The organism is Streptomyces sp. NPDC102360, from assembly GCF_044766085.1.
GTDB lineage: Bacteria > Actinomycetota > Actinomycetes > Streptomycetales > Streptomycetaceae > Streptomyces.
The window spans coordinates 169387-282675 of sequence record NZ_JBIWLG010000010.1; the positions used below are offsets into that span (position 1 = coordinate 169387).

Genomic DNA, 113289 nt, shown 5'->3' on the forward strand with positions numbered 1-113289 from the left:
CTTCCTGAACAACATCAAGGCGCCGGCCACGATCAACATCGCCATGTTCCAGTGGACCTCTCACGGGCAGCCGGGCGACGCGAACTATCTTGAACTGCCGAAGAAGCTGGTGAGCCTGGCAAAAACCGGCGTCAAGATACACATACTCTTCACCGCCGGCCAGGTTGACGGCAGCGTACAGAACTACCTGAAGGACCGGCCGAACATCGACGTGCACGACACCACCCGCGGCACCGACGCCAACGGCAACGCCCTGCACTACACACACGACAAGTACATGATGGTCAGCGGCGGTTACGCGGGTGCGGCCAACTCCAGACTTGTGTTCGTCGGCTCTTCGAACTGGACGAGCAACGGCGTCTGGCACAACGACGAGTCGGACCTGAAGCTGGTCGGCCAGTCCAGCTACGACACGTTCATGACGGACTGGCAGAACCAGTTCAACCGCTGCTGCGGGACCGTGGCGCGGCAGTTGATCGCCGAGGAGCGCGCCGAGAATACGGCACGCGAGATCCCGATCGATCCGAACCAGGTCGAGGAATAGGCCTTCTCGGTCACCGCCAGCCGGTTACTTGGCGGCACTCACCATGGCCTACGCGGTCCCGGAGCGGTTCCAGGAGATGGTGACGCGCGCATTCTGGCTGTCGCACACCCGCGTCGTGGCGGGCATGCCACAGCCGTCACCGCCGCCACCCTCGCCGACCCGCACAACGCCGAACTGAAGGCGGCGACACGGACCCGTACGCGGACCGGACCCGCAACTCCCGCACGGTGGGGCCTCATCTGCCCTACACCATGCCGAAGGAGCAGGTCACCGACCAGTCCATGACCGTCCCGAGGGCAGCCGAAGTACTCCTGGAGACCCGGCTGCCGTACCTCACCGCCGACCAGCGGCGCGAGGTCCTGCGCACGACCGCGCTCCCCGCGGGTTACGCCCTGCTCGACGAGGGCTTCGAGCAGTGGGGACGGCTCAACCTCTTCGCCGCTGCGGACGGTTACGGGATGTTCGACACGGACGTCGAGGTCACCGTGGACGCCGCCGCGGGCGGCTTCGCGGCGGCCGACGCCTGGCGGGGCGACATCGGCGGGCCCGGCGCGCTGACCAAGCGCGGCACCGGCACGCTCACACTCACCGGAGCCAACCACCACACCGGCGGTACGACGCTGGAGGCCGGCGTCCTCACCACCGGCTCGCGGAACACGCTCGGGCGCGGGGATGTGTCGGTACGCGGCGGCACCCTGCGGGTGGCGGCGCCGCTGCGGGTGCACGGCGTCCACGGCCAGGGGGCAGGCACGACCCTCGCCGTGACCGTGTCCGACGACGGCGAACCGGCCGTGTCCGTCGCCCACCGCGCGCTCGTCTCCGCCGACGGCAACACCCTCGCCGTCACCCTCGACACCGAGCACCCACCGACGCCCGGATCCACGGCCCCGGCCAGGCCGAGGCCATCCTGGCCTACGACTTCATCGAGACACGCACCCTGACCGGAGCGCGCCCGTACGTCATCGCCGCGATAGAACATGCGCCCCGGCGCGTCCGAGCCCTGGGGGCCACCGCGCATCCGACGGCGCCCTGGGTAGTGCAGTTGGGGCGCACCCCCGTCATAGACATGCCGCTCGAACGGCGCGGATGGACTTTTCGGCAGGCGCAGGGCCCCTGCATGGGCTACCCGAAGGCGGACCCTGCCGGAGAGGTCCAGAAGGTCACGGTCGGCCCGTAGGAACCGTCCTCCTCATCGCTGACGTCGACGGTGACCTGGCGGTCCGAGTAGCGCGTGGACAGGATTCCCTGCCAGCATTCCCCGAGGGCCGACGCCAGTTGAGGCAATTCCTCCCCTAGCTGATCGTCATCCGTCAGCGGGGTGTTGTTGAACGTGCCCCACAACTCAACGTGGTTGACGACGGATTCGATTCTCTTCCGTTCATCGCCGAGCTTCGAGAACCAGTCGTCGACGGTGTTCTGATAGAAATGGTCCTTGAGGAATACACAGCCGCGGTACTCGATCGTTTCGGGGCAGAACATCCAGGCGGCGGCCAGAACAAACCGCAGGCCGCCCTCAAAGTCGAGGTAGTTGTCCGGACCGAGTTCTTCGTTCTTCCAATCGGTGCGCCATTGCTTGAAGAAGGCAGGCAACTCGCGCTCGGACCATGTGGGTTTGATGCTGTTCACGGGATCTCCCAGGGGAACGCGGCGCGCACGTTCTTCGACTCGCCCACGAAGACTTGACCGGTCTTCGGATTGGTATTGTGGCCGCTGTTGCTCAACCCTGCAGCAGATGCGGACAATGGACCCGTGAGCAGGTCGTGCACCAGGCTCGCCAGGGCAACGAGCAGCGCCACGATCCCGATGATTGCTCGACGGCACCCTGTTGCCGATCGACCGGATCGCCGCCGACCCGTCGTACCACTCGGGGAAACACAAGAAGCACGGGATGAACGTGCAGGTCATCGCCGACCCGGCCGGGCGCCTGATCTGGATCTCAGCGGCCCTGCCCGGCTCCACCCACGACCTGACCGCAACCCGGACCCACGGCCTCCTCGACGCCCTGGCCGGAACCGAGTTGACGACCTACGCGGACCGCGTCGGCCGACCCGTGCTGGTACCGATCCGAGGCCGCCGCCTGAAGCGGTGGCAGCGACGCCACAACACCACCCACGCACTCGGGCCCACAGCCTGCCCAACTACGGTCGTCGGCAATGAAATGGCCTACCGACTCCGCCGACAGCCCACCATGAAAGATCGAGGTTAAGAGGGTCGCCCGTTCACGCTCGTGCGGACGTGAGAGTGGGGCGCAGGTGGAAGTTGAGGATGCCCCAGGCACTCCAGGTGTTGCTGCTGGGGGCGAGCTGCTTGGTGCGGTAGAGCATCCCCGTGTCGTCGACGGCGTAGAGTTCCATTCTTTCGCGCGATCCGTTCCTCTCGGCGCCGACGTGTCGTATCCGCAGGGTTTTCCCCTCGAATTGCGTCGGGAGCAACATCCATGGTCCCCAGCCGGCGCTGTGGGGGGTCGTCTCGATGCGCTGGAAGAGCTGACCTTCGGAGTCGACGCCGAAGAGGACAAGGCGTCCGTCGTTGTTCAGGGCCATCTCGACGGCCTCGAACAGCCCGTCCAGCGGGATCATCGCGCCCCACTCGCTCTCGGTCTGAGCGTTCGGGACGTTCATCTTGCGTTGGAAGAGCGTTCCCCCCTCAGTGATCCCGATGAGAACGGCGCGCCCGTCGCTGCCGGTCCTTACGGTCATGCGAGTCGCCGCACCACTGAGTTGGGTCCATGGGGTGAACCATCCGGTCGTCGCGCTGTCGTCGTTGAGGGAGTCCTGCCAGCGGTGTTGGAGGTGCCCGGTGCTGAGGTTGGCGTAGAGGTGCAGGCCACCCCACTGGTCGGTGGCGGCGGCCGCTGTGGCGAAGGATCCGTCGAACCGTTGGGGCTGGGTGTAGGTGCTGGCGTTGGGGGTGGCCTGCGCGCGGCGAGTGACGGTGCCCGACCCGTGGATGGCGAAGAGCTCGATGCGCCCGTCCTGGTTGCCGGCCGCGGTGACGGACCGCCATCCGGGCCCCTGATCGAGGATCGTCCAGCGCACGAGGTCTCCGCTGGCGGTTCGTTCATGGGTGTTCCAGAGGTTGCCGGCGTCGTCGATGCCGAAGAACTCCAGTCGCCCGTCCTGGTTGCGGGCCACCGAGATCGAAGAGCCGAGCGGGAAGACGCCGAGCAGCGGACTGGTAACCCTCCAGGCCGGCTGGGGGTCCAGGCCGCCGGCAAGGGGATTGGCGCGCAGCACCACCGGACCGGGCTGGGTCGGGTCGACCGGTTGAAGGAGCGCGCCGGGGACCGCGAGACTCTGGATCACGAACAGGTCGTTGGCGGAGTCGGGGAGGGCCACCGGACGAAGCAGCCACTTCTGGCGCGCGTCTCCGGACGAGTTGATGATCGGACCCGTGCTCGCCGACGGCGGACCGGGGATGTACTTGACGTCCTCGATGACACCCGGCGGAGCCTGGTTCGGCGTCGGCGTTGGCATCGAGGCGCCGGCCGGGCTGTCCACCGTCAGGTAGAGGTTGCTGGCCCGGCTGCGGATGTACACCGAGTCGCCGGCCTGTTCGAAGGAGAACTCCTGCCCCGCAGTCCCGTCGCTCGCGAGCTGCCACACCGAGGCCTTGGCGGCGGAGATGCCGTCTTTCGGGCCGAGCGTGGTCTGGGTGGCTCCGAACTGGAAGTGGTGGGGGATGAACGGCCGGAATTGGTGCTTTTGCCGCTGAGTGCCGAGCACCGCGGACAGGTCATTGGCTGCGGCGTAGCGGGCACCCAGGTAGGGCGGATTCGCGCTCAGGAAGCGGCGCGCGATCGTCTTGGGGACCGAGGTGTGGTCGAAGTGCAAGTCGCCCCGGTGGGTTGGGGTCGAGACATCGGTGCCGTCGTGTCCGAAGACGGCACCGGGAGCCATCCACGGCGAGACAACGAACGCCGGGACACGGACGCCGTGCGTGTCGACGGGCAAGTCCGGCGAGACCCGGAGCGCGGCCGCCGGCGGCACGTGGTCGTAGAACCCGCCGTGCTCGTCGTACATCACCAGCAGCAGGGTGCTGTCCCACGCGGGGCTCGCGACCACAGCGTCCACGATCTTCTGGACGAAGGCCTGGCCGTCCTTGACGTCGGCGACCGGGCCGTCGGCGTTGGCGTCCGGAGGCAGCTCGATGAAGTGCGGCTCGACGAACGACACGCTCGGCAGGTTGCCGGACTTGGCCAGGGCGAGGAAGCCGCGGTCGGCGTCGTCGAGGGTGACGATGTGCTCGGCGTCGAAGGTGTACTTCTCGAAGAACCGTAGGAAGCAGTACCCCTGCTCGAAATAGGTCCAGGTGACAGGCCGCCCGGTCGCCGGGTCGATCGTGTCGGACAGGTGGTCGAGGATCGTCTCGGTGAAGGCCGGCTTGATCGGGCTGGAGTCGTGGAACTCCCAGAATCCGCGGCTGCTGACGTTCGGCCTGCCGGTCAGCTCGTAGAAGCGGTTGACGAAGGTGGGGCCGGGATGGCTGGCGAACCAGCGGTGGCCGACGGCGAAGTCGCGCGCGAGGGCGTCGTAGATCGGCACCGTGTCGGCGGTGTGGTGGCCCATGATCTGCGCGGCCTGCTCGGGGCCGTACTCTTCGGCCCAGCTCCGTACGAACCCGTCCATCAGGCCGCCGTTGATCGCACGGTGCGTCGGCTCGTGGCCGTGGGGCGGGTCCGGTGAGAAGAAGGTGCTGGTGAGCGGGAAGGATGGGTAGGTCTTGCCGTTGAAGGGGTTGGACTCGCCGCCCTTGAGCCCGTCGATGTCGGTGCGTCCCGCGCCGCCCTGGGAGACCGGCAGACTCAGGTAGCCGAGCATGTGGTCGAAGGACCGGTTCTCCATCATCAGCACCACGATGTGGTCGATGTTCGTCAGTGCCCCGGGCGAGAAGTCCCAGTCGGCCGGGAAGTTCTCCGGCGTCTGCGGCACGAACCCGTTGGGGGCCCCGGTGTAGCGGATGACGAGGTTGTCACCCTCGAAGCCGATCGAGTCGAGCACGGTGTTGTTGCCGTCGATGTTGCGCTCGTCGTCCGCGGTGCCGCCGAGCAGCAGGCTCGTCACCAGCGCATTGATGCCGTCACGTGGGCTGTCCCCGGTGATGGGATCGGACTTGCCCAGCCTGCTGAGGATCTGGTCGCGGATGCGCTGGCGTACCGTTCCCCCCGGGTCGAAAGTGCTGTCGGTCGTCAGGTGCACTTGCACGACCTGCTCGCCGAAGACCTTGTTGATGTTGCCGTTGGGGGTGACCAGGTCGACGGGTTGCCCGAGGAAGGTCCCGACGTAGTGGAAGTTGGGGAACTCTCCGCCGGAAGGTTCCTCGGTGACCGTCATGTTCTTCATGTCGGGGATCCACGTCATCAGGTCGACCATGCTCTGGGCGACGCCGAACCGGTTCACCCGGTGCGTGACGCCGAGGGTCAGCCGCAGCCTGATCTCGAAGTCGAGGAAGTCCACGCCCCCCAACAGTGCGGTGACCAGCTCATTGTCGCTGCTTGTGGTGTCGAACTTCAGGGCGATGGTGAGGGGTGCCGGGTCCGTCGGGTCGATGTGGGCCGTCAGGGAGGCGCTGTTGATCGTGTTGAAGTAGACGTTGTCGATGTTCAGCGTGGTCACCAGCTGGCCGAGGCTTGTCGGGCTGCTGACGTAGGCGACGCCCCCTTGCACGGCGGTGATCGACCGTACGTCCAGATAACTCTCCGGCAGTGTGACGCCGTTGAAGCTGCCCGAGTTGTCCAGTCGGACCTTCCGCAACGGTGGAAAGTGGCTGGTGTCGGTGTCATTGCGGTTGTTGATGAACTCGTCGAGCTTCGCTTGCAGCAGGGAGACCGGGATGAGTTTGGGCTTCCCGGTGTCGGTGTGGTCGATCGGGCGGCTGGACAGCACAGGCGCCGTCGGTGGCGTGACGGTGGGAAACGACGGGCCTTGGTAGACGCTGAAGGACACGGTGTTGTCCTGATCCAGGATGACCCCGTCCGTCGTGGTGGAGAAGACCAGGCCCTTCTGGTCGGCGTTGGCGGGGTCGGTGAACGTGAAGGTCAGCCGGTAGTTGAAGATCCACCGGTCGTGCCCGTTCGGGAAGACGCGGATGGCGATCACCGGCAGCACGATGTCGGCCATGGCGATCGGTGCGATCTCCGGCGTGGCGGGGCCGACCGTCCAGGTGATGGACTTCGTGCTCGGGTCGTCGAAGTGCTGGCCCGAGAAGATGTCCTGGGCGTCGACGATGCGCTGGAGGTTCGAGCTGTTCACCCGGTTGCCGATGAACACATTGAGTCGGGTGTCGTCGTCCTTGTCGTCGTCGTGCGTCGCGATGTCCAGCGTGACGCTGTGCAACATCGCTGTGGAGGCCGGCTTGTTCAGCACCGGTGACGGAACCAGCGGGTTCTCCGAGCAGATGTTGGAGTAGTTGAGGTTGTCCTGGTCCAGGATGATCCCCGGACTCAGGAAGTCCGAGGAGAACGCGAAGCTGCTGCCGTCGTCGAAGGTGAACTTGACGCTGTAGCTGAAGATCCACCGGTCGTTGCCGTTCGGCTGGATGTGGATGTTGACGACCGGCAGCACGATCTCGTCCAGGCCGATCGGACCAGGCCGCAGCGCGAGGCTGAAGGTGTGCGACGAGTGGTCGGAAAAGGTCTGCGAGGGCGCCAGGCCGATGCCGGAGGCCAGGTAGGGGTTGTTGCCGTTGTCGTGGAGGTCGCCGGTTGGGAGGTACCGCTGGTAGGCGAGCCGGTTCGAGATGAAGGTGGAGTCCTGCTCGGGGGTGGCGGTGGTGCTCTGCCGGTTCTTGACGAACACGTGGACGACAGTGTCGGTGTCCTTGTCGTCGTCGCGGGTGTCGAAGGTGATGCTGACGTCAGTCAGTACTGGCATGGTGGCTCCTTGTCGCGCATCCACGAGCAGTGCATCCGTACAGGGCCGTATGGGAGCTAGCTGATCAATTTCAGAGCGTGTGGCGCGGAGCCGAGCGAAGGTGTCCAAGATCAGTGCGTGGCGACGGATCCGACGTGTTCGGCGCACGTGGAGGAGTCCGGCCTGGAGCAATCCGCTTGAGAGTTGGCATCCCGCATGGGGACCTCGGCCTCAATCGGCGCCCCCTGCTCCACGCCACGCGCAACCGCCCGATGGGGGAGGTTCGTCATGCGCGCCGGCGGCCGGCCATCACCTCGGCCCGGCCACCGTCAGGTCCCCGATTTCCGCAGGCGCGGTCAGCACACCCCGCTCGTTCGACAGCGCCGGCTCATCGACCTGCCGAGCCGGTGCATTTCCCACATCGGCCGGGGTCTCGGGCAGCCCCGCCAGCGTAGGACGCAGGCGCATATCCCGATAGACCCCACGGGACCGGGGTGTGCGAAGGCGCCCGGGGTGCCTGGCGAACTGCGGTGACCAAGCTGCCATCTGTCCGGTCGCCGTGGCCAATCCTGCTTCAGCGGCATAGGTCATACCGTCCGCAGAAGCTTCGTGCCGACTCTGTCACCCAGACCTGCATCAGCCCCCACCGGTAGTCGAACAGACCTACATACGGCCTGAATTGCGCGGATGGAGTTTTCGGCAGGCGCACTGACGCCGCGCGAGCTCGAGGTGCTGCGCCTGATCGCCAACGGCCTGTCGAACGATGAGGTCGCCGCGACGCTGGTGATCAGCCCGGAGACCGTCAAGACGTACGTGTCGTGCATCGTGACCAAGCTCGGCCTGCGGGACCGTGCGCAGGCGGTGGTCCACGCCTACGCAGCGGTCTGGTGACCTGAGGGGCGGCCGGCCCTCTCCTGGACTGCTGCCGGGCCGGTCTCAGCGCAGTTGGCGGAAGAACTCGGTGATGTCGTCGGCGAGCAATCCTGGCTCTTCGTGGGCGGCGAAGTGTCCGCCGCGCGGCATCGACGTGTACCGGGTGATGTTGTAGGTGCGTTCGGCCCAGGAGCGCGGGGGCCGGGTGAGGTCTGCGGGGAAGACGGCGACGGCGGTGGGTACTTCGACCTTCTCGACGCGCCGGGTCAGGCCGCGGGCGTACTCGTAGTAGGGCCGGAACGACGTCGAGATCGTGCCGGTGAACCAGTACAGGGACGCCTGGGTGAGGACGAAGTCGTCGGTGAACCGGGACGACAGGTCGCCGCCCGAGTCGCTCCAGGCGCGGTACTTCTCCACGATCCAGGCCAGCAGTCCGGTCGGAGAGTCGGACAGCGCGTGGGCCAGGGTGAGGGGCCGGGTGTTCTGCTGGTGCTGGTAACCGCCCTCCTCCGCGCTCCAGTTGGCGACCTGGTCGAGGTAGGCCTGTTCGTCCAGGGTGAGGCCGGCGGCGTCGTACTCCTGGGGGGCGGCGACGGCGAGCAGGTGGATGCCGGCCAGCGACTCCGGGTAGGCCTCACCCAGACGCGAGGTGATCCCCGCGCCCAGGTCCCCGCCGTGGGCGGCGTACCGGTCGAAGCCCAACTCGTCCCGCATGAGCCGGTGCCAGATCTGGTGGGTCTGGAGCGTCGGCGGGAGGTCCGGGCGTTGCGGCGAGAACGCGTAGCCGGGCAGCGAGGGGACGACGACCGTGAACGCGTCGGTCGCGTCGCCGCCGTGCTTCGACGGCTCCGCGAGACGCCGGGCGAGGTCGGTGAGCTCCAGGAAGGTGCTGGGCCAGCCGTGGGTCAGCACGATCGGGAGGGCGCCCGGTCGCTCGCCGTCGAACCGGAGGTAATGGACGGGCGTGCCGCCGATGACGGCCGTGTGGTGCGGCAGGGCGTTGATCCGCGCCTCGTGGGTGCGCCAGTCATAGCCTGTGGCCCAGTACTCCGCCAGGCGGCGCACCTCAGTGGTGTCGGCGCCCGCTTCCCAACCATCGACGGGCCACCCGGTGGCCCACCGGGTGGCGCGCAGCCGCGCGCGCAGGTCTTCAAGTTCCGCATCGGTCACGGCGATCAGCGGCGGGTGGTCGGTCATGTGCCTCTCCTGGTCGTGCTCACGTGTTCATGTGCTGGTCGTGCTCACGTGTTCACGTGCTGATCGTGCTCACGTGCTGATCGTGCGACAGCGCCTGGACCTGGTCGACGCCGTCGCCGGCGCCCGCGCCGACTTGCGGTCACCGCGTGGCGGTGGCCAGTGCCGCGCGGATGACGTCGTCGCCGGCGGGCCGCCCCTTCTCGTTCGAGTACGGCCCATAAGGGCTGCCCCACACCGGTGTGCCCGTCGCCTGCCGCCAGCTGTCGGCCAGCGGTCCCGCGTCCACCACGCCGTACCCGATGGAGTCGATGAAGTCGGTGACCGCCGCCTTCGCCGGCGCCGAGTCCGCGGCGATCGGCAGATACGACCGGTCGGCCGCCCCCGCCAGGCGGGCGAGTGACAGCAGATGCTTGAAGTAGATGGTGTTGAACGCCTTCACGAGTCCGGCGTCCGGGACGTGGCGCAGCAGCAGTTCGCTCGAGGTGAGCGACCCGCTGTCGAGCTCGGGGATGTGCCCGTCACGCTCGGGGCCGTAGTTGCACGTGTCGATGACCGTCTTTCCCACCAGTGGCGCGGCGGGAAGGTCGGGGAAGGCCGTGACCGGCACCGTGACCACGACGATGTCACCGGCCGCCGCGGCTTCCTCGCTCGTCGCCGCGGAGGCTCCCGGACCCAGTCTCGCGACCGTGTCCGCGAGCGTCCCGGGACCGCGCGAGTTGCTGAGCACGACCTGATGTCCGGCCTCGACGGCGAGCCGCGCGATGGTGCTGCCGATGGATCCGCTTCCGATGAATCCCACAGTCGTCATGTTCTCGGCGTCCTTCCGGAAGAGCCTTGTCCTTGTATGTCAGCCCCGTCGTCAGAGCCTCGTTCTTGCCATGCGCCGGACTCGTCGTGACCCGGGTCCCCTGCTGTCAGCCAGCGGGGAAGTAGTGGCCGTTGTCCAGATCGGCGAGGAGGCGGGGCTGAGCCGGTTCCCAGCCGAGGGTCCGGCGGGTGATGAGGTTGGACGTCGGGTAGCTCTGCGTGACGACGTTCGTAAGGAACCCGAAATGTGCCGGCAGGATCAGCTCGTCCAGGGGAACGCTCACGGCGGGCAGGCCCAGGCGGCTGCCGATGGCCTCGGCGATCTCGCGGAACGGGATGCCCCCGTCCTCGACCGCGTGCCAGTAGCTGCCGGCCAGGCCCTTCTCCAGCGCCAGACGGAACAGGGAGGCGACATCGCGGGCGGGCACGGCGTTCCACCGGTTCGCGCCGTCTCCGGGGTAGCCGGCGAAGCCCTTCTCCTTCGCGAGCGCGATCAACATGGGGAGAAAGCCACGATCGGTCGTGCTGTGCATGATGTTGGCGATCCGCACGACCGAGGAGCGAACCTTCTGCTCGGCGAGTCCGATGACGGCGGACTCCACGACATTACGGGCCCGCAGGGTGCCTTTGTGCTCGTCGCCGACGGGCAGGGCCGGGTCTTCCTCGGTACCCGGTCGGCCCAGGTACGTCCCGGTCCCGGGCGAGCCGATGCTCCCCGCCGCGACCAGCGGCTTACCGGTCCCCGCGAGGGCCTCGCCGTACGCGAGCATGACCGGGAGCTCCGCGGCGGCCACGGCGGCCATCCCGCCGGACGGAAGCAGGTCCTGCCGGTGCGCGACGTGGATGACGCCGTCGGAGTCCGCGGCAGCCTCCTTGAGCCCGTCGAGGTCCTGGAGGTCGCCGCGGCGTATCTTCGCGCCGAGCGCGGACAGTGCCGCGGCGGCCGCGTCCGACCGGACGAGGCCGGTGACCTCGTGTCCTGCGGCGACGAGTTCGGGGATGATGTACGAACCGGAATGGCCGGTCCCGCCAGTGACGAAGACACGCAAGGTACTGCTCCTTGTCAGTGATGTGGTGCGCGAAGTGGTGGTGCGGGGCGGTGGTGCGGGTGTGCTCAGCCGCGGAGGTCGACGCCGAGGGCGACGTCGAAGGTCCCCGCGCCGTTCCGGGCCAGGCCCATCAGCAGCGGCCCGATCCCTTCCAGCCAGCGGGCCATCTCCAGGCCGCCGACGTCGAGGGGACGCAGTCCGAGGCTCGCGATGAACGCCGCCACGTCGGCCTTGGTCCGTGCGTCATCTCCGGCGAAGAGCACGTCCAACGGACGCTCCTGGACCAGGACATGGCCGAACACTGTGTTGAACGCCTTCACGACGTGCGCGCTCGCCGGGGCCGCCTTGGCGATCTCCTGCGCACCGGACGTGCCCTCGGGAGTGACCACTCCGGTGGCGTCGGCGTCGAACGTGTTGGAGATGTCGATGATGACCTTCCCGGCCAAGGCATCCCCGTACTGGGCGACGACCGGCACGGCGCTGGTGTAGGGCACGGCGAGGACAACGATGTCGCCCACAGGGACGGCGCCGAAGGTCCCCACCGTGGCCCCGGCGCCGAGCTCGGCGGCCAGGCCCTTGGCCTTGGCGGCGTCGCGGCCGATCAGTTCGACGGAGCTACCGCCCGCTACCGCACGTGAGGCGATGGCGTGGGTCATGCCCCCCAGACCGATGAAACTGATGCTGCTCATGGTGAGACTCTCTTCCTCTGGTCCGAATCGAACGGCTTGCCCGCCCGTCGCTTCTTCGCCCGTCGTTGCTTCGGCGGTCGTCTCTTCGGGGGTCACAACCGGCCGGTACGCTCGATCACCTGGCCGGCGAAGTCGAGCAGCTGGTCAAGGCCGGCGAACACGGTGAAGGCATCGAAGTACGCCTCATCGACACCGGATTCGGCGTACCGCTTCAGTTGGTCCGCGACCGAGTCGACGGACGTGCCCGGCTCGAGGTTGATCCGCATGGCCGTCTTGAGTGCGTCGGGATCGCGGCCGGCCTCCTCCGCCGATCGACGCGCGATCGACCACAGGCGGCCTGCGCCCTCGTCCTGACTACTGACCGACGCGGCGGGCGCCGGCCCTTCGACCCCGAGCCAGCCGACCCCGCTGCGGCCGACCCGGCGCATCGCGGCCTCACTGGCACCACCGATCCAGATGGGCGGCCCGCCCGCCTGGACCGGACGGAGGTCGGCGTGGACCGGTGGCATGGTGAAGAACTCGCTGTCCCAGGACACGGGACTGGCCGTCCACCACGCCCGCAGGAACGCCAGCATGTCATCGAGTATCTTGCCGCGCCGGCTCCAGTCCGCGCTGCGGGCGACGTCGTACTCCTGCTTCATCCACCCCACCCCCACACCCACGCCGAGGCGGCCGCCGCTGAGCACGTCGAGCGTGGTCAACTGCCGGGCCAGGTGCGGCGGTTCGTAGTAGAACGTGCTGAGCGTGCTGGTGTTCAGGCGCACCCGGTCGGTCGCCGCCGCAGCGACGGTCAACAGCAGCATCGGATCGAAGGAGCGGGCCATCTGTGGCCCCCGGTCCAGATAGCCGTTGCCCAGATCAACAGGCGTGACCAGGCGATCGCCGACCCACAGGGTGTCGTAGCCGAGGTCCTCGAGTCCGCGGACGAAAGCGCTCAGGGCGGGGGCGTCGCTGACCGCGGGCCCGACAAGGGGAATCACGAAACCGAGCTGCATTGCGTTACGCCTCCTCGGGCGAACTCTTTCGCCACTATTGACATCTGGCTTCTGGCTTCTGGCTTCTGAAATCGACGAGTCGGTGGTTCCACCAATGAGCCAGAGCGCGCAGCGCCCTATTTGCCATTATTTGGTCAGCCAGTCCCGGGGGTCAGTCCGTAAATTCGTTGACGCCCAGGGCGAAATTCCCGTGGCCGATCCCGTTACCGGCCAGGCCTACCGTGAGCACGCCCGCTCCTTCGAGCCAGTGCGCCATCTTCAGGCCGCCGACGTCCAGCGGGCGCAGTCCGAGGCTCTCGATGAATGCCGCGACGTCCGCCTTGGCCTGCGGGTCGTCACCGGCGAAGAAGACGTCGGGCCGGCCGTTCTCCAGAACGCCACGGAAGACGGTGTTGAAGGCCTTGAACACGTGGGCGTCGGCCGGGGCCACCTTGGCGACTTCCTGCGCGATCGAGGTCTCCTCGCTGTGGGCCAGGCCATCGCCCGTGGCGTTGAAGGGGTTGCTGATATCGACGATGGTCTTGCCCGCGAGGGCGTCCCCGTACTGGGCGACGGTCGGAACGACCCCGTCGTACAACATGGCCGTGATGACGATGTCCCCGGCCGGGACGGCGCCCCACTCACCCGTCGTCGTGCCGCCGCCCAGAGTCTTGGCCAGGCCCTCGGCCTTGGACTGATCGCGCGCCATGATCTCGACGGTGTTGCCGCCCGCTACCGCGAGCGCGCCGATCGTGCGGGCCATGTTCCCCGCACCGATGAAGGTGATGCTGCTCATGAGCTGTGCTCTCTTCCTGTGCTCGGGGGCGCCTGTTCTCAGGGCGCCGCTCTGTCGCGTTCGTGCGTGGTCCGGTCTCTTCGTTCGTGGTCCGGTCTCTTCGTTCGTGGTCCGGTCTCATTCGTGCGTGGTTCAGATAGCGGTGGTGCCGCCGTCGGCGACCAGTTCCAGACCGTTGACGTAGCTGGAGTCGTCGGAGGCGAGGAACAGGGCGATCGTGGCGATCTCCTCGGGGCGGCCCATCTTTCCGCGGGGGATCAGGGACTCGAATGCGGTCCTGGTCGCCTCGTCGAACAGCTCTTCCTGCTTGGCCGTGCCGACCTGGCCGGGGGTCAGGACGTTCACCCGGATCTTGCGGTCGCGGAGCTCGTTGAGCCAGACACGGGCAAAGGCCTGCTGGACCGCCTTGCTTCCCGCGTAGAGGCTCCAGCCGGGGAAGGCGCCGAGGGAGGCGTTGGATCCGGTCATCAAGATCGACCCGTGGTCGTTGAGCAGTGGTAGTGCCTTCTGCACGGTGAACAGGGTGCCGCGGGCGTTGAGCGAGAAGGAGCGGTGGAACTGTTCCTCGGTGATCTCGCCGAGCATGGCGGGCTCGCCCATCCCGGCACTGGCCCACAGCACGTCGATCGAGCCCTTCTCCCGCTTGACGGTGTCGTACAAGCGGTCCAGGTCGTCCAGGTCGGACGCGTCACCCTGGACGGCGGTGACGTTGCGGCCGATCAGTTCGACGGCCTCGTCCAGTGCTTCCTGCCGCCGGGCCTGGATGAAGACATGCGCTCCTTCCTCGACGAAGAGCTTGGCCCCGGCCAGTGCCAATCCGGTGGATCCACCGGTGATTACTGCTACCTTGCCATCGAGCTTTCCCACGATCACTCCATTGAATTGATGAGTAGCAATTACCGATCCCGAATTCTCGTACCGAATTCACGTACCGAATTCTCTCGGCCCCATGAACGATGCCATTGGCCTGAGCGGGTGTCCAAGACCCTTTTCGACCGTGGTGATAACCTCAAGGCATTGCCGGACCGGGAGGGCCTCATGGATCTGGATCTCCGCAAGTTGCGCTACTTCGTAGCTGTCGCCGACAGGCTGCACTTCGGCCGCGCCGCCGAGGACCTGCACATCGCGCAGCCGGCGCTCAGCCGGCAGATCCGCGCGCTGGAACAGGACCTCGACGCCCGCCTGTTCACCAGGGACAGCCACGGCGTCACGCTGACGGACGCGGGCCGCCAACTCCTGGACGACGCCGGTCCGTTGCTCGCCTCCGCGCAAGCGGTCAGGCACCGGGTGACCGCGGCTGCCCGTGATGGCCAGCGGCTGGTGGTCGGTTTTCGGGCTGGGATCCCGGTCATCCCCGCGGCCCGAGAGTTCGGTGGCCGCCATCCGGACGTGGTCGTGGACGTGCAGCGCATGGAATGGGACGACCAGGTCCCTATGCTGCTCGACGGCCGAGTCGACGTCGGCTATGTGCGGCTGCCCATCGACGAGACCGGCCTGCGCCTGATGCCCCTCTACACCGAGCCGTTCATGGTGGCGCTGCCCGCGGGCCACCGGCTGGCCGGCAAGGAGGAGGTCACCGAGGCGGACCTGGCCGGTGAGCCGCTGATCTGGCATGCCGACCCGAGCACGCAGCCCACCCGGCGTCCGCACCCCGACTCCGGGCTCCGGGTGCGCGGGGTGGAGGAGAAGCTCGAGCACGTCGCGGCCGGCCGTGGCATCTCGTTCGTGGGGCGCTCGGAGACCGTGTTCTACTCACGGCCGGACATCAAGTACGTGCCTGTCCTGGACCTGGCGCCCGACCAGGTGTTCGTCGCGATGGCAGCGTCGCGCACCTCGCCGCTGGCCGACGACTTCTTCGCCGCGGCTCAGGCGACGGCTGAGATCACGGCAGAATGCGGAAACTATGAGATGTGGCAGCTGGTGAACGACGCCGCTGCACAGCGCGGTTGAGCAGTTCGTCCGACAACAGCCGAACCCGACCTCCCCTCGCTTGACGAACGGCATAGAGGCACCCCCCCAACTGGGGATAGGCGGGTCCACAGCAGGCGGCTCGACAGTAGTTCGGCCAGGGCCGGGCTCGTGAACCGCCCTGCGGGCGCCGATTTCTGGTGCCGGCAGCCGCGGAACGTACGCCCTGGGCGGGTATTCGTCGGACCTTCCGATTGGCACCCAGCCCAGGACGCCCCAACGCGCCCGGCCGGATGGACGGTTCAAGTCTTTGGTGGTCGCATGCCATTCCCGGGAGGTGCACAGTGAACGATCCTGCGCGGACGAACCGATATTCGGGTCAGTGCGCCCGGTGCGGCGAGCAAGTCGAAGCCGAGGCCGGCACGCTGCTGCGCAGCGCGTGGGGCCGCTGGGTGACCTACCACCCAGCGCACGCCCCGACACCCGACCCGGACGGCACCACCTCGGATCCCTCCGCGCTACGCCCCAACCAGCGGGACGGACAGTGCGAGACCTGCGGGGAAGCCGTCGTAGCTGGCACGGGGGTAGTGGCGAACACCGTGTTCGGCGGTTGGGACCTATACCACCGTGAACACGTCCGGGAGCCCGCGCCACCGCCCCGTCTCCCTCACCCGGGCTGGCACCAACGCCACCTCATGGCTCTGGACATCGCGACCACAGGCAATCGCTACGGCATCGACCGCATCCTGAGCGCGGCGGTGTGCACCACGGGCGGGACGCGAAGGTCCTGGCTCGTCGACCCGGGCCCCGGTCCGCTGTCCGTCGCACCGTACAAAGGCCACAACATCACGGTGGAGCAGGCACGCGCCGAAGGGACACCTGCCACCGAGGCACTGGGCGAGTTGGCGACGATTCTGACCGAGTACCTGGCGACCAAAGAGCCCTTGGTCGCCTGGTACTCCCCGTTCGTACTCACCACCCTGGAGACGGAGTTGACCCGGCACGGACTCGCGCCGCTGTCCACTCGCCTACCCGGCGGTCTGTCACCGGTCTGCGACCCCCTCGTGCTGGACCGACACGCCGAGCCCTACCGCTCCGGCGTGCGCCGCCTTGAGAACGTCGCCGAGTGGTACGGAATCCACCACGACGATCCCAGCAACCCCGCCAGCGACGCGGAAACTTCCCTCGTCCTCGCACAGGTCATCGCGGCCTGCCACCCCGCCGTCGGACGCCTGTCACGGCCGGCCCTGCACCGGGAACAGGTACGCTGGCATGACCGGTTCGTTCGGGAACTGGAAGCGCGCCGCCCCGGGATTGCCACCGACCGCCATTGGCCCATGGAGACGGTCCATGTATCTGACTGGACCGACCACAGCCCCAACTGACGACAGGTCAGCGTGCTCGCCGCACTGGACCAGTGCCAGGCGCGTCCAGGAGCCACCAGCCTCACCGCGTAGCGGTACGGATCCAACGCCGCGGTACCGCACGTCCCGCGTCCACCGCACACGTCAGCAGCGCCACGTCACGTCAACTGCAGCCGCCCCATGACCGCCCACGACGAGGTCGCCTCCTCAGGGACCGACGTGAAAATAGGCCGCCCGGCGCAGCGGCGAGTGGTGGTGTCTGCCCCGCAGAGGAAGGCGAACTCTCCGTGCGCGATCCCGAGCCGGCTGATCCGGTCGGCGGTGAGCACGCCGTCGTACAGGTGAGTCGGCCGGAGGAGGCCTGGCGGATGTTCTGGCCGGCGTGGCAGGCAAAGTGCGCCCAGCCGTGGCCTTCACGTTCCGTGACCGCTGACGCGGCCGTGGCCTCGGCGCCGCTGAGTGTGGTGGCGGCCGGGGACCAGTAGCGGACCAGTCATCCGGCCAGGGACCGCTCGCCACACGACCGCGGTCCCACTTCGGCGTCGCCGCCGATATGCGTGCCAGACTCAAAGCGATCAAGTGACTCACGTGCGATATACCCCTGGTGTCCAGCTCCTTCGCCTCCACGTCCGACCCTGGTGAGGAAGGACCCGCGTTGGGGAATTGCGCGACCGCTCACGGGCCACCAACTCGCCGAATTCCACTCCCTCGTGAACTCCGGGTTCGCCTCACGGTCCGGCCGGGGCTGCACCCACCTCTTGGGCCAGTTCGCGGAACTGCAGCCCGGCCTGGCTCTCGTAGCGGGGGTTCCAGGCGACCGCCAGACCCAGCGGGGGCTGGGGACCCGTAGTGATCAGGTCACGGAACTCCACACCGTCGCGGCCCTTGACCGCGGCGCTGGAGGGGACGAGGGCGACGCCCATGCCGCTGCCGACCAGGAAGAGAATCGTCTCGACCTGCACCGCCTCCTGCGCCACTTTCGGCGTCACCGCGGCCTGTTGGAACAACAGGGTGGACAGGGCGTGCAGACCGGGGATGGCGTGCTGGGTGTAGTCGATGAAGGGTTCGTCCGCGAGGTCCTGCAGAGTGATCCGCTTCTGGCGGGTGAAGCGGTGATCTGCGGGCAGCGCAAGGACGAATCGGTCGGTCTCGACGGTGACGTACTTGAGGTCGCTGCGCCGGGTGAGAGGGACGCGGACGATGCAGACGTCCAGCGTGTGGCGTTCCAGGGAGTCGATGAGGCCCGTGTTGGTGTCCTCGGTGAACTTCAGCGTGACGCCCGGGTAGGTGTGGCGGAACGCGGGGAGCAGCCGGGGCAGTAGTCGGTTCTTCGCGGAGCCGACGAAGCCCACGCGCAGGTTGCCGGTGGCCCCCGCGGCAGTGGACTCCGCGACCCGTGCCAGTTCCGCCGAGTGGAACACGGCGGCCCGGGCGTGCTCCAGGGCGGCCGTGCCGGCCGCGGTGAGCTCGACGCTGTGGGTGGAACGCAGGAAGAGCTTGGCGCCGATCTCTTCTTCCAGTTTGCGCACGGAGACCGAGAGCGGGGGCTGCGTCATGTGCAAACGCTCCGCCGCTGTGCGGAAGTTGAGGGTTTCGGCCACTGCCAGGAAATGTCTGAGCTGCCGCAGCTCCATGGTGATACCTCACATGTATCAAGAGTTGGCGAGTTGCCCTCGGTCATTGTATTGCCGTGGCGGCGTCGGCATGGTGACTCGCACCACACACAGACACAGCACCAGGGAGCCGCCCCGTGTCAGACGTGCCTTCCATGCCCGTACCGGCGGGCTTCGAGCAGGCCTTCCGCCCACGTTCGGTCGCCGTGCTCGGCGCCTCGGACGACCCCGGCCGGATATCCGGCCGGGCGCTGCACTACCTGCGCCGCGCCGGGTACCAAGGCGCCGTCTACCCGGTCAACCACAAGCGGGCAACGGTGCAGGGACTGGACGCCTATCCGTCGCTGGAGGCGGTGCCCGAGGTTCCGGACATGGTGCTGATCGGGCTCCCGTCGGCGCTGCTCAAGCAGGCGGTCACGGATTGCGTGACCAAGGGCGTGGGCGCCGCGGTCATCTACGCCGCCGGCTTCGCGGAGACCGGTGAGGACGGCCAGGCGCTGCAGGAGGAGTTGGCCGACATCGCACGGCGCGGCGGCCTGCGGCTGTTCGGCCCCAACTGCCTGGGGTTGCTCCACGCGGCCAGCGGTTTCGTCGGGACCTTCAGCAGCGCCTTCGACGAGGAGATCCCCACCGGCGGCAGCGTCGCGGTGGTCAGTCAGAGCGGTGCCTACGGCGGTCACCTGGCCTATCTGTGCCGGCGCCGCAACGTGGACATCGGCTACTGGGTGTCGACCGGCAACGAGGCGGGCACCGACGTCGCCGAGTGCATTCACTGGCTTGCCCTGCAGGACGACGTCTCGGTGATCCTCGCTTACGCCGAGGGCATACGCGACGCCGAACGGCTGCGCAGCGCGCTGGCGGTGGCGCACGAGATGCGCAAGCCGGTGGTCTTCATGAAGGTCGGTTCCTCCGATGCCGGTGCCGCCGCCGCGCAGTCCCACACGGCCTCGTTGGTGGGCAGCGACGCCGTATACGACGCGATCTTCCACCAGTACGGCGTGCACCGCGCCCGGACCACCCAGGAGCAGGTCGACCTGGCCTACGCGTGCAGCCGGGGTGTGCTGCCGGCCGGACGGCGGGTGGGCATCGTGACCGTCTCCGGCGGCTTCGGCGTGCAGCTGTGCGACGCCGCCGAGCGGCACGGGCTCGACGTCGCCGGGCTGCCCGAGCGGGCCCGCGCCCGGCTGCGTGCGATCAATCCGATGGGCAGCGACGACAATCCCTGCGACACGACGGCGGGCTGGCTCAACGACATGAGCCTGATCACCGACACCTTCGGTGTGATGTACGCCGAGGGCGACTACGACAGTGTCATCGGCTCGTTCACGATGCTGCCGGATTCCCCCACCTACGGCGAGGGCATCAAGGAGGCCATCCGCAAGGGCACTTCCGACTTCATGGACCGGCCGACGGTGCTGTGCATGGAGGCACGTCCCGAGGTGGTGCGGTCCTACGAGGAGGCCGGCTTCCTCGTCTACGACGATTCCGAGCGGGCCGTCGCCGCGCTCGACGGGCTCGCCCGGCTGCGGGAGGGTTTCGAGCGCCCGTTGCCCTCATCGGCGGATACCCGGGCACTACGTCGCGAGCTGCCGGGCGGGCCGATGTCCGAGGCCGCCGCGCAGGAGCTACTGGCCTCTGCGGGTGTGCCGTTCCCGGAGTCCCGGGTGGTGGCATCGGCCGCGGAGGCTGCTGAAGCGGCCACCCGGGTCGGCTTCCCGACCGTCATGAAGATCGTCTCTGCGGACATCCCGCACAAGACGGAGATCGGCGGCGTGGTGCTCGGCGTCGCGGACGCGGCCGGCGCGGCGGCGCAGTTCACCCTGCTGACCCAGCGCGCTGCGGCAGCCCGGCCCGACGCGGTGCTGGAGGGGGTGCTCGTCTCGTCGACGGCGCCGTCCGGTGTCGAGGTCATCGTGGGCGTGCGCCGGGACCCGGTCTTCGGGCCGGTGGTGGTGTTCGGTACGGGCGGAGTGCAGGCCGAACTGTTCCGCGACGTCGCCACCCGGGTCGGGGCCGTCGACCGGGACGAGGCGCTGCGAATGATCGCCGAGACCCGCGGGCACGCGCTGCTGACCGGGTTCCGCGGCCGCCCCGAGGCCGATGTGGGCGCTGTCGCCGACCTGTTGGTCACGGTCTCCGCGTTCGCCGTCGCCAACGCCGACCGGATCGAGACGTTGGAGCTGAACCCGGTGCTCGTCCGCGAGGCCGGCCAGGGAGTGCTCGCGTTGGACGCCCTGATGGTGCCGCGGCAGGTGACGTCATGACGACGGACCCGCACAAGCTGCTGAAGCGGGAATTCGCGCCGGTGCGGCAGCGGTACACCGCACGGGACTCCAGCCTCTACGCCCTGAGTCTCGGACTCGGGACGGATCCGCTGGACACCCATCAGCTGGCGTACGTCTGCGAAGAGGGCCGGCGCGCTTTCCCCACGATGCCGAACGTCCTTGGCTACGCCGGCTTCTGGGCCCGCGAACCGGACACCGGTATCGACTGGCAGCGGCTGCTGCATGTCGAGCAGTCGCTGACGCTGCACGCACCGCTGGCATCCGAAGGCGACGTCGTGGGCCACACCCGGGTCACCGGCGTCGTGGACAAGGGGGTGGGCAAGGGCGCGCTGCTCTATCAGGAGCGGCAGGTCCTGGACTCCGGCAGTGGGCAACTGCTGGCCGAGGTGGGTCAGGTCAGCCTGTTGCGCGGTGACGGCGGCTGCGGCAGCACGACGGACCCGGCTCCCCCGCCGCACCGCATGCCCGACCGGGCCCCGGACGCGGTGCAGGACCTGCCGACGCTGCCACAGGCGGCGCTGCTGTACCGGCTGTGCGGCGACACCAACCCGGTACACGCCGATCCTGTGACCGCGCGGGCCGCCGGGTTCGACCGGCCGATCCTGCACGGCCTTTGCACCTTCGGCGTTGCCGTGCACGCGCTGCTGGCCGGCGCCCTGGACTGGGACGAGTCCAGGCTGCACCGGCTGCGGGTCCGCTTCTCCGCCCCCGTCTTCCCTGGGGAGACGCTGCGCACCGAATTCTGGACCGACGCAGACGTCGTGTCCTTCCGCACCACCGCTCTCGAGCGCGGCGCCGTCGTCCTGGACGCCGGCCGCGCCGAACTGAGCTGACCTCGCAGGCAGGAGCCGCATCATGGATCTGGAACTCAAGGACAAGACCGCGATCGTCACCGGCTCGGCCCGGGGCCTCGGCGCCGCGACGGCCCGTCGGCTTGCCGAGGAGGGCGCCCGCGTCGTCGTCACCGACATCGACGGGCAGGGCGCCGAGGCAACTGCCAAGGAGCTGGCGGGACTTGGCCATCGCACGATGGGCGTCCGCGCCGACATCACCTCCGGCACGGACGTGGACCACCTGGTGGCCGCCGTCAGGGAGGAGTTCGGCGGGGTGCACATCCTCGTCAACAACGCCGGATTCCCCCGCGACACGCTGCTGACGAAGATGACGGACGCCGACTGGGACTCGGTGATCGAGGTGATCCTCAAGGGCTCCTTCCTCACCACCCGCGCCGTCATGCCACATCTGATCGAGCAGCGCTGGGGACGGGTGGTCAACATCTCCTCCCGCAGCTACCTGGGCAACCCGGGTCAGGCGAACTACTCCAGCGCCAAGGCCGGCATCCTCGGCTTCACCCGGGCCCTCGCCGCCGAGCAGGGCCGCTACGGCATCACCGTCAACGCCGTCGCCCCTGGCTTCATGGAGACCGAGGCCGTCCGCTCCCTGGACCACTACGAGAAGATCCGGGAGAAGGCCGTCGCGGCGCAGCCGCTGCGCCGCACCGGGCAGCCCTCGGACATCGCGGACGCGGTGGCGTTCCTCGCCTCGGAACGCGCCTCGTTCATCACCGGAGAGACGCTGCACGTGACCGGCGGCCGCTTCGGCTGACCGGTCCGGCTCGGCCCTCGCGCGCCGGCGCCGCACACCAGCCCGAACCTCCATGCACCTCAGGTCCGCACCGCGCGCAGCGGTCTCGTCGCATCGAACCCGTCGGCGAAGCACCCGATGCGCGCACTCCCCAGATCCGCTCAAAGATGTCAACGGAGATGTCTCATGACCGCTTCTCGTGACACCGTCGCCGAGGCGGCACGCCCCGCCGGCTCAGCACCCTCCTCCGGCCGCAGCCGAGCACGCTTCATGATCGTGGCGCTGCTGTTCGTGGTCTCCACACTCAACAACGCCGACCGTGCCGTCCTGTCGATCACCGGTACCGAGATGCAGGGTGATCTCGGCATCAGCGAGGTCACGCTCGGCTATCTGTTCTCCTCCTTCGCCTGGGCCTACATGCTGGCCCAGTTGCCCGGCGGCTGGATCGTGGACCGGTGGGGTGCCCGCAAGGTCTACGCGGGCAGCGTCTTCCTGTGGTCACTGGCCACGCTGTTCCAGGGCTTCGTCCCACTGTTCGGCATCGCCTCGGCCATGATCGCGCTGTTCGTCCTGCGGCTCGCGGTGGGACTCGCCGAGGGACCCGCCTACCCCACCAACGGCCGGGTCGTGGCCACCTGGTTCCCGGCGTCCGAACGTGCCACCGCCTCGGCGATCTTCAACGCCTCGCAGTACGCGGCGCCGGTCGTCTTCACGCCCTTCATGGCGTGGCTGACCCACGGCTGGGGGTGGCCGTCGGCGTACTTCGTGATGGGCGGCATCGGTATCGCTCTGAGCGTGTGGTGGTGGACGGCCTACCGTCAGCCGCGTGATCACCCGCGCGTCAACCAGGCCGAGTTGGACCACCTGATCACAGGCGGTGCGCTCGTCGACATCGAGAAGCCCGCGCCGTCGGGCGCCAAGAGCGGTGTCCACGTCTGGTCGGCCGTACGGCAGTTGCTCAGCAGCCGGATGATGATCGGCCTCTACCTGGGCCAGTTCTTCATCACCACGATCGTCTACTTCTTCCTCACCTGGTTCCCGATCTACCTGATCAAGGAGCTGGGGATGCCGCTCCTGAAGGCGGGCTTCACCGCCTCCATCCCGGCGCTGTTCGGCTTCGTCGGCGGCATCCTGGGCGGCCTGATCTCCGATGCGCTGCTGCGCCGGGGCATGTCCGTGACTGCGGCCCGCAAGATCCCCATCGTCGTCGGCCTGTTGCTCTCGACCTCGATCATCGCGTGCGCCTGGACCTCGACGCAGACGGTGGTCATCGTCCTGATGGCGATGGCGTTCTTCGGAAAGGGCTTGGGGAGTCTCGGCTGGACCGTCCTCTCGGACACCGCCCCCAAGGAGGCCGCAGGCCTGTCCGGCGGCCTGTTCAACACCTTCGCCAACCTGGCCGGCATCACCACCCCGATCGTCATCGGCTACATCGTCGACCTCACCGGCTCCTTCGACGCCGCACTGGTCTACGTCGGTGCCTCGGGGCTGGCCGCAGCACTGTCCTTCCTGCTGGTCGTCGGCCGGATCGAGCGCATCAAGCTGAAGGAGGTCGCCCGGTGACGGCCCCTTGCTCGTACGCCTCCTGGATCGGACGGCGCGAGGAGACAGAGGATGTGCTCGGCGCGGACACCGTCCGCGGGCTGGCCGCAGTCCTGGACCATTCTCCGGATGGTCTCCGGGCCGCGCCGCCTCTCACACACTGGCTCTGCTTCCTGCCCCGCACACCGCAGAGCGATCTCGGCGCCGACGGACACCCTCGGCTCGGTGGATTCCTGCCGCCGGTCCACCTGCCCCGCCGGATGTGGGCCGGCGGCGACCTTCGGTTCTCCTCGCCGCTGCGCCCCGGCGTGCCGGTCCGCCGGACCTCGGTGATCGCGGACGTACGGGAGCGCGAAGGACGCAGCGGGCCACTGGTCTTCGTCACCCTGGACCACGAGCTGCGGCAGGAGGGCGGCCTCGTCCTCACCGAGCGCCAGGACATCGTCTACCGCGCCGCACCGGGCCCGCGTTCCGCGTCCTCGGAGAATTCGGCGGGACAGTCGGGGGAGCAACCGGTCCCCGGCGCATGGCAGCGCACCCTGGTCCCGGATCCGGTCATGCTGTTCCGCTACTCGGCCCTGACCTTCAACGCACACCGCATCCACTATGACCACGCCTACGCACAGCAGGAGGAGGGCTACGACGGACCGGTCGTCCAGGGACCGCTGACGGCGACACTGCTACTCGACCTCTACGTGCAACAGCGGCCCTCTGCCCGCGTCACCGGTTTCCGCTTCCGCGGCCTGCACCCGGCCTTCGCCGGCCGCAAGTTGACCCTGCACGGCGCGCCGACCTCGACCGGCGCGTCCCTCCACGCGGCCGACGATCTGGGCCGAACCGTGATGAGCGCGGAGGTGGACGCCCAATGAGCCGCCAAGTGAACACCCACGACACGGCGACGCTGCGATCGCTGCTGTTCGTACCGGCCGATGACGAACGGCTTCTGGCCAAGGCCCATTCGCGCCGTGCGCACGGGCTAATCCTCGATCTGGAGGACGCCGTTCCGGAGCCGGGCAAGGAACCGGCTCGGCGGGGCCTGTCCGCCCACATCGACCGGTTGGCCGCCGAGGGGCAGTACGTCGCGGTGCGTACCGGCTCGGCACGCGAGGCCTGGGAGAAGGACCTGAGAGCCGCAGTCCGTCCGGGTCTGCGGGCGGTGATGCTGCCCAAGACCGAGCGGCCGGAGCAGCTCGTCGAGGCGGCCGCGTTCCTCGACGCGCTGGAGCGGGAACGCGGGCTGCCCGACGGATCGGTCGGGCTGATCGCGCTGATCGAATCCCCGGCCGCGCTGTTCGCGTTGACCGCCCTGGCAGCTGTGCCACGGGTGTGCGCACTGGCGCTCGGCAGCGAGGACTTCGCCTCGGCCTTGGGAGTGGCACCGACACCGTTCCTCCTGAGCGAACCATGCCGCTGGATCGCACTCGCCGCCTCGGCCGCCGGCATCGCCTCCTTCGCGCTGCCGCTGTCCCTGGCCGTCCTCGACCAGCCCGAGGCACTGGAGGGCGCCGCCCGTCAGGCGCGGGAGCTGGGCCTCACCGGTTCCCTGTGCGTGCATCCGACCCAGGTCGCGGCGGTCAACGCCGCTTACACGCCCCTCGACGTGGAGGTCGCCTGGGCACGCCGGGTGAGCGAGGCCTGGGCCGCTGCCGGCGTCGACGAGGGCAATCCGGGTGTCATCCGCGTCGACGGCCTGATGGTCGACGCTCCCGTCCTGCGACGTGCGCACGCTCTGCTCTGCTCGATCGACTCCACAGCACGGACCGTAACGACCCACCATGGAGGCGACCGGTGAGCGCCGCACACGTACACCTCAGGACAACAGGCCGAGTGGCAACCGTCGTCTTCGACAATCCGCCCCTGCACGTGTGGAACGCGGCCATGACCCGCGGTCTCTCGAAGGCGCTGGACGCCGTGGAGGACGACCCCTCCGTCGGTGTGTTGGTCCTCACCGGCGCCGGAGACCGGGCCTTCTGCGCGGGATCGGACATCGGCGAGTTCGCTCCGATGCGGGCGCCCGGCGAGGCGGTGGCGAAGAAACTGCGCCCGCAGCACGAGCTGTTCGCGCGGCTGGCATCCTTCCCGAAGCCGACGATCGCCGCGCTGAACGGGCACACGCTCGGGGGCGGCCTGGAGATCGCGGTCTGCTGCGACCTGATCGTCGCCGAGGAGCACATCGGTATCGGCTCCCCGGAGATCAAGCTCGGCGTCTTCCCCGGCAGCGGGGGCACGTTCCGGGTCGCCCGCCGCATCGGAAGCGGGCGCGCCAAGGAGATGCAGCTGCTCGGCGAACCGGTGGACGCGGCGACCGCGCTCGCCTGGGGCCTGGTCAACCGGGTTGTGCCGCGCGGTCGCGCGCACACCGCCGCACTGGAGTTGGCGGAGGTCCTGCTGCGGCGTCCGCCCCGGTCGATGGCGTTGTGCAAGTCGGTCATCGACGCGGCCCACGACCTCACCGAAGAGGAGCTCATCGAGCGTTCGTTGGTCGCCAGCGACGAAGCGTTCACCTCCGCCGAGAGCGCCGAGGGCGTCCAGGCGTTCCTCACCAGACGTGCCCCCGATTTTTGGGCCGCACCGTCCGAGACCACCATCGAGAAGGAGACTTCCGCATGACCCGCGCGGCGATCGTCGCCCCCGTCCGTACCCCCATCGGCGCCTTCGGCGGCAGCCTGCGTCCGGTGCCCGTCGAGAAGTTGGGCGCCACCGTCGCCACGGCAGTCGTGGAGCGCGCCGGTATCGACCCGGCGCTGATCGAGGACGTGGTCTTCGCCCAGTCCTACGCCAACAGTGAGACACCGTGCGTCGGCCGCTGGATCGCACTGGAAGCCGGCTTCCCGGTCGAGGTCGCCGGGATGCAGCTGGACCGGCGCTGCGGCGGCGGGCTCCAGTCCATCGCCACTGCCGCGATGATGGTGCAGTCCGGAGCGGCCCAGGTCGTCATGGCGGGCGGCGTCGAGAGCATGAGCAACGTCGAGTACTACACCACCGACATGCGCTGGGGCGGACGCTTCGGCTCCACCGCCTTCCACGACCGGCTCGACCGGGGGCGCGAACGCGCCCAGCCCGTCGAGCGGTTCGGGGAGATCTCCGGCATGATCGAGACCGCCGAGAACCTGGCCCGTGACTACAAGATCACACGCGAGGAGGCGGACGCCTACGCCGTCCGCAGCCAGCAACGGGCGTCGGCCGCCTGGGAAAAGGGCGCCTTCGCGCGCGAGGTGGTCCCGGTGACGGTGCCGCAACGCAAGGGCGACCCGGTCCTCTTCGCCCGCGACGAGGGGCTGCGTCCGGACACCTCGCTCCAGAAGCTGGCCCGGCTCCGCCCGGTACAGCGCGGCGGGACCGTGACGGCCGGCAATGCCTGCCAGCAGAACGACGCGGCAGCGGCCTGCCTGGTTGTCGCCGAGGAGGAGGCGGTCCGGCTGGGCCTGACCCCGATCGCCTACCTGAGCGGTTGGGCGGCGGCCGGATGCGAGCCCTCGCGCATGGGCATCGGCCCCGTACCCGCCACGGCCAAAGTGCTGCGAAGGCTGGGCCTGGAGCTCGCGGACATGGACCTGATCGAGGTGAACGAGGCGTTCGCCGGCCAGGTCCTCGCGGTACTCAAAGAGTGGGGCATCGACGACGCGGAGCGGGTCAACGTCAACGGTTCCGGCATCTCGCTCGGTCATCCCGTCGGCGCGACGGGCGTACGCATCATGACCACGCTGCTGCACGAACTGGAGACCCGTGACGCCCGGTTCGGACTGGAAACCATGTGCATCGGAGGAGGTCAGGGCATTGCAGCCGTCTTCGAACGCGCATGAGGGGCGCCGCGGCCCGCTGGCCGGGCTGCGTGTCGTCGAGGTCTCGGCCTTCGTCGCTGCGCCTTTGGCGTCCATGACACTGGCCCAGCTGGGCGCCGAAGTGATCCGCATCGATCCCCTCGGCGGCAACATCGACTACCACCGCTGGCCGGAGACCGAGCACGGAGAGAGCCTGTACTGGGCCGGCCTCAACAAGGGCAAACAGTCCGTCACCCTGGCGCTGGACACCGCCGACGGGCAGCGTGCGGCGACCGACATCATCTGCGCAGAGGGCGACGGCGCGGGCATCCTGATCACCAACCTGCCCGCCCGGGGCTGGCTCGACTACGCCCAACTGTCCGCCCGCCGGCCTGACCTGATCATGATGCGCCTCCTCGGCGACCACGACGGCTCCCCCGCGGTGGACTACTCCGTCAACTGCGCCAGCGGGTTCCCGCACGCGACAGGCACAGGACCGGCACCGGTCAACCACGTGCTGCCGGCGTGGGACGTGGCCGCGGGACTCTATCTGACGGTCGGTCTGCTGGCCGCCGAGCGCAGACGCCAGGAGACCGGCCTGGGCCAGGAAGTCACCCTCGCGCTGTCCGACGTCATGCTCGCCACCGTCGGCAACCTCGGCTACCTCGCGGACGTCCAGATCAACGGCACCTCCCGGGAGCCGATGGGCAACAGCCTCTACGGCGCCTTCGGACGCGACTTCAGCACCGCCGACGACCGCTCGGTCATGGTCGTGGCCATCACCACCCGGCAGTTCCGCGCACTGGGACAGGCCACCGGTCTCACCGAGAAGCTGGAGATGACCGGCCCGCTGATGGACGCGGACCTGACGACGGAGGGAGGCCGATACGCCGCCCGGCATGCCATCGCGGCGGTCCTTGAGCCCTGGTTCGCGGCGCGGACACTGTCCGAGGTCCGTGCGGTGCTCGACGGCTCCGGGGCGCTGTGGGGCCCGTATCAGACGTTCCGTCAGCTGGTCGAGGAGGACCCCCGCTGCTCCACGCAGAACCCGCTGTTCTCATGGATCGACCAGCCGGGCATCGGCAGGCTACTGGCTCCCGGCTCACCACTGGTGTTCTCCGGTGACCCGGCGCCGGCGGCCGCTCCGGCACCACGGCTCGGTGCCCACACCAGCACCCTCCACGAATCGGACCCACATCTGGTCAACAGCTGAGGACCGGTCGGCACCGGCGCTGCCCGGGCCGACCGCCTCCTCCCACTCCGAGTCGATGTCTCGGCGTCCGCCGTTCGGGCCGGCTGGGCGTGTGTGACGTCGAACTGGGGGTGCTGCTCCTGAGTTTGTGGGCGTGTTGTCGTAAAGGGCCGACAGGCGGTGTCGGTCGCGGTACGCCGGAACCGTGAGGTGTTCGCAGGGTGGTGGCCTGACGGCTGAGCGTCGGTCCTTTCGTGAGGGTGTCCGCCTGCACGGGGCGGAGCTGTTCGCCGCAGGCGACGACGACGCGTTGGTGGCGAAACAGCTGCGGGTCAGTGTCCGTTCGGTACACCGCTGGCGCCGGGCCTGGCAACACGGAAGGGCCTGCGGGCGGCCGGACCGGTCGTGCCGCCCGCCTCGTACGCCCGCTACTGCCGCTATCTCGTCGCGCGTTACGGTGCCTCGCCCGCCGTCTGGCTGGTCGGCGCGGACGGACGCGGCGACGAACCACAGATCGCCGCCGGCGGCCGCGAGATCGAGGCCTGGGACGACTACCACCAGCCGGCCGGCATCCACTACCGCCCGCACAGCCCCAACAACGCCTCGCAGGACGCCAGTTGGCTGGACTTCCAGTGGTGCCAGACCGGTCACCGCGGCGAGCACCTGCCCGAGCGCGTCGCCGACATGTGGCGCAACGCCCCCGTCAGGGCCGTCGCCAACGGCGAGCCCAGCTACGAGCACACCGGCAAGCGCGGCCTGGCGGCCGGCTGGTGGCAAGGGCACGAGGCGTGGAGCAACCTGTGCGCGGGCGGCACCATGGGCGTCGTATACGGGGCGGGCAGCCTGTGGCAGTGGGTGCAGCGGATCGACGAGCCCGGACAGGCGCCCTACTTCATGGCGCCGGGGGCCAGTTGGCGCGAGGCGCTGGACTTCGAGGGGTCCTCGTACGTCGGCCTGCTGCGCCGCATCCTCGACGGCGTGCCGACCACCGACATGGCCCCCGACTGGCAGACCTGCCTCGCCACCCGCGGGCTCCTCTCCCCCGGCCGCCTCTTCCTCGCCTACAGCCAGTACGGCGGGTCGCTGCAGTTCAGCCCCGACGCGGGCGACACGGTGCCGCTGCCCTACCGCGTGGTGGACCCGCGCACGGGCAAGACGATCGCCTCCGGCGCACGCACCGGACCGCTGGGCCCGGTCGAGGCGCCGGAGGGGGAGCCGTTGGTCTATCTGTGCTTCGAGGGGGCGGACGCGTAGGGGTCTGCGTCAGGTCGGGGCCGGTGGGAGCGCGACTGTACGGAACCGGGCAGCCCACGCTGAACGCTCGCCGACGGCGTCGCGTTGTCGGGCCGGGCCCGTGACGCGATCATGGGAGTCGGCAGGGAGACCCCGCCCGGGAGAGGAACGCCGCTTCAGCGGTCTGTGCGGGAACCTCGCCCGGAACATGCGGACGCAGCGGGACGCCATAGCAGGGGCCGTGCCGGGAGCCTGGGCGCGCGCCGATGAGCTGCGACGCGCCGTCCCTTGGAACTGGAACTACCCCAGTCGGAGCCTGCGTTGGTGCCGGCAGGTTCGCTGAGCGGACCGGCAACGTGGCACGCCTGTCGGGCGGCGCACATCCTGGCTCCCCCATCCCCCACCGCTCCGGCCTCCCAGGAGATTCAGTGCGATCTACTGTCCGACAGAGACTTGCCTGTCTGGTGAGCCTCCTTTTCCTCCTGCCCCTTGTGTCGGCTGCGCCCGCGTCAGCCGCTTCGCACTCGTTGACCGTCCGCACCGACAAGGGGCTGGTCGCGGGAGACTCGGCGGGCGAGGTCGACCGTTTCCTCGGCCTCCCGTACGCGGCTCCGCCCGTCGCCGCCAAACGCTGGCAGCCCCCGGCACCCGCCGCCTCTTGGACGGGTACCCGGTCGGCCACCTCACCCGGCTCCCGCTGTCTGCAGTCCGGCACAAGCACGGGCCCGGGGATGAGTGAGGACTGCCTGTATCTGAACGTCTACACCCCGGCCCACAGGACCAACCGCCCGCTGCCGGTGATGTTCTGGATCCATGGCGGCGGCTTCTCCTCCGGTTCGGGAGACGCGCGGGACGGCTCGCTCATCGCCAGGACCAACAACGTCGTGGTCGTCTCGATCAACTACCGCCTCGGCGTGTTCGGCTTCCTCGACCTGCCCGGGCTGAGCAAGCAGGGCGCGGGCAACTACGGTCTGCTGGACCAAGAGGCGGCGCTGCGCTGGACCCAGCGCAATATCGGCGCGTTCGGCGGCGACTCGAACCGGGTCACCATCGCCGGCCAATCGGCCGGCGGCCATTCCGTCTGCGCGCTCCTGGCCTCTCCCCCGGCGCGGGGTCTCTTCTCCGGCGCGATCATCCAGAGCGGCGGGTGCCCGAGCCACACGGTCGAGCAGGCCGTCGCCCGGGGGAAGAAGTACGCGACGGCCGCCGGCTGTTCAGTTCCCACGCCCGATCCGGCCTGCCTGCGGGCCAAGCCGGCCAGTGAACTGCAGGCCGACGCAAAGGACTTCATCGGCGGTGTCCTGACCGGTCCGCTGCCCGTGTCCGGGGTTCCCGAACTGCCCGTCCCACCACTCGAGGCCGCACGCACCGGCCGTACCGCCGACGTCCCCCTCCTCATCGGCCACACGCGCGACGAAGTACGCAGGTGGGCGCTGCCGCTCGCGCAGGCGACAAAGGAGCAGTACGAGCGAGCGGTCCGGATCGAGTTCGGGGACGAGGCCGACGCCGTACTCGCGCACTATCCGTTCAGCGCCTATGGCGACTCGTACACCGGGGCATACGCCTTCGGCGCTCTGTGGGATGACAGCAGCGCCTTCTACGGGCTCGGGGGCTGCCAGTACCAGAAGCTCACGGCCCAGTTCGCGAAGCGGCAACCGCGCACGTATTTCTACGAGTTCGACGACCCGCACCCGCCCACCGAGGGGTCCCCGGCCGGTTTCGACCCGGGGGCCTCGCACGGCAGCGAGCTGTCGTACCTCCTGCCCTCGTCGGGGACCTCGAACCCGCTCTCTCCCGAGCAGCAGCGACTGTCCGGGGAGATGGTGCGCTACTGGGGATCGTTCGTGAAGCACGGGAACCCCGCTGCCCCGGGACTCGCCGCCTGGCCCTCGTACCGGTCCGGGAAGTTCATGTCCCTACTGCCGGGCGGTGAGAGCCGGACGCTGAAGACCGGGGTGTACGAGGCGCGTCGGCAGTGCGCCTTCTGGAACTCCATCGACTACGACTGGCTCCCCGTCGACCCGGGCCAACTCGCCGCGCAGGCAGGCGTTTCGCAGTCCTGACCGGTCCGACCAGGCACGCACGAAGGGCCCCCTCCGGCGGGAGGGGGCCCTTCGGATTCCCGCGAAAAGGAGAGGCCGCGTCAGTTCGCGGCGCCCCCCAGGTCGAGCACGATCTTGCCCACCGCCGCGCCCGTGCGCAGCCGCTCCACCGCCTCGCCGAGCGCGTCCATCCCGTAGCTCTCGTACGGCAGGGACAGCGCGCCCGAGGTCAGGTCCGGCAGCAGGCGCAGCACCTCGGGGGCGACCTCCTGGCTGCGGGAGATCATGTTGACCGGCAGGAGGGTGACGTCGGCGAGGAAGAAGTCCGCGAGGTCCAGGGTGAGTTCGCGGCCGGCGGTGTAACCGAGGAGGGCGGCGCGGCCGCGCGGGCGGACCAGGGTGAGGGCGTCGCGCAGGATCCGGCCGCCGACGGTGTCGATGAGGACGTCGACCTTGCCGCCGATCGTTTCCTCGGAGAGGTCCTTGGCAAGCAGGGCCTTCGCGGCGTCGGGGACGTGCTCCAGCTTCGTCGGGCGGCCGACCGCGCCGATCACCTCGGCGCCTGCGCGGGCCGCGAGCTGGACTGCCATGGCTCCGACCGCGCCGGACGCGCCGGTGACCAGCACCCGCTCGCCCGGCCGCACCTGCGCGATCGAGTGCACGGTCGCCCAGGCGGTGCCGACCGGTGAGAAGTAGATGCAGGCCAGAGCGGGGTCGGTGCCCTCGGGCATGATCTCCGCGGCGGTGTCCGGCACGAGCGCGTGCTCGGTCCAGGCGCCGTCGCGGCTCAGGCCGAGGCCCTCGCCGCGCAGCCGGACGAGGGCGCCGACGGGGTGGGTGTCCGAGGCGAGGACGTGGCCGCTGCCCTGGGTGCCGGGGACGAACGGCAGCTCGGGCAGGATGCCGAACTGTCCGTCGAGGATGTTCAGGTCCAGATGGGCGGCGGTGGCCGCCGCCATCCGTACGAGGGTGTGACCGGGGCGCGGCTCGGGGACGGCCCGCTCGGCGAGGCGGGGCAGGGCGCCGAACTTCTCCAGGAGCAGGGCCCTCGATGTCGTTGCGGAAGTGCTCACGTGCTTGCGTTCTCCGTTCTTGTCCCCGTTGGCCGGGCTTGTCCCCACACTCACACCTTAGCTCCGTACTTGTGCAGTACACGCATCGCGATGAGGCGCAGGATCCGGTCGTAGACGAGGCCCAGGATTCCGAGGGTGATGATGCCGACGAAGACCCAGTCGATGCGGCCGTAATTGCGAGAAGTCCAGATCAGGGAGCCGAGGCCCACCTGGGATGCGACGATCTCGGCCGAGACGATCGTCAGGAAGCTGTTGCCCATGGCGAGACGGGCTCCCGTGAGGATGTACGGGACGGTGGACGGCAGCACGATCCGTTGCAGGATCTGCCGGCGGCTCGCCCCGAGGCTGGCCGCGGCCCGCAGTTTGTTCTCGTTGACGGCCATCACACCCGCGCTGGTGTTGAGGGTGACGATGAAGACGGCCGTGTAGAAGATCAGGACCACCTTCGAGGACTCGCCGATGCCCAGCCACACCACCGCCAGGGTCACGAAGGCGACGGGCGGGATGAAGCGGAAGAACTCGATGTAGGGCTCCAGGAGCTGGCGGACGATCCTGATCTGGCCGATCAGCAGGCCGATGGGCGCGCCGACCACGACGCCGAGGCCCCAGCCGATCAGGATGCGGCGGCTGGAGGCGATGACTGAATTGGTCAGGGTGCCGTCGGACGCCAGTTCACCCGCGGCCGACAGGGTCTGGCTGGGTGAGGCCACCAGGGATGGGCCGTACTTCATTGCTACGAGCTGCCAGATTCCCAGGCCGACGAGGACGGCGAGGGCGTACAGGCCGAGGGTGCGCAGTCCCTGCCCCCGCGCCCCACTGCTGCGGGGCGGGCGGGTGCGTGTGCGGGCCGGGGCCGGGCCCTCGGTTGTGGTGATCGTCATGCGCCTTTCGCCTCCCGGTCGAGCTGGTCGTCGAGTCCTTGGTCGCGCATGGCCTTGCGGACCTCTTCTCCGATGTCCTCGCGCAGCTTGTGGCGCAGGCGCACGGCGGCGGGGTCGGACTCGTCGCGGGGGCGCGGCAGGTCGACCTCGTACAGGGACTTGATGGAGGCCGCGGGGCCCGCCGTCATGACGGCGATCCGGTCGGCCAGCAGGATCGCCTCGTCGATGTCGTGCGTGACGAAGACGACGGTGCAGCCGGACGCCCGCCAGATCCGGGCCGTCTCCTCCTGGAGCACCTGCCGGGTCTGCGCGTCGAGCGCGCCGAAGGGCTCGTCCATGAGGACGACGTCCGGCTCGTTGGCCAGGACCCGGGCGATCTGGACGCGCTGGCGCATGCCGCCGCTGAGCTGGTTCGGGTAGCGGTCCGCGCAGTGACGCAGGCCGACCAGGCCGAGGAACTCCTCGGCGGCACGGTCCTGTTCGGCGCGCGAACGGCCACGCATGCGGGGCCCGAAGGTGACGTTCTGCCGCACTGTCAGCCAGTCGAAGAGGGCTTCGCTGCTCTGGAACACCATGCCGAGTTCGGGGTCCGGGCCGCTGATGGGGGCGCCGTCGGCGGTGAGTGTCCCCTCGCTGACCGGGAGGAAGCCGGCCATCGCCGACAGGAGAGTGGACTTGCCGCAGCCGCTCGGGCCGAGCAGGCAGAGAAACTCGCCGGCCGGGATGTCGAGGTCGATGTCCCGGACGGCCTGGAAGTCGCCGAAGGAGATCCCGGCGCCTTCGGCGCGCAGGGCTGCTCCCCGGCCCTGCGCGCGCTCCGCCCCGGCAGGAGGGGGCGTCACGGTGTCCACCGTCCCGGCGTCCTCCGCCGGCACGGTTGTCGTGTCCTTCTCGATCCCTTTGGTCATCGGGATTCCTTCGTGTTGGCGGGGAGCCAGCCCCTCTGGACGGCGCCGGACACGTCGGGGCGGGTCTTGACCTTGCCGGTGTCGACGTAGAACCGGGCCGTGTCGTCGTAGCCCTTCAGGTCCTTCGCGGTGAAGTCGCGGACGCCGAAGTCGATCTCCTTCACCGCGGTGAGGGTCTGGGCCGTGGGGATCTTCGCCGCTTCCTTGGTGGCCCGTGCGGCGGCTTCCGGGTCCTTCTCGGTCTTCTTGGCCGCTTCCGCGAGCGTCTCGGCCACCTTGGCGGCGACGTCCTTGTGGTCCCCCAGCCAGGAGGACGTCGAAAGGAGCCAGTGCTGGTAGCTGAGCCCGTAGTCGCCCGTGGTCTCCACGATCCGCGAGCCGAGGTCCTTCCCCTTGGTCGGCCACGGCTCCCACAGGACGTATGCGTCCACATCGCCTTTGTCGGCCAGGGCCGGGATCTCCGCGGGGTCGCTCGTCACGAACTCCACCGACTTGGGGTCGATGCCCTTCGATTCGAGGAACCGGGTGGCCGCCAGCTCGGACAGGCCGGGGACCACCGCCATCTTCCGGATCTTCGCGGGGGACTTCACATCGGGGCCGAGGACGACCTTGAGGTACTGCCCGGAGTTCTCGTACACGGCGAGCGGCCTCAGGTTCGGGTGCTGTCCGAGCACGCCGATCGTGGTGGCGTCGGAGTTCCCGGCCATCTGGACCTGTCCGGCGCCCAGGGCGTCGACGCCTTCCCCGCCCTTGGCGAACTGGACGAGGTCGACGTTCACGCCGTGCTTGGCCCACAGTCCCTCCTTGTCGGCCACGTAGAACGGCGCGTATGCCCCGTCGATGCCGACGGCGATCCGCACCTGCGGGCCGCTCGCCTTGCCGCCGGAGCCCGAGTCGGCTCCGGTATCGGTGGTGCCCGCGCCGCATCCGGTCACGGCGAGCAGTGCCGCGGCGAGGAGGGCGGAGCCGGTGATGCGATGGACCGGACGGGACGCTGTGCGCATGGTCACCTCTGAGTAGGACACTTCTCGGCGGGTCATCAGGTGCGGGTCCGTGAGTTGGCGCAAACTACTTCCCTCCGGGGGCCGGAGGCTTGCGTCCCGGTCCGTTCAGCGGAACGGCCCGCGGGGCTCGGTCACCCGGCGTGACGGTCGTACCAGCCGCGCAGCAGCACGGTGTCGTACTCGGGTGCGCTCTTGATGAGCTTCTGCGCGAGGAGGAAGTCAGCGATCTTGCGGGAGGAGGTGACATCGGCCGACGTCAGGGCACGGGATCTGAAGGAGATCTCGCCGATGGCCTTCTCCGTTCCAGCCACCGGCAGTTGGGCCTGCTCATGGGCCGCGAGGGCCCCCGCGTGCGGGTCCTTCGTCACCAGCCGGTCGGCCTCGGCGACCACCTTGAACACCTTCCCGGCGAGCTTCTGGTTCCCCTTCAGCCACTTCTGGTCCGCGAGCAGCCACTGCCGGTACGTGACACCGAAGTCGCCGGTGGCACCGGCGATGTGACCGCCCGCCTCGACGCCCTTGGTCACCCAGGGATCGAAGAGGATGTAGCCGTCGATGTCGCCGCGCCGGAGCATGCTGGGGATCTCCTGCGGTGAACTCTGCTGGATCCTGACCGAGTTCGCGTCGATGCCGTGGTGTCGCAGGTACTCGTGTGTGGCGTACAGGCCGATGCCCTGGATCGACCCCATCGACTTGATCTGCCGCGGCGAGGTGATGCCCTTGCGCAGTACGACCTTGAGGAGGCGGCCCGAGGACTGGAAGACGCCCAGGGCCCGCAGTTCCGGATTGCTCACCATCTGCGGAAGTGCGGTGGAGTCGGCGTTGGCCGACATCTGCGCGGTGCCGGCCGTGACCGCCTGTGCGGCGGCAGGACCGCCCTCCACCTTCACCAGTTTCACGTCGAGGCCCGCCTTCTCGAACATGCCGCGCTGGGCGGCGAGATACAGCGGTGCGTACGAGGCGTCGACTCCCAGCGCGATCCGTACGGTCGGGCTGCCGCCGCCTGAGGTTCCAACCGAGTCGGTGCTGCCCGCACCGCAGGCGGTGGCGAGGAGGAGGACGAGCAGGGTGATCAGGGCGGCCGCCGGGCGCCCTGCCGTGCGTTGGTTCCGTGTCATCCGGGTCATCCGTGTCATCCGTGTCATCAGGTGGGACCTTCCGGGATCGGAGCGCGGTCGAGGTGGCGGAACGCTGGCACCGCGCAGGGGCTACGGAAAGCACCCCGTCCCATCTGGCGGACCGGCCCGATTGAGACGACTCCGGGGCCGTTCTTACGCTCCAGCGATCTCAAGGTCGAACGGCAAGGAGCACGTATGCCCCGCAAGAGCACGATCGAGGGCACATCCGCGACGCGACGCGTGGTCATCGCGTCCGTCGCCGGCAACATGATGGAGTGGTACGACTTCTTCCTCTACACCACCGCTGCCGCGCTGGTCCTCGGCACGGTCTTCTTCCCCTCCGGCGAGAACCCGCTGCTCGGCACGATCGCCGCGCTGGCCGGTCACGCCGTGGGGTTCGCCGCCCGCCCCATCGGGGGCATGATCTTCGGTCACATCGGTGACCGGCGGGGCCGCAAGGCCGCCCTCATGGGGACGCTCTCCCTGATGGGCGGCGCCACCTTCTGCATGGGGCTGCTGCCCTCGTACTCCACGGCCGGTCTGCTCTCGCCGCTGCTCCTGGTGCTGCTCCGGGTGTTGCAGGGTGCGGCGGCCGGCGGCGAGTGGGGCGGCGGCGTACTCATCATCACCGAGAACGTCCCGGCCGAGCGGCGCGGCTTCCTCGCCTCCTTCAGCTCCACCGGCATGGGCCTGGGCTTCGTGCTGTCGGCGCTGGCGCTGTGGCTCGCCGAGCAGGTCTCGGGCGACGGCTTCCTCGCCTGGGGCTGGCGACTCCCGTTCCTGGCCAGCGCGGTGATCTTCGTGGTGGGGATCTACATCCGCCGCAACCTCGGCGAGACGGACAGCTTCGAGGCCGACTCCGCGAAGGCCGAGGCCCCGGCTCACTCGCCCCTGCGGGAGGTGCTGCGACGTCATCCGCGCCAGGTGCTGTTCGCGATGGCGCTGCGCTTCGCCGACAGCGGCGCCAGCTACATCTTCATGTCCTTCTCCCTCGTGTACGGGGCGTACGTGGGGATCTCGTCGAACGTTCTGTTGTGGGCCGGGATCGCCGGAATGCTGCTGGACTCGGCGATGATGGTCGTCTTCGGCCGGCTCTCCGACAAGGTGGGCAGGCGGCCTGTCTACATCGGCGGGGCGATCGGCATGCTGCTGTGGGCCGCGCCCTTCTTCCTGCTCATGAACACAGGATCGACCGCCGCGGTGTGGGTGGCGTTCCTCGTCGGGCACATCGCCATCGCCGCGATGATCGGGGTCCAGCCCTCGTACTTCTCCGAACTGTTCAGCACCAGCACCCGTTACTCCGGGATGGCGCTCGGCCACGAGCTGTCGTCGGCGATCGCCGGCGGCCTGTCGCCGGTCGTGGCCGCGGCGCTCCTGGCCGCCACGGGACACTTCCTGCCGATCGCGCTGCTCACCATGGGCATGGCCGTCGTCACGCTGGTGGCTCTGATCTTTTTCGCACGTGTGCCCAAGGACGGCGGTGGCGCGGGGGCGGATGCGCGGGATACGGACCCGGCCGAGGAGGGGGTCGGCACACCCGTTGCGTGAAGTTCACATGCCGGACCCTCTAGGCAACATGGCATTGATGCACTTCAAATGGCTTTACCGCCATGCGAAGAAGTGAGGGACGCCGATGGGCTCGTACGCCGACGAAGAGGTTCTGCTGCCCAATTCCGTGCTCGGGAAGGCTCAGCTGCTGCTCGCCGCCTTCGAGTCCGGTGCCGACCGGCTGCGGCTGAGCGAGCTGAGTCGCCGGTCGGGGGTGCCCAAGGCGTCGGCGTACCGTCTCGCCCAGGAACTGGTGCAGTGGGGTCTCCTCGACCGGCACGGGGAGATGTACGAACTCGGCATCCGGCTCTTCCACCTGGGCGAGCGGGTGCCCGCGTCCGCGGTGCTGCGCACCGTCGCCCGTCCGCTGATGGCGGACCTGTTCACACGTACCCGCGCCGCCGTGCACCTCGCTGTCCTCGACGGCACCCACGTCCTGTTCCTGGAGAAGATCGCGGGTGAGGCCAACGTGCTCACCCACTCCTACGTCGGCGGCCGGCTGCCCGCTTCCTGCACCGCGACCGGTCAGATGCTGCTCGCCCTGGCCCCGGACGGCACCGAGCAGGTGGCGGCCCTCGCCCGCGGCGGCCTTCCCATGATGACGCCGCGCTCCGTGACGGATCCCGAGGCGCTGATGCGGCGCCTGTCCGCGGCGGTCCGGCACCGGTACGTGCTGGAGGTCGAGGGGGTCAGGCCCGGGTACGCCAGCCTCGCCGTGCCGGTGGCCGCGGGCGGCCTCGCACACGCCGCGCTCTCGATCACCGCGCCGGTCGCACAGGTGACGGTGGACCGCGGCCTCGCCGCGTTGCGGGCCACCGCCGAGAGCATCGAACGCGGTGTGGCGCAGAAGGCGTCGTACGACGCGGGGCACGCGGTGGGCTGAGCACCCCGTCGCACCCCCGGGCCGCACCTCTAGGCCGCACCCCTGGTCCGCACCCCTGGTCCGGTCAACAGAACACGGCGGTGGTCCACCTCCCCGCCCACGGTGATCGTGGGATTCCGCAAAGGCTGCGGTCACGTAGAGGGAGGAGCCGTGGTGCGAACAGACACGGACCCGACAGCACTGCGCGTGCTGGATCTGACCGACGAACTCGCTTACCAGGGCGCTCGGTTGCTCGTCGGGACCGGCGCCGACGTCGTCCGGATCGAACCGGGAGCGGGCCTCGACCCGGCGGCCCGTGCGCACTGGCACGCGGGCAAGCGCTGGACCCCGGTGCGCGACGCGGCGGAGCTCGACGCACTGGCGGCGGAGGCCGATGTCGTGCTGGAGAGCGGACCCGTGGCACAGCTGCGCGGCCTGCGCGAGGACGGATCGTCCCGCTGGCCGCACGCGGTGCACGTGGTGGTGACGCCGTTCGGTCTGACCGGGCCGCGCCGCGACTGGGTCGGCGACGATCTGGTCCTGGCGTCGGCGGGCGGCATGACCTGGCTCGGCGGGCGCGCCGACGGACAGCCCAAGCCGCCGCCGCGCGAACAGGCGTTGCAGACAGCCGGGGCTCATGCGGCGATCGGCGCGCTGCTCGCCGTCGTGTCGGGAACTCCTCAGCTCGTGGACATCTCCGCTCAGGAGGCCGTCGCCGCCACGTTGGAGACCGCCGCCCTCGCCTGGATCCACGCGGGACGCTTCCCCGTGCGCAACGGAGGGGTGTACGAGCACGTCGCGCACCGGATCTTCGAGGCGGCGGACGGGTATGTGGCCGGGGGCTACTCCGGCAGCCCCCGGATGTGGACGGATCTGCTGGACTGGATGGCGGAGCGCGGCGAGGCCGGTGACCTGCTCGACGAGCGCTGGCAGGACGCCGCGTTCCGGTGGTGCGAGCGCCCCCATGTCGACGAGCTGATGCGGCGGTTCGCGAAGGGGCAGCCTGCCGCCGACATCGCCGCGGAGGCGCGCCGGCGCGCCCTGCCGTGGGCCGAGGTCGTGCCGCCCGAGCGGCTGACCGCCCATCCGCAGCTGCGCGACCGCGCGTCCCTGGTCACGGTCACCGGCGAAGGACTGCCGGACGAAGGCGTCGAGGACGTCGGCTTTCCGTGGGCGGCGCTCCCCCGGCCGGTCACCCTGCCCGCGTTCCGCGAGGCGGAGGCCGGCTCTCCGTGGCGCCGCCCCGCCCCGGCGCCCCGGCAGCAGGAGCGGCCGAAGTCCCGGGCCATGGAGGGCGTTCGGGTCCTCGATCTGACCTGGGTACTCGCAGGACCGTACGTGACCAAGCAGTTCGGGGAGCACGGCGCGGACATCGTCAAGGTCGAATCGCGGCACCGCAAGGACCCCACGCGCTTCGCGCCGTCGATGCATCTGAGGCCGGGCGCCGACCCCGACGACAGCGGCTACTTCCTCAACTTCAACCGCAACAAGCGCAGCGTCGCCCTCAATCTGCGGACCGAGGAGGGCCAACGGCTGGTGCGCGAGCTGGTCCCGCACTGCGACGTCGTCGTGGAGAACTTCAGCCCGGGTGTGCTGGCCCGGTGGGGCATGGACTACGCCTCGCTGCGCGAGCTGAACCCGGACGTCGTCCTGGTGTCGATGGCGGGAGTCGGGCAGACCGGGCCCTGGCGCAAGGCCGTGACATTCGCCGACACCCTCGCCGCGATGTCCGGCCTGTCCTACGAGACACGTGACCCGGGCGGCCCGCCACAAGGGCTCACCTTCGGGCTCGGTGACATGATCGCAGCCAACTCGGCGGTGCTCGCCACGCTCGACCTGCTGGCGCGGGGCCGCGGCGGACACGTGGACCTGTCCCAACTGGAGGCGATGGCCGCGACGATGGGCCCGGCGGCCCTGGAGCCCGTCCTCGGCACCGGTGCCCCCGATCCCCGCACGGCGGAGCATCCGAACCGGTCACTACACGCCGTGCCCCACGGTGTGTACCCGGCGGCCGGCGACGACCGGTGGGTGGCGGTGTCCGTGACGGACGAGGCACAGTGGCACGCCCTGACGCGTCTCGCCGAACTCCCCTGCGCCCACGGCGACTTGGCGGCACGGCGGGCGCACGAGGACGAGATCGATGCCGCCCTCGCCGCCTGGACGCGCGGGCAGGACGCCCACAAGCTGCCGGAGCTGCTCCAGGCCGAGGGTGTGCCGGCGGCGGTCGTGGCGACCGGACAGGACCTGGTCGAGGCCGACGAGCAGCTCGCCGCCCGCGGCTTCTACCCCGTCCTGGACCATCCTCTGGCCGGGCCGGTCCCGCACGAGGGCATCGTCGCGCGGCTGGCGGCGACGCCCGGCGGGCTCGACCGGCCCGCACCGCTCCTCGGGCAGCACACGGATGAGGTGCTGCGAGAACTGCTGGACCTGAGCGATGAACAGCTGGCGGCACTGACCGCCGAGGGAGTGACGGAATGAGCGAGACGAAGATGACGCAGGGCGACACACCCCAGGAGCAGCCCTCCGTACTGCACGTGACGCGCGACGGCGCCGTGGCCACCGTCCGCGTGGACCGGCCCAAGGCGAACGCTGTGAATCCGGCGATGATCGAGGAGTTCCTCTCGGCCCTGTCGCCGCTGACCGCGGACCCGGAGGTGCGCTGCATCGTCATCACCGGCACCGGCCGGTTCTTCATCGCCGGCGCCGACATCGCCGTCATGCGGGACCTGTCCGCGGAGAACCAGGCGAAGATGCGCCGCTGGATCCACGTACAGCGGGTGATCGAGCAGGCGCCCAAGCCGGTCGTCGCGGCGATGAACGGCCACGCGCTGGGCGGCGGCGCGGAGTTGTCGCTCGCCTGCGACCTGCGGATCCTCTCGGAGGAGGCCACGTTCGGGTTCCCGGAGATGCGGCTCGGGCTGTTCCCGGGGGCCGGTGGCAGTCAGCGACTCCCCCGGCTCGTAGGACCCCACCTGGCGAAGCGCCTGATGATCGAGGGGGAAGGGCTGACGCCGCAGCGTGCCCTGGAGCTCGGACTCGTCGACGTCGTGGTGGAACAGGCCGAGTTCGAGGCGACGGTCGCCGAGCGGGCCCGCCGCCTCGCGGCGCAGCCGACGGCCGCCATCGCCCTGCTCAAGCGGGTCGTCGACGAGGGGTACGGGCTGCCCGTCGAAGAGGCCCTGGAACGCGAGGAGAAGGGCGTCGCCGACCTGACCGGGACGGCCGACGCGGCGGAGGGGCTTCAGGCGTTCATCGACAAGCGGGCTCCGGTGTTCATCGGACACTGAGGCCGCTCCGACGCGGGTGATCCGGTTCCGGTGACCGGACCGCCCGTGTTGGTGTGTTCCCGGACGTTCCGCATGCTCGGCGGATGAGTTCGCTACAGCACACCGAGACACAGCACTCCGAAGAAGCCGCGCAGAACGGGCCCGTGCTCGTCACGGGCGGCACGAGCGGGATCGGCCTTGCCGTCGCGGAGGCGGTGGCCCGTTCCGGGCGCCCGGTGGTGGTCACCGGGCGTTCCGAGGACCGCTGCCACGCCGCGGCGAAGCAGCTCGAAAGCATCGCGGGCGAACGCCGGTTGGCACTGGTCGCGGACACCACCGACCCTGAGGCGCTGGCCGCGGTCGTGAGCCGGGCCGCCGAACTCTGGGGCCCCGTCACCGGCCTGGTGACGGCCGCCGGGCAGCTGGCCCGCGGCTCGGTGCTCGACCTGACACCCGACGACTTCCGCGCCGCCCTCGACACCAACGTCATCGGAACCTGGCTGGCGATCCGCGCCGTCCTGCCCGGCATGCTCGACGCCGGACACGGCCGCATCGTCACGATCGGCTCCGTGCTCGGCTCGACGGGCGCCCCCGAACGGGGTGGCTACGCCGCCACCAAGGGCGCGGTCGCCGCGCTCACCAGGTCGGCGGCCCTGGAGGTCGCCGGGACCGGCGTCACCGTGAACTGCGTCGCGCCCGGCCCCGTCCGCACCCCGATGAACGAGAGTGACGCCACGACCGACGCCGCCGCCCAGGCCGCCTTCACCGCCAAGGTGCCGCTCGGCCGCTGGGGCACGCCCGAGGACATCGCGCACGCGGTGCTCCCGCTGCTCGCCGCCGGCTCGTCCTTCACCACGGGCGCGCTGCTGCACGCGGACGGCGGCTACACCGCGCAGTGAACGGTCACCCAAGTCACCCACGTCACCCAGCGGGAGCGGTTCGCTGAACGGACCGCGACGCTGGGCCCGCGCCCCGCGCGGTGATGGGCTCGACACCGTATCCCCCGCAGTCGTACAGAAGGACGGAAGGACTCGCATGTCACCAGCACCGGAGAGCCACTACGCGGACGGCGCGGGCATCCGCTACCACTACCACGACCTCGGCTCGGGGCCCGACACCGTCTTCCTGCACGGTGGCGGCCCCGGCTGCACCGCATGGAGCGACTTCGGGCCCGTCGCGGACCTGTTCGCGGCCGACCGGCGCTGTCTGCTCGTCGACATCCAGCAGTACGGCAAGTCGGAGAAGTCCCCCATCAAGGGCCCGATGTGGGACCACCACGCGGCGAAGACCGTCGGCCTGCTCGACACGCTCGGCGTCGACCGCGCCGACTTCGTGTGCAGCTCGTGGGGCGGCACCATCGCCCTCAACCTCGCCGCGAAGTACCCGGAGCGCGTCCGGTCCCTCGTGATCACCGGCAGCATGCCCGTCTTCTACGGGCCGCTCGCCCCGCTCCCCGAGAACGGTCATCGCGGCCGCACGGCCCGCGACGTCTACTACGGCGGCGAGGGCCCGACCCGCGAGAAGATGCGGGACCTCATCACGAAGCTGGAGTGGTACGACGGCTCGAAGCTCCCCGAGGAGACGCTGTCGATGCGCTACGAGCAGAGCCTCGACGACGAGGAGCGCGCCCTTGCGGCCATGTCCGACTCGCCGCGCGGCGACTGGCAGGACCTCACCGAGGAACTGGGGCAGATCCAGGCTCCCACGCTGTTCATGTGGGGCATGCAGGACGCGTTCCTCACCCCGGACTACCCGCTGATGCTGGCCCGCATGGTGCCGAACGGGAACCTCCACGTGATGGACCACACCTCCCACCACCTCGAGGAGGAGCGCCCCGAGGCGTACCACTCGGTGGTCAGTGGCTTCCTCGACTCCTTGAGCTGAAGCTTCCCCCCTCCCCAACTGCCTTACGGAGCAAGCCCCATGTCGATCTGGACCGAGATCAGCCCGACCCCCTTCCGCGTCGAGTACGTCGACGCCGCCGGAGTCCCCACCCGCGCCCTGCGCGCCGGCGACCCGAACGCCCAGGCCGTCGTCTTCCTGCACGGCACCAGCGGCCACCTGGAGGCCTTCGCGCGCAACATCACCGCGCACGCCGCCTACGACCTGCACGCCATCGACATGCTCGGCCACGGCTACACCGGCAAGCCCGACAAGCCGTACGAGATCGCCGACTACGTCGCCCATCTGCTCGACTACCTGGACGCCGTCGGTGTCGACAGCGCACACATCGTCGGCGAGTCGCTGGGCGGCTGGGTCGGCGCCCGCGCCTCCGTCGAGCACCCTGAGCGGGTGCGCAGCCTCCAACTCCTTTGCTCCGGCGGCACGGTGGCCAACCCCGAGGTGATGGACCGCATCCGCACCAGCACCAAGAAGGCCGTCACCTCCGACGACATCGAGCTGACCCGCAAGCGGATGCGGCTGCTGATGGCCGACGACGCCTCCGCCACCGAGGAACTCGTCGAGGCCCGGCACGCGATCTACCACACGCCGGAGTTCGTCGCGGGCGTCGACAACCTGCTGTCCCTCCAGGACATGGAGCGCCGCAAGCGAAACCTGCTGACCCCCGAGCAGCAGGCCCGGATCACTCAGCCGACCCTGGTGGTGTGGGGCCGCAAGAACCCGTTCGGCGACGTGCCCGAGGCGAAGGCGCTGCACGAGGGCATCCCCGGCTCGCGCCTGGAGCTGTTCGAGGACTGCGGGCACTGGCCGCAGCACGAGCAGGCCGAGCGCTTCAACGCGCTCAGCCTCGAGTTCATCGGCAAGGCGGCCGGCTGATGCGGGCCGTACGGTTCCACGACTGGGGCGCCGCCCCGGTCCTCGACGAAGTGCCCGAGCCGGCCCGCGCGCCGGGAGAGGTTCTCGTCCAGGTCACGGCGGGCGGTGTCTCGCACCTCGATGCCACCGTCGCTTCCGGTGACTTCGAGCTCAAGCCCCAACTCCCCTACGTCGGAGGGGTCGAGGGCGCGGGCACGGTCCTGGAGGCGGACGCCGACTCCGGCCTCGCGCCCGGGACGCAGGTCGTGCTGCGCGGCGGTGGCCTGGGCCTGCTGCGCGACGGAACGTGGGCGGAGCGGGTCAGCGTGAAGCGCAAGGCCGTCACGCCGCTCGCGGCCCCGCTCGACCCGGCCGTGGCGGCGAGTTTCTTCGTCCCGGCCACGACCGCGTACGTGGCTCTGCACGACGTCGCCCGGATCGGCCAGGACGAGAACGTCGTCGTGGTGGGCGCGGCGGGCGCGGTCGGCGCGATGGTGGCGCAGCAGGCGCTGGCCGCGGGCGCCCGGGTGACCGGTGTGGTCGGCCGGGAGGACCAGCTGGCCGATGTGCCGAAGGGGGTGGAGGCCGTGACACTGGAGGGCGCGGCGGACCTCGCCCGGGACCGTGCGGCGTCGCTGCTCGTCGACACGCTCGGCGGCTCCGGCCTCGTCGGCCGCAGCCGGTGGGTGCGGCAGGGCGGTCGCGCCGTCGTCATCGGGTACGTGGCGGGCCCGCACGTCGAGCTCGACCTGCCGAGCTGGCTGCTCGACGAGGTGGCGCTGGTGCCGGTGAACATGATCCGCCAGGAACGCCGGGCCCGGGAGGTCTCCGGCGACCTGGTCCGGCGGCTCTCCGAGGGTGAACTGAGCCTGACGGTCGATGAGTTCGGCCTGGCCGACGCGCCCGCGGCGCTGGACGCGCTGCGGGGCGGGCGAGTGCGGGGACGAGCTGTGCTGCTGCCCGGGTGAGAGCCCGAGGCTGAAGGGCGTGGGAACTGGTCGGAGTTCCCACGCCCTTGTGGAAGGCGTGCGCTGCGCGCGGCATCTCACCGCCCGTCCGGCACAGCCTCCTGGCCGCACCGGTCCCACGTCCCCCCGGTCACCCCTCGCTCCCGCAGCACGGACTTGCGTACCTTGCCGGTTTCCGTGAGCGGCAACGCCGCGACCACGTCCACGTACCGCGGCACCGCGAAGACGGGAAGCTCCCCCGCGCAGTGGCGCGCCACCTCCGCCGCGTCCAGCACTCGGCCCGCACGCGGCACCACCGCCACCATCACCTCGTCCTCGGCGAGCGCCGACGGAACCGGGAACGCGGCCGCCTGAGCGACATCGGGATGTGCTCGCAGCGCGGTCTCGACCTCGTACGACGAGATGTTCTCGCCGCGTCGCCGGATGCAGTCCTTGACACGGTCGACGAAGCGGAACCAGCCGTCGGGCTCGCGGACCACGCGGTCCCCCGTTCGGCGCCACGAGCCGGGCTCCAGTGCGGCGTCCCCCAAGTACCCCGTGGCGAAGGCGTGTTCCCGGTCGGTTCGGACCACGAGTTCCCCGGGGGTTCCGTCCGGCACTTCGGCGAGGTCCGCGTCGACGACCCGCGCCTCGAAGCCGTCGCGCACCGTGCCCATGTAGCCGGGGCGGCAGTCCCGCGGTACGGAGCCGATGACCATGTTGGTCTCCGTGGAACCGAACCCGTCGACGAGCGTCACACCGAAGCGTTCGCGGAACACCTCCCACAGCGGGCCGGGCGTCCCCGGGCCGAGACCGCGCCACGCCCGGTGCGCACGGTCGCCGGGCCCGGGCGGCTGGGCGAGCAGCATCGGCACCATGGCGCCGAGCAGGTACACGCACGTGGCCCCGGTCCCGGCGCCCCGCTGCCAGTGCCGCGAGGCGGAGAACTTGCGGTCCACCACCATGGAGGCGCCCACGGTCATCGCCTGTGCCAGCGTGTTGAGGGCGTTGGTGTGAAACAGGGGCAGACAGGTGTAGAGGGTGTCGTCGGCGGTCAGGCGCAGCGAGTCGGCCACGTTCCGGCCCCACCAGACGAACTGGGCGTGCGGGCAGCGCACGCCGCGTGCCGGCCCCGTGGTGCCGGAGGTGAACAGGACGGCGGCCGTGTCCTGTGGCCGGGACGGGTGCGGGGTGAGCGCCTCCTCGACGCCTGGGACGGGTGCCTGCGGCGAACCGGTCACCCATACGTCGCCCGCGTACTCCACCGCCTCCACCCGCTCGGCGAATTCCTCGTCGACATACAGGAATTGGGGCTTCGACTCGTCCAGTGCGTGCCGCAGCAGCCGCCCGTGCAGCGCGGTGTTGAGCGGGACCACGACCGCGCCGAGCCAGGCGCAGCCGAGGACCAGATCGATCAGTTCGACGCGGTTGGGGAGCAGCGCGGCGACGTGGTCGCCGGGTCGGCAGCCGCGGGCCGCGAGCGCGCCGGCCATGGTGGCTGCGGCGGTACGTGTCTGGGCGTAGGTGCGCCGGGTCCCGTCGACGGTGAGGAAGGTCCGCTCGCCGTGGTGCGCGGCGGCCGCGTCGACGAGGCCGGGAATCGTCATGCGGTTCATGAGCGGATGGTGTCCACTCGCCGCGGCCCCCTCAAGGTCGCTGGTTCGCTGACCGGTCCGCGCAGGCCCGGTCCGTTCACCGGAACAGGTTCATAGGCGGGGGGCCGGACTCCGTCGGATGCTCGTGCCGCACACCCACTTGAGCAGGAGGCCACGACGAGATGACGACGAGCGAACGATCCCCCGCCGTGAAGAAAGCCGCCGAGAAGCAGCCCGCCAAGGCGCGCCGCGCATCCGACGACAAGATCGGCCGGCAGGACTGGTCGTCCTGGCCCCACTACGATGCGGCGGCGTCCGGCTTCCGCGGCTACTGGTATCCGGTCACCTGGGCCAGCCACATCACCGGCGACCCCAAGCCGTTCACGCTGTGCGGCGAGAAGATCACGCTGATCCGTGACAGCGGAAAGGTGTACGCGCTGCACAACCGCTGTCCGCACCGCGGCGTGCCGCTGTCCGAGGGCAACCAGCAGTTCCCCGGCACCGTCAGCTGCCCGTACCACGGCTGGACCTTCGACCTGCCCACCGGCAAGCTGTCCGCGGTCATCACCGACGGCCCCGGCTGCCGTCTGACGGGCAAGCTGGGCGTGCGCACGTACGCCGTCGAGGAACGGCTCGGCATGGTCTGGGTGTACATGCCGGTCGCCGACGAGGAGGCGCCCCCGATCGACGAGCAGCTCCCCGAGGAGCTGGTGTCCAACGCCTTCGTGATGGGCGGCCGCCTCGAGCCGCGCGGCGGCAACTGGCGCTTCGCCTGCGAGAACGGCTTCGACGAGGGGCACGCCAAGTACCTGCACCGCACTGCCCTCTGGCGGCTGGTCAAGCCGATGCCGACCTGGAACATCACCAGGATCGTGCCGCAGGACCGCTGGATCTACCGCGTGCAGGACGAGGTCTACTGGGAGGCCGACTTCCCGGGCGTGGGCAAGTGGTCCAACAAGCGGTGGTGGAAGAAACAGCCGCCCAAGGAGACGTTCAACCTCGGCAACACCGGCAAGTCCGACAAGGTCGACCCGGTGATCGAGGCCCAGAACTTCCCCGGCTTCGCGTCACTGACGATGCCGGGCATGCTGCGGATCGCCTACCCCAATTTCATCCACTACGAGTTCTACGTTCCGATCGACGAAGACCACCACATGTACGTCGGCGTGATGGTCAACTTCAAGCAGGGCTGGGACACGCTCCGCTTCTACGGCAAGTACCTCGGCGCCATCCGCTGGCTGTTCCACGGCCAGTTCTCCGGCCAGGACAAGTGGATGGTCGACGTGACCGACGCGCCGCCGGAGAAGCTGTACCGCCCCGACGTGTCACTGACCTCCTGGCGCAACCTCAGCGAGGAGGAGTACGGCAAGAAGCTCGCCGCGGTCGGTGTCACCGACCCCACCACCACGGAAACGGAGGCCTGATCATGGCCCGCACCCTCTTCAAGATCCTGCTCGGCGTCGCCGTCGCGGTGGCGCTCCCCCGTGCCAAGCAGCGGTTCGCGCAGACGACGATGACCCAGGTCCACCGGGTCAACCAGTGAGCGGCGCCGACGAGTTGGACGGCCTCTCCGGTCTCGACGAGCAGCGTCGCGGCTGGGTGTCGGAGACGTGGAAGCACGTCACCGAGGAACGGCTGCGCGAGCTGATCGTGGGCCTGGTCGGTGTCCCCAGTCCGACCGGTGACGAGCGGCCGCTGGCGGAACACATCACGGGGACGCTCGCATCGGCCGGCCTGCGCGCGCACTGTCAGCCGCTCGACGCCCGGCAGGCGAACGCCTGGGCCCGCCTCGAGGGCGACGGTACCGGGCCCGACCTGATGCTGTACGCGCCCATCGACACGTTCACCGTGGGAGAGGAGAGCGAGGACGTTCCGTGGGCCGGTCCGAAGCTGCGGGAGGACATGCGTCCCGAGGCGACGGTCTACGACGACCTGGTGACCGGTCTTGGCGCCTCCAACCCCAAGGGCCACGCGGCCTGCGTGATGATGGCCGCCGAGGCGATCGCGCTCGCCGGGGTGCCGCTCACGGGGGATCTGGTGGCCGCGTTCGGCGCGGGCGGCATGCCGACCAACGCCCGGCCCGGCAGCGACCGGCTCAACACCGGTCAGGGCGTGGGCTGTTCCTTCCTCCTGGAACAGGGCGTGTGGACGGACTACGCGGTCATCGCCAAGCCGGGGTGGACCGTGTCGTGGGACGAGGTCGGCCTGGTGTGGTTCGAGGTGACGGTGCACGGCACCCACACCTACGTGGGTTCGCGCCACCGGCTCCCGTACGACAACGCGATCAGCCGCGCCGGCGACGTCGTACGACACCTGGAGCAGTGGTTCACCGAGTACGCGAAGCGGCACACCGGCGGCACGGTCGCGCCCCAGGGCGTCGTCTCGTCGGTGCGCGGCGGCTGGCCCCGACTGGCCGCCGCCACTCCGGCGGCCTGCACACTGCGCGTGGACCTGCGGATCGCGCCGGAGACCACCCCGATGCAGGCGAAGCGTGAATTCACCGCCGCTCTGCAGGAGTTGCGGCAGTCGACGCCGGGGCTCGACGCGACGGCGGAGATGATCCTGGCGATTCCCGGCACCTCCACGAGCCGCGAGAGCTGGGTCTTCCGCAGCGCGGTCGCCGGGTGGGAGGCCCTTGAGGGGCACCCGCACGAGGTGGTGACCGGGAACAGCGGTGCCACCGACGCCAACATCCTGCGCGGGCGGGGCATCCCGACGGTCCGCGTCGGCATGCCGAAGGTCACCGACGCGCCGTTCGACATCGACTTCACCCGCGGCATGAACACCGTCTCCGTAACGGAGATGCAGAAGCTGACCCGTCATCTGATCCGTACGGCGGTCGACACCGTCACCCGTTCCCGTGCGGACTGCGATGCCGCCCCGGAGCCGGAAGGAGCTACGGCATGAGCGAGATCGTGCTCGGCGTGGGGGCCTCCCACAGCACGCTGATGAACACCCACTGGGAGGAGACCCTCCACAAGGACCGCGCCGAACGCTTCCGCGACGCGCTCGGCACGGCCCGCGACGAGCTGGCCAGAACCCGGCCCGACACCGTCGTCCTGATCGGCTCCAACCACTTCCGCGGGTTCTGGCTCGACCTGATCCCGCCGTTCACCCTCGGTGTCGGGGAGTGCGTCGCGAGCGGTGAGTCCGGGACGCCGAAGGGCCCGCAGCCGGTCGATGTGCCGCTCGCGCAGCACATCGCCGACTCGCTGGTGGAGAGCGGGCGGTTCGATCCGGCGTTCTCCGCCCGGCTCCAGATCGACCACGGGCAGTCGCACGCCATCCAGTACCTGCTCGACGGGCTCGACGTGGAGATCGTGCCGCTGGTCGTGAACGTCTTCGCGCATCCGCTGCCGACGCTGGAGCGATGTCAGGAACTCGGGCGCGCCATCCGCGAGGCCGTGCTCGCCTTCCCCGGCGACCGGCGCGTCGCCGTGGTCGGCTCGGGCGGACTCTCGCACCGGCTGCCCTGGCCGGACTGGCGCGAACCGCACGGCGACGACGAGGAGTTCATGGTCGGCGCCTGGCTCAACGGGCGCAACAACTGGCAGGACTACGACAAGCGCCGCCGCGAGATCATCCGGGCCGCCGAGGCCTCCCTCACCCCGGAGTTCGACGACGAGTTCCTCACCCTGCTGGAACGTGGCGAGGCCCACCGTCTCACCGCGTACACGACGGAGGAACTGGAGAAGGTCGCGGGCAACGGCGCGCAGGAGCTGCGCACTTGGCTGCTGATGGCCGCCGCCCTCGACCACGCGCCCGCCCGGCGGCTGGCCTACGAGCCGATGCCCGAGTGGCTCACCGGAATGGGCGTGGCGGTCATCGACCCGGCCGCCGTGGACGCGGGGCAGTCGGCATGAGCGCGGCGGCCGGAGCACCGACGGCCGACCGCCGCCCGGGGCACACCGCGCCTTCCGGGTTCGTGCTCTCCGCGCGGCCGAACTCGGCGCGGGCGGAGGCCGATCCGGGCGGTGGTGCCGAGGAAGCGGGCGGCGCCGACGCGATGAACTCCGTTCTGGGAAAGGTCCGTCCGATCCTGGAGGCCTTCACCTCCGACGACGCCGCGCTCTCGCTGGCCGAGCTGGTGCGCCGGTCGGGCGCGGCCAAGGCCACGGTGCACCGGCTGGCCCAGGAGCTCGTCACCTGGGGGCTGTTGGAGCGCGAGGGCTGCGACTACCGGCTCGGTCTGCGGTTGTTCGAGCTGGGGCAGCGGGTGCACCGGCAGCGCATCCTGCGCGAGGCCGTGCAGCCGTACATGGAGGATCTCCTCCTGATCACCCGGGAGACCATCCACTTCGCCATCCCCGACAGCCTGGACGTCCTCTACCTGGACAAGATCTTCCCGCATCGCGGGCTGAACGCCGAGTCCCGGGTGGCGGGCCGACTGCCGCTGTACTGCACGGGCACCGGCAAGGCGATCCTCGCGTACTCGCCGCCTTCGCTCTTCGTCGACGTGGTCCGGGGCGGCCTCAAGCCGATCACCCGGCACACGGTGATCTCACCGGGCCGCCTGCGCGCCCAGCTCGACCGGATCCGGGAGGAGGGCATCGTCCTGGAGGCCGAGGAGATCAGACTCGGTTACGCGAGCCTGGCCGTCCCGGTGTTCGCCGGGGGCACCACCCTGGTGGGCTCGATGTCCATCACGGCGCCCACCTACCGGATGGACGCGGCGGGGTACGCGACGGCGCTACGGACCGCCGCGCTGGGCATCGGCCGGTCGCTCGCATAGCCGCGCCGCCTCGCACGCACGCGATGGGGCCCGCCGTCCGGCGGGCCCCTCGCCATGTCGTGGGACATGTCCGCCGGGACCGTCCTACTCACCGGAACGACTCCGTAGGGGGAACCACTCCCCCGTTCCTACGCTCACCACATGAGCCAACTCACCGACGACACCGACGTCCTGACCACCGACGTCCTGATCATCGGCGCCGGTCCGGCGGGCCTGTACGGCGCGTACTACGCCGGGTTCCGCGGACTGACCGTCACCGTCATGGACGTCCTTCCACAGCTCGGCGGGCAGATCAGCGCGATGTACCCCGAGAAGCCGATCTTCGACATCGCCGGCTTCCTGTCCGTGCGCGGCCGGGACCTGGTGGACGGTCTCGTCGCCCAGGCCGAGCCGTACTCCCCCCACTACCTCCTGGGCCACCGGGCCGCCGAGCTGACGCACGACGCCGACGGGCTGCCGGTCGTCCGCAGCGACCAGGGGGCGACGGTGCACGCCAAGGCGGTCGTCATCACCGGCGGCGTCGGGACGTTCACCCCGCGCCCGCTGCCCGCCGGCGAGGAGTTCCTCGGGCGCGGCCTGGAGTACTTCGTGCCGGACCCGTCCGTACACGCGGACCGCGACGTGCTGGTCGTCGGCGGCGGTGACAGCGCCTTCGACTGGGCGGCGCTGCTCGCCCCGATGGCCCGCTCGGTCACCCTCGTGCACCGCACGGCCCGCTTCCGTGCCCACGCGGCGTCCGTCGAGAAGGTCCGCGACCTCGGCGTCGAGATCGTCACCGACAGCGAGGTCAGCCGGCTCGTCGGCGCCGACCGGGTCGAGCGGGCCGAGGTCCGGCACCGTGTCACGAAGGAGACCCGCCTCGTCCCGGCCGGCACCGTCGTCGCCGCGCTCGGCTTCCTCGCCGACCTCGGCCCGTTGCAGCACTGGGGCCTCGACCTGGAGGCCCGCAAGATCACCGTAGACACCCACATGGCGACCAACCTGCCCAGGGTGTTCGCCGCGGGTGACATCACCGACTACCCCGGCAAGGTCCGCCTGATCTCGGTCGGCTTCGGCGAGGCCGCCACCGCCGTGAACAACGCGGCCACCGTCATCGACCCGGAGGCGGCCCTGTTCCCCGGCCACTCCACCGAGAAGGAGCACTGAGCACACCATGGCGTACGTCATCGGATCGTCCTGCGTCGACATCATGGACCGGTCCTGCATGGAGGAGTGCCCGGTCGACTGCATCTACGAGGGCGAGCGCAAGCTCTACATCAACCCCATGGAGTGCATCGACTGCGGCGCCTGCGAAGTCGCCTGTCCGGAGCAGGCGATCACCGTCGACCGCAAGGCTGACCCGGATTTCCGTGAGGACAACCGGCGCTTCTTCGTCGAGATCCTCCCCGGCCGCGACGCCGCGCTCGGCTCCCCGGGCGGGGCGACGCCGCTGGGCCCGGTGGGCGTCGACACCCCGATGGTGAGCGCCCGTTGAGCACGGGCGCACGCAACGCGGAGGAAGCCCGTGTGACGGTCGGCGTCCGCATCCCGCCCTGCGACCGCGCCGACCGGATCACCGCGACCGTGCGTCGGGCGGAGCAACTCGGCTTCGACGCCGCGTGGTTCCCGGACTCGCAGCTGCTGTGGCGCGACGTGTTCACCACCCTCACCGCCGCCGCGCTCGGCACCGAACGGATCGGCCTGGGCACGGCGGTCACCAACCTGGTGACCCGCCACCCCGCCGTCGTCGCCTCCGCGGCCCGCAGTGTCGCCGAACTGGCCCCGGGCCGCTTCACCCTCGGCCTCGGCGTGGGCAACAGCTCGGTCGGGCCGGTCGGCCTGCGCCAGAGCAGGACGGGCGAGATGCGCGACGGCCTCGCCCTGCTGCGCACCCTCCTGAAGGGCGACGAGCACGACTTCACGGGCCCCGCGGGAACGGTCCGCTCCCGGCTGCGCGATCCGCGGCCCGAAGTACCCCTGCATCTCGCGGCGAGCGGGCCGCGGAATCTGCGGCTGGCCGGGGAGGCGGCCGACGGCGCCATCCTCCTCAGCGGCGTCTCACCGCGCACTCTGGCGGGCGCCACGGCGCGGGTGCACGAGGGCGAGCGGGCGGCGGGGCGCCCGGCGGGAACCGTACCCATCACCGTGTCCGCGTACTGCGAGGTCACCGACGACATCGAGGCGGCGGCCCGCCGCGTCAAGCCCATCTGCGCCTCGATCGCCCAGAACGGCGGCGCCCCGTTCCTCGCCCTCGCCGGCATCGACGTCGCCGTGCCCGAGGTCGTAGGGGGCGTGTACCCGGACCTGGTGCACGCCGAGGACTGGGACGCCGCCGTGCGGGTCGCGTCCGCGTGGGTGGACGACGCGGCGGCGCTGCGGTTCGCCGAGGAGTTCTGCCTGTTCGGCACGGCCGACGACATCACACGGCGGCTGCGCGCCCTGCACGCCGACGGTGTCAGCGGGGTGTTCCTGCAACACGTGGGCTCCTACGACCCGCCCACCGACCTCATCGAAACGGTCGGCGCCTCGGTGCTGCCGGCCCTGTGAACGGCCCATCGACGGCCGCGTTCAACGGAATCGAGGCACACATGACGGACACCACGCACACCAACGTGCTGAAGAAGGGCTACGCGCGCAGTCGCTTCGGGCAGTTGCACTACGCCGAGTGCGGCACCGGCGAACCGGTGCTGCTGCTCCACCAGACGCCCCGCTCCTGGACGGAGTACCTCGACGTTCTCCCCCTGGTCGGGGCCCGGTTCCGGGCGATCGCCATGGACACCGTGGGCTACGGGGCGTCCGCGAAGCCCACCGGGCCGCACACCATCGAACGCTTCGCGGACGGTGTCACCGACCTCGTCGAGGCGCTCGGCTTCGACCGGTTCCACCTGGTCGGGCATCACACCGGCGGGGTGATCGCCGTCGAGGTGGCGGCCCGCTTCCGGGACCGGGTGGCCAGCCTGACGCTCTCCGGGACACCGTTCGTCGACGACGAGAAGCGCACCGGCCCCCACGGCAAGGTCGACCACGTCGACCCGGCACCCGACGGAACCCACCTGCGGGAGCTGTGGGACAACCGGCGCCGCTTCTACCGGCCGGGCGAGGAAGCGCCCCTGGGCCGGTACGTCATCGACGCACTCACCGTCCTCGACCGCGTGGAGGAGGGCCACGAGGCGATCCGCCGCTACGCCATGGAACCCCGCCTGCCGAGGATCACCGCACGCACCCTCGCGGTGTGCGCCCCCAATGACACGTACTCCCGGCCGTCGTTGGCGAAGTTCGCGGCGACACTCGGCTGTCCGACCAGGGTCCTGTCGGACGGCCATGTGGCGGCGCCGGAGCAGATACCGCAGGAGTTCGCCGCCACCGTCGTGGAGTGGGCCTCCGGCGGCTGATCCGGCGCGGAGACGAGCGGCGGTGCAACGCCCGAAGCCGACGCCGCGGGCCCGGCGGAGGACCGGGCCCGCTCAGGAGACCGAGGTCGGCCACACACCGCCGCGGAGCGCGGCCGACCGGATCATCGCTGTTGCTGCCGTGCCACGTCCGCGGCGAAATCCGCCCAGTCGTCCGCACACCGGAAGTTGCCCGCTTCCGAGGCCGGCCCGGACCCGTCGTAGCGGGCCACCTGCGGGTAGGGGCACAGCGGCCGTGTCATCGAGACACCGTTCTCGGGACGGTCCGCCACGTACTTGGTGGCCACCATCTTCTTCGGAGCGATCCCCCGCTCGACCCAGTTCCTGACGGCGGACAGCGCGTCGAAGGAATTGGGGCCCGGGCCACCCGTCACGTGCCCACCGCCGGGAACCATGAACAGCCGGTAGAACTGCTGGACACCGCGGAGCGACGAGCGGGCGTCGGAGCCACCGTGGTCGAGCAGGACCTGGTGGTAGTACTCGATGGGCAGCGTCGCCGCCTGGTAGTCGTCGCTCCACCCCTGGGTCATGATGAGCTTGCCTCCACGCGCCGCGAAGCGCGAGAGGTCAGTGCGCGTCGCGTCGATCCCGGGCGCCAGCTTCTTCTCCACCAGGGCCGCGTCCTTGTCGAAGTCGAAGGTGCGCCAGTCCCAGTTCGCGTCGTGGAAGACGGCCCGGCCGAACAACGCCTGCGGGTAGGACACCAGTTGCGGGTCCTCCGCCGCGTAGTGCCAGGCGGATTCGCTGCCGTAGGAGAATCCCGGATACAGCTGTTCACCGGTCCGTGGGTTGGATACCGGAGCGTAGATCCGTTCGGCTGTCGCGATCTGGGCGGCGGTCAGGCATCCGTCGCTCCGGTCGCCCTTGCACCGCAGCCGCTCCAGGGGGAATCCGCAGTCGCGCGGGTCGTTGAGGAACGGATCTCCCGGTACTCCGTCGCGGCCTGCGCACGCCTCCAGGACCGCATCGCCGAGCAGCTTGCGACTGTCCTCGTCGAGCGCGCCGTCCGGGTGTTCCGCGAGGTGCTGCGAGGCCCACAGGACCGCCATCATGACGTGGCTGTAGTCCATCCCGGGGCTCTTCGAGACAATCCCGTCGTAGTCGTCCGGGTAGTACTGCGCCTCGATCATGCCTTGCCGGCCGCCGGTGGATCCGCCCACGAAGTATGAGTACTTCGGCCCCGCGCCGTAGCGTTCCGCGAGGATCTCCTTCGCGCGCACCGTCATCAGATGAATCGACGTCCGCCCCCACATCCGGAGTCGGGCCGGGTCGCTGATCCAGGAGTTCGCCGTGTCGGACGCCGAATGTCCGGTGTCCGTGGACACCGCCGCGTACCCCGCGGTGAGGGCAGGGGCCATCGCCGAGTAGCTGATCTGCCCGGCAAAACCACCGTTGCCGACGCCCTGGAGTCGCCGGTTCCAGGAAGTGGCGGGCAGCCAGACCTCGAACGTGAGGCTGGGAGCGATCCTCGCGGTCACGCGGCAGAACGCGGGCAGGTCCCGATAGGTCTTCCCGTCGGGAGCCTTGTAGTCGCCGCGAGGCACGTTCCGCGCCGCCGTGATCTCGGTGTCCGGCAGCGAGAGTTTCGTGAGGGCGGAGCATGAACGAGCGGGGTGCGCGGCCGCGTTCGCGGCGGCGCTGGTGACACCTGACATGTGGAGAACAAGCAGAGCGCAGCTCACCGTCGCCACCCGTAGGCGCGCGAGGTGCGCCGGCCCCTTCGATCGTCGCAGAAGTGCCATGGCTCCTCTTCATGGATGTCCTTCACTCGACGGCAGCGGCTGCCCGTTCGAGTTCAGGGCGGGATGCTTGCGAACCCGCACGATGCCCGCAAGGCAGCCGGTCCGTTCATCGGACCTCTCGCCCCGCCCATTGCCTTCTGAGTAGAGCCCGAAGTGGGCTCGTGACCTCCGGGCCGGTATAGCTCCTCGCCCCTGTCGTTGATGATCCGGGGGCTGCCGCCGAGCGGGCCCGCCGCAGCCACCATCTCGCCGAGCCGGAGAACCGCCTGATCGTCCGCCGGCTGGAGCGGGAGTGGGAACAGGCCCTGGCCGAACAGCAGCGGCTGACCGAGGAGCACGACCGCTTTACCCGCTCCAGCCCAAAGACGCTCACCGCGGCCGAGCGGCAGACGATCACCGACCTGGCCGGCGACATCGACGGACTGTGGCACGCCGGCAGTACGACCACGACGGACCGCAAAGAGATCGTCCGGGCCGTCGTGGAAAAGGTCGAAGTGACGGTGATGGGGACCAGCGAACAGGTGCGGGCCCGGATCGTCTGGGCCGGCGGAGCCGACACCACTGACACCTTCGTACGACCGGTCCAGGCCCTGGACCAGCTCAGTTACTACCTGCAACTGGCCGCACGGATCCGGGAACCGGCCGGCTTGGTTGCGCTCGACGACTTCCACGTCGATGCCTGTCTTCTGCCCGTGATCGATGACGGCGGACTTGAACCCCTGGTCCACCAGGGCCCTGTGCACCGTGTCGGTGTCGGCGGCGACCTCGTCCAGCAAGGCGATGCCGGCGGCGTTGTCATGCGCGGACGCAGCCAACACCACTACCGCGATCACCAGACCAAGAACATCAACTGCCAGGCCGCGCTTGCGGCCCGGGACTTCTTGCCGCGCCCCTTCCGGGTGGTACCGGCGGGCACCCCAGCAGCCGCGTGCAGGCTCTGTCACCGGGCCTGAGGCCCGCCACTACTACGTCATCGCCACCCAGCGGGAACGCCGACTCCCGAATCGTGGCCTATGGCACCTCACTTTCAACGAGCAAACTGGCGTCACTGTGACAAGGCGTCGCCTTGTCTAAATAGGGGAGGCGAGAGGCGGGGTGGTCCGAAATTTACAGCCATTGAAACAAAGGGGGTGGATGCTACCCTTTTACGACTGCATGAAAACCCTGGCGCTGCCCCATATGTAAGGAGGAGGAAGTGTTCCTCGCGTCCAACCCCACCCCCTCCGAGGCGGTGCGAATATTTGGCACCCTCCTGGGAGGGGCGGTCGGCGGAGTGCTCGGCTCATCAATATCCACTCAATTCGGCCTGCTAGACCCGACGGCTCTCGGGGCGGGTGGAGTGGTCCTTGGAGCTCCAGCGGGATATTTTCTCGGCAAGTGCATCGTCCGGTTTTTGAAGCGATACATCGATGTCGACCGCCCCGCCTGGGGGCCCCACTAAGTGGGCGCTCCTGCCAGGACTGCCGCGACCGATTTCCTCAGGAATGACGGAATTCAACACAGTTCTCAATCTGAATGCCTGCCGCTGGCGAACCGTTGAGGCCGTCGGCGAAGCCATAGCCTTTCAGTCAACCTCATCGCTGGGCGAATGGCACGCAGAACTCACGCGCGAGCTTGAGCCGAGCGCCACGCCGCGCTCAGCTCATGGCTCGCTTTGCGCAGGGCGTACACCGGGGCCTTCGCGGCTGCCAATACCTGTGTCCTGGAATACGCAGGTCCTCCGGGTGGGCCTTGGGGCTATGGATTCGCCGGTGCCGCCTCTTGCGGTGCAGGCATGTGGGCGGGCAGCCACGGGGTTCCTACGTCTACGTGAGGGAGCACTGCGGCCGCCCCCCTGCATCGCGCGGGAGAACAACGCACCTCAACGGTAAGTTACCATCGCAAGGTGGTTAATAGCGGCAAAAGGTGCATCTGGGTCACCGGCCGGGTGGCGGGCTTGGCGCTCGCCACCCGTTTGCTGCACGTTTGTACCGCGTATTTGGAGGAGACCGCGATGGACCACCGCATCCGACGACTTGCGATATTTATAGTGCTTATCGCCGCTCTAGGACTTATTGCCATTCTTGCGGGAATTTCAGACGGCGACTGGGAGGGCTTCGGTCTTGGGGCGGCGATGATCGTGTGCGTGTGTGGTCTCATCGTGACGATTGTTCGCCGAGCCGGGGGAATGGAAGCCTCTCTTCCAATGCGTGAGGGAAAGCGTCGCATTCCAGTTCATCGGCGCATCCTTAATCGATGGAATAGTGATCGCGCTCATCGACGCGGCGCCTGATTTATCGGCGGACAACCTCTGTATTACCGAGGCAAGCCGCCCGGCTCGAAGTGCCGGCCGGAAATGAAGACGGCTCGTGGTTCGCTCAACCTCGGGCCACCGCGTGACCTCCGGGCTGTGGGCAATGAAACGCAAAGAGGTGCCCGCTGACCTGGCGGATTCCGCGGTCAGCTGTGCAGCGTGGAGGACCCCAACGGACATACGACGTCCTTCACCTATGACGATCAGGGCAACCTGGCCAAGGCCACGCCCCCGGACCCGCGCGGCGAGACCAGCTACACCTACGACGAGCTGGGCCGCCCGATCACGACCACCGACGGCCGCGGGGTGACGGTGAACTTCACCTACGACGGGCACGACCGGCCGGTGAAGACGACTCCCAGACCGTGCTCACCTACACCGCCGAAGGCAACGTCGAATCGTACGAGGACCCGGCAGGCAAGGCGACCTACGACTACGACGAGCTCAACAACCTCACCGATGACGACGAGTCCGGTCTTCACACCCTTGGCGCAGCGATCCACCGCACTCGTGTCGAGCCGGCCGCCAAGACTACCCACCGCCACTCCGGCCGTGGCCAAACTTCCGCCAACCGCGCACAACGGCACCTCCCCACAGTCAAGTTGCCCTGCCTACCCCTCGCCACCCGCCCCCACCTGCACCGCAGCCCCCGGACTCGTTCACCGGAGCGCCCCGTCAAGTCCGCTACCGGACCGGCACGTTACGGCGACTCCAGCGGCCCGCATGCAGCACGAGGTGACAGCCCCTCAGCCCGTCCGCAAAGAGCCCGCAAAGTCCGATCACACAACTGCCCCTCGCGGCACATCCGTGTAAAGGTCATCCAAGTCACCTCTCGCTCCCACGTCACCGTAGCCGCGGGCCGGAGCCGGTCAGGCACCCACATGCGGCCGAGTAATCAAGAGACCTGCTGTCCGCTCGGGGAAATGCTTCCGGACCGTCGTGCCAGAAAGGTGTCTCATACATGCCCGAGATCACACGTCGTCGTCTGCTCGGATCCCTGGCGGGCACCGCCGCCGGTGCGCTCATCGCCTCGTATCTGCCGCCCAACCTGCAAGCGGCGGCAGCCGCGACGGCCAAACCCGGCTCCCTGCGCGACATCGAGCACGTGGTCATCCTGACGCTGGAGAACCGCTCGTTCGATCACTACTTCGGCTCGCTGGCCGGGGTCCGCGGGTTCGACGACCCGGAGGCGCTGCGGCTCCCGGACGGCAAGTCCGTGTTCTATCAACCGGATCCGAAGAACCCGGATGGTTACCTGCTGCCCTGGCACCTGGACACGCACCGTACGAACGCCCAGGCCATCCCCTCCACCAGCCACGCCTGGTCCGTGCAGCACGAGGCCTGGAACAACGGCAAGATGGACAACTGGCTGCCCGCTCACCGGCGAGCCGACGGAGACGCGGTCGGGCCGTACACCATGGGCTACTACGAATGGCAGGACATCCCCTTCGACTACGCGCTGGCCCACGCGTTCACCTTGTGTGACGGCTACTTCTGCTCCCTCATGGGCCCCACCTGGCCGAACCGCCTGTACCTGATGTCCGGCACGATCGATCCGGACGGCGCTGCGGGCGGCCCGGTCATCAGCAACGTCGTGCCGCAGCCGTACCGCTGGAAGTCCTATCCCGAGCAGTTGGAGGAGGCCGGGGTGAGCTGGCGCGTCTACCAGGACGAGGACGACTACGGCTGCAACCCGCTGGAGTTCTTCCAGACATTCCAGGACGCCAGACCCGGCTCGCCGCTGCACACGCGGGGCATGCGGATCGGCCCGGCAGATCAGTTCGAGCACGACGTCAAGCGCGGCCGGCTGCCCGCCGTCTCGTGGATCATCCCGACATCGGAACAGTCCTCCCACCCGGCGTATCTCCCGGCCGCCGCAGCCGACTTCGTGGCCGGCAAGCTCGAGGCCGTCGCGTCCGACCCGAACCTGTTCTCCAAGACCGTCTTCATCATCAACTACGACGAGAACGACGGGCTGTTCGACCATGTGCCACCGCCCACGCCGCCGGCCGGCACCCCGCACGAGTTCGTGGGCGGGCTGCCCATCGGCGGCGGGTTCCGAGTGCCTTGCACCATCGTGTCGCCGTGGACGCGCGGCGGGCACGTGGCGAGCGATGCGTTCGACCACACGTCCGTCCTGCAGTTCCTGGAGCAGGTCACCGGCGTACGCGCGGCCAACATCACGGACTGGCGGCGCGAGACGTTCGGCGACCTGACGTCCGCGCTAGGCATGAAGGTGAACAAGCGGTTTCCGCCCATGCCGCCTACGCTGCCATCGTTCTGGCTGGCGGAGTACGAGGCCGGGAACCTGCCCGCGCCGACGCTTCCCGGCACGGACCAGACGCCACCGCACCAGCAGCAGTCGCCGTCCCCCATGCCGTCCCAGAAGAACCCGGGCCGGCGCCGGGGCGGCGCCCTGCGCGACTCGCCCAGCCGCCTGGACGAGGTGCGCACCAGCGCCCGCGACGACTATCCCGACCACGGCAAGGGCACCAACTTCCCCGGCATCATGGAAGCGGTGTCCAGCCAGAGCCACCTGGACGCCGCGGCGGACTCGACCACGCCCGCCGTGTATGTCGCATCGCTCGGCGGCGGGCTCGCGATCCTCGACCGGTCGTCCGGCACTCTGATCGCCGCGGTCAAGGGGTTCACCAACGCGTACGGCATCACGGCCGCCGCGGGCAAGGTGTACGTGGCGAACTCCGGCACGAACACGGTCGCGGTGGTCGACCGGTCCACCAACAAGATCACGAAGAAGATCGCGGTGGGCGTGTACCCGCACGGCGCCGCCGCCTCGCCGGACAACACCCGCGTATACGTGGCCGACACCGGCCCGGACACCGGCCCAGGCGGCTCGCGGGACATCTCGGTGATCGACGTCGCGACCGACACGGTGACCGCCACCTACCAGGCCGGCGAGGCCCCGTACACGATCGCGGTATCCCCCGACGGCGCCCGGCTGTACGTTCCCTGCAGCAACGGCCTGTACGTGCTGGACGCGGCGGATGGCCGGCGGCTGACCGTCCTGAGCGAGCTGTCCCGCACCCGAGGCGCCACGCTGAGCCCCGACGGCAAGTCCTGCTACGTCACTCTGCCGACGGACGACCGTGTAGCCGTGGTGAACACCGCCACCGGCAAAGTCGTCAAGCGCATCACTACCGGCCGCGCCCCCTGGAACGTGGCCTTCACCGGCGACGGCTCGCACGCGTACGTCACCAACGCCAACGACGACACCCTGTCGATCATCGACACGTCCCGCCTGGCCGTGACCGGCACGCTGACGGTCGGCCACATACCCACCGGCATCATCGGCGACGGCACCGACATATGGGTCGCCAACAACACGTCCAGCACCATCATCCGCGTGGACACGACGACCAACACGGTCTCGGCAACCACTCCCCTGGGCTTGAGCAACGAGCCCACTTCCCTGGTGATCGCCTAGCGATCCCCCCGTCCCCGAGCGGGGAGCGACGGTGACTGAACGCGGAGCTCCCGGTGTGCCGTTCGGAAACTCGTCGCCGCTGGTCAGGCCGCGTATCTGTACTCGCTGATCACGCCGCCGAGTGCTCGGGTACGGAGGAGGCGGTGAGTGGCCAGGTTGGTCCCAGACGCTGGGCGCTCTTACTGAGTGTTTCGCCGTGAGGTGTGCGTTTGGTTCCGGGATGGGTTCCGTGCCAGTTGGGGGCTTCGTCAGCCGACCGGCGGGCTGTGAGATCGATCATCACGGGGCGGATCACGGCTTCGAGCGCTGTGGGTGCCGTTCGTAGTCGCGGGTCGAGCGGCAGTGGTGCACGGGCTGGCCGATGCATCGGTCGATGATCGACAGCCGGCGCGCAGAGCGTGCAGCGCCGCTGCCATCCTTTCCTCATTACTTTGCTAGCGATCCTGCGTTGATGGTCCGCTTCGTGCCGTTCTTCAAAGTGAGGGTGAGGGTGCCAGTCATTTGGTCGTGGGCCTCACTGTCTGGCCACCAGGCAGTCCACCTGCCCCAGGGCAGCGACGACGTCGTCATTTGCTCCACCGTGGCGTGGACGGTGCGCCCCTGGTCGCGCACGGTGATCGCCTTCACTTCTTCGCCCGCCAAGCCGACCATGTAGCGGAATCGAGCGGAGCCTTTGCCGAGGGCGCCCTGTGCGTCCAGCGTGATGTCGTTCGCGGACACCCCGTCCTCTGCATCCGAGGTGATGGGTACCGCCGCGCCTGGGCCTTCCGTGCCGGCCAGGCAGTACGCGGAGCGGTAGTTCGACGTGACGATCATGGAAGCAGTTGTTCCACGCCGGTCCCAGTTGAAGATCGCACCTGGTCGTCCCCTTCCTTTGTTGACGTCCATCGCCTTGTTGAAGCACTTGCCGAAGGCGACATTTCTTTGCGTCGGCCGGTGGGCGGTGCTGGTCCACGTGGCCACTTCGGCCGACGACAGGGGTCCGGATCCGCCCGACTCGGGTGGTTCAGCCGACAGCGTCACCGTAAGGAGAGCGGCTCCCGCGGTGAGCCCGGCAGCCGTCGTGTATGCCAGGCGTCGTACGAGCGGGCGGCGAAACCCGGTGGCGACGGCGCGGCTGGGCCGGTCGGAGTCGCTCAGGACGATCGCCAACAACTCTTCCTTGCGGGCGAGTTCGGCGGGGGAGAGTTCGGCGCGCGGGGCGGCATCGAGGTTGGCCAGGCGGGACAAGGGATCGGTCTTCATCAGAGGGCTCCTGTCAGTACTCGGGCGAGAGGGCGGGAGAAGCGGTGACGGCGGGGCTGAGAGCTCTGGTGAGGCGTCGTCTGGCGCGCGTCAGGCGCATGGCGTAGGCCGCGCGAGTGCAGTTGAGGACGGTGGCCGCGTCGCGGGCGCTGAGCCCTTCCCAGATGTGGAGCGCGAGGACTTCCTGGTCGGCCGAGGTGAGTGACCGCCAGGCTGCAGCGAGATCGATGCGGCTGTCGACATGAGCTGTCTCGTCGACCGCGCGTTCGTGCCCGGGGACCTCTGTGGTCTGGATGTGAACCATGAGTGCGGCCTGCCGGCGCATCGTGCGGTCCGCGTTGAGCATCACGTTGCGTGCCGCACCGAACAGCCAAGGCCGCGGGTTGTCGGGGAGTTCGTGGCGGCGGCGCCACGCAGCGAGGAACGTCTCTCCCACAATGTCGTCCACGGCCATCGGGTGGGCCCGGCGGCGCACGAACCGCAGCACGTCCTCGTAGTGAGCCCGGTACACGTCCGTGAACTGGGCCTCGGTATCGATTGGCATGGCTTCCTTCCGTAGCGCCTGCCCTTACATGTCCGCGACGGGCACAAGTGCAACAGACTCCAACTCACGGATTCTCAGGTCCCTGAAGCAACAGACTGGACAGCCTGGCAAAAATCGCTTGAGGCTTCTGCCCGGGCTGGTGTGATGACGGCGCGGAACTGTCCTGGACGGTCTGTTCGCCTGGTTGAGCCCTCGCTGATTTCGGTACCTGGCCAGCGCAGCTGAGGACCGAAGGCCCCTACGCAATTCGCTGAGACCGACCGGGAAGCCTGCCCATGGGGCGGGGGCACGCTGATGATGATTCACGGAGCCATTGGTCCGCGGGCGCACGTCTCGTTCCGGGTCGGATTCAACGCCAGTTGGGAGTGGCTTCGCCGGTGAGTCTGCGGGCCATGAGGTCGATCATGGCGAGGTGGATCATGGCTTCGGAGCGGTGCGGGTGTCGCTCGTAGTCGCGGGCGAGGCGCCGGTGGTGCGTGAGCCGGCCGATGCTCCGTTCGATAGTCCAGCGTCTGGGGATGATCGTGAATCCGCGGGTGGCGGGCGGGCGTTGGACGGGGTGGACGTCGATGCCGCCGATGCCACGGAGGGTGACGGCCGCGGCGCCGCCGAGCACAGCCTTCTTGACCTTGGAGGCCGACTTCTTCGGGGAGTCGTTGCCGGGGACGGGTGCGGTGGGCGTGGTCATGGCTATGCCTTTTCCGTGAGCGGGGGGGGACCATCCCAACGCCTACGCGCCCCTTGGATGCCGCAACACGGATGGCGAGCGGCAACGGCCGCTGACTCCCCCGCGTCGCGCGTACCGTCCAAGACGCTGGCGAGTAGGTCTGCTCTCCCACCTCGTCCCGCTCCAAGCCGCGTGGTTTACCAGTTCATGTGGCGCGGCATGCCGCAGTACCCGGAGGTATCCCTGGGGCAGTCGTGGCGAAGGGCGTCATCGGGGATGCCGAGCAGATGGCGTACGAGGCGGGCGGTCACGGACACCCCACGACGCAACTCCCTCTCACTCTCCGTCTGTTCCGGCATCCGGCGGGGCGGGCGGTCGGTGCCGGTGAGGGCCCGGTGCAGGCTCCAGGCGCCGAAGGCGGCCGCCGTCATGACACCGAAGCCCGCCGACACCCAGCCGTCGTGGAAGAGGCCCTGCGCAACGTAGGCGACCATGCCGCCGAAGAACAGCGCGTACATGACCCGGACCAGAGCGCTAAAGATCATCCGCGCCCCTCTGTCGCCGCCGCTTCTTCCAGTAGGCGCCGACCAGCCGAAACAGGAGACTGAAGACCACCAGCATGCCGAGGCTCAGGCACGCGTCCCCGAAGGTCCGCCCGCTCACAAGTACCTGCACCGCGAGGTAGCCCGGCAGGACGATCCCCAGCGCCACGATGCGCGCGTGCCTCTCGGACGACATCCGCCTCGTCATTCGTCCTCCCCCTTGTCCACGTGCTTCTGGAGGACGACGAACAGGACGGCGATGACACCGAGGGACACCCAGCTGCCGCCGAAGCTCACCCACCGCAGCGGCAGCCCGGCGACGCGCACCACCGTCACGACGGCGCCCGTGGCGATGGCGAGGCGGCGCAGGTATCTAGCCATCGTGGTCCTCGTCTTCGTACTCCGGCTGGCCGGTGCGGCGCCACCACCACTGGAAGATGAGCTGGGAAGCGGTGGTGCTGATCCCCAAGCTGATCGCCATCTGCCGGTCGCCGATGATGAGCCCCATCGCGCCGTAGATCACGACGGCCACGAAGACGGTGACCAGGACCTCCCGGGCGGAGAGTTGCTTCGGCGGGTCCGTGTGGGCACCCATCAACAACAGGCGCCGCTTCACACGCAGCTTCATTCGCCGACCTCCTCCCACCGCTCCCGGTGCCGGTAGTCGCGCAGCGAGATGCCTATCGCGCCGAGCTGGCACGTCCCGGCGACGGCCGAAACGGTAATCGACCAGACCGACGCGTGAGGGCTGGTCACGAGATATCCGAGGTTCGAGACGAGCGAGAGGGACATGCCGCCCACGAACACCCGTCGCTGCGTGCGCACCTTCATCGCCGCCGCCTCTCTTCGCGGCGCAGGCGCCGGTGCAGGCGCTCCAGCTCCATCTGGTGCTGCCGGGCGGGTTCACGCCGGTCACAGCGGATGGACCAGGCCAGGTTCATGACGAGGCAGGCGCCGAGGACTGACCAGAACACGCGAGCCTGCCCTGTGTGGCTCATGGCGACTCCGGTGAAGCCGAGGACCTGCCCGGCCAGCGCGCCGTACGGCCACAGCAGGCTCCCGTGCGCCGACCGCTTCACTTGCGGCCCTTGAAGCCGTAGTAGATGGCCAGCCCGATGAGGGTGAGCGCGACCATCAGGTACTCGGTCTCCAGGCCGTGAGGGACCCGAGCCGCCAGAGGGAGGATCACTTGCGCCTCCGCCGGACGACGTGGACGGCGAAGCCGCCCCCGATGGCCGACGCCACGATCCCTTCATCGTGCGGCAGGTCCGTCGGGAGCTGTCCGCCCCCGCCGCTGAAGGCCAGGTGCCTCACTGACGTCACTCTCGCTCGGATAAGCCCCCCGGCTGTCGATGTGTCCGGGGGACGCTAGGTGGCGGGCCGGGCCTCACGGAAATGGATCAAGGGGTTGGTTGCATGTCTCACACGTTGTTCAGCGGGGCGGCGGGCAGCTGTGGGGGCGTGCCACGGGCGGCGCCTCGTTCAACACAGCCGGCTACCCCAACCTCGTACGGTCGTTCAAGGCCGGTCGTTCAGCGTTCAGACTCCTCGCAGGGCCGGGCGCGCGCTCCCCCAGCCCGAAGCCGTCTCCTGCGCGCCGGACGCCCTCACACCCCCGTCGCGCTGGGCGACCTGCTGACGGCCATTGAGGCGGGCATGGCAGTCGCGGACGGCATCCCAGCCATCCCGGCCGTCGCGATACTGGATCGGCGGCCGGTTCCGGGCGTCTCCCGGTGAGGTGTACGCCGGGCGACGGCCCGGCTCCGGTCTGTACGACGCCGCCCGCCCCGGGACCAATGCCGCCTAGCTCAGGGCGAACGCCCCTCAACCACACCGCCCGCCGGCCTCTACGTTGGGCTGGAACCCCCTTACGCGCACGGCAGCAAAGGCACCCCCATGAGCGCGCCCGTCCACACGTGGTCACCGGCCACCGAACCCCGTGTCGTCTTCGACGGCTTCGCAGGGCCGACGAGCCCTGAGCGCATCGAGCAGGAGATGGACCGCTTCACCGGCAGTCAGATCGCCCGCGGCTGGACGCTCGTCCACCAGCAGGGCGGCGCCGCGCTGCTCCAGTCGCAAACGGAGAAGACCAACACCGGCGGATCCATGGCGAAGGCCGGCGGCGCCGCGGCCGGCGGTGTCGGCATCCTGTCGATGCTCGGCGGCGTGTTCCTGATGCTCGCCGGCATCGTCCTCTGCCTCACGATCATCGGGGCCGTCCTCGGCGTGCCGCTCATCATGGCGGCGCTCGCGATGTTCGGTGGCGGCGCGGCGGTCGGCGGTGCGGGTACGGCCGTCGGTGCGGCCGGGGTGGCTTCCGGCGGCCCGAGCACGCTCTACCGTCGCGTGTCTGTGTGGGCCGACGAGACCGGCCGTCTGTACGCGAAGGACGTCGCGTAGCTCCCGGCGACACCCACGCGGGTCCTCCGCCCCTCCCCCGTTTCGACGGACTCGGCTCCGGCCAGGACCGCCGGGAGGCACGGGCGGGGGCGCCTCTGGCGGTCGTCAGGAGTTGCGTTGCAGGGCTGCCATCTGGTGCAGGGCGTCGTCGAAGATGCCGGGCCAGTCCGCACTCGGGAAGAGCTTCATCGCCCGCCTCACTTCGGGCAGTGTCACGCGGGCTGCTCCCCCGGGCCGCTCAGGTCCGGCCAGCGGGACCAGGCCGGCGAGCAGCCGGGTCGGGCGGGTGATCCGGATGTCCTGCACCACTGCGGCCGCGGTCTCGGGCAGCCGCCCGCCCGCCGCCTCGGCATGCGCGACCGCCTCGGACAGCCACTCCGTCACCAGGGTCACCACACCGGAGGGGTCACGGCCCGAGACCGAGGCTGCGCGCGCCTGGGCCACGCACGGAGCGCAGTCATCGAGCGCCGCGGCGACGAGGAGGTGCACGTTTCCGGGCTGGACGGTTCGGTCGGAGGAGGCCCGGGTTGCCGCTGCACGGCGCGCCGCGGCCGCGGCGTCGGCCGCGGTCTCGTCGGGCAGGGCGTGGCGGCCGCGGGAGGGGCACTGGAACATGCGTCCCACTCGAGCATCGACGTCCGGCCGGAATCAAGCCGCAGTCTGCGCAGGCCGGCCGGACGTGCTGTGAGAAGTTCGGCGCCGTGAGGCCGCTCACCGCGCGGTGGCCTTCACCCTCCGCTCGTGGTCGGCCGCTTCCGCCGGGTCGGCAGCTTGCTCCTCATCCGAGCGGGATCGCCGTTGTCACGGAGCTGACTGCCGGACGGAGGTGCAGGATCGCTCTTATGCCGTTCAACCCGGACAGGCCGGCCCCTGCCGGCGGAATGAAGTACCGCACGGAGCACGGGTACGTGCTCGCCGGCCCTGATGACCGGGGTTGCTGCGTCATCCACGAGCTTTGGGTGGCTCCTGGGCGCCGGGGCTACGGCGAGGGGCGCGCACTCGTGGATCATGTTCGTGCCTGGGCCCGCAGCCAGGGCCTCAGCCCCATGGTGGTCCAGTGCTCGCCCCGCAACGACGTCGGCCGCGCCTTCTACGAGTCCCTCGGCATGCGCCCGGTGTCCATCGTTTACCAGGACGATCCAACCGACTAGGCCGCCCCGGGCATGGCGGACTCCCGCTCGTTCGTCGCCCTTGAAAGGCAACGCATCCGTGCCGACGGCGCCGATGCTAGCCGCCGTCGCGGGCTCCCGGGGGCGTGGCGCTCCGGGCGTTCACCCGGCCGCAAGTCAGATCAAGCCACTCTCGCCGGCGCAGGATTCTGGGCTTGGCCGGAGAGTTCAAGAATCCTTTCTCCCGTCATCCCTCCTGGTCAGTGCTCTCCCTTGCAGGCTGCCTGCGTCTGGAAAGGGCGGCCCGGGATTGACCGGATCACGGTGTGGGTGGCCGGGGATTGTCAGTGGCGTGGGCGAGGGTCCGACCGCAGAGCACAGCCACATCCCACCGAAGGAGACCGGTGCCGTCGACGCGTCTTGCAGCCCGCTGCTCGGGCCACCGCGTCGTCGCCTGCTTCGTACGTGTGAAGCGAACGATTCGAGAGGAGCCGCTCGCGCGGACGGCTGCTGCCGTCCGCGTCTCGGCGTCGAATCCCTACTCGACTCGTCGCCCTCGGCTGCCGGTAGCCGCCTTGAGATCAGGCGCGTTGCCGGGTGCTCCGCCACACTTCCGCTACCGAGGAGACATCGTGAATCCCGTCCGTGTGCTGGTCACTCTTCACCCTGCTTTTGAGAACCCTCCTGCCGCGTCCGCCGAGGCCCTCGCGTTCGGGCGGACCGTCGACGTCCGCCGCGTCCTGTTCGCCGCAGCCTCACGCCCGTCATCGGGGTGGGGGGCATGACCAACTCGACCACGCCGTCCCCCGCCCTGCTCGCGTGGGCCTGCCGGGCACTCGGCGCTCGTCCCGCCGTCACGGACGTCAGCCATCCGCGCGAGAACTCCCGCGTCTGGCGGCTCGACCTGCCCGGGTCGCTCTGCTTCTACCTGAAAGTCTCCCCCAAGGCCGTGATGTACGAGCGCGAGACGCTCGCGCTGCGAAGTGCTGCACCAGCCCTCGGCGCCGGCGGTGCGCCCCAGCTACGTGCCTCGAGCGCGGAGGATCTGGCACTGCTACTGACCGCAGTCCCAGGACGGCCGCTCAACGAGCAGGCGCTCACGCCCGTTGAGGAAGCCCACGCGCATCGTCAGGCCGGCGCGCTGCTGGCCCGCCTGCACGCGGCCGGCGACCTGTCCGGTCCTCGACGCATCGAGGCCGAGCAGGCACTGCAGGCCGCCGGCGACGGCGCCGAGGGACATCTGGCGCAGGCCGGTGACCGGCTGACCATGTCGGAACAGAAGCTCGTGCGCGAGCTGGCCGAGCAGCTTCGTCTCCTGCCGCCGCTGCCGATCGCGTACATCCACGGCGACGCGTGGGACCGCAACCTCATGTGGTCGACCGCCCTGCAGCAAGCCGGATGGATCGACTTCGAGCGATCCCGGGCCGCGACTGCAGTGCAGGACTTCGTGTTGCCGGCCTGTTCCACCTGGACCGATCGGCCCGATCTGCGGGCCGCGTGCCTCCAGGGCTACGGCCGCAACCTCACCGCCGAGGAGCAGCACGCCCTGACGTGCCTCGCGGCGATCGACGCGGTCAGCTGCCTGGTCTGGGGACCGAGGTTCGGCGACCCGCACGTCACCGCACGCGGGCGGCGCACCCTGGACCGGCTGCTGGCGGGGGTGTTCGCATGACCTCACCACGCCACACGACCGACTCCCCGGCCGCCGATGCAGCAGACCACAGCGGCGCGGCCGCGTCCCTCCCGGCCGCGCGGACGGGCGCTCCGCAGCCCTCGGCGCCGCCCGAGCTCGACTACAACGGGCGCAAACACCGGCGGGCGATGGACGACGCCACGTTGTGGGACATGGCTCGCCGGATCCCCGCCGCACTGAACCAGACGGCCCGTCTGGCCTGGAGCGTCGACCGGCGCATGGCCCTGACGATCCTCGTGTGCCAGCTGCTGTCCGGCATCGGCACGGCCGTCATGCTCAGCGCCGTCGCGAAGGCCCTGCCGCAGCTGATGGTCGACGACCCCCGCGCCGGCCTCACTCATGCGTGGCCGGCGTTGACCGTCGCCGTCCTGGCGATGGCCACCGGCGCGGCCATGTGGATCCTCGCGGACTGGGCGACCCGGCACCTCAACCCGAAGATCGCCGCCTCCGCGGATCTGCAGCTTGTGGATCTCCATATGCGGGTCGAACTCGCCGCCTATGACGCGGAAGGGTTCAGCGACCGCAGCCAGGCGGCGGAGATCGGTGCGCAGCGCGCCGTCGATCTCGCCGACGACGCCAAGACCCTCACCAACGGATTCGTGCAGCTCGCCTCCGCGGCCGCGGTACTCACCACCCTGCACCCGCTGCTCCTCGGTGTGCTGCTGTTGTCCGTCCTCCCCCGCGGCCTCGGCGGCGTCATGGCCGCGCGGGTCGACTACCGCGTCCACGACCAGACCATCTCCGCCCGCAATGTCCGCGGGATGATGCGCTGGTGGCTGACAACAGGCGATCTCGCCGACGAGCTCCGCGCCAACACCATGCGCAGCTACCTGCACTTTTGGTATCGATCCATGAGTGAACGGGTCGTGACGCGGGAGTGCGCCGGGGCGCGCCCGTATCTGCGGATCACGCTGCTGGCCGCCGCACTCGGAGGCCTGTTCACCCTCGGCATGTGGGCCTCGCTCGCCGGCCTGGTCCTCGCCGGCGCCATGACGACCGCGATCGCAGGCACCGCGGTCGTCGCCTCGCAGACCGCCGGCCGCGCCCTGAACTCGATCATCCGCTACAGCACGGTGATGTTCCACCACGGCCTCTACCTCTCCGACTACTTCGAATTCATCGACGAGGTCCGCGCCATGACCACGGCCCGCGGCACCGCGCAGGCCGGGCCCCCGCAGCAGATCCGCCTCGAGGGCGCCTCCTACACGTACCCGAGCAAGGGGACCGCGGCCGTCAAGCCGATCACCCTCACCCTGAACCGTGGCGAAGTCGTCGCCCTCGTTGGGGAAAACGGGGCCGGTAAGTCCACGCTGATCCGCATGCTCACCGGACTGACCGTCCCGACCGACGGCAAGGCGTGGTGGGACGACACCGACCTGGCCGGCGCCGACGCGGAATCAGTGTGGCGGCACGTGGGCCTGGTGCCACAGAAGAACGGCCATTGGCCTCTCGCCGGCCGGGAAAACATCACCCTGGGCCAGCCACGTGAGCACGGCGACGGCCGCATCTGGGACGCGGCCGAGCGGGTCGGCATGACCAAGGCCCTGCGTGAACTCCCCATGGAGCTGGACACGTTGCTCGCCCGGTCGGTGTGGGGCGGTCACGAGCTCTCCGGAGGTCAGTGGCAGCGGCTTGCCTGCGCGAGAGCGATGTACAGGGAGCCGGCCGTACTCGTCCTGGACGAGCCGACCAGCGAGATGGACGCCCGAGGGGAGCACCAGGTCTTCCGAGAGCTGCGGGCCATGGCCCCGGACCGGATCACCGTGGTGGTCACCCATCGCCTCGACAACGTGCGGATGGCCGACCGAGTGATTGTCCTCGATCAGGGGGCCGTCCGGGAGCAGGGCTCCTTCGACGAACTCCTCGCGACCGAGGGGAGTTTGCTCGGCGAGCTGTACGCCCTCGCCCAGGACCGCTGACCCACGGCCACCAGCTGAGCCAACGCGGGGCCGCGCCGACGGCGCGGCCCCGCCCATTCCCCGACGCCAAGGAGCGCCATGAACAGCCTCGAGTCCGAAGCCGTCAACGCCCGGGCCTGGACCACGTACGGCACCCACCATCTGCGGCGCGGCACCGAAGTCCCGGACGTGGATCGCGTCTCCTGGGGGTTCTGGCCGACCGGACCTGGAGCGGAGGTTCTCGGCGACTTGACCGGCCTGCGGGTCCTGGACCTGTGCTCCGGCTTGGGCAAGCACGCCGCCCACCTGGTACGCGAGCACGGCGCCACCGTCGATGCCGTCGAAGCGTCCGCCGGCCAGCACGCGCGCGCTGTGGCCCGGTACGGCGATGTCCCGGGGCTCACGCTCATCCACGCCGACGCCGTCGAGCACCTGTACCAGGCCGAGCCCTATGACGTGATCTACTCCATCCACGGCTTCGCCTACATCGACCCCCACCGTCTGCTGCCCGCTCTCCGGCTGGCCCTGAAGCGTGGCGGGCGCCTCGTGTTCTCCGTCCTGCACACCAACTCCCACGGCCACGGGCCCTCTTCGAGCGTCGCCCCGCGCGCGGAGATCCTGCCGCTCGCCGGAGGCGAGGGCCAGGGCATCGAGATGTGGGTACTCACCCCGAAGCTGTGGGAAGACCTCTGCGTCGACAACGGTCTCCTCATCGACGGGATCGACGCACTCGACGCCCCCGAGGACGACAACCCGGTCTCCGTGCGCCTCTACCGTGGGCGAAGCCGCACCTTGGCCAGCAGCCGGCAGCGCTTCACCCGCCCGCCGAAGCCCACCGCAATGCTCGGCGTCGGCGCGATCCTGCACGGCCCCCACGGAGTCCTGTTGGGAGTTCACCGCCATGGGACCATCGAGCTCCCGGGCGGGACCGTGGAGCCCGGCGAATCCCTGAAGCACACGGTCGTCCGCGAGCTCTACGAAGAGACCGGATGCCGAGCACACGAAGAGGACGTCATCCTGCTCGGTGTCCTGGTGGGCCAGGTCGGCCCTGTCGTTCGGGCCACAGTGCCCGCGATCGTGACCCGCTGGGACGGCGAGCCGGCAACCCAGCCGAACGAGAGCGTGGGCGACTGGCGCTGGCACCCTCTCGACCAGCTCCCGGACGGCTTGTTCGTCCCCAGCGGTCAGTGCCTTACCGCCTGGCGGCCGGAACTCGCGATCGAACACCCGGTGGCCCACTTCGAACCCTTCGCCAGCCGCGCCAGGGCAGCGTCTGACCGTTACAACTGCTGCGGGTGATCCCACCAACCGGTGATGACGGCCGGGCGGCCACCGACCGAGGCTCGCGTGGTCACCTGCCAAGTGTCGCCGTGGTCGTCGCGGGCCGTCCTCATCACTCTCGAACGGGCCAGGACCATGCCATGCCACACCGGCTGGGCCCGGTCCCGTCCGCGGGCTCGGCATGGAAGGCGGAGCCCATGACCTGTCGATGGCCTCGCTGCTAAGAGGTCGTTTTCACCCGTAGTTTCATCCCGATATGCGGCTTTGGTGTACTGGTGCCGGGTCGCGCCAGGAGACTGAGTTCTCGCCGGTGAGACGGCGGGCCATGAGGTCGGTCATGGCGAGGTGGATCATGGCTTCGGAGCGGTGCGGGTGGGTTTCGTAGTCGCGGGCCAGGCGGCGGTTCAGCATCAGCCAGCCGTAGGTCCGCTCGACCGTCCAGCGCTTCGGGACCGGGGTGAACCCCCGGGTTCCGGGCGTGCGTTGAACGATTTCGAGATCAATGCCGAGGGTGGCGGCGTGCTCGATGAAGTGCTTGCGGTAGCCGCCGTCGACCCACACCTTACGCAGGCTGGGATGGTCGGCCGCGGCTTGCGCCAGCAGGGTGCGGCCGGCGGTCGAGTCCTGCACGCTCGCAGCGGTGACCAGGACCGCCAGTAACAGGCCGAGGGTGTCGGTGATGACGCTGCGCTTGCGGCCCACGATCTTTTTGCCCGCGTCGATGCCCTGGCTCTGAGCGGGGACGCTGGTGGAGGTCTTGACGCTCTGCGCGTCGATCACGCATGCCGAGGGGTGACGGTGCTTGCCCTCCTGGGCTCGCACCAACTCCCGCAGCAGCCCGTTGAGCTGGGCGAAGATGCCGTCGGTCTGCCATTTGGCGAAGTAGCCGTAGACCGACTGCCAGGGCGGGAAATCATGCGGAAGGTAGGCCCACTGACAGCCCGTGCGGTCCACGTACAGGATCGCGTTCATGATCCCGCACAGGTCATGCCGGGGCGGCCGGCCGAAGTCCAGCGCGCGGCCGCGGCGCTCGAAGCGCCAGGCGGCCAGCACCGGCTCGACCAACTCCCAGCGGGCATCGGACAGATCACTCGGACACGCACGCCGTTTAGTCATGGCGTTGGCGTACCGCGGTTCGGGGGCGTGCGCCCAGGCGTGCGTCCGGCTTCGTGGAAGCACGGAACAGACCCGGACGCCCTGGAATGAGACAGGCGCAAGACGACTGCCGCCCCAGGCGTCACACCACTCGCCTCAAAGAGCACGGCGAGCCCAGCCATCGCATCCCTACCACCGACGGGCACAGACAAAAGTGGTAGATAACAGCACACTCAAGAGGAAAACGACCTCTTAGCTTGACTCCGTCGGGAATCTTGGAGTGAACAAGGTCAACTGCCCGGGTTCCGCCATGACTTCGACCGGGGGATCTGGTGCCAGTCCAGTCCTGGAACAGGGTGTCGCCCGTGAAGACGGTGCCGAGCGCGGGCGCGTACAGAGTGTCCGAACCGTGGCAGTGGCCCGGCGTGCGCAGCATCGTCAACTCGACTCCAGCGACGGCCACTTGCTGCCTGTCGGCCAGTGCGAGCAGCATGCGGGGGTGCCGGCTTCGCCGAGGTCCCAAAGTCTGGGCAGGGGGGACCTCCCCAGACGTCACCTCTCGGTCATGTGCCCCTCGTCGGCCAGGGCGAGATCGATGACCTCGGACACATAGCGGTCGGTGTTGTCGAAGTGTCGGTTCATCGCCGCGCCGGCCGCGGCCGCATCGCCCGCTGCCACCGCTTCGAAGATGCCTCGGTGCATCACGACGGCGGCCGGGTCGCCGATCGTGCGGCGGGTGGTCTGCTCGCGCACCCGTCGCAATGCGCCGTGCATCAATTCGTAGATGCCCAGCACCACCGGGTTGTCCGCAGCGTCCAGGAGCACCTTGTGGAAGTCCACGTCCGCGGCGGCGAACTCCTCCACATCGTGCGCATCGCACGCCTGCTGCATGCGTGCCAGGCACGTCTCGAGCCGGGCGAGATGGTCGTCCGAGCGGCGCTCCGCCGCGAGGCCCACCAGCCCGGTCTCCAGCATGCGCCGCAGTTCGGTGAGGCTCTGGTACAGGGGTGCGCCCTGCCCTGCCTCGATCAGCGCCGAGAGGACCGCCGGGTCCAGGTGGGACCAGCGGGATCGCGGGTTGACGAACGTGCCCCGCCCCCGCTCGACGCGGAGCACACCCAACCGCTGCAGGGAGCGCACCGCCTCGCGCAGGGTCAGCCGGCTGACGCCGAGTTCCCCGGCGAGTTCGCCTTCTTGCGGGAGCCGGGCGTCGGCGTCGAGGTCGCCCGAGACGACCGCGCCGAGCAGACGCTGCTCGACGCGGTTGGTGAGCGTGCCTGATTTCGCACCCGGCAGCGCGCCGATCCCGTTTGACATGCCCATCAGTGTAGTCCGCGCTGCTGGGACAGCCCGCGGTCGACGGGGAGATGCTGGGGCTGCGTCGGCAGTCCGGTCGGGATTCCGTCGGTGATCCAGTCGCGGTCGGAGCCGTACGCCTCCTCCGCGATGCGGCGCAGCAGACGCTCGCGGACCGTGGCGAGATCCGGGTCGTGCGCCAGATCCCGCTCGTCCCAGGGGTCGTTGGGTACGTCGAAGAGCTGCACCACGTCGCCCATGGGGTAGTAGACGAGCTTGTAGCGGCCGTCGTGCGCCATGCGCGTGGCCTCCGAGCCCTCCCCGTACTCGCCGTGCAGGAAGGTGCGTTCGCCGTCGACCATCGAGACGCCCTCCACCGTCTCCGGTACGGGGATGCCCGCGAGGCCGAGGAGTGTGGGCATGACGTCCTGGAGGCCGACGAGCCGGTCATCGACGGTCCCGGCCGGCACCTGCTCAGTGGCCGTGTCGCCCACGAGGAGCATGGGCACGTTCGCCGACTTCTCGTAGAACACCCGCTTCGCCCACAGGTCGTGGTCGCCGAGCATGTCGCCGTGGTCGGAGGTGAACAGGATGACCGTGTCGTCCAAGAGGCCCTGCTCACGCAACGTGCCGATGACGAAGCGGAGTTGGTGGTCGACGTAGGTGCACTGGGCGTAGAAGGCGCGCTTGGCCAGCTGCTCCTCGGCGTCGCGCCGGCCGATCGGGCTGTCGGCGTGCCGCCGGCGCTGGAGCTGAGCGGGGGCCTTGTCGCCCTCGGTCACCCAGTCGCCCACAATGCGTTCGTCCATCTCCTGTCCCGCGTACATGTCGAGATACGCGGCGGGCGGTGTCAGGGGCGGGTGCGGGGCGGTGAACGACAAGTACCAGAACGCGGGCCGCGTGGGATCGCGGCGCACGATGGTCTCGGCCATGGAGCGGGCGGCCCAGTGCGTCACGTGCATCGCCTCGGGCAGGTGCCAGGGCCGCGCGGTGTACTGGTTGTTGCTCATGCCGTGGGCGTAGCTGAGACCGGCATGCCCGTTCGCCGCGAGGAAGCGCTCGTAGTCGTCGGCGACGCCCCACTGCGAGCGGCCCTCCTCGCTGAGCAGTACGTCGTCGAAGCCGATGCGGCTGCGCTGCGGGTAGACGTGCAACTTGCCCACCGCGTACGCCTGGTAGCCGTTGTCCCGGAACGTCTGGGCCAGGGTCGGCAGCCCCTCCGCCATGGGCAGGTCCTGCTGGAAGGTGCGGTCGCCGTGACTGCGGGGCGTCGTGCCGGTCATGATCGTCCGCCGGGCCGGGACGCACACCGGGGATTCGCTGTAGGCGCGGGTGTAGCGGGTGCCGGCCGCGGCCAGCGAGTCCAGCGTGGGGGTCTGGATGACGGGATGTCCCGCGCCCCCCAGGAGCCGGCCGAACCAGTGGTCGACGGTGATGAGCAGGACGTTGGGGCGGGAGTTGGGGTCGGGGCGGGTCATTCAGGACTCCTGTGCGGTTCGTGCGGGGGTATTGCCGGTGCGGGCGGCAGGCGCCGCGGGCCCACCCCCGAACACCTTGCGGGCGACGCCGGCCATCACGGCGGCGAACACCATGACGGCGGCGAGGAAGAGCATCGACGCGGACAGCGAACCGGTCGCCCCCTTGATGGCCCCTACGACGTAGGGGCCGACGAAGCCGCCCAGATTGCCGACCGAGTTGATCAGTGCGAGACCGGCGGCGGCCTGCGCCCCGACGAGCAACCGCGAGGGGATGCTCCAGAAGATGGGCTGCCCGGCGAACATGCCGACGGCAGCGAGGCTGATGAAGCCGAGCTGGGCGACAGGGTTGCCGCTGACCGCGGCGCCGGCCAGGCCGACGGCGCCGAGCAGGGTGCACCCTGCGATCTGGCGGTAGCTGTTCCCACTCCGCGCCGCCACGCGCGGCCACACATAGAGCGCCACGGCCGCGAAGAAGAAGGGGATGGCGTTGAGCCAGCCGTTGACCGTGGCGGAGACGTCGAACTCGGCGATCAGCGTCGGCAGCCACAGGCACAGCCCGTACGCCGCGGTCGGGAACGCCGCGAACCACAGGCACAGGAAGAGGACCCGCTTGTCAAGAAGCGTCCGCCAGGCGCTGCCGTGGGTGGCGGGGGCCGCCGCCCGCTCGGCCGCCATCTTCTCGATAAGCCACTGGCGCTCCGGCTCGGTGAGCCATGCAGCCTTCGCCGGGGAGTCCGGCAGGGCGACGAGGACCACGACGGCCATGACGAGAGCGGGCAGCCCGGTGATGACGAACACCCACTGCCATCCATCGATGCCGAGGAATCCGTGCATGTCGAGCAGCACGCCCATCAGGGGTGCGCCGATGACCGTGGAGACCGGGTTTGCCAGCAGGAACAGCCCGATGACCTTCCCCCGGTGCTCTCCGGGGACCCACTGCGCCAGGAAGTAGAGCGCGCCCGGGTAGAAGCCGGCCTCTGCCGCACCGAGCAGAAAGCGCATGATGTTGAAACTGGTCTCGCCCTGCACCAGGGCGGTCAGCACGACGACCACGCCCCACGTCACCATGATCCGCGCGATCCAGCGCCGCGCACCGAACCGTACGAGCGCGAGGTTGCTGGGGACTTCCAGAAGGAAGTAGCCGACGAAGAAGATCCCGGCGCCGAACCCGAACGCGGCGTCGGACAGGCCGAGGTCCTTCTGCATGCCGAGCTGAGCGACGCCGATGTTCGTCTTGTCGATGAACGAGATCAGGTAGCAGAGCGTGAGGAGAGGGGCGACTCTCCACATCACCTTCCGCACAACGATGTGTTCCACGTGTTCCACGCCCGCCCCCATCAACTTCTCTGATGTCTTATGTCAGAGAGCAGAGTGGATCGCGTTTCCCTCGGCGGCAATGCCCTCACCTGAGCCCGCAGCCGCCCGGGGCCGGAGTCAATGGCTCGACGCTGTTGGCGATCTTCACCGGGTGGACGGCCGGGCGAAGCGGTGGTGCGCTGGCGGCAACAAGGGGCGATCCCAGCGGGTTGATCACGTCTTTGCAGCCACGAAACTTCCAGGCGATCCCGGTCGAAACGCAGCGCACGGAGTGGGCGGCGTGTCCGAAGGGGACGGCCACGATGTTGATCCGTGACCGTCTTTACGAGATGCGTCGAGGGCAACGCCGCCGACCGCATCCTGCGCCTGATGCTGCGCCAGATGACGGCGAGCCGGTTCGCCAGGCGGGGCCGGCTGCGCACCGACGCCACCCACGTGCTGGCCGCGGTACGCCGCGTCAGTCGCCTGGAACTGGCCAGTGAGAGTGCGCGCGGCCCTGGAGGAACTCACCCGCCAGGGCCCCAACTTCCCGGCCCCGCTGACCGAGTCCGGCTGGGACAAGCGCTACGGGCACCGGGTGGAAATCCACAGAGTCCCCGACGGCGCGGCCGGCATCACCGCGCTCGCCGAATCCATCGGCCAAGACGAGCCCCGCCCGATGGTCGCACTGTGGTCAGCCGACGCCCCTTGACCGAACAGATATAAGTCCCCCCTGCACCAGCAGAGTCGACCGGCCCAGGTCTGTGACCTTGCAACCCACACGCGAACTCCACGAGATCCAGCTCGGCGACTGGGCCGACCAGGACGACCAGCAGTGGAAGGACCGCTACGCAATGCGCACAGGCGTCAAGGCCCCCAGGCCGTCCGCCCCCTGGGCCTGCCAAGCTCCCACTACCGGGGCCTGCCCAAGCCCCACCTCCACACCGTCCTCACCGTCGGGGGCCTGCAACGTGGTCCGCATCGCCGACTGGCTCCGCACACCCGCCCGGGCCAAGCGCGGCCCCCGCTTCCGCGCACTCTGCCTCTCCACCGGACTCACATAGATCGCCAGCAGAGTCACGGCATTGCTTTTAAGTAGCAACACCAGTCATAGGCCAGACGGTGGCGACGACCACGACATCGGGCTTGTCCCGACTTGCCCTCGCCTTGCTCACTTCTTGTCGAACGTCCGCCCTGATGAAGGCACCTCCCATCCCTCCACGTAGGAGTTGCCTTCCATGACCACCGCACCGTACGGCGGCAAGTCGCGTCCCATCTCTGCGCTCGCCACCCACCGACTGCCGCTGGACACCACTCGCGACTGCTTCACTTGGCTGACCTCCGGTCCGGACCCACTCTCCTTGGACTGCCGCGCCTGGCCCGGCCTGCCCAACCGCGCGATCCCGCTCGACGAACTGCGCAACAGGTTGCTGCGCCGACAATGCCCGCACCGCACCCGCGATGCCGCCTGGGCACAACTGGTGCGCAACTCGCGATGCCGGGGTGCCAGTTGGGCACTGGCATGCACCGGAATGGCACTGCCGGCCCTGGCACGGCTCGTAGCGCGGCTGGAGGCCCGGTACCCGGGCGATCCGTACGACATCCAGGCCGAGGTCGTCTCCGGATTCCTCAAAGCGCTCGCCGCGATCGACGTCGAGCGGCCCCACATACTCGTCCGGCTGCGGTGGGCGGCCTACCGCGCCGGCTTCGCCGCCCTACGTGAAGCGCTCGACGCCCCCACCCCGCTCCCGCCCGGTTTCTGGTCCGCCCCACCGACTCCCCCGTGGGGTCACCCGGACCTCGTACTCGCCAAGGCGGTCCGTGCCTCGGTCCTGACCCGGACCGAGGCGGACCTCATCGGGTCGACCCGACTGGACTCGGATCCGCTCACGGACTGGGCGGACCGGTCCGGGATGACCGCCTCAGCCGCGTACAAGGTCCGTCAGCGGGCCGAACACCGACTGGTCGCCTTCTTGCGGGATCCGGACTGCGGTACCGACTCGGCGCACCGTACGACCACCGCCCCGACGTCAGACTGCGGACCGCGGGCAGTGTCTCGCAGCGACCACCATCGCGCGCCGTCGCCCCACCCGGCGTCCCGCCGCGCCACAGTCGATCACGCCCGTGCGGAACGACCTCGCGCGCATGCCCACGAACCGCTGCCGGAATGTCCGTTGTCCAAAACCGGGCCGAATCGCGGACTTCTTACCTGAGGGGCTTTCCGTTCACGTCCCTGCTCGCGCCCCTCCGTCGGAGGTCTGCCGTGTTCCCGATCCAACGCCGCTCCCGCTCAACCCGTTTTACCGACCGGCGACTCGTCTGGTTGGCCGTCACCGCCGCAGTGGTCCTGGTGCTCTGGGCCCTGGACAGCGTCCCGGCCCGCGCCGCCGACACGCACGAGCTCCTGGCCCTCGCCAAGTCCGTGAACGAGATCCTGAACAACATCCGCAACTGGCTCATGGGCGTCCTGGCTGCTCTTGCCACAGTGTTCCTGACCGTCGGCGGCGTCCGGTACGTCATGGCCGGCGGCGATCCCGGCGAAGTGGAAAAGGCCAAGACGGCCTTCAAGAGCGCAGGTTGGGGTTACGGACTGGCCGCGCTCGCCCCGCTCGTCGTGGAGATCCTCAAGGGAATCGTGGGCAACTGATGGCCGGCATAGGGTCGTTCACCAAGCGAGGTCCGTTCGCACCGCTGCCCCTTCGGCCCGGCCGGTGCCGCGCCGCACACGTCGGCCCACGATGTCCACGGGGACGCTGGGCCACCATCAGCCTCGTGCTCCGCACCTTCCTCACCACCATGCTCACGATCGGCATACTCGCGGGCCCCGCACGAGCCGCCTCCCACGCCCCGCCAACGCCTCCCCCATCCCCGACAACCACGTCGGCGCCGCGCGCCCCCTCCCCCTGCACCTCGACGGACTGCATTCCCCAACCCACACCCACCGATCGGCCCTCCCCGAGCGGCCAACCGAGCACCACCCAGCCGGACGACGCAGGCGGCGACAGCGCGCCGGGCGGGGTCTCGGGCTGGATCGCCAAGGGCATCTTCGGCGCGATCAGTTCCTTCTTCCGCGGCATCGTCGACGCGGCTCTCAACCCGCTGCTCGACCTGCTCGGCAGGACGCTGCTTACCACGCCGAGTCCGGCGTCGTTGCCGCGGATCGGAGAGTTGTGGGCGAACTCCTGGCAGATCACTCTCGCCTGCTACTCGCTGCTGGTCTCCGTGGCCGGAATCGTCGTCATGGGGCACGGCACCGTGCAAACCAGCTACTCCGTACGGGAGATGGCCCCGCGCATCCCCCTGGGCTTCATGGCCGCCGGCCTGTCGCTGTTCCTGGCGGGCAAGGCCGTGGACCTGGCCAACGCCCTTTCCCAGGCCGTGATGGGGGACGGCGTAGGCAGCGGCGCCTCCGGCGCGCTCCTGCACGCCTTCATCTTCGGCGCGCTCGATGCCAACGGCGGCAACCTCTTCTTCGTCCTCATCGGTCTCACGCTCGTCGGCACACTGGTGGCTCTGCTGGTCTGCTACGTCGTCCGGTTGGCCCTCACCGTGATCCTCATCGTCGGGGCTCCGCTGGCCCTGATGTGCCATGCGTTGCCGCAGACCGAAGGCATCGCCCGTTGGTGGTGGAAGGCGTTCGGCGGCGTACTGGCCATCCAGGTCGTGCAGTCGCTCGCACTCATCACCGCGCTGCGGCTCTTCCTCCGTCCGGGCGGATTCACAGTCTTCGGGCCCGGCCGCAGTGGACTGGTCGATCTCATCGTGGCGTTGGCCCTGTTCTACATCTTGTTCAAGATACCGTTCTGGATCCTGGGGTCGGTGCGGGTCAGTCCTGGGCGCTCGCTCGTCGGCGGCCTCATCCGCGGCTACATCACGTACCGCACCTTCGGGGCGCTGCGAGGCCTGTCGGGAGGGGCTCGGGGCGGCGCCGGATCCGGCGGCGGACTCGGGCCTCCCAGCGGTGGGGCGAACAGCCCGGGGTCGGGCGGCCCGCCCCGCTCACCGGCACCGTCCGGGTTCCCGGCTGGGGCTCGAGCCCGTCGTGGTGGCGGGGCAGGCTCTCGTACGGCGTCCGGTGTTCGGCGGTCACCCGGTCCGCCGTTGTTCCTGCCGCCGTCGGTGTCCGCATCGCCCGACGCCGCAGCGCCGCACGGGCGGGCCGCCGGGCCGCCGCCCATGCCGGAGTTCCGCGGCCCCGGTGACCCGCCCGGCAACCGCACCGCTTCGACGCCGCGCCCCGGACCACGACCGAGCCGTTCGCCCGGCCCACCGGTCTTCCGAGCCCCCACGCCCGCCGCCCGAGCGTCTCGGTCACAGCCAGCCGGCGAGCTCGGCGTGCGCACGGGCACCCCGAGGCACGACCACCCCGCAACGCCTCACCGGCCACCACCCCCAACCGCGTTCCGCGCCCCGGTATCCGAAACCGGAGCAACCCCGTTGGCGTCGCGCCCCACAGCACCTCCACCCACAACATTCCGCGCTCCCCAACCCCAGCGGTCGGGACGACGACCCGCTCCACCTCCGTCCGGACCACCTGTCGCACCGCGCCGATCAGGAGGTGAGCAGCGGTGACCGTTCCACAGACCAACTCCCCTTCGCCGCCGTATGCCGTGCGCATCCCCGCCGACGTCGACCGCGAAGACACGGTGCTCGCCAACCTGACCGCACGGCAGTTGCTGCTCCTGTCCGTGACCGGAGTCCTGCTCTACGGACTCTGGGCCCTCTCCCGCACGGTCGTGCCGGTCGCGGTCTTCGCGGTCATTGCTCTCCCCGTAGGCGGGGCTGCCGCGCTGCTGGCGCTGGGACAGCGGGACGGCCTGTCACTGGATCGCCTCGTCCTCGCCGCGATTCGGCAAGGCGCCTCGCCTCGCCACCGGGTCGCTGCCCCGGAAGGAATTCTCCCTGTCCCCGAATCCCTCGGCCGGCTCACCCAACGCACCGTCCACGACGGCACTCGCGCCGCCAAGACGCCTTCCCCGGTCCCGTTGCAGCTGCCTGCTCAAGGCATCACGGAGACTGGCGTTATCGACCTCGGCACCGACGGCATCGCTGCAATCGGTGTATGCAGCACCGTGAACTTCGCCCTCCGCACCGCCACCGAGCAGGAGTCCTTGGTCGGCGGGCTCAGCCGGTACCTGCATTCACTGACCGCTCCCGTGCAGATCCTTGTCCGCGCCGAGCGGCTCGACCTCTCCTCACAGATAGCTGAATTGCGCGCCTGTGCAGCGGACTTGCCGCACCCTGCCCTCGATGCTGCCGCCCACGAACACGCCGACTATCTCGTCGAGCTCGGTAGCCAGGCCGACCTCCTGCAGCGTCAGGTGCTGATCGTCTTACGCGAACCGCTGACCACCATCGGCCCGCCCGGAGGGCGCGGCGGTCTGCCCTTCACCATCTTCAACCGGCGCGCATCTGCCCGGCACCGTCCAACAACGATGGCCATCCAACGCGCTGCCGAGGCACGTCTCGTACGTCGACTCACCGAGGCTGTGGAGCTGTTGGGGCCCATCGGCGTCTCCGTCACCCCGTTGGACGCCGGGCAGACCACGGCCGTTCTGTCGGGCGCCTGCAATTCGGACAGCCTCATCCCTCCGTCCTCGGCTCTCGCCAGTTCCGACGAGGTGATCACGGGCGCCGCCGCACCGCCAACGTTGTGGGGCGACCCGACACAAACGAATCCGGCCGAGGACGTGGAAGCGGAACCCACACCAACCCAATCTCACGGCCCGCGCGGAGCAATCGGAGCGAGGTGGTCCACGTGAAGCGTGCCCGCCTGCGCATCCGTCACCCGATGAGTCCTGGCCGATCCGACCTGTACGGAACCGCATCTCCGCTCGGCGCCAACGCCGCCTTCGCCCCCGACGCCATCGTCGTAGCACCCCGGCACCTGGAGGTCGGAGAGGACTGGACGGCGTCCTTCGCCGTCACCGGCTTCCCGCGCGAAGTCCATCCGGGATGGCTGCAACCCCTCCTCACCTTCCCCGGCCGCCTGGACGTCTCGCTCCACATCGACCCCGTCGACCCGGTCACCGCCGCCAAGCGCCTGCGCCGCCAGCTGGCCAAGTTCGAGTCCGGCCGCCGCTACACCCACGACCGGGGACGGCTGCTCGACCCTCACGTGGAGGCGGCCACCGAGGACGCGTACGACCTGAGCGCGCGCGTCGCCCGTGGCGAGGGGAAGCTCTACCGGCTCGGCCTCTACCTGACAGTCCACGCCGCAAGCCGGCAACAACTCGCAGAAGAAGTCGGCGCCGTACGCTCGCTCGCCGCGAGCCTCCTCCTTGACGCCAAGTCCACCACCTACCGGAGCCTGCAGGGCTGGCTCACCTGCCTGCCCGTGGGCCTGGACCTGGTCAAGATGCGTCGTACCGTCGACACGGCCGCCCTGTCGGCAGCGTTCCCCTTCACGAGCCCCGACCTTCCACCGGCTGATCCGACCACCTCCTCCTCTCCCGCCCCGAAAGGCGTGCTGTACGGCTACAACGTCGGCAGCCAAGGCCTCGTCCACTGGGACCGGTTCGCGCTCGACAATCACAACGCGGTCGTGCTCGGACGTTCGGGCGCCGGCAAGTCCTATCTCGTCAAGCTGGAGTCGCTGCGCTCGCTCTACCAGGGCATCGAGGTCTACGTGATCGACCCCGAGGACGAGTACGCGCGCCTCGCCCGTGCAGTCGGCGGCAGCTACGTGCCCCTCGGCGTCGATGGAATCCGGGTCAACCCATTCGACCTGCCGATCCGCACCCATCCCGACGGACGCCGTAGCGCGACCAAGGACGCGCTCATCCGCCGCTCGCTCTTCCTGCACACCGTCGTCGACGTGCTGCTGGCCGGCACGCCGACGCCGACCGACCGTGCGGTTCTCGACCAGGCGATCATCGCCACCTATCGAGGAGCAGGGATCACCGCGGATCCGGCGACCTGGACACACCCCGCCCCGCTCCTCGCCGACCTCGCAACCGCCCTCAAACAAATGAAGGACCGGACGGCAGCGGACCTCGCCGCCCGGCTGCACCCCTTCGTGCAAGGCGCGTTCTCCGACCTCTTCGCCGGCCCTACGACGACCCGGCCCGAAGGGCATCTGGTGGTCTTTTCGCTACGTGACCTGGCTGACGAGCTCAAGCCCATCGGCACGCTCCTGACCTTGGACACCGTGTGGCGGCACGTGTCCGACACGGCGCTGCGCCGGCCTCGACTGGTGGTGGTCGACGAGGCGTGGTCGCTGATGAAGGAGCCCGCCGGCGCCGAGTTCCTCTTCCGTATGTCCAAGGCCAGCCGCAAGCGCTGGGCCGGTCTGACCGTGGCGACCCAGGACACCGCCGATGTCCTCGCCACCGACTTGGGCAAGGCCGTGGTGGCCAATGCCGCCACCCAGATCCTGCTGCGCCAGTCCCCTCAAGCCATCGACGAAGTCACGCGCGCCTTCGGCCTGTCCGACGGGGAGCGACAGTTCCTGCTCACCGCGGATCGGGGCCAAGGGCTGCTTTCCGGGACACAGCGGGTGGCCTTCGAGGCCGTGGCCTCGCCCACCGAGCACTCCCTCGTCACCACGGATCCCGCCGAGCTCGTCGCCTACGCCGAGGAAGACGCGGCTCGGCAATTCGCGGACGTAGCAATCGAGTTGACCGAGGGCGACCCGGACGAGGCCGACGTCGACATGGCAAGACCACTTGGCCTCGCCCCTCCCTGAGTAGACCCCGGTCGACCCGCACCTCCGCTCCCTCTCACGAAGGCGCACCCCATGCCGACACACGTACTCGCCCACCCCTCGTCCCTCCCCACCGCCTCGCCCCTCGTCGACTTCCTCCGCGACCCACAAGGCGCCGTTCACGAAGTACTCGAACTCATCCGCCGCTGCAGCGTGCAATGGGGGCCTACCGTCGGATCGGTGGCCACGTTCGGCGTCCTGGCGATCGTCGTCGCACGCTGGTCCTTGCGACGCCACCACCGCCACGTACTGGCAACCCACGCCCGCCTGATCAGCATCCTTCCCCCGCCGGTCGTGGACCGCGAAGGCGCCGCCGCGCTGTGGGCGAATCTCGTAGGCCTGCTGCGTCCCGGCTGGCGCCGACGCCTGACCGGCCAGCCGCATGTGGCATGGGAGTACTCATTCGACCCCGAGACCACGCGCATTCACCTCTGGATTCCGGGCACCGTCCCGCCCGGCATGGTGGAGCGCGCGATCGAGGCCGCCTGGCCCGGAGCGCGCACCCACACCAGGCCCGCCGCTCCGGCCCTCCCCCAGCCCGCACCTCGGCACCACCAACTCCACACCGCCGGCGGCGAATTACGGCTGTCTCGCAGTGACGCCCTGCCGATCCGCACCGGATTCCCGACCGACCCGGCGCGCGCCCTGCTCGGCGCCCCCGTCGGCCTCGCCCGTGGCGAGCAGGCCGTCGTCCAGATCCTGGCCCGGCCCGTGGCAGGCCACCGGGTGACCAAGGCCCGCCGCGCCGCCCGCCACGTACGCTCCGGACATCCCGCACGGCCTATCAGCCGCCTGCTCGACCTGATAACGCCGGGCCACCACGCCCGTACCAGCGCCGCAGCATCCGTACTCGACCGGCAGGCCGCCTTGGAGCGCTCGGCCGAGGACAGAGCCATCGTCGCCAAACAGCGAGGCGCCCAGTACGAGACCCGCATCCGCTACGCCGTCGCCTCCACCGTCCCCGCCGAGGCGCCCTCGACCGATCGCGCCCACACCACGGATCGTCTACGCGGCCGGGGGCACGCCATCGCCAGCGCGTTCGCCACATTCACCGAGCACAACCATTACCGCCGTAGTCGACGCAGGCGCATGCTCCCCCGCATCAACGCACGCCGCCTGGACAAGGGCGACTTGCTCTCCGTCGAGGAACTCGCCGCGCTCGCACATCTGCCTTGGGACCAGTCCATCGCCGGACTGCAACGAGCCGGTGCCCGCGCCGTTCCGCCACCACCCGGTGTCGCCACCACCGGCCGCGATGTCCGCCCCATCGGCCGCACCGACAGCGGCCATCCGCACCCCGTGGGGCTGCGCGTTCCCGACGCACGCCAGCACCTCCATGTCCTCGGCGCCACCGGCTCCGGCAAGTCCGAACTCCTCGCCCACATGGCGCTGGCGGACGCACTGGCGGGACGGGGCGTCATCGTGATCGACCCGAAGGGCGACCTGGTCAACGACCTGCTGATGCGGCTGCCCGAAGAACTCGGCGAGAAGGTGGTGTTGTTCGACGCCGACGACAAGGAAAAGCCCCCGGTCATCAATCCGCTGGAGGGCACGGACGTCGCCCGCAGCGTCGACAATCTCGTGTCGATCTTCTCTCGTGTCTACGCGACCTCCTGGGGACCGCGCAGCGACGACATCCTGCGCTCGGGTCCCCTCACCCTGCGAACCCTGCCCGGCACTCCGGCCCTTACCGACCTGCCCAAGCTCCTGTCCGTCCCCGCCTTCCGGCACCGGGCCGTCGCCCACATCACGGACGACATCCTCCGAGGGTTCTGGACCTGGTACGACGCCCTCTCCGAAGCCGGAAGCGCCCGCGTGTCCGCGCCGCTGATGAACAAGCTCCGCGCCTTCCTGCTACGCCCGTTCATCCGCTCCGCCATCGCCTCCGGACCGTCCACCGTGGACATGGGCCAGGTCCTCGACGGCGGCATCTGCCTCGTCCGGATCTCCAAGGACACGCTCGGCGCGGAGACTTCCCACCTCTTCGGCTCGGTGATCGTCGCCCGAGCCTGGCAGGCCACCACTCATCGCGCCCGCATCCCTCAAGCGCAGCGCCACGACGCCTCCCTCTACATCGACGAGGCACACACCTTCCTGAACCTGCCATACGCCATGGAGGACATGCTCGCCGAGGCCCGCGGCTACCGCCTGTCCATGACCCTCGCCCACCAGTACCTCCGCCAGCTGCCAAGGGAGTTGGCGGAGGGCATCAGCACCAACGCCCGTACGAAGATCTACTTCAACACGTCCCCCGAGGACGCCCGCCACCTCGCCCAGCACACGGCGCCCCGCCTCACGGAACACGACCTGTCGCACCTTGACGCTTTCCACATCGCGATCCGCCCCGTGCTGTTCGGCGCGGAGGGGCCTGCCTTCACCGCCGTCACGGAGCAGCTCCCGCCGCCGGTCGCCGGCCGGGCTCGAGCCATCCGCGCAGCGGCCCGACGCAACGCGCGCCCGGCCGGCACACCCGCCCCCATACCCCTGGACAAGCGCCTACCCCGCTCCTCGACGGACCCCCGCCGCGGTCCCTGACCGACGACCATCCGACTCACGGCACTACGGAGGTGTGCACCATGAGCACCTTTCCCGTCCCCCAGCGCTCGCTGCGCGGGCATCGCCCACAGCGCCCCAGCCAACGCACAGCAGCCCGCGGCGAGTACGTCGCCCGCATCGCCGGCCGCCTCACTGAACGCGACCGCTGGCTGGCCCGGATGCTGCACGAGCACAAGGTCCTCACCACCGACCAGATCACCCAGCTCGCCTGGCCCTCGGTACGCAGCGCACGCACACGCCTGCTCCGGCTCTACAAGTGGCGCGTAGTGGACCGCTTCCAGCCCTTCGTCACGTACGGGTCGGCGCCCATGCACTACGTCCTCGACGTCGCCGGAGCATCCCTGCTCGAGCGCGAAGACGCCCCGCACCCCGGGGACTTGAACTACCGCCACGACCACGCGATCGGCATCGCACACTCACTCCGCCTCGCCCACACCGTGGCGACGAACACATTCTTCACCACCCTGGTGGAGCACGCTCGCCGCTCCGACGGTGACTGCCAACTCACCGCCTGGTGGTCGGAGACCCGCTGCCGCGGATTCTTCGGCGACATCGTCCGACCGGACGCGTACGGCCGCCTGCGCCAATGCCGCAGCGAGGTCGAGTGGTTCCTCGAATACGACTGGGGAACCGAGCGCCCGGCCGAGCGGGTCGGCGACAAGTTGCCGGGCTACGCCCACCTCGCCGCGACTACCGGCATCACCACACCAGTGCTCATCTGGACACGGTCCGCCCAACACGAAACCCGCATCCGGCGTGCTCTCGCGGTTGCTGCCGCGCTGCTCGACGACCCCTCGCTGGTTCCCTTGGCCACCACGAGTACAGATTTAGTCGCCGGCGAGGCCCGCTGCGATCCCACCGCGGGCAGGTGGCTACCACTCAACACCCCGGCGCCGGACACCCGCCGCGTGCCCCTGGCGGACCTCACCCACGCATGGCCCGCCCTGGCACCCTGCACCGCTCCGGCCCCGCACTGCACATCCGGCACCTCAACCGAACCGGGCTCCCTCGCCCCACCCTCACCCCACGCGCCCAACGCCTACCAGGACCATCGGAGGAGGTACCGCTGATGTCATCCGCAGGTAAGGCCGCCGCCGCGCTGCTCGCCTGCGTCCTGCTCCTCGCTGCTCTGGCCAGTGCGGCCGTTGGCAGCCTGCTGTCGCCCTTCGGCGGAAACCGGCCGACCGAAAGCGCGCTTTCGGACATACCGGCGAACTACCTGGGCCTCTACGCGGATGCCGCCGCCTCCTGCCCCGGTCTGAACTGGTCAGTGCTGGCGGCCGTCGGCAAGGTCGAGTCGGACCACGGACGTTCCACGCTCCCCGGCGTGCACAGCGGCGCCAACTACGCGGGGGCTCGCGGCCCCATGCAATTCTTGCCCTCCACGTTCACCGCGGTCCTGGCTCGCCATCCGTCTCTGCGCTCCGGTACGCGAGCCCCCTCTCCGTACGATCCCCGCGACGCGATACAGGCTGCGGCCGCCTACCTGTGCGACTCCGGGGCGCGGCACGGCGAGAACATTCCGGGCGCCATCCGGACCTACAACCACGATGACGCCTACGTCACTCAGGTCCTGTCCCGGGCGCAGACGTACGGCAGCCGTTCCGAGGCCATGCTCAGCGATCGGCCGAGCAGCGCCGCGCGCGACGCCATCGCCTACGCCAAGGGCCAGTTGGGCCTGCCCTACGAATGGGGTGGCAACGGCCCAGGGAAGGGTGATGCCGGCTTCGACTGCTCGGGCCTGACCCAAGCCGCCTACGCATCCGCAGGGATCCGGCTGCCCCGCATCGCCCAACAGCAATTCACGTCGGGCCCTCGTGTCCCCGCAGACGAGCAGCCCCGCCCGGGAGACTTGATCTTCTACGGACAGGACGCGGCGAGCATCCATCACGTGGGCCTCTACATCGGCAGCGGACAGATGATCCACGCGCCGGGCAGGCATCGTCTGATCAGGATCGCCCCGTACCGGTATCGCGGGGACGACTTCGTGGGAACTGTCCGGCCCGTCGCCTGACAGGTCGGACAGTTCGGACGGGTCATAGATCCGCGGCTCACCAGACGCGGAACCCGCCCCGGTGCTGCGCGCGTTCCAGATACGCGATCCATTCGAGCCAGTAGTCGACGTCGTCGCCGACGATTACCTTGACCTCGCTGCCTGCGTGAGTGCGGTAGCCGACCAAGGCGGCCTCGATCTCCTCCGGCGTGACGAGCCAGCCGTCGTTCGACGCGAACTTGTGGAGCGCCATGCCGAACGCTGGCTCGGGATGCCATGTCACGTGGGCCTCGCACTGCTTTAAGTAGGTCACCACTTCCGGTCGCGCGGGTGACTTCGACGCTCCGTTCCCGTTCTGCGCCGCATCGATTTCGTCCCACGTCACGCCCTCGGGCTCGTGCGGCCATGGCGGCACGCCGTAGTCGGAGACGACCATTCCGAGCTGATCCATCAGCTCACGGAATCGAGACATCCCCCAGATGTTGAGCCGGAAGTAGGCGGTGTCGACGGCGTACATCGCGTCGTAGGCGCGTTCCACCTCGGCCTGCGCTGCCGCGTAGTCCGGGTGGTCGCAGGACAGTCGTAGCGCGTCCCGCCTCCTCGCCGCGGTGTGGAACGCGGCCTGTGCGTCGAGGGCGCGTGCGGCCTCTTCGGGTGGTGTGCGCTCGATCGTCATGTCGTAGCCCATGACGGGCTCCTTCGATTGGTTGGGAGGTTCGGGCCCGACGCCGCACGTGGAGGCGTCAGGGCCAGTGATCAGAAAACGCGGAAGCCCCCGTGATCGCGCGCGGTCTCCAGGAAGACGATCCATTCGGTCCACCAGGAGAGCCCGTCACGGACCATGCGCTGCGCTTCCGGTATGGAGGCGTCCCAGGACCCGAGCGCCGCTGAGATCTCGTCCGGTGTGACGAGCCAGCCGCCGTGCGCGACTTTGAAGCACGGGATGCCAGCAGGAGTGTCGGCCTGGGCGTTGAAGATCTTGTCCATGGCGGCGGCATAGGGAACGAGGTCGCTGGGCACCTCCTCGGCGTCGCTCATGAGGAACGCCTCGATGCGGGCGTATGTGGTCCCGAAGTCCTCGGGAGTCGGCCCATCGGGCGGCTCGCGGTGTTCGATCATTCCGAAGGCGTTCATGACCTGGAGAACGGTTGCCATCCGTACGCAGGTCATCTCTCGCGGCGCGGAACAGGCGCCGCCCGCTTCAATCTCCAGTTCAAAGCACATGATTGGCCTCCTCTGTTGTCGGAAGGGGTGGGGACCGCGCCCCGGCGGCGGGATCCGCACGGATGGGGCGCGGCCGGTCGGTCGGCTCAGACAGTCCGAAGGCGCATGAGCCGCTGGTGGGCACGGGATTTGATCTCGTCGTCGGTGCCCATGAGCAATGCCGTCGCTCGGGCGATCTCTTGCGTCATGGTCTTGCCGGGGCGGCGCGACGTGGTCGAGGTAGTCGGTGATCACGCGCTCGGCGGTGTACGCGGTGCGCCCGATCTCCTGTGCCTGGACGGTGAACATGTCGGCCAGAGTGTCGCGGCGCCGGTCGTCGGCACGCGCCGTGCGCGCGGTCGCGTCGTCGCTGCGCGGCCACAGTTCACCGATGAGCCGGTCGAACTCGTCGATCGCGAAGTCCGTCCGGGCCAGGGCCGTTTCCTCGCTCGCCCACTTGTCGTAGTAGTTGACCGACAGGCTGAGGGTTCGGCGGGCTTCCTTGATCCGGTCGGTGGCGGACTTGGTGTGCCGCACGGTCCACCGGGTGTAGGCATCGCGGACGGCGAACCGCTCCGTGTTGCCGCACACGGGACGCCACGGGGTGACGACGGCCGTGAACGGGGAGCGCCCGTCATGCGAGTTGATCACAGCGACGAACGGAACGATCTCGTCGTTGATCCCCTCGGCGTCGATCGTGATCGTGCGCGGCAGGCGGATCGAGATGAAAACCTTGCGGCCCTCGCGCAGCGCCCCGGCAGACTCCCAGATCACACCGAAGTCGTTGACCAGTTCCTGGAGGAACTCGAAGCCGGACCGGTTCTGGATCGGTGCGTATTGCGAGCCGACGACCCCCAGGGCCGCGCCGGTGTCGCCGCGCACCGTGTGGTATTTGCCGTGGTGCTGGCGCAGTTCGCCGTTCCAGAGGTAGAACGCGGGCACGCGGTGTACCTGGAAGTCGATCCCGGCGAGCCCAAGAACGGTATCGATGTCGGAGATCCCGCCGGGGATGACGTTGCCGAGCCCGTGCCAGGCAGGGATCGACGCATACAGGGCGGCGGCGCCCAGCGTGGTGTCGAGACCGTCGCGGCCGATCACCTCGTTGCGGTCGTAACCGACAGTCGCGGCGTACGTGCCGTCGTTCCGGCGTACGGCGCCGGTCTCCGCGATGAGGGCCGAACGCTCCCTGTGGAAACGCTTGTTGACGTCAGTGGACATTGTTCTCCTCCTTGCTCTGCTTCCGGATTGAGAGAAGTGGACCCGACCGGATTCGAACCGGCGCTGACATTCGGGTACAAGCCGACCGCTCTGCCACTGAGCTACGGGCCCGGTTGACGGTGGGAGGTCCGGCGGCCACCAGGGGAGGTACGTACGACCGCCGGACCGGTGCCGTGCCGTCACGGGGCGACACGGCGCTCGGTGCTCAGCCGCAGGCGGCGGAGCGGGTGACCGACTCTCGCCGGGCATGGCACGGACCGGACCGCTCGCCCCACGGGTCTACGAGCGCGAACCGGGCGACCGGCAGTCCGAGTTCATCGGCCAGCAGGCAGTCGCGGCACTGGCACGGGAGGGCCAACCACAGGCCGTGATGGCTCGTGATCGAGCCGTGGTAGAGCACGAGGTCACCCGGCTCGATCATGTCGAGCGCGCGGAACAGGCTGTCGGACATGGCGCCCCCTCAGGCGGCCAGAACGGGAAGTGCAGAGGTGCGCGGGTAGGTCTCCCACGCCGTGGCGAGCACATGCCGCTCGCTCTGCCGGTACGCCATAACCCTCCGGAAGCGACCGTTGATCAGCCGGAAGGCACGGGGTGGATCGCGATGGTAGGTACGGCGGTAGGCCTCGGCAGCCATCCGGCCGAACGGTGGGGCGTATCGCCAGTCAGCGGGAAGCCCCTGCGCGGCGAGGTACTCAGCGACGGTGATCTGCCGGGTGGTGACCTTGCGAACTGCGGTGCTGAGCTTGACGTTCATGCGATCCCCTCGGATCTCCAGTGCCAACTTTCTTGGCACTTTCAGTGTCTCGCTCTCGGGGGTTGATCGCAACAAAGTTGGCAGTGATTCTTTAGCCGTGCTCGGCGGGTGGCCGCCTAGTGACTTGGCAGTGCGCGTGAGACGATGCCGCTCATGACGCCACGTCCTGACGCTCGCTCGGAGGCGCAGTGGCTCCGCAAGTTGGAGCGCGCCACCGCGGCCCACGAGAAGACCCGCCGCGCGCTCGATGAGCTGATCGCCGACGCACGGACAGCAGGCGTGCCGCTGATGACGATCGCCAAGCACACGCCGTACAGCCGCGAGTGGGCACGCAAGATCGCCACGCGGGTGGACACGGAGCGCGCCGGCGACTCACACCAGGAGTAAACAGGGGATTTGGAGCCGGCGAACCCGACCGTCGGACCCTGTCACCGGCCCCGCCGGCGACAGACTTACCGCCGCACCTGTGAGGGTGCGTCCCGGTCCTCCGCACCACTACTAACCAAACACCTTGGAGTCGCAGGGCACAGGGGAAGGGGCAGCAAGCCCCTGGCCTGCAGGTATGTGCGACGTAGGGGGTACCCCTCTAGTGGGTACCCGGATCGGCACCCACATCGGTACCGGCGTTCTGGTGGACCCCGCCCGATGTGGGAGGCTCATCGCCCGGCTTGCATCCGCCGCGCCAGGCCCTCCTGGTCGACAGGTCGGCAAGGCCGCATGAAGTGATCGACAGTCAGAGTGGAGCTTCCCAGTGAACAGCGACGCCAACCGGTCCCGGCCCGGGGCACAACGGCCCTTCCGCTTGATGGTCACAGGCGGTGGCACCGGCGGGCACACCTATCCGGCACTCACGACCGTGCGCACCTTGCAGTCCCGACTCGCTCAACAGGGCACCGGGCTCGACGTGTTGTGGGTGGGCAAGGCCGACAGCCTCGAGTCGCGCGTCGCGGCCGGCGAGGGCATCGCGTTCACCGCGGTCGCCACCGGAAAGATCCGCCGTTCGAAGAACCCGCTGAAGCTCGTCTCCCCCGCGAACGTCGCCGACATGAGCCGCGTCCCGCTGGGTGTGCTGCAGGCCCGCAAGGCGATCAACGCCTTCCGGCCCGACGTCGTCCTGGCCACGGGCGGCTACGTCGCCGTCCCGGTCGGCGTCGCCGCCACCCGACTGTGCCGCGTCCCGCTGGTCGTACATGAGCAGACCGTGCGCCTCGGCCTGGCCAACAAGACCCTCGCCGCGGCCGCATCCCGGATCGCTGTGTCCTCCGAATCCACGGTGCCGCTGCTGCCGGAGGGCGTACGGCCGTCCGCTGTGGTCACCGGCAATCCCGTACGGCCCGAGGTGTTCACCGGTCAGGGTGAGAAGGCGATCGAAGCACTCACCATGCCGGGCTTCGACCGGCGGCTGCCGACCGTGTACGTCACCGGGGGCGCCCAGGGCTCACAACAGATCAACGAGTTGGTGTGCGACGTGCTGCCGTGGCTGCTCGAGCACGCCAACGTGATCCACCAGTGCGGCCCGGACAACGTCGAAGAACTGCGCCGCCGCACCGCGCACCTCCCCGCGCGCTACCACCTGACCGGATACGTCGGCCCGGAACTGCCGGACGTACTCGCCCTCGCCGACGTCGTGATCTCCCGCAGCGGCGCCGGCACCATCGCCGAACTCACCGCACTCGGCAAGGCCGCGGTCTTCGTCCCGCTCGCCACGTCAGCCGGCAACGAACAAGCCCACAACGCCCGTCACCTGGCGGACAACGGGGCAGCGCTCGCGCTCATCGACGATGTGTCGCCACAGCGGCTCCAGTCCGCGCTGGCCCCACTCCTCACCGACGCACACGCACGCACGGCGATGGCGGAACGCGCCCGCGCCTACGGTCGACCGGACGCCGCCGAGCGCTTGGCCGATGTGGTATTGGCCGCAGCCCAGGGCTAACCGGCGGCATACGGCAGGTGCCGGTGGGCGGCGGCTTCGATGGTCAGCGCGCACTCGGCGAACGCTGCCCTGTCGCCTCCATAAGGATCACGCACATCGGCGTCACCCAGGTAGAGGGTGATCTTGGCAGTTGCGCCAATGAGGCCGCCGTGGACGCGCAATCGACCCTGCACCGCGCTGTCCAACGCAAGAATCGCGTCGGCCCAGCGCAGCAACTCCGCGCTCACCTGGACGGCCCGATGGTGGGTAAGGTCGTAGCCGCTTGCTTCCGCGGCCTCGACCATGAGCGGGTGGGCGGGGCGACCCGCCCACTTGCCCACCAGACCCGCCGAGCGCACTTCCACCCCGGCGCCACTACGGGCATCAAGTACGGCAGCCGCGTACGGCGAGCGGCAGATGTTCCCGAGGCAGACCGTCAGGATGCGCATGTCCCCGCCTCAAGGGCTGTTTCCCGTACAGCCGCTACGACCCGCTGTACGTCTTCGGAGCTCATGGCGGGGTGGAAGGGCAGGCTCATGATCTGCCTGTCCGATTCCTCGGTTACGGGCAGGCTGCGGCGCCACCGCGCGAACGCGGGCTGGAGATGATTGGGCGGATAGTGCACGCCGACTCCGATGCCACGGCTTCGTAGAGCATGGAAGGCGGCGTCGCGGTGGACGAGACGCACCACGCAGTTGAAGGGGACCGAGCGTGCGACGTCAACATCGACGACCTCGACTCCCCCGATCCCGCTCAAGCCATCCGCGTAGGACTGCCACAGCGACTTCCGCAGTGCGGCCACGGCGTCGAAGTACCGCAACTGGACTCGCCCGATGGCCGCATTCAGCGCGGACATCGTGGCGCGCAGCCCGTACTGCTGCACCGCGTACGTCGTGGTCTGGGCGCGCTGTCGCTGGGAGTCGGCAATGCCCAGCGCACGCAGCGTGCGCAGGCGGCCGGCCTCCTCGCGGGTGCGGGGCACGATGCCGCCGCCCTGACCGCAGGTCAGGTTCTTGATCGGGCCGAACGAGAAGCACGTGAGCGCCTCCCGTCGCGCGCCGACGAGTTTGTCGCCGCACACGGAGCCGAAGGCGTGGGCGGCGTCCTCGATCACGGTGATCCGGCGGCTGTCGAGCACTTCGGTCAGGGCGGACAGGTCGACCGCGCGTCCGCCGTAGAGGACCGGTAGGACGACTCGCGTGGCCGGCGTGACGGCGGCCAGGACGTCGTCGGCTTCGACGCACAGCGTGGCGGGATTGATCTCGATGAACCGCGGCTGGGCCCCCGTCGCGAGGATGGCTTGCACGGTCGCGCAGTAGGTCTGGGACGGCACGACCACTTCGTCACCCGGCCCGACCTCCGCCGCCAAGAGTGCGATGTGCAACGCGTCGGTGCCCGAGGCGACGGCCACCATGTCCGGCACCCCGAGGAATTCGGCGATGTCGTGCTCGAATTTCTCGACGAGCCGACTGTGCCCGTACTGCCCCAGCCACAGCGCCTCGATCAGCGCTTCGGTTTCGGGGCCGTGCAGGAACGGACGGGCGTTCACCGAGGCCTCATCCGGTGAGATTGTCACTGCTGGTCACCCCTCCCGCTCGTGTGCGTACGAGACCGCGGCTGGGTGCCATGTGCCGCTGACCAGCGTCTCGAAGCACTTGATGAGATAGATGTCGGGCTTGTACGTGAGCCGGTCGTGGTCGATGGGCTCGTCGAACAGCCCGTTGAGCGTTTGCTGCACCAATGCGGCGCCCGCGGCTTCGGCGAGCGGGAACGCGCCGGCGAACCGGGCGTTCACCTCCGTCATGATCACTCTCTGGTCGTCGTTGCTGTCTTCGCAGATGAACCCTTGCGCGCAGCACGGCCCGACCATCCCCAGAGCTTCCAGCGTGCGGGTGACCTGATCCGCCACTTCCTCGTCGTGAAAGGTGCGACTGACCATGGACAGCCCGGCCTTGACCAGGAGCCGGTGGCGCAGCACCACCGAAGTTCGGCCCGCATGGTCGACGAGACAGTCGGCCGTGAACTCCTGCCCATGGATACGCTCTTGGACGATAGGGTCGGGTACGAGCTGGCACAGGACCTGTGCCTGTTGCCTGGTCTCGCAGAAGTGCACGCCTTGCGTTCCCTGTCCGCGCCGCGGCTTGACGACGAGCGGATGCCGTGCCGGGGCCTCGTCCAGCTCGTGCGGGAGGAACGTCGCCGGTGTAGGGATCTGCCGGGAGCTGAGAACTGCGTAGAACGCGGCCTTGTCGATGCAGGCCATGACGGCGTCCATGTGCGGCAGCCACGTGCGCGCGCCGAGTCTCGTCAACTCCGGCCGCAGGCAGACCAGGACCGGCAGTTCGTGTTCGACCGTGGACAGCAGACCGTCGGGGCGCATCCCTCCGCAGGCCTCCAGCAGTCGGAACGCGTAGTCCGGGTCGTCGGCTGTAGGGAGGACGAGCGGGACAACTCCCTGCAGTGCCAGGCCACAGGCGAGCGGATCGGCGTCCGCGGCGATGACCTCGCAGCCGAGCGCCATCAGGTGCCGGGTCAGATCGAACCCGGGTGCCCCGCCGACGCCGGTCACGAGAATGCGCTTGGTCGCGGCCATTCGACGTCACCCTTCCGCACCAGGGGCGACATTGATCTCTGCCAGAGGCGCTTCAACGTCGCGGATGACTGGGGCCCACCGCTCAGGGTGCTCGCGGTACCACTCCACGGTCTGGGCCAGCCCCGCGTCGAGCGACCAGGAGGGGCCGTAGCCGAGATCGTCGGCGATCTTCGACCAGTCCATGGAGTACCGGATGTCGTTGGACTTACGGTCCGGGACGTACGTCACCGCGCTCCAGTCCGCGTCGAAGATACGGAGAAGTCGACCGGTGAGTTCCGCGCTCGTGAGATCTGTGCCGCCACCGACGTTGTAGATCTCGCCGGGGATCCCGCGCCGCAGGACAAGCTCGATGGCCCGGCAGTTGTCTTCGACGTGAAGCCAGTTACGCACGTGCTGACCGCTCCCGTGAACCGTCACTGACAGCCCTTTGAGCAACCTTGTGACGAACAACGGGATGATCTTCTCCGGATGCTGACCAGGCCCGTAGTTGTTGGACGAGCGGGTCACACATACGGGTAGGCCGTCCGTACGGAACGCGGACAGCGCCAACAGGTCGCTGCAGGCCTTGGACGCGGCGTAGGGCACGGTCGCCTTAAGCGGCGACTGCTCACTGGCGGAACCCGTCGGCAGTGGTCCGTACACCTCGTCCGTCGAGACGTGCACGAACTTCTGGATACCGTGCCTTCGAGCGGCGTCGAGCAGGGTGTGTGTGCCGAGCACGTTGGTGGTCAGGAAGGTGGCCGCTTCAAAGAAGGAGCGGTCGACGTGCGATTCGGCGGCGAAGTGCACGATCGCGTCGTGCCGTTGGACCAGTTCGTCGACCAGCTCCTGATCGATGATGTTGCCCCGCACGAAGCTCAGCTTGGGCGAGAGGAGTGCGTCCTCCAGATTCTCCTTGTGCCCGGCATAGGTGAGGGAGTCCAGCACGGTCACCTCGGCGACGTCGTCGGCCGCCAGTAGCCGTCTGACGAAGTGCGAGCCGATGAAGCCGGCGCCGCCCGTAACGATGATCTTGTCCATGGGGCCGTCCCTTTCGAAGTCGCGCAGCGGTGACGCCTGACGGGATGCTCGCGGTCACCCACGCTTCACAAGGGCGTGTTGCGTGGGCGAAGGCGGTGCTGATGCTCGCGGGCCTCCGCGCCCGGCTGCGGGACGACGGGGGCGTCTCGCAGCCGGGGGCGCAGGCCTGGAGGTCTCGTTCAAACGGTGATGTGGACCCGGACGGTCTTGCCGTCGTCGTCCCGCAGGAACCACGACAGGGCGCCACCGAGCGAACGAATCACATGCAGGCCTCTTCCGCATTCGTCCTGGCCGCCGGCGTGTAGGCGCTCTTGGAAACGCGGGAGCGCGGGAACCGGATCAGAGACGTCGACAACAAGCCCGCCGTCCTCCAGCAGCGCGAGGCGCACATTCAGTGTGTGGCCGACTCTACGGCCGTGGTTCACGGCGTTGGTGACGAGCTCGGACGCCATGACGCCCACGTTGTGCTCGTCCCCGGCCCATCCCCATGCCAGCAGCTGACGCCGGATATGTATCCGCACGAGCGGCACCACTTCATGCACCATCGTGTAGTCCATCGACCACTCGCGCACCACTGGCACCAGCTCGACAGGCTTCAAAGGCGTCACACCCACAACTCCCCCTCTCCGGCATCCAGTTCACGTTCCGGCTGCCTCTGGGCTCTTCTGTGAGCCTCAGAGAAGCGCTTCCGTGCTGCGATCTCCATGTGGCATTCGACCGGCGCATCCGAATATTCACCGTGCGCGTATGAGCTCTGCGACGGGCATGTCATGCTGCCTACCGTGGGGACACAGAGCATCGACTGGATGTCTTTCGGAGACCTCAAGGACGCAGCGCGCACCGGGGACTTCGGATACGTGATCCGCCGGGTGAGAAAGGCTTCCGGACTCACGCAAGCCCAACTCGGCACGGCCTGCGACCTTTCCCAAGCCGCCATCTCGCGGCTCGAGAACAACGGCGCGGGCGCCTACATCATGGAAACCTTGGCGAAGGCCGCCACAGCCCTTGGACTCTCCTTCGAGCTGGTCGGCCTCGCCAACCAGCAACCGAATGGGACCTCGCCAGTGGAACGGCGCGCATTCCTCAACTTGCCCGCGGCCATGGTCGCCGCCCCGAAGACGAACGGCTCCGCACAGCCTGCGCTGCCCGAATGGGACAACACGCAGGCGGCGACGCTGCGGGTTGCCACCAGCTCATTCCGGCGCTTGGATTCCACCGTGGCGTCCAGGGACCTCGCCGACTCGATGAAGACCCACCTTCAGCTCATCCAGAGCATCGCCGGCGAAGCCCCCGACAACGCACACCGCGCGCGGATGGCTTCCGTGGGGTCCGAGGCCGCCTCGTTCGCCGCCTGGCTGTCCTGGGACATGGCCGATCACGGGTCGGCACGACGCTGGTACGGCTCTTCGATCAAGGCCGCGCGCGGCTCCGGGGATTCTCTCCTTGCGGCGTACCAGACCGGGAGCCTCGCTTCCTTCGAGGCCGAGACCGGAAACCCGCACGAGGCGCTACGACTCGCCACGCAGGCTCGACGCGCCCTCGGGCCGGCCTTGCCGCATCTCGCGTCGGCCTGGCTTTCGGCGATCGAGGCCGTGGCCCACGCGACAAGCGGTCAACGGCGTGCCTGTGACCGCGCCTTGAAGGCCTGCGCGTACCACGCCGAACTCATCACTGCCGCCGATCCCGTCGCCTGGCCCTGGATCTTCGCCTTCGACGAGCGGAAGACAGCCGCCTGCCGCATCACCTGTACGGCACGGCTGGGTCAGCCCCTGCACACGCGCATCAGCGAGTCCGAGATCGCCTCGGCCCTGAGCAGCAGCCATGACAAACAGCGTGCCCTGCTCACCCTCGACGTCGCCACCGGATACCTCGCTACCAAGGAGGTGGACACGGCCTACACCCTCGCCCAACGCGCCCTGCAGGAGGGTATTCGCCTGCGCTCCGGCAGGATCACGGAACGTGCCCGCGAGCTCCGCCGCGCCTACTCCTCACCACGACCGCCGCGTATCGTGCGCGACTTCGACGACCAGCTGCACACCGCATACCTGTAGGAGACCTCCGCATGCGCGTCGGCATCACCGGCCACCGGGGCCTGCCCCCCGCAGTCGCGAACCAGGTCCGCACCCTGCTCCGCGACCATGCCGCCACGTACGACGCCCGCCACCTCGTAGCCGTCAGTTGCATCGCCGACGGACCCGACACCTGGTGGGCCAAGGAGGTCCTCAGCGCGGGCGGACGGATCGAAGTGGTCGTCCCCGCGGCCGAATACCGCGACGGTCTGCCCGAATGGCACCACCCCGACTACGACGACCTCATGAAACGCGCCAGCGACATACACACCACCGGCCTCGACAAGTCGACTTCCGAAGCCCACCAGGCCGGAAGCGAAATCCTCGTCGGCCTCTGCGACCGCCTCATCGCCGTCTGGGACGGACTTCCCGCGCGCGGGTACGGCGGGACGGCCGACGTCGTCTCCTACGCAGAGCAAGTGGGCGTGCCCGTCACGGTCCTGTGGCCGGACTGGGCAGTCCGATAACCCGGGCTGAGACCACTCGTCAGATGCCCGGCCCGACAGCGGGGTGCAAGACCAGGGAACGAGCCGCGATCCGCACCTGCGCTTCCCACGCCACCTCGTCGAGCCCCAGGGTGTACTGGACGCAGCAGGCACACGGCGGGAGGAGCGCCACGAATGCTTGCTCCTCAGCAGTCTCGATCTCCAGCTCCGACCACTCGTCCGATACCAAGTCGCCGAGCGTCGCCTCCCCGGAGATGAACCTCGTGGCCAGCCTGCTCAAGGCATACCGTTGGGCCAGGTGGTGATCGGGCAACGCGAGCCCCAATTCCGCGAGAGCCTGCTCAAATGTGGCACGGATGTCCTGGGGGTCCGCACGGCGCGGCAGACCGGCGAGCTCGCACAGAGTGGGAGTGTCCACCCCCATGGCGAGTGCGTGCGCGGCAGTCATCGGCAGGTCTTCCAGACACACCTGATCCGCCTGATACAACCATGCCGCCGCTTCCAGGGGTAGAGGAACGCGGTGTACGGGGCCTCCAGGCTCGGAAGTGTCTCCTATCGCTGCCATGGTTCATACGATGCCATCGCTGCTCACGAGAGTCCCTGGAATTTCGGTGCGCCCACGCAGCCCACACTCAGCCGTCCCCGCTTGCCGTCCCTTTCCTCTGCAACGACTCGCACAGGGCTACCGTCTCCCTGCTCGGTTCTTCATCGAGCTCGGCCAGCTCCGTGCTGAGGAGACTCAACGTACGAGGAAGGCCTGCGTGTCGTCCCAGGCGGGCCTGTAGGCGCATGATGTCGCAGTAGATGGCCTCGTTGTAGCGGTCCAGTACCCTGGCGCGTTCCATCAGCGTGAGGCAGCGTCCGGGATCTCTGCGACTCAGACGGCGGGTCAGAGCACTGATGGCGTCAAGTACGTCGCGGCGCAGTGCTTCGCGAGGAGCCTCGGCCCATTCGGAATCGATGTCGACCCCGAGGTCACCGGTGTAGGCATCGATGGCTTGCTCCAGCGCCGCGCCTCGGGCGTCGTCGCTCTCAGCGGTACGCGCCTGGTGCAGAGCCCATTGCAAATCCCAGACGTCAACCGCTACTTGGTCGTGCGCCAAGGCGAAGCGGCCGTCGTGGTGGTGGACGATGTCGTGGATCTCGTCGTGGGTGGCCGTGCGCAGGGCGCGGCGTAGCTGACTGACGGTGGCATGGAACCTGTTGTATGGGCGTTCACTCGGGGCGTCGGGCCAGATCGCAGCGGTGATCACCTCACGTCGTTCCCCCTCACGGTGCACGGCCAGGAACGCGAGAATCTCCCGCTGCTTGGGTGCCAAGGAGGCAGTGAGCTCTTGTGCGTCGTCACCATCATTCGCGACTGGAAGCCGCGTAAGTCGCACCGGACCAAGCACCGAGAGCTTCATCTTCTGTCTCCGTCGGTGTACCGATTGCACCGTAGGTGGCTCCGACGGCGACCGAGGAAGGGGCGGCCCCTGAGGCGCCACCTCGCGAATCTCCGGGTCAGCCTCACGAAGCAGCTCAAGGAGTTCGCCCGCATCCGCGGCGGGCAGAGTGAACAGGCGCGCGCCAGTGAACTCGTCCGCGCCCGGCGGGCTTTCCGCTGTCACCGTCCCATCTGATCGAACATCGACCGTTGTCCCCGGGCGCCACTGCCCCAAGAGCACACCGCCAAGGCCGAGGGAGAATCCATTGTCGAGCACGGACTGCAGGCGCCGTTCGGACTGTGGATCGGGTCGGGCGACTACTACAAGCTCAACGGGCTCGGGCTCGGGCTCGGCAGCGGGCGAGCGCGGCTCGCGGTGTTCGGCGGATCGCGTCCGCGTAAGCAGCTCGGCCTCCAGCACGTCCACGGCTTCCTCCAGGTGCTCCACTACACGAAGGCTCGACGGGCCCGGACGATCCGCAGCACGCTCCCCCAGTAACATCCGAGCGTCAGAAGCTGGGACGACCACCTGAATTCTGCGATCACCAGCGCCATGTCGTTTCGCGAGGCAGGCGATCAAGAGGGACCTCGCTGCGTCTGGCGCACCGGCTCCGACCAGGCCGAGGCCGCGTGTGCGGGCAAGTTGCCAGGCGAGCGCTCGGCTCTCCCTGATGCCCATCGCCCGTTCCTCGACTGGAGCAATTGCTTCAGCTTCTGCGACGACACCAGTGCGGCCCCCGGACTCGGATTCCTCTCCGGTCGCCTGCTCATGGGCCGCGCGCAGAGCACGTACGACCGGAGCAAGGGTCAAGTCGCCCCGCTCACCGCTGCCCGGCCTGTACCGCATTCGCCGGCGCAACCGCACAGTCACTACGGCCGCCGCGATGAGACCGGCGATGCCAAGTCCCACGAAGGCACCTGTCGGCAACTCGACACCTGTTGTCGGTGAGCGTTCTGGCCCTCGAGGGCTCGGGGCGTACGGAGACGAAGCCTGCGGGGCAGAGACCGAGGAGTGAGGTCCCGACGCGGTCGGCGAATCCGGGCGCACGGTAGGCCTCTGCGGATCCGGCGGGGGCCTCGGCGTAGGGGGCACCTTCGGCTGGTGACCATCGGGGCCTCCTCCGGAGGGAGGCACATTGGGCAGATGGAGGGTCCAACCGGGGCGGATCAGATTGGGATTGAGCAGCCTGCCTCCATCGGCCTGCAGTCGGCCACGGTTGAGCGCGTAGATCACTGGCCATTGGTCGCCATCGCCGAGGGTGCGTTCGGCGATTCGCCACAGGCTGTCGTGAAGTCCCCGCTGGGGAGGGCGCACCGCCACCGTACGATCTGGCGCACTGTCCTCGGTGCTCTCGGAGACGTCCTGGTCGGGTCCCTGACCAGAGAGCGCGTCGGCTGTCGCTTCGAGCCCGTGGGTTACAGGATGCGCGCCCCCCACTGCCATGGACCGGTTGAACAACAGCGAGGACGCCACGGCCCCCACCAACACGGCGGCCAACAGGTGCGCGGGCCCACTGCGGCTGTGCGGCGTCGGCCAACACCCCTTCCTCGCAATATCGACAGCGCTCCGGACGACCTCTATGACGAACGCACACCACACCGGCCACAGCACCAATGCCAGAAGGTCGAGCCATCGCGCAGTGCTGATGGGCGCGAGCAAGGTCGCTTCGGTCTCCGTCCACGTCGGTACATGCCCAGGCAGCGGCCAGCCGACGTACTGGATCAACCCCCACGGGACGACCGCGACCAAGGCGAACAGCGCCGGCCCGGCGAGGATGCCTCGGGCGAAGCGTCTCAACGTGTGCATGGCGTCGTCTCGGCATTCACGGTGCAGCCGGTCCGACATCACGTACGGGATGGGCTGATCCGGTGGCCGTCACGGTCAGGCCCTGGACTCCCACGAGGCCCAGCAGTTGAGTGGGTTGGCGCTCTGTGACAGTGACGGCAACGGTGTCCTCCGTGACGGTGACCGTGCCCGAGGCCGCACCGCCGGTCGACGCAAGGTAGCCCTTTGCCCCGGCGCGGGCCTCTTCCGGGACAAGTCGTACCGTGCCGTCCAGCCGGTACGCGGCGAGATCCAGGGCCTGCGCGCCCTGGCGCGCTGCTTCCTGAGCCTCGCCGATGGCGCGCACCTTGGCCGCCAGAGCCAAGCCGCCATCGAGGACCAGGCCAGCGAACATGACGACGGCGACCGCGACCACAGCCACGAACACGGTCACCTGCCCCTCGTCGCGCTGCGCGAGTCCGCGCAATCGGGACACGGGGCCACCTGTCGCGTAAGAAATCGCGCATGCTCGACTCCTGGAGCGTAAGCCGGAGCACCTATCTGCATTCATGGCACAGCCCCCACAATCCGATTCTCGCTCGACGACACTCCGGAAGTCCCTGGGCCACGCTGTGTCCCGCGATGTACATCCACCGGTGAGGCGAACTCGATGGCGATGTCCGCCGATCCGGGCACTTGCAACAGTGCGAGATCGCTCAGCTCGACGCGACAGGTCACCGTCGTTCTGACCGTGCCACCTGACTGCACGCTGCCCCTGGTGACGACATCGAGTGACTCGCACGTGGTGCCCGCGCTCTTCAGCGCCTCGACGGCTGTCGACCAGGCACGGGCGTCGGCGATACTCATGGTTCGCTGCGAACTCGCGCTCCTGGCCGCCTGGTGTGCGGCGTCCTCGACCCGCAGGCGGGCATCTGTCATCCGCCCACAGAAGACCAGGAACCAGAGCATCAAGATCAACGCCGGAACAGTAAAGACGAGTTCGATAGTCGCAGCTCCGGTCTCGGCTCCGCCCTGCGCTCGGCTCCTGCCTCGTCCGACGCGCCTCATCGGACGTCACCTTGGCCCTGCGTCACGGCCTCGACAGGGCCCACGGCGTCCGCACGCACCGGCAGCCGCAGGAACGGCAGGACCGCGGTGGCAGTCCCCGTGACGCGGGCCTCGGCCCGTCCGTCTCCGCGGCTCAGGGAGAGCCGGATGTCCTGCAGGGGCCCGCGCCCAAGCTCGTCCAACACCCGGTCGCCCTCCGCACCACCCGCTCCCACCGTGCCGTTCTCCACGCGGCTGACCGCCAAGGCGTGGGCGGCGGCAGCCTGAGCGATGTGGATGGCATGCATGTACAAGGCTGCTTGAGCGAGCAGGAGGATGAGAGTGAAGACCAGCGGCAGGATCAACGTCATCTCCACGCTTGCGCCGCCCGCGTCGGACCAGCACGACCTCCGCCGCACGTGAACTGCGTGGCCTACTTGAACGTGACGCTGCGAGCCGCCGCCAAGATCTGCGGTCCGAACAACCCCGTCACGGTCAACGCGAGACCCGCCAGGAACGCGATCCAGATGACCTGCTCCGTGGTCATGCCTCCCCTGTCGCGGGCGACGGTACGTAGAAGCGCGCGGAGATACCTCCGCAAGTTCTGTTGGAGTGTGTACGAGGACATGGCGACGCTCCTCCCGGTGCGGCGACGACGTGTTCATAGCGAGGCGTTGATCTGGAAAAGTGCCGGATAGAAGACGAAGAGGACGAACCCGAAGGCCATCAACATCCCCGGCAGCGCCATGCGTTCGGTGGCCGCATTGGCCCTTCCCTCGGCATCGGCGGCGCCGCGACTCCGCAGCGCGGAAGCCTTCGCCGCCAGCGAGGCACGAACTCTTGCTCCTTCGGTGCCGGCGAGCGAGAGCGCACCAGCCAGCTCCGCAAGTTCACCCACGTCGAGCTCCTCGCCGAGTTGCCCGAGCGTCTCCCAGGGAGAAGTGCGCGTGAGACGGGCAGCGTTGAGCGCGCTGCGGAGGCGCCGGAACGACCAGCCTTCGCCCATATCGGCGGCATCCATCAGGGCGCCCTCCACTCCGGCGCCGCCGGCAAGCAGGATGTGGATGAGATTCAGGTAGCAGCCGAGGGCGTGGCGGAATGCGGCGCGGCGGCGCTCTGCCTCCGTGCGCAGGGCCACGTCCGGCAGGAGGAAGCCGCCCGCCGCCAGCACCAACGCGCCGCCCGAAGGAATCGGCCACGGCAGTGGATGTCCGCCTGCGGCAAGGGCCACTCCGACGCTCATCGGCAGGCACAAGCCGGTGACCGCGAGCGCCGCCTTCTCCGCCAAGTGCTTCTCGACCGACCTGCCGGCGATGCCAAGGTCTCGACGAACGCACTGGGTAGGCAGGCCCAACGCACTGAGCGAGTGGACGAAGGGCCTGCCCAGATGTGTTGCCCATCCGCCGCCGGCCAGGACCTCATTGCGCGGTCGTCGCGCCGCCGGAATCGTATTGAGGCGAGTGACGAGTGCGCTCAGCGGGGGCCGGGAAGGTACCAGCCACACGGCCAGCGCCCACAGTCCGATCCCTAGGCCGATCGAAGGCACGACGAACCATGTCATGGTCCGACCTCCCGTCGTACGAGGTCAGGCCGTGATGTCTCCGCATCCGACGGGCCGAGCGCCGTCAGGAATCGCTCCGGCTGCTCCAGCCGCGCCAAGCGACGCAGCCAGACGAATCCGGCAGCGAAGACCGCCCCCACCACGATCAACACCGTCTGCCCCACAGCGGAGTCGTACGGGGCCAGGAATGCCGGGTTGAGGAGCATCAGGCCGCCCGCGAAGGACAGCGTGGTGGTGATTACGACGCGCGTGGTGGTTCGTACGCGGGTGCGGCCGGCCTCGATCCGTTGCCTCATCTCGACATGCGACCGGGCGGTTGCCGCCAAGTCGTCGAGGAGCGGGGAAAGTTGGCGGGCCTGGTTCTCGGAAGCGAGCATCAGCGCTGCGATCACCAAGTCCGCGACCGGATCAGCCAAGTCGTTCGCGAGGCGCCGCAGCGCCACGGAAAGACGCTCGCCGAATGCCAGCCGGGTGGCGAGCCCTTGCACCTCGGGCCGGATCGACTGTGGCGCAGTGCGAGCCGTGGCCATCATGGCCTGTTCGAGCCCGGCCGCTGCGACCAAGGTGTCACGGAGCATCTCCGTCCAGCCCGCGATTCCTTCCACGCGCGCGGCATGTTGACGGTTGCTGGTCTCGGCGTTCAGGAGCCACGGCAGGGCACGGACGGCGATCGCGGCCAGCACTCCGCCGACCACCCACCCCGTGACCAGGCCGACCAGGAGACCTACCACCCCGGCACCTGCCCACCATCGGCGAGGGTGTGCGGTGTTCGGGCGCCGCCGGCTGATCGCTCGCTCTCGTCGCTGTACGGGTGCAGCCCCGCTCCCTCGCATCCCACGCACAAGGGCGAGCAGGCCTACGCCGATCCCCAGGCCGAGAAGCCCGAGCAGAACTGGGCGTGGGTTCATCAATGTCGCCTCCACTCATCGGAGGTGAGGGATTCGTGGGAGAAGCCGAAGGCGATCAGTTCCTCGAGCGTCCCGGCGCGCAGTGGAGCGCCTGGCACTGCTCGGAGGTCAGGACCGGGGCGGAAGACCTCATTGGAGACGATCTGCTTGTCGTCGGCGCCGACGACCTCCCTGACCGACGACACGACTCGTCTGCTGTCACCGTCGCGCGGCCTGTCGAGATGAACGACGAAGTCGAGCGCAGAGGCGACCAGGAGGTTGGTGGCTTCCAACGGGAGGCGTTCCGGGCCTTGAACTGCGTACGCGGCGAGTTTGGTGAACGCCCCGCGGCTCGTCGAGGAGTGGAGGGTGGCCATCGAACCGTCGTTGCCCTGGCTCATGGCGTTGCACATGGGGATGACTTCCGCCCCACGCACTTCGCCGACGATCACGCGATCGGGAGACATCCGCAGCGCCCAACGGACCAGCTCTGCCTGGCTGATGGCCCCCTGGCCCTCGATGTTCGCTTCGCGCGCCTGCATGGCCACGACGTCCGGGTGGGACCGGACGTCTGCGTCCAGGCCGAGTTCGAAGACGTCCTCGATGGTAATCAACCGTTCCCATGGTGGGATCTCGGCTGCGAGCGCGCGCAGCATCGTCGTCTTGCCGATCGCCGTGCCACCCGTGATGAGGAGGTTCTTCCTGGCTCGGACCGTGGCGCCGAGGAACGACTGCAAGGCCCGGTCGATCGAACCGGCCTTGCACACTTGAGCGAGGGTGACGTGCTTGAAGCGGTGTCGCCTGATCGACACCGAAGGCCGGGAGGTAACTGCCATGACGGCGAAGACACGTTCACCATCAGTCAGCTGGAAGCCGACGCCCGGACTTCCGCGGTCGAAGCGCCGTTCCTCCGTGCCGGTTCGTGCTGCCAAGTCACGTATCAGCTGGATGAGTTCGGCGTCCGAGCCGACTACGGGGTCAGCGCGCTCGCGGCGGCCATCGGCCCACCGGACGAAGACGCTGTCACCGTTGATGTTGATGTTCTCGATGTCCGGATTACGGAGCAGTGGCTCCAGCCCGCCCAGGCCGAGGGTTTCGGCGAGCACGGAGGCCACCGTCTGCTGTTCGACTGCCGGTGACACCACGTCCTCGCCACGTCCGAGTCGGGCTCGTGTGTCTTCCTCGGCAACGTCATCCAGGATCTTCCTGGCCTGATCGCGGTGTTCGGCGTCAGTCATCGGCGAACGGCCCGCGTCCTCGTCGTCACGGATTCGCCCGGCGAGCCGTGTCGAGAGCTCTTGGCGCAGGCGCTGGCGCAACTGGTCCTCGACCGAGCCGCTGACCTGGCCACCCCCGTCGGAGGTGTGAGGCGCCGGTGGTCGACTCCATGGCTCGCCGGGGCGGACCACTGCGGTTCCGGGTGGGAGGGTGTGCTCGTGTTCGTTCCTCGGTTGAGTCATGACGGCGCTCCGTCCAGGGTCGGTGTCGACCGTGCCTCCGTACTCGTCGCAGTCTCGACTCGCGATGAGCTCTGCGTAGTTCCTGGCCGAACAAACAACCGACTTCGGGAGCGAGCCGCGATCTTTACGCCGATCCGGGCCATGGCCTCCGCCAGCGGCGACCGCGCGGGCGCATACCGTCCGCCGGTCCGACCGCCCAGCATCGCCGCCCCCTTCGGGTCATCCGGCACGCGCCCGAGTACCTCAACCCCCAGCGTCTTGGCGATCTCCGTCGACGAGTAGCCATCGCCGACCACCAGGAGTCCCGTACGCGGGGCACATCGCGCCATCGCGTCCCACCGCATGGCCACATGGCCGAGTGCATCATCCTGGGCGCCGGCGAGCACCAACAGGACATCTGCTGCCTTCATGATCTCCATGGCAGGCGTACGTGTATCGGCTCGTCCGCAGTCGACGATCACCACGGTCCCGGACCCGCCCACCGGTTCCCGCAACACGGCGTCCGCACGCTCGGCGATCTGCACGAGTGCAGCTCGAGCCTGTTCGGCACCCACCGGGCCGACCACCACCGGCAGGCCGCCGGGGAGCCCTTGAGTGTGTTCCCAGATCACGTGCGATGGCTCAGCCCTCCGCGCCGCGGCCGCAAGGGTCACCAGTCCCGGAGACACGTCCAGCCGAAAACGTGGCATCAGGTCTCCCCCTGCCGGGTCGCACTCGACGACCACTGGACGCCGTCCACCGGGCCAGCGCGCGGCCAGCGCCAACGATGCCGTCGTCACTCCTGGAGAACCCTTCAGGCTGCACAACGCGATCAACATCACCGCTCACCTCCACGGACCACTACCAAACTGACGCGCCCTTCCGGAACGGCAGCGATCCCCTTCGCGGCGGTGTCATGCATGAGCAGAGAGATAACTGTTGTCTGCTCATTCGCCCGCGCTTCGACCTCTGTCACCGTGGCGCTCCACGACTTCGACGACGGGGAGGGAACGGCCGACTCGTCGGCGACCGTGCCTTCTGCGTCGCCTGGCGACACGACGACCGCAACACGACTGCCGGCCTGCAGTCCGGGCGGGAACCGTCCCTCCTTCATCCCGACTGCCGCGACCGCCTCGCCGGGCGCCGGGACTCGAGCCTTGCCCAGCGCGTTCTCGGTCAACAGAGCCCCTTCAGGCAGGCCGGACGCGAGTGGACGTCCCAGCACCGAAGACCGGAACCTGGCCTTGATCGTCCCGAGGCTGTCGTCGGACGCGATGTTGACCTCGC

The 113289-nt window shown here is 69.2% G+C and carries 104 protein-coding genes, 1 tRNA gene and 5 pseudogenes (2 of these 110 cut by a window edge); 56 read left to right on the forward strand and 54 right to left on the reverse strand.

Annotation, left to right across the window (positions count from 1 at the left end):
* Positions 1-544, forward strand: the final stretch of a protein-coding gene (locus ACIRHA_RS32195; RefSeq protein ID WP_403853199.1) for a phosphatidylserine/phosphatidylglycerophosphate/cardiolipin synthase family protein. It extends 764 nt beyond the left edge of the window; only the last 544 of its 1308 coding nucleotides appear in the window; its start codon lies beyond the left edge, outside the window; it ends in the stop codon at positions 542-544.
* A 251-nt stretch (positions 545-795) separates the two neighbouring features.
* Entirely contained in the window at positions 796-1485 is a 690-nt protein-coding gene (locus tag ACIRHA_RS32200; protein WP_403853201.1) for an autotransporter-associated beta strand repeat-containing protein, read from the forward strand.
* A 181-nt stretch (positions 1486-1666) separates the two neighbouring features.
* Here the strand turns inward: ACIRHA_RS32200 and ACIRHA_RS32205 are convergent, their stop codons facing one another.
* Together ACIRHA_RS32205 and ACIRHA_RS32210 are read right to left on the reverse strand one after the other, a co-directional pair.
* Positions 1667-2170, reverse strand: coding sequence for a hypothetical protein (locus tag ACIRHA_RS32205; protein WP_403853203.1), 504 nt, complete (start codon positions 2168-2170; stop codon positions 1667-1669).
* Positions 2167-2340: a hypothetical protein gene (locus ACIRHA_RS32210; protein ID WP_403853205.1), complete on the reverse strand. Its 174-nt coding sequence runs from the start codon at positions 2338-2340 to the stop codon at positions 2167-2169. The genes ACIRHA_RS32205 and ACIRHA_RS32210 overlap by 4 nt, the downstream gene beginning before the upstream one ends.
* A gap of 11 nt (positions 2341-2351) precedes the next feature.
* Here ACIRHA_RS32210 and ACIRHA_RS32215 point away from each other — a divergent pair.
* Positions 2352-2660, forward strand: a pseudogene (locus tag ACIRHA_RS32215) (transposase family protein); the annotation flags it as partial.
* A gap of 103 nt (positions 2661-2763) precedes the next feature.
* Here ACIRHA_RS32215 and ACIRHA_RS32220 read toward each other — a convergent pair.
* Positions 2764-7416 carry an alkaline phosphatase family protein gene (locus ACIRHA_RS32220; RefSeq protein ID WP_403853207.1) on the reverse strand — a complete coding sequence of 1551 codons (4653 nt, stop codon included), beginning with the start codon at positions 7414-7416 and terminating at the stop codon, positions 2764-2766.
* A 687-nt stretch (positions 7417-8103) separates the two neighbouring features.
* Here ACIRHA_RS32220 and ACIRHA_RS32225 point away from each other — a divergent pair.
* Positions 8104-8286: pseudogene (locus ACIRHA_RS32225) on the forward strand (response regulator transcription factor); the annotation flags it as partial.
* A gap of 45 nt (positions 8287-8331) precedes the next feature.
* Here the strand turns inward: ACIRHA_RS32225 and ACIRHA_RS32230 are convergent.
* The 7 genes from ACIRHA_RS32230 to ACIRHA_RS32260 all read right to left on the reverse strand — a co-directional run bounded on the left by ACIRHA_RS32230 (position 8332) and on the right by ACIRHA_RS32260 (position 14647).
* Positions 8332-9465, reverse strand: a complete 1134-nt coding sequence (locus ACIRHA_RS32230) for an epoxide hydrolase family protein (RefSeq protein WP_403853209.1) — start codon at positions 9463-9465, stop codon at positions 8332-8334.
* 139 nt (positions 9466-9604) lie between these two features.
* Entirely contained in the window at positions 9605-10264 is a 660-nt protein-coding gene (locus ACIRHA_RS32235; protein ID WP_403853473.1) for an NADPH-dependent F420 reductase, read from the reverse strand.
* 115 nt (positions 10265-10379) lie between these two features.
* A complete protein-coding gene (locus ACIRHA_RS32240; RefSeq protein ID WP_403853211.1) occupies positions 10380-11321 on the reverse strand; it encodes an SDR family oxidoreductase in 942 nt (313 codons plus the stop codon).
* A gap of 65 nt (positions 11322-11386) precedes the next feature.
* Positions 11387-12010 (reverse strand): NADPH-dependent F420 reductase, encoded by a 624-nt coding sequence (locus ACIRHA_RS32245; RefSeq protein ID WP_403853213.1) that lies wholly within the window; start codon positions 12008-12010, stop codon positions 11387-11389.
* Positions 12011-12102: 92 nt separating this feature from the next.
* Positions 12103-13005: a TIGR03619 family F420-dependent LLM class oxidoreductase gene (locus ACIRHA_RS32250; RefSeq protein WP_403853215.1), complete on the reverse strand. Its 903-nt coding sequence runs from the start codon at positions 13003-13005 to the stop codon at positions 12103-12105.
* Between the two features lie 151 nt (positions 13006-13156).
* Positions 13157-13780, reverse strand: a complete 624-nt coding sequence (locus ACIRHA_RS32255) for an NADPH-dependent F420 reductase (RefSeq protein ID WP_403853217.1) — start codon at positions 13778-13780, stop codon at positions 13157-13159.
* 132 nt (positions 13781-13912) lie between these two features.
* Positions 13913-14647, reverse strand: a complete 735-nt coding sequence (locus tag ACIRHA_RS32260; protein WP_359133221.1) for an SDR family oxidoreductase — start codon at positions 14645-14647, stop codon at positions 13913-13915.
* Between the two features lie 171 nt (positions 14648-14818).
* On the opposite strand from ACIRHA_RS32260, the gene ACIRHA_RS32265 reads away from it, so the two are divergent.
* Complete coding sequence (locus ACIRHA_RS32265) at positions 14819-15730, forward strand: LysR substrate-binding domain-containing protein (RefSeq protein WP_403853220.1); 912 nt, start codon at positions 14819-14821, stop codon at positions 15728-15730.
* Between the two features lie 653 nt (positions 15731-16383).
* A complete protein-coding gene (locus ACIRHA_RS32270) occupies positions 16384-17073 on the forward strand; it encodes a 3'-5' exonuclease (protein ID WP_403853222.1) in 690 nt (229 codons plus the stop codon).
* Positions 17074-17210: 137 nt separating this feature from the next.
* Here ACIRHA_RS32270 and ACIRHA_RS32275 read toward each other — a convergent pair whose 3' ends face one another.
* Entirely contained in the window at positions 17211-17381 is a 171-nt protein-coding gene (locus tag ACIRHA_RS32275; protein ID WP_403853224.1) for a hypothetical protein, read from the reverse strand.
* 399 nt (positions 17382-17780) lie between these two features.
* A complete protein-coding gene (locus ACIRHA_RS32280) occupies positions 17781-18686 on the reverse strand; it encodes a LysR family transcriptional regulator (protein ID WP_403853226.1) in 906 nt (301 codons plus the stop codon).
* Positions 18687-18802: 116 nt separating this feature from the next.
* Between ACIRHA_RS32280 and ACIRHA_RS32285 the strand changes: the two genes are divergently transcribed.
* From ACIRHA_RS32285 to ACIRHA_RS32335, 11 genes are all read left to right on the forward strand, one after another.
* The gene (locus ACIRHA_RS32285) at positions 18803-20929 is read left to right on the forward strand and encodes an acetate--CoA ligase family protein (protein WP_403853228.1); all 2127 of its coding nucleotides are present in this window, start codon (positions 18803-18805) and stop codon (positions 20927-20929) included.
* The gene (locus tag ACIRHA_RS32290; protein ID WP_403853230.1) at positions 20926-21783 is read left to right on the forward strand and encodes a MaoC/PaaZ C-terminal domain-containing protein; all 858 of its coding nucleotides are present in this window, start codon (positions 20926-20928) and stop codon (positions 21781-21783) included. Before ACIRHA_RS32285 ends, ACIRHA_RS32290 begins: the two co-directional genes overlap by 4 nt.
* Positions 21784-21805: 22 nt before the next feature.
* A complete protein-coding gene (gene fabG / locus ACIRHA_RS32295) occupies positions 21806-22555 on the forward strand; it encodes a 3-oxoacyl-ACP reductase FabG (protein WP_403853232.1) in 750 nt (249 codons plus the stop codon).
* Between the two features lie 165 nt (positions 22556-22720).
* Positions 22721-24097 (forward strand): MFS transporter, encoded by a 1377-nt coding sequence (locus tag ACIRHA_RS32300; protein WP_403853234.1) that lies wholly within the window; start codon positions 22721-22723, stop codon positions 24095-24097.
* Positions 24094-24945, forward strand: coding sequence for a MaoC family dehydratase N-terminal domain-containing protein (locus tag ACIRHA_RS32305; RefSeq protein WP_403853236.1), 852 nt, complete (start codon positions 24094-24096; stop codon positions 24943-24945). Before ACIRHA_RS32300 ends, ACIRHA_RS32305 begins: the two co-directional genes overlap by 4 nt.
* Positions 24942-25868 (forward strand): HpcH/HpaI aldolase/citrate lyase family protein, encoded by a 927-nt coding sequence (locus tag ACIRHA_RS32310; RefSeq protein ID WP_403853238.1) that lies wholly within the window; start codon positions 24942-24944, stop codon positions 25866-25868. The genes ACIRHA_RS32305 and ACIRHA_RS32310 overlap by 4 nt, the downstream gene beginning before the upstream one ends.
* Positions 25869-25903: 35 nt before the next feature.
* Positions 25904-26686 carry an enoyl-CoA hydratase/isomerase family protein gene (locus ACIRHA_RS32315; RefSeq protein WP_403853240.1) on the forward strand — a complete coding sequence of 261 codons (783 nt, stop codon included), beginning with the start codon at positions 25904-25906 and terminating at the stop codon, positions 26684-26686.
* The gene (locus tag ACIRHA_RS32320; protein ID WP_403853242.1) at positions 26683-27879 is read left to right on the forward strand and encodes an acetyl-CoA C-acetyltransferase; all 1197 of its coding nucleotides are present in this window, start codon (positions 26683-26685) and stop codon (positions 27877-27879) included. The genes ACIRHA_RS32315 and ACIRHA_RS32320 overlap by 4 nt, the downstream gene beginning before the upstream one ends.
* Complete coding sequence (locus ACIRHA_RS32325) at positions 27854-29050, forward strand: CoA transferase (RefSeq protein WP_403853244.1); 1197 nt, start codon at positions 27854-27856, stop codon at positions 29048-29050. Before ACIRHA_RS32320 ends, ACIRHA_RS32325 begins: the two co-directional genes overlap by 26 nt.
* Before the next feature lie 384 nt (positions 29051-29434).
* Entirely contained in the window at positions 29435-30283 is an 849-nt protein-coding gene (locus ACIRHA_RS32330; RefSeq protein WP_403853246.1) for a DUF4038 domain-containing protein, read from the forward strand.
* Positions 30284-30528: 245 nt separating this feature from the next.
* The gene (locus ACIRHA_RS32335; RefSeq protein ID WP_403853248.1) at positions 30529-32325 is read left to right on the forward strand and encodes a carboxylesterase/lipase family protein; all 1797 of its coding nucleotides are present in this window, start codon (positions 30529-30531) and stop codon (positions 32323-32325) included.
* 80 nt (positions 32326-32405) lie between these two features.
* On the opposite strand, the gene ACIRHA_RS32340 is transcribed toward ACIRHA_RS32335, so the two are convergent.
* The 5 genes from ACIRHA_RS32340 to ACIRHA_RS32360 all read right to left on the reverse strand — a co-directional run bounded on the left by ACIRHA_RS32340 (position 32406) and on the right by ACIRHA_RS32360 (position 37288).
* On the reverse strand, positions 32406-33377 hold the full coding sequence (locus ACIRHA_RS32340; protein ID WP_403853250.1) for a zinc-binding alcohol dehydrogenase family protein: 972 nt from the start codon (positions 33375-33377) through the stop codon (positions 32406-32408).
* Positions 33378-33427: 50 nt separating this feature from the next.
* A complete protein-coding gene (locus tag ACIRHA_RS32345; RefSeq protein WP_403853252.1) occupies positions 33428-34258 on the reverse strand; it encodes an ABC transporter permease in 831 nt (276 codons plus the stop codon).
* On the reverse strand, positions 34255-35166 hold the full coding sequence (locus tag ACIRHA_RS32350) for an ABC transporter ATP-binding protein (RefSeq protein ID WP_403853254.1): 912 nt from the start codon (positions 35164-35166) through the stop codon (positions 34255-34257). Before ACIRHA_RS32350 ends, ACIRHA_RS32345 begins: the two co-directional genes overlap by 4 nt.
* Entirely contained in the window at positions 35163-36170 is a 1008-nt protein-coding gene (locus tag ACIRHA_RS32355; RefSeq protein WP_403853256.1) for an ABC transporter substrate-binding protein, read from the reverse strand. The genes ACIRHA_RS32350 and ACIRHA_RS32355 overlap by 4 nt, the downstream gene beginning before the upstream one ends.
* 131 nt (positions 36171-36301) lie before the next feature.
* Positions 36302-37288 carry an ABC transporter substrate-binding protein gene (locus ACIRHA_RS32360; protein WP_403853258.1) on the reverse strand — a complete coding sequence of 329 codons (987 nt, stop codon included), beginning with the start codon at positions 37286-37288 and terminating at the stop codon, positions 36302-36304.
* 195 nt (positions 37289-37483) lie between these two features.
* Here ACIRHA_RS32360 and ACIRHA_RS32365 point away from each other — a divergent pair, with 195 nt between their 5' ends.
* The 8 genes from ACIRHA_RS32365 (at position 37484) to ACIRHA_RS32400 (ending at position 46689) form a co-directional block, all read left to right on the forward strand.
* Positions 37484-38836: an MFS transporter gene (locus tag ACIRHA_RS32365; RefSeq protein WP_403853260.1), complete on the forward strand. Its 1353-nt coding sequence runs from the start codon at positions 37484-37486 to the stop codon at positions 38834-38836.
* An 85-nt stretch (positions 38837-38921) separates the two neighbouring features.
* Positions 38922-39719, forward strand: a complete 798-nt coding sequence (locus ACIRHA_RS32370; RefSeq protein WP_403853262.1) for an IclR family transcriptional regulator — start codon at positions 38922-38924, stop codon at positions 39717-39719.
* Between the two features lie 153 nt (positions 39720-39872).
* The gene (locus ACIRHA_RS32375) at positions 39873-42176 is read left to right on the forward strand and encodes a CoA transferase (RefSeq protein ID WP_403853264.1); all 2304 of its coding nucleotides are present in this window, start codon (positions 39873-39875) and stop codon (positions 42174-42176) included.
* Positions 42173-42985 (forward strand): enoyl-CoA hydratase/isomerase family protein, encoded by an 813-nt coding sequence (locus ACIRHA_RS32380; protein ID WP_403853266.1) that lies wholly within the window; start codon positions 42173-42175, stop codon positions 42983-42985. The genes ACIRHA_RS32375 and ACIRHA_RS32380 overlap by 4 nt, the downstream gene beginning before the upstream one ends.
* A gap of 83 nt (positions 42986-43068) precedes the next feature.
* A complete protein-coding gene (locus ACIRHA_RS32385) occupies positions 43069-43863 on the forward strand; it encodes an SDR family NAD(P)-dependent oxidoreductase (protein ID WP_403853268.1) in 795 nt (264 codons plus the stop codon).
* Between the two features lie 136 nt (positions 43864-43999).
* On the forward strand, positions 44000-44848 hold the full coding sequence (locus tag ACIRHA_RS32390; RefSeq protein ID WP_403853270.1) for an alpha/beta fold hydrolase: 849 nt from the start codon (positions 44000-44002) through the stop codon (positions 44846-44848).
* A 39-nt stretch (positions 44849-44887) separates the two neighbouring features.
* On the forward strand, positions 44888-45742 hold the full coding sequence (locus ACIRHA_RS32395) for an alpha/beta fold hydrolase (RefSeq protein WP_403853272.1): 855 nt from the start codon (positions 44888-44890) through the stop codon (positions 45740-45742).
* Positions 45742-46689 carry an alcohol dehydrogenase catalytic domain-containing protein gene (locus ACIRHA_RS32400; protein WP_403853274.1) on the forward strand — a complete coding sequence of 316 codons (948 nt, stop codon included), beginning with the start codon at positions 45742-45744 and terminating at the stop codon, positions 46687-46689. The genes ACIRHA_RS32395 and ACIRHA_RS32400 overlap by 1 nt, the downstream gene beginning before the upstream one ends.
* 77 nt (positions 46690-46766) lie before the next feature.
* Here the strand turns inward: ACIRHA_RS32400 and ACIRHA_RS32405 are convergent, their stop codons facing one another.
* Complete coding sequence (locus ACIRHA_RS32405) at positions 46767-48284, reverse strand: AMP-binding protein (protein WP_403853275.1); 1518 nt, start codon at positions 48282-48284, stop codon at positions 46767-46769.
* Positions 48285-48445: 161 nt separating this feature from the next.
* Between ACIRHA_RS32405 and ACIRHA_RS32410 the strand changes: the two genes are divergently transcribed.
* From ACIRHA_RS32410 to ACIRHA_RS32445, 8 genes are all read left to right on the forward strand, one after another.
* Entirely contained in the window at positions 48446-49687 is a 1242-nt protein-coding gene (locus ACIRHA_RS32410; protein WP_403853277.1) for a Rieske 2Fe-2S domain-containing protein, read from the forward strand.
* 115 nt (positions 49688-49802) lie between these two features.
* Entirely contained in the window at positions 49803-51170 is a 1368-nt protein-coding gene (locus ACIRHA_RS32415) for a M20 family metallopeptidase (RefSeq protein ID WP_403853279.1), read from the forward strand.
* Positions 51167-52126 (forward strand): catechol 1,2-dioxygenase, encoded by a 960-nt coding sequence (locus tag ACIRHA_RS32420; protein WP_403853281.1) that lies wholly within the window; start codon positions 51167-51169, stop codon positions 52124-52126. Before ACIRHA_RS32415 ends, ACIRHA_RS32420 begins: the two co-directional genes overlap by 4 nt.
* Positions 52123-52995 carry an IclR family transcriptional regulator gene (locus tag ACIRHA_RS32425; RefSeq protein WP_403853283.1) on the forward strand — a complete coding sequence of 291 codons (873 nt, stop codon included), beginning with the start codon at positions 52123-52125 and terminating at the stop codon, positions 52993-52995. The genes ACIRHA_RS32420 and ACIRHA_RS32425 overlap by 4 nt, the downstream gene beginning before the upstream one ends.
* Before the next feature lie 141 nt (positions 52996-53136).
* A complete protein-coding gene (locus ACIRHA_RS32430) occupies positions 53137-54141 on the forward strand; it encodes an NAD(P)/FAD-dependent oxidoreductase (RefSeq protein WP_403853285.1) in 1005 nt (334 codons plus the stop codon).
* Between the two features lie 7 nt (positions 54142-54148).
* The gene (gene fdxA / locus ACIRHA_RS32435; protein WP_403853287.1) at positions 54149-54469 is read left to right on the forward strand and encodes a ferredoxin; all 321 of its coding nucleotides are present in this window, start codon (positions 54149-54151) and stop codon (positions 54467-54469) included.
* Positions 54466-55521, forward strand: a complete 1056-nt coding sequence (locus tag ACIRHA_RS32440; protein WP_403853289.1) for an LLM class flavin-dependent oxidoreductase — start codon at positions 54466-54468, stop codon at positions 55519-55521. Before fdxA ends, ACIRHA_RS32440 begins: the two co-directional genes overlap by 4 nt.
* 41 nt (positions 55522-55562) lie before the next feature.
* Positions 55563-56366: an alpha/beta fold hydrolase gene (locus ACIRHA_RS32445; protein ID WP_403853291.1), complete on the forward strand. Its 804-nt coding sequence runs from the start codon at positions 55563-55565 to the stop codon at positions 56364-56366.
* 122 nt (positions 56367-56488) lie between these two features.
* On the opposite strand, the gene ACIRHA_RS32450 is transcribed toward ACIRHA_RS32445, so the two are convergent.
* Complete coding sequence (locus ACIRHA_RS32450; RefSeq protein ID WP_403853293.1) at positions 56489-58039, reverse strand: tannase/feruloyl esterase family alpha/beta hydrolase; 1551 nt, start codon at positions 58037-58039, stop codon at positions 56489-56491.
* A gap of 725 nt (positions 58040-58764) precedes the next feature.
* Positions 58765-59066: pseudogene (locus ACIRHA_RS32455) on the reverse strand (transposase); the annotation flags it as partial.
* Positions 59067-60119: 1053 nt separating this feature from the next.
* Between ACIRHA_RS32455 and ACIRHA_RS32460 the strand changes: the two are divergent.
* From ACIRHA_RS32460 to ACIRHA_RS32475, 4 genes and pseudogenes are all read left to right on the forward strand, one after another.
* A complete protein-coding gene (locus tag ACIRHA_RS32460) occupies positions 60120-60398 on the forward strand; it encodes a hypothetical protein (protein WP_403853295.1) in 279 nt (92 codons plus the stop codon).
* Positions 60399-60578: 180 nt separating this feature from the next.
* The gene (locus ACIRHA_RS32465) at positions 60579-61232 is read left to right on the forward strand and encodes a hypothetical protein (RefSeq protein WP_403853297.1); all 654 of its coding nucleotides are present in this window, start codon (positions 60579-60581) and stop codon (positions 61230-61232) included.
* Positions 61233-61380: 148 nt separating this feature from the next.
* Positions 61381-62793 (forward strand): annotated as a pseudogene (locus ACIRHA_RS32470) (alkaline phosphatase family protein); the annotation flags it as partial.
* Positions 62794-62928: 135 nt separating this feature from the next.
* Positions 62929-63864 carry a hypothetical protein gene (locus ACIRHA_RS32475; protein WP_403853475.1) on the forward strand — a complete coding sequence of 312 codons (936 nt, stop codon included), beginning with the start codon at positions 62929-62931 and terminating at the stop codon, positions 63862-63864.
* Positions 63865-64290: 426 nt separating this feature from the next.
* Here the strand turns inward: ACIRHA_RS32475 and ACIRHA_RS32480 are convergent, their stop codons facing one another.
* From ACIRHA_RS32480 to ACIRHA_RS32520, 9 genes and pseudogenes are all read right to left on the reverse strand, one after another.
* Entirely contained in the window at positions 64291-65109 is an 819-nt protein-coding gene (locus tag ACIRHA_RS32480) for a hypothetical protein (RefSeq protein WP_403853299.1), read from the reverse strand.
* Between the two features lie 13 nt (positions 65110-65122).
* Positions 65123-65653, reverse strand: a complete 531-nt coding sequence (locus ACIRHA_RS32485; RefSeq protein WP_403853301.1) for an RNA polymerase sigma factor — start codon at positions 65651-65653, stop codon at positions 65123-65125.
* A gap of 349 nt (positions 65654-66002) precedes the next feature.
* Positions 66003-66227 (reverse strand): annotated as a pseudogene (locus ACIRHA_RS32490) (transposase); the annotation flags it as partial.
* Between the two features lie 290 nt (positions 66228-66517).
* Positions 66518-66865, reverse strand: coding sequence for a hypothetical protein (locus ACIRHA_RS32495; protein WP_403853303.1), 348 nt, complete (start codon positions 66863-66865; stop codon positions 66518-66520).
* Positions 66855-67058, reverse strand: coding sequence for a hypothetical protein (locus tag ACIRHA_RS32500; RefSeq protein WP_403853305.1), 204 nt, complete (start codon positions 67056-67058; stop codon positions 66855-66857). Before ACIRHA_RS32500 ends, ACIRHA_RS32495 begins: the two co-directional genes overlap by 11 nt.
* Positions 67059-67066: 8 nt before the next feature.
* Entirely contained in the window at positions 67067-67243 is a 177-nt protein-coding gene (locus ACIRHA_RS32505) for a hypothetical protein (protein WP_403853307.1), read from the reverse strand.
* The gene (locus tag ACIRHA_RS32510; RefSeq protein ID WP_403853309.1) at positions 67236-67490 is read right to left on the reverse strand and encodes a hypothetical protein; all 255 of its coding nucleotides are present in this window, start codon (positions 67488-67490) and stop codon (positions 67236-67238) included. Before ACIRHA_RS32510 ends, ACIRHA_RS32505 begins: the two co-directional genes overlap by 8 nt.
* On the reverse strand, positions 67487-67693 hold the full coding sequence (locus tag ACIRHA_RS32515; protein WP_403853311.1) for a hypothetical protein: 207 nt from the start codon (positions 67691-67693) through the stop codon (positions 67487-67489). The genes ACIRHA_RS32510 and ACIRHA_RS32515 overlap by 4 nt, the downstream gene beginning before the upstream one ends.
* Positions 67690-67941 carry a hypothetical protein gene (locus ACIRHA_RS32520; protein WP_403853313.1) on the reverse strand — a complete coding sequence of 84 codons (252 nt, stop codon included), beginning with the start codon at positions 67939-67941 and terminating at the stop codon, positions 67690-67692. The genes ACIRHA_RS32515 and ACIRHA_RS32520 overlap by 4 nt, the downstream gene beginning before the upstream one ends.
* 817 nt (positions 67942-68758) lie before the next feature.
* Between ACIRHA_RS32520 and ACIRHA_RS32525 the strand changes: the two genes are divergently transcribed.
* Complete coding sequence (locus ACIRHA_RS32525) at positions 68759-69262, forward strand: DUF5362 family protein (RefSeq protein WP_403853315.1); 504 nt, start codon at positions 68759-68761, stop codon at positions 69260-69262.
* Positions 69263-69367: 105 nt separating this feature from the next.
* Here ACIRHA_RS32525 and ACIRHA_RS32530 read toward each other — a convergent pair whose 3' ends face one another.
* On the reverse strand, positions 69368-69877 hold the full coding sequence (locus ACIRHA_RS32530) for a hypothetical protein (protein ID WP_403853317.1): 510 nt from the start codon (positions 69875-69877) through the stop codon (positions 69368-69370).
* Between the two features lie 266 nt (positions 69878-70143).
* Here ACIRHA_RS32530 and ACIRHA_RS32535 point away from each other — a divergent pair, with 266 nt between their 5' ends.
* From ACIRHA_RS32535 to ACIRHA_RS32550, 4 genes are all read left to right on the forward strand, one after another.
* Entirely contained in the window at positions 70144-70413 is a 270-nt protein-coding gene (locus ACIRHA_RS32535; RefSeq protein WP_403853477.1) for a GNAT family N-acetyltransferase, read from the forward strand.
* A 739-nt stretch (positions 70414-71152) separates the two neighbouring features.
* Positions 71153-72043 carry a phosphotransferase enzyme family protein gene (locus ACIRHA_RS32540; RefSeq protein ID WP_403853319.1) on the forward strand — a complete coding sequence of 297 codons (891 nt, stop codon included), beginning with the start codon at positions 71153-71155 and terminating at the stop codon, positions 72041-72043.
* Positions 72040-73983: an ATP-binding cassette domain-containing protein gene (locus tag ACIRHA_RS32545; protein WP_403853321.1), complete on the forward strand. Its 1944-nt coding sequence runs from the start codon at positions 72040-72042 to the stop codon at positions 73981-73983. Before ACIRHA_RS32540 ends, ACIRHA_RS32545 begins: the two co-directional genes overlap by 4 nt.
* A gap of 78 nt (positions 73984-74061) precedes the next feature.
* On the forward strand, positions 74062-75261 hold the full coding sequence (locus ACIRHA_RS32550; protein ID WP_403853323.1) for a bifunctional class I SAM-dependent methyltransferase/NUDIX hydrolase: 1200 nt from the start codon (positions 74062-74064) through the stop codon (positions 75259-75261).
* 228 nt (positions 75262-75489) lie between these two features.
* Here ACIRHA_RS32550 and ACIRHA_RS32555 read toward each other — a convergent pair whose 3' ends face one another.
* The 4 genes from ACIRHA_RS32555 to ACIRHA_RS32570 all read right to left on the reverse strand — a co-directional run bounded on the left by ACIRHA_RS32555 (position 75490) and on the right by ACIRHA_RS32570 (position 80438).
* Positions 75490-76359: an IS5 family transposase gene (locus ACIRHA_RS32555; RefSeq protein ID WP_403853325.1), complete on the reverse strand. Its 870-nt coding sequence runs from the start codon at positions 76357-76359 to the stop codon at positions 75490-75492.
* A gap of 531 nt (positions 76360-76890) precedes the next feature.
* On the reverse strand, positions 76891-77655 hold the full coding sequence (locus ACIRHA_RS32560) for a FadR/GntR family transcriptional regulator (protein WP_403853327.1): 765 nt from the start codon (positions 77653-77655) through the stop codon (positions 76891-76893).
* A 5-nt stretch (positions 77656-77660) separates the two neighbouring features.
* Positions 77661-79112: a sulfatase-like hydrolase/transferase gene (locus ACIRHA_RS32565; protein ID WP_403853328.1), complete on the reverse strand. Its 1452-nt coding sequence runs from the start codon at positions 79110-79112 to the stop codon at positions 77661-77663.
* The gene (locus tag ACIRHA_RS32570; protein WP_403853330.1) at positions 79113-80438 is read right to left on the reverse strand and encodes an MFS transporter; all 1326 of its coding nucleotides are present in this window, start codon (positions 80436-80438) and stop codon (positions 79113-79115) included.
* A 469-nt stretch (positions 80439-80907) separates the two neighbouring features.
* Between ACIRHA_RS32570 and ACIRHA_RS32575 the strand changes: the two genes are divergently transcribed.
* The 10 genes from ACIRHA_RS32575 to ACIRHA_RS32620 all read left to right on the forward strand — a co-directional run bounded on the left by ACIRHA_RS32575 (position 80908) and on the right by ACIRHA_RS32620 (position 92683).
* The gene (locus tag ACIRHA_RS32575; protein WP_403853332.1) at positions 80908-81120 is read left to right on the forward strand and encodes a hypothetical protein; all 213 of its coding nucleotides are present in this window, start codon (positions 80908-80910) and stop codon (positions 81118-81120) included.
* 58 nt (positions 81121-81178) lie between these two features.
* Positions 81179-81472: a hypothetical protein gene (locus ACIRHA_RS32580; protein WP_403853334.1), complete on the forward strand. Its 294-nt coding sequence runs from the start codon at positions 81179-81181 to the stop codon at positions 81470-81472.
* A 174-nt stretch (positions 81473-81646) separates the two neighbouring features.
* Complete coding sequence (locus ACIRHA_RS32585) at positions 81647-82621, forward strand: hypothetical protein (RefSeq protein WP_403853336.1); 975 nt, start codon at positions 81647-81649, stop codon at positions 82619-82621.
* A 110-nt stretch (positions 82622-82731) separates the two neighbouring features.
* Positions 82732-83055 carry a pilin gene (locus ACIRHA_RS32590; protein ID WP_403853338.1) on the forward strand — a complete coding sequence of 108 codons (324 nt, stop codon included), beginning with the start codon at positions 82732-82734 and terminating at the stop codon, positions 83053-83055.
* A 125-nt stretch (positions 83056-83180) separates the two neighbouring features.
* A complete protein-coding gene (locus ACIRHA_RS32595; protein ID WP_403853340.1) occupies positions 83181-84980 on the forward strand; it encodes a hypothetical protein in 1800 nt (599 codons plus the stop codon).
* Positions 84981-85018: 38 nt separating this feature from the next.
* On the forward strand, positions 85019-86170 hold the full coding sequence (locus ACIRHA_RS32600; RefSeq protein WP_403853342.1) for a PrgI family protein: 1152 nt from the start codon (positions 85019-85021) through the stop codon (positions 86168-86170).
* Positions 86167-88095: a VirB4 family type IV secretion system protein gene (locus ACIRHA_RS32605; RefSeq protein ID WP_403853344.1), complete on the forward strand. Its 1929-nt coding sequence runs from the start codon at positions 86167-86169 to the stop codon at positions 88093-88095. Before ACIRHA_RS32600 ends, ACIRHA_RS32605 begins: the two co-directional genes overlap by 4 nt.
* Positions 88096-88146: 51 nt before the next feature.
* A complete protein-coding gene (locus ACIRHA_RS32610) occupies positions 88147-90648 on the forward strand; it encodes a type IV secretory system conjugative DNA transfer family protein (protein WP_403853346.1) in 2502 nt (833 codons plus the stop codon).
* Positions 90649-90689: 41 nt separating this feature from the next.
* Positions 90690-91739 carry a replication-relaxation family protein gene (locus ACIRHA_RS32615; protein WP_403853348.1) on the forward strand — a complete coding sequence of 350 codons (1050 nt, stop codon included), beginning with the start codon at positions 90690-90692 and terminating at the stop codon, positions 91737-91739.
* Complete coding sequence (locus ACIRHA_RS32620; RefSeq protein WP_403853350.1) at positions 91739-92683, forward strand: NlpC/P60 family protein; 945 nt, start codon at positions 91739-91741, stop codon at positions 92681-92683. The genes ACIRHA_RS32615 and ACIRHA_RS32620 overlap by 1 nt, the downstream gene beginning before the upstream one ends.
* 37 nt (positions 92684-92720) lie before the next feature.
* Here ACIRHA_RS32620 and ACIRHA_RS32625 read toward each other — a convergent pair whose 3' ends face one another.
* The 5 genes from ACIRHA_RS32625 to ACIRHA_RS32645 form a co-directional block, all read right to left on the reverse strand.
* Positions 92721-93350 carry a hypothetical protein gene (locus tag ACIRHA_RS32625; RefSeq protein WP_403853352.1) on the reverse strand — a complete coding sequence of 210 codons (630 nt, stop codon included), beginning with the start codon at positions 93348-93350 and terminating at the stop codon, positions 92721-92723.
* Between the two features lie 68 nt (positions 93351-93418).
* Positions 93419-94963, reverse strand: a complete 1545-nt coding sequence (locus ACIRHA_RS32630) for a DUF932 domain-containing protein (RefSeq protein WP_403853354.1) — start codon at positions 94961-94963, stop codon at positions 93419-93421.
* A gap of 157 nt (positions 94964-95120) precedes the next feature.
* Positions 95121-95194: transfer RNA gene (locus ACIRHA_RS32635), tRNA-Thr, on the reverse strand.
* 94 nt (positions 95195-95288) lie between these two features.
* Entirely contained in the window at positions 95289-95534 is a 246-nt protein-coding gene (locus tag ACIRHA_RS32640; RefSeq protein ID WP_403853356.1) for a hypothetical protein, read from the reverse strand.
* A 9-nt stretch (positions 95535-95543) separates the two neighbouring features.
* Positions 95544-95837, reverse strand: coding sequence for a hypothetical protein (locus ACIRHA_RS32645; protein ID WP_403853358.1), 294 nt, complete (start codon positions 95835-95837; stop codon positions 95544-95546).
* A 153-nt stretch (positions 95838-95990) separates the two neighbouring features.
* On the opposite strand from ACIRHA_RS32645, the gene ACIRHA_RS32650 reads away from it, so the two are divergent.
* Positions 95991-96224, forward strand: a complete 234-nt coding sequence (locus tag ACIRHA_RS32650) for a hypothetical protein (RefSeq protein ID WP_403853360.1) — start codon at positions 95991-95993, stop codon at positions 96222-96224.
* Between the two features lie 418 nt (positions 96225-96642).
* The gene (locus tag ACIRHA_RS32655; RefSeq protein ID WP_403853362.1) at positions 96643-97770 is read left to right on the forward strand and encodes a UDP-N-acetylglucosamine--N-acetylmuramyl-(pentapeptide) pyrophosphoryl-undecaprenol N-acetylglucosamine transferase; all 1128 of its coding nucleotides are present in this window, start codon (positions 96643-96645) and stop codon (positions 97768-97770) included.
* Here the strand turns inward: ACIRHA_RS32655 and ACIRHA_RS32660 are convergent.
* The 5 genes from ACIRHA_RS32660 to ACIRHA_RS32680 form a co-directional block, all read right to left on the reverse strand.
* Positions 97767-98198 (reverse strand): low molecular weight phosphotyrosine protein phosphatase, encoded by a 432-nt coding sequence (locus ACIRHA_RS32660; protein WP_403853364.1) that lies wholly within the window; start codon positions 98196-98198, stop codon positions 97767-97769. The genes ACIRHA_RS32655 and ACIRHA_RS32660 overlap by 4 nt on opposite strands.
* Positions 98186-99298, reverse strand: coding sequence for a DegT/DnrJ/EryC1/StrS family aminotransferase (locus ACIRHA_RS32665; RefSeq protein ID WP_403853366.1), 1113 nt, complete (start codon positions 99296-99298; stop codon positions 98186-98188). The genes ACIRHA_RS32660 and ACIRHA_RS32665 overlap by 13 nt, the downstream gene beginning before the upstream one ends.
* Before the next feature lie 33 nt (positions 99299-99331).
* Positions 99332-100342, reverse strand: a complete 1011-nt coding sequence (locus ACIRHA_RS32670; protein WP_403853368.1) for an ATP-grasp domain-containing protein — start codon at positions 100340-100342, stop codon at positions 99332-99334.
* Between the two features lie 6 nt (positions 100343-100348).
* Complete coding sequence (rfbB, locus tag ACIRHA_RS32675; protein WP_403853370.1) at positions 100349-101362, reverse strand: dTDP-glucose 4,6-dehydratase; 1014 nt, start codon at positions 101360-101362, stop codon at positions 100349-100351.
* A gap of 179 nt (positions 101363-101541) precedes the next feature.
* The gene (locus tag ACIRHA_RS32680) at positions 101542-101970 is read right to left on the reverse strand and encodes an ATP-binding protein (RefSeq protein WP_403853372.1); all 429 of its coding nucleotides are present in this window, start codon (positions 101968-101970) and stop codon (positions 101542-101544) included.
* 174 nt (positions 101971-102144) lie between these two features.
* Here ACIRHA_RS32680 and ACIRHA_RS32685 point away from each other — a divergent pair, with 174 nt between their 5' ends.
* Together ACIRHA_RS32685 and ACIRHA_RS32690 are read left to right on the forward strand one after the other, a co-directional pair.
* Entirely contained in the window at positions 102145-103413 is a 1269-nt protein-coding gene (locus ACIRHA_RS32685; RefSeq protein WP_403853373.1) for a helix-turn-helix domain-containing protein, read from the forward strand.
* A gap of 11 nt (positions 103414-103424) precedes the next feature.
* On the forward strand, positions 103425-103898 hold the full coding sequence (locus tag ACIRHA_RS32690; RefSeq protein ID WP_403853375.1) for a hypothetical protein: 474 nt from the start codon (positions 103425-103427) through the stop codon (positions 103896-103898).
* A gap of 19 nt (positions 103899-103917) precedes the next feature.
* Here the strand turns inward: ACIRHA_RS32690 and ACIRHA_RS32695 are convergent, their stop codons facing one another.
* From ACIRHA_RS32695 to ACIRHA_RS32740, 10 genes are all read right to left on the reverse strand, one after another.
* Positions 103918-104442, reverse strand: a complete 525-nt coding sequence (locus ACIRHA_RS32695; RefSeq protein ID WP_403853377.1) for a hypothetical protein — start codon at positions 104440-104442, stop codon at positions 103918-103920.
* 67 nt (positions 104443-104509) lie between these two features.
* On the reverse strand, positions 104510-105751 hold the full coding sequence (locus ACIRHA_RS32700; RefSeq protein ID WP_403853379.1) for a hypothetical protein: 1242 nt from the start codon (positions 105749-105751) through the stop codon (positions 104510-104512).
* 1375 nt (positions 105752-107126) lie between these two features.
* The gene (locus tag ACIRHA_RS32705; protein WP_403853381.1) at positions 107127-107564 is read right to left on the reverse strand and encodes a hypothetical protein; all 438 of its coding nucleotides are present in this window, start codon (positions 107562-107564) and stop codon (positions 107127-107129) included.
* 71 nt (positions 107565-107635) lie between these two features.
* Complete coding sequence (locus ACIRHA_RS32710; RefSeq protein ID WP_403853383.1) at positions 107636-108136, reverse strand: TadE/TadG family type IV pilus assembly protein; 501 nt, start codon at positions 108134-108136, stop codon at positions 107636-107638.
* Positions 108133-108534: a TadE/TadG family type IV pilus assembly protein gene (locus tag ACIRHA_RS32715; RefSeq protein WP_403853385.1), complete on the reverse strand. Its 402-nt coding sequence runs from the start codon at positions 108532-108534 to the stop codon at positions 108133-108135. Before ACIRHA_RS32715 ends, ACIRHA_RS32710 begins: the two co-directional genes overlap by 4 nt.
* 242 nt (positions 108535-108776) lie before the next feature.
* Positions 108777-109676, reverse strand: coding sequence for a type II secretion protein F (locus tag ACIRHA_RS32720; RefSeq protein WP_403853387.1), 900 nt, complete (start codon positions 109674-109676; stop codon positions 108777-108779).
* Positions 109673-110359, reverse strand: a complete 687-nt coding sequence (locus tag ACIRHA_RS32725; RefSeq protein ID WP_403853389.1) for a type II secretion system F family protein — start codon at positions 110357-110359, stop codon at positions 109673-109675. The genes ACIRHA_RS32720 and ACIRHA_RS32725 overlap by 4 nt, the downstream gene beginning before the upstream one ends.
* Before the next feature lie 224 nt (positions 110360-110583).
* Complete coding sequence (locus ACIRHA_RS32730) at positions 110584-111882, reverse strand: CpaF family protein (protein WP_403853391.1); 1299 nt, start codon at positions 111880-111882, stop codon at positions 110584-110586.
* A 137-nt stretch (positions 111883-112019) separates the two neighbouring features.
* Complete coding sequence (locus tag ACIRHA_RS32735; protein WP_403853393.1) at positions 112020-112841, reverse strand: hypothetical protein; 822 nt, start codon at positions 112839-112841, stop codon at positions 112020-112022.
* Positions 112841-113289, reverse strand: the 3' portion of a protein-coding gene (locus ACIRHA_RS32740; RefSeq protein WP_403853395.1) for a hypothetical protein. Its footprint extends 94 nt past the window's final position; 449 of the gene's 543 nt are visible here — the last part of the coding sequence; its start codon lies beyond the right edge, outside the window; it ends in the stop codon at positions 112841-112843. The genes ACIRHA_RS32735 and ACIRHA_RS32740 overlap by 1 nt, the downstream gene beginning before the upstream one ends.

What these genes read in the sequence shown, in the direction of transcription:
- ACIRHA_RS32365 (WP_403853260.1), top strand. Translation starts at nt 37,484, where the DNA reads ATGCCCCGCAAGAGCACGATCGAGGGCACATCCGCGACGCGACGCGTG.
- ACIRHA_RS32360 (WP_403853258.1), bottom strand. Translation starts at nt 37,288, where the DNA reads ATGACACGGAACCAACGCACGGCAGGGCGCCCGGCGGCCGCCCTGATC.
- ACIRHA_RS32710 (WP_403853383.1), bottom strand. Translation starts at nt 108,136, where the DNA reads ATGAGGCGCGTCGGACGAGGCAGGAGCCGAGCGCAGGGCGGAGCCGAG.
- ACIRHA_RS32550 (WP_403853323.1), top strand. Translation starts at nt 74,062, where the DNA reads ATGAACAGCCTCGAGTCCGAAGCCGTCAACGCCCGGGCCTGGACCACG.
- ACIRHA_RS32280 (WP_403853226.1), bottom strand. Translation starts at nt 18,686, where the DNA reads ATGGAGCTGCGGCAGCTCAGACATTTCCTGGCAGTGGCCGAAACCCTC.
- ACIRHA_RS32615 (WP_403853348.1), top strand. Translation starts at nt 90,690, where the DNA reads ATGAGCACCTTTCCCGTCCCCCAGCGCTCGCTGCGCGGGCATCGCCCA.
- ACIRHA_RS32250 (WP_403853215.1), bottom strand. Translation starts at nt 13,005, where the DNA reads ATGCAGCTCGGTTTCGTGATTCCCCTTGTCGGGCCCGCGGTCAGCGAC.
- ACIRHA_RS32735 (WP_403853393.1), bottom strand. Translation starts at nt 112,841, where the DNA reads ATGTTGATCGCGTTGTGCAGCCTGAAGGGTTCTCCAGGAGTGACGACG.
- ACIRHA_RS32720 (WP_403853387.1), bottom strand. Translation starts at nt 109,676, where the DNA reads ATGACATGGTTCGTCGTGCCTTCGATCGGCCTAGGGATCGGACTGTGG.
- ACIRHA_RS32565 (WP_403853328.1), bottom strand. Translation starts at nt 79,112, where the DNA reads ATGACCCGCCCCGACCCCAACTCCCGCCCCAACGTCCTGCTCATCACC.
- ACIRHA_RS32255 (WP_403853217.1), bottom strand. Translation starts at nt 13,780, where the DNA reads ATGAGCAGCATCACCTTCATCGGTGCGGGGAACATGGCCCGCACGATC.
- ACIRHA_RS32345 (WP_403853252.1), bottom strand. Translation starts at nt 34,258, where the DNA reads ATGACGATCACCACAACCGAGGGCCCGGCCCCGGCCCGCACACGCACC.
- ACIRHA_RS32485 (WP_403853301.1), bottom strand. Translation starts at nt 65,653, where the DNA reads ATGCCAATCGATACCGAGGCCCAGTTCACGGACGTGTACCGGGCTCAC.
- ACIRHA_RS32660 (WP_403853364.1), bottom strand. Translation starts at nt 98,198, where the DNA reads ATGCGCATCCTGACGGTCTGCCTCGGGAACATCTGCCGCTCGCCGTAC.
- ACIRHA_RS32270 (WP_403853222.1), top strand. Translation starts at nt 16,384, where the DNA reads ATGGCTCTGGACATCGCGACCACAGGCAATCGCTACGGCATCGACCGC.
- ACIRHA_RS32335 (WP_403853248.1), top strand. Translation starts at nt 30,529, where the DNA reads ATGAGCTGCGACGCGCCGTCCCTTGGAACTGGAACTACCCCAGTCGGA.
- ACIRHA_RS32230 (WP_403853209.1), bottom strand. Translation starts at nt 9,465, where the DNA reads ATGACCGACCACCCGCCGCTGATCGCCGTGACCGATGCGGAACTTGAA.
- ACIRHA_RS32390 (WP_403853270.1), top strand. Translation starts at nt 44,000, where the DNA reads ATGTCACCAGCACCGGAGAGCCACTACGCGGACGGCGCGGGCATCCGC.
- ACIRHA_RS32690 (WP_403853375.1), top strand. Translation starts at nt 103,425, where the DNA reads ATGCGCGTCGGCATCACCGGCCACCGGGGCCTGCCCCCCGCAGTCGCG.
- ACIRHA_RS32310 (WP_403853238.1), top strand. Translation starts at nt 24,942, where the DNA reads ATGAGCCGCCAAGTGAACACCCACGACACGGCGACGCTGCGATCGCTG.
- fdxA (WP_403853287.1), top strand. Translation starts at nt 54,149, where the DNA reads ATGGCGTACGTCATCGGATCGTCCTGCGTCGACATCATGGACCGGTCC.
- ACIRHA_RS32495 (WP_403853303.1), bottom strand. Translation starts at nt 66,865, where the DNA reads ATGATCTTTAGCGCTCTGGTCCGGGTCATGTACGCGCTGTTCTTCGGC.
- ACIRHA_RS32620 (WP_403853350.1), top strand. Translation starts at nt 91,739, where the DNA reads ATGTCATCCGCAGGTAAGGCCGCCGCCGCGCTGCTCGCCTGCGTCCTG.
- ACIRHA_RS32385 (WP_403853268.1), top strand. Translation starts at nt 43,069, where the DNA reads ATGAGTTCGCTACAGCACACCGAGACACAGCACTCCGAAGAAGCCGCG.
- ACIRHA_RS32505 (WP_403853307.1), bottom strand. Translation starts at nt 67,243, where the DNA reads ATGGCTAGATACCTGCGCCGCCTCGCCATCGCCACGGGCGCCGTCGTG.
- ACIRHA_RS32380 (WP_403853266.1), top strand. Translation starts at nt 42,173, where the DNA reads ATGAGCGAGACGAAGATGACGCAGGGCGACACACCCCAGGAGCAGCCC.
- ACIRHA_RS32220 (WP_403853207.1), bottom strand. Translation starts at nt 7,416, where the DNA reads ATGCCAGTACTGACTGACGTCAGCATCACCTTCGACACCCGCGACGAC.
- ACIRHA_RS32585 (WP_403853336.1), top strand. Translation starts at nt 81,647, where the DNA reads ATGACCACCGCACCGTACGGCGGCAAGTCGCGTCCCATCTCTGCGCTC.
- ACIRHA_RS32350 (WP_403853254.1), bottom strand. Translation starts at nt 35,166, where the DNA reads ATGACCAAAGGGATCGAGAAGGACACGACAACCGTGCCGGCGGAGGAC.
- ACIRHA_RS32640 (WP_403853356.1), bottom strand. Translation starts at nt 95,534, where the DNA reads ATGTCCGACAGCCTGTTCCGCGCGCTCGACATGATCGAGCCGGGTGAC.
- ACIRHA_RS32420 (WP_403853281.1), top strand. Translation starts at nt 51,167, where the DNA reads ATGAGCGAGATCGTGCTCGGCGTGGGGGCCTCCCACAGCACGCTGATG.
- ACIRHA_RS32540 (WP_403853319.1), top strand. Translation starts at nt 71,153, where the DNA reads ATGACCAACTCGACCACGCCGTCCCCCGCCCTGCTCGCGTGGGCCTGC.
- ACIRHA_RS32200 (WP_403853201.1), top strand. Translation starts at nt 796, where the DNA reads ATGCCGAAGGAGCAGGTCACCGACCAGTCCATGACCGTCCCGAGGGCA.
- ACIRHA_RS32425 (WP_403853283.1), top strand. Translation starts at nt 52,123, where the DNA reads ATGAGCGCGGCGGCCGGAGCACCGACGGCCGACCGCCGCCCGGGGCAC.
- ACIRHA_RS32405 (WP_403853275.1), bottom strand. Translation starts at nt 48,284, where the DNA reads ATGAACCGCATGACGATTCCCGGCCTCGTCGACGCGGCCGCCGCGCAC.
- ACIRHA_RS32445 (WP_403853291.1), top strand. Translation starts at nt 55,563, where the DNA reads ATGACGGACACCACGCACACCAACGTGCTGAAGAAGGGCTACGCGCGC.
- ACIRHA_RS32535 (WP_403853477.1), top strand. Translation starts at nt 70,144, where the DNA reads ATGAAGTACCGCACGGAGCACGGGTACGTGCTCGCCGGCCCTGATGAC.
- ACIRHA_RS32410 (WP_403853277.1), top strand. Translation starts at nt 48,446, where the DNA reads ATGACGACGAGCGAACGATCCCCCGCCGTGAAGAAAGCCGCCGAGAAG.
- ACIRHA_RS32320 (WP_403853242.1), top strand. Translation starts at nt 26,683, where the DNA reads ATGACCCGCGCGGCGATCGTCGCCCCCGTCCGTACCCCCATCGGCGCC.
- ACIRHA_RS32695 (WP_403853377.1), bottom strand. Translation starts at nt 104,442, where the DNA reads ATGGCAGCGATAGGAGACACTTCCGAGCCTGGAGGCCCCGTACACCGC.
- ACIRHA_RS32610 (WP_403853346.1), top strand. Translation starts at nt 88,147, where the DNA reads ATGCCGACACACGTACTCGCCCACCCCTCGTCCCTCCCCACCGCCTCG.
- ACIRHA_RS32515 (WP_403853311.1), bottom strand. Translation starts at nt 67,693, where the DNA reads ATGAAGGTGCGCACGCAGCGACGGGTGTTCGTGGGCGGCATGTCCCTC.
- ACIRHA_RS32530 (WP_403853317.1), bottom strand. Translation starts at nt 69,877, where the DNA reads ATGTTCCAGTGCCCCTCCCGCGGCCGCCACGCCCTGCCCGACGAGACC.
- ACIRHA_RS32265 (WP_403853220.1), top strand. Translation starts at nt 14,819, where the DNA reads ATGGATCTGGATCTCCGCAAGTTGCGCTACTTCGTAGCTGTCGCCGAC.
- ACIRHA_RS32290 (WP_403853230.1), top strand. Translation starts at nt 20,926, where the DNA reads ATGACGACGGACCCGCACAAGCTGCTGAAGCGGGAATTCGCGCCGGTG.
- rfbB (WP_403853370.1), bottom strand. Translation starts at nt 101,362, where the DNA reads ATGGACAAGATCATCGTTACGGGCGGCGCCGGCTTCATCGGCTCGCAC.
- ACIRHA_RS32545 (WP_403853321.1), top strand. Translation starts at nt 72,040, where the DNA reads ATGACCTCACCACGCCACACGACCGACTCCCCGGCCGCCGATGCAGCA.
- ACIRHA_RS32395 (WP_403853272.1), top strand. Translation starts at nt 44,888, where the DNA reads ATGTCGATCTGGACCGAGATCAGCCCGACCCCCTTCCGCGTCGAGTAC.
- ACIRHA_RS32370 (WP_403853262.1), top strand. Translation starts at nt 38,922, where the DNA reads ATGGGCTCGTACGCCGACGAAGAGGTTCTGCTGCCCAATTCCGTGCTC.
- ACIRHA_RS32525 (WP_403853315.1), top strand. Translation starts at nt 68,759, where the DNA reads ATGAGCGCGCCCGTCCACACGTGGTCACCGGCCACCGAACCCCGTGTC.
- ACIRHA_RS32245 (WP_403853213.1), bottom strand. Translation starts at nt 12,010, where the DNA reads ATGAGCAGCATCAGTTTCATCGGTCTGGGGGGCATGACCCACGCCATC.
- ACIRHA_RS32450 (WP_403853293.1), bottom strand. Translation starts at nt 58,039, where the DNA reads ATGTCAGGTGTCACCAGCGCCGCCGCGAACGCGGCCGCGCACCCCGCT.
- ACIRHA_RS32480 (WP_403853299.1), bottom strand. Translation starts at nt 65,109, where the DNA reads ATGAAGACCGATCCCTTGTCCCGCCTGGCCAACCTCGATGCCGCCCCG.
- ACIRHA_RS32460 (WP_403853295.1), top strand. Translation starts at nt 60,120, where the DNA reads ATGGACCACCGCATCCGACGACTTGCGATATTTATAGTGCTTATCGCC.
- ACIRHA_RS32670 (WP_403853368.1), bottom strand. Translation starts at nt 100,342, where the DNA reads ATGGCCGCGACCAAGCGCATTCTCGTGACCGGCGTCGGCGGGGCACCC.
- ACIRHA_RS32300 (WP_403853234.1), top strand. Translation starts at nt 22,721, where the DNA reads ATGACCGCTTCTCGTGACACCGTCGCCGAGGCGGCACGCCCCGCCGGC.
- ACIRHA_RS32500 (WP_403853305.1), bottom strand. Translation starts at nt 67,058, where the DNA reads ATGTCGTCCGAGAGGCACGCGCGCATCGTGGCGCTGGGGATCGTCCTG.
- ACIRHA_RS32400 (WP_403853274.1), top strand. Translation starts at nt 45,742, where the DNA reads ATGCGGGCCGTACGGTTCCACGACTGGGGCGCCGCCCCGGTCCTCGAC.
- ACIRHA_RS32650 (WP_403853360.1), top strand. Translation starts at nt 95,991, where the DNA reads ATGACGCCACGTCCTGACGCTCGCTCGGAGGCGCAGTGGCTCCGCAAG.
- ACIRHA_RS32560 (WP_403853327.1), bottom strand. Translation starts at nt 77,655, where the DNA reads ATGTCAAACGGGATCGGCGCGCTGCCGGGTGCGAAATCAGGCACGCTC.
- ACIRHA_RS32430 (WP_403853285.1), top strand. Translation starts at nt 53,137, where the DNA reads ATGAGCCAACTCACCGACGACACCGACGTCCTGACCACCGACGTCCTG.
- ACIRHA_RS32475 (WP_403853475.1), top strand. Translation starts at nt 62,929, where the DNA reads ATGGAAGCGGTGTCCAGCCAGAGCCACCTGGACGCCGCGGCGGACTCG.
- ACIRHA_RS32655 (WP_403853362.1), top strand. Translation starts at nt 96,643, where the DNA reads ATGGTCACAGGCGGTGGCACCGGCGGGCACACCTATCCGGCACTCACG.
- ACIRHA_RS32355 (WP_403853256.1), bottom strand. Translation starts at nt 36,170, where the DNA reads ATGCGCACAGCGTCCCGTCCGGTCCATCGCATCACCGGCTCCGCCCTC.
- ACIRHA_RS32555 (WP_403853325.1), bottom strand. Translation starts at nt 76,359, where the DNA reads ATGACTAAACGGCGTGCGTGTCCGAGTGATCTGTCCGATGCCCGCTGG.
- ACIRHA_RS32510 (WP_403853309.1), bottom strand. Translation starts at nt 67,490, where the DNA reads ATGAAGCTGCGTGTGAAGCGGCGCCTGTTGTTGATGGGTGCCCACACG.
- ACIRHA_RS32645 (WP_403853358.1), bottom strand. Translation starts at nt 95,837, where the DNA reads ATGAACGTCAAGCTCAGCACCGCAGTTCGCAAGGTCACCACCCGGCAG.
- ACIRHA_RS32625 (WP_403853352.1), bottom strand. Translation starts at nt 93,350, where the DNA reads ATGGGCTACGACATGACGATCGAGCGCACACCACCCGAAGAGGCCGCA.
- fabG (WP_403853232.1), top strand. Translation starts at nt 21,806, where the DNA reads ATGGATCTGGAACTCAAGGACAAGACCGCGATCGTCACCGGCTCGGCC.